The organism is Streptococcus infantis (assembly GCF_047460685.1).
Lineage (GTDB): Bacteria > Bacillota > Bacilli > Lactobacillales > Streptococcaceae > Streptococcus > Streptococcus infantis_AD.
Genome location: NZ_JASHFS010000002.1, coordinates 57,672 through 151,364, shown reverse-complemented (window position 1 = coordinate 151,364; position 93,693 = coordinate 57,672). Strand labels below are relative to the sequence as shown.

Annotated in this window: 91 protein-coding genes, 2 tRNA genes, 4 pseudogenes and 1 riboswitch (1 of these 98 cut by a window edge); of the genes and pseudogenes, 22 read left to right on the top strand and 75 right to left on the bottom strand. The window is 38.6% G+C overall.

Going from position 1 to position 93,693, the window contains the following annotated elements; all coding sequences use genetic code 11:
* A pseudogene (locus QM917_RS01620) lies at window positions 1-122 on the top strand (IS630 family transposase); the annotation flags it as partial.
* On the opposite strand, the gene QM917_RS01615 reads toward QM917_RS01620, so the two are convergent.
* Together QM917_RS01615 and QM917_RS01610 are read right to left on the bottom strand one after the other, a co-directional pair.
* Entirely contained in the window at window positions 115-4,734 is a 4,620-nt protein-coding gene (locus QM917_RS01615) for an amino acid adenylation domain-containing protein (RefSeq protein WP_414284506.1), read from the bottom strand. The pseudogene QM917_RS01620 and the gene QM917_RS01615 overlap by 8 nt on opposite strands.
* Before the next feature lie 55 nt (window positions 4,735-4,789).
* Entirely contained in the window at window positions 4,790-6,574 is a 1,785-nt protein-coding gene (locus tag QM917_RS01610) for a GNAT family N-acetyltransferase (protein ID WP_414284505.1), read from the bottom strand.
* A gap of 80 nt (window positions 6,575-6,654) precedes the next feature.
* Here QM917_RS01610 and QM917_RS01605 point away from each other — a divergent pair, with 80 nt between their 5' ends.
* Window positions 6,655-7,596, top strand: a complete 942-nt coding sequence (locus tag QM917_RS01605; protein WP_414284504.1) for a helix-turn-helix domain-containing protein — start codon at window positions 6,655-6,657, stop codon at window positions 7,594-7,596.
* A 95-nt stretch (window positions 7,597-7,691) separates the two neighbouring features.
* On the top strand, window positions 7,692-8,297 hold the full coding sequence (locus tag QM917_RS01600) for a 4'-phosphopantetheinyl transferase family protein (protein ID WP_414284503.1): 606 nt from the start codon (window positions 7,692-7,694) through the stop codon (window positions 8,295-8,297).
* 232 nt (window positions 8,298-8,529) lie between these two features.
* On the opposite strand, the gene QM917_RS01595 is transcribed toward QM917_RS01600, so the two are convergent.
* Window positions 8,530-9,732 (bottom strand): IS110 family transposase, encoded by a 1,203-nt coding sequence (locus QM917_RS01595; RefSeq protein WP_049527613.1) that lies wholly within the window; start codon window positions 9,730-9,732, stop codon window positions 8,530-8,532.
* 849 nt (window positions 9,733-10,581) lie between these two features.
* A complete protein-coding gene (locus QM917_RS01590) occupies window positions 10,582-11,415 on the bottom strand; it encodes a metallophosphoesterase family protein (RefSeq protein WP_414284501.1) in 834 nt (277 codons plus the stop codon).
* Window positions 11,416-11,633: 218 nt separating this feature from the next.
* On the opposite strand from QM917_RS01590, the gene QM917_RS01585 reads away from it, so the two are divergent.
* Genes QM917_RS01585 through QM917_RS01555 form a run of 7 tightly spaced genes read left to right on the top strand, consistent with a single transcriptional unit; the run spans window position 11,634 to window position 14,463 of the window.
* Window positions 11,634-11,828 (top strand): helix-turn-helix transcriptional regulator, encoded by a 195-nt coding sequence (locus QM917_RS01585; protein ID WP_006152985.1) that lies wholly within the window; start codon window positions 11,634-11,636, stop codon window positions 11,826-11,828.
* A 14-nt stretch (window positions 11,829-11,842) separates the two neighbouring features.
* Complete coding sequence (locus tag QM917_RS01580; RefSeq protein ID WP_414273194.1) at window positions 11,843-12,385, top strand: DUF3278 domain-containing protein; 543 nt, start codon at window positions 11,843-11,845, stop codon at window positions 12,383-12,385.
* Between the two features lie 10 nt (window positions 12,386-12,395).
* Window positions 12,396-12,644 carry a hypothetical protein gene (locus QM917_RS01575; protein WP_248035645.1) on the top strand — a complete coding sequence of 83 codons (249 nt, stop codon included), beginning with the start codon at window positions 12,396-12,398 and terminating at the stop codon, window positions 12,642-12,644.
* 10 nt (window positions 12,645-12,654) lie between these two features.
* Window positions 12,655-12,990, top strand: a complete 336-nt coding sequence (locus QM917_RS01570; RefSeq protein WP_248035642.1) for a hypothetical protein — start codon at window positions 12,655-12,657, stop codon at window positions 12,988-12,990.
* Between the two features lie 26 nt (window positions 12,991-13,016).
* Window positions 13,017-13,559, top strand: coding sequence for a DUF3278 domain-containing protein (locus tag QM917_RS01565; RefSeq protein ID WP_414275851.1), 543 nt, complete (start codon window positions 13,017-13,019; stop codon window positions 13,557-13,559).
* Between the two features lie 10 nt (window positions 13,560-13,569).
* On the top strand, window positions 13,570-13,911 hold the full coding sequence (locus tag QM917_RS01560) for a hypothetical protein (protein ID WP_153225184.1): 342 nt from the start codon (window positions 13,570-13,572) through the stop codon (window positions 13,909-13,911).
* A gap of 12 nt (window positions 13,912-13,923) precedes the next feature.
* Window positions 13,924-14,463, top strand: coding sequence for a DUF3278 domain-containing protein (locus QM917_RS01555; protein ID WP_248035636.1), 540 nt, complete (start codon window positions 13,924-13,926; stop codon window positions 14,461-14,463).
* Window positions 14,464-14,537: 74 nt separating this feature from the next.
* Here the strand turns inward: QM917_RS01555 and QM917_RS01550 are convergent, their stop codons facing one another.
* The 5 genes from QM917_RS01550 to QM917_RS01530 all read right to left on the bottom strand — a co-directional run bounded on the left by QM917_RS01550 (window position 14,538) and on the right by QM917_RS01530 (window position 20,140).
* Window positions 14,538-15,434 (bottom strand): TDT family transporter, encoded by an 897-nt coding sequence (locus QM917_RS01550; RefSeq protein WP_153225182.1) that lies wholly within the window; start codon window positions 15,432-15,434, stop codon window positions 14,538-14,540.
* 107 nt (window positions 15,435-15,541) lie between these two features.
* Window positions 15,542-16,606 carry an acyl-CoA dehydrogenase family protein gene (locus QM917_RS01545; RefSeq protein ID WP_414284499.1) on the bottom strand — a complete coding sequence of 355 codons (1,065 nt, stop codon included), beginning with the start codon at window positions 16,604-16,606 and terminating at the stop codon, window positions 15,542-15,544.
* A 14-nt stretch (window positions 16,607-16,620) separates the two neighbouring features.
* Window positions 16,621-17,169 carry a carboxymuconolactone decarboxylase family protein gene (locus QM917_RS01540; RefSeq protein ID WP_045763587.1) on the bottom strand — a complete coding sequence of 183 codons (549 nt, stop codon included), beginning with the start codon at window positions 17,167-17,169 and terminating at the stop codon, window positions 16,621-16,623.
* Between the two features lie 225 nt (window positions 17,170-17,394).
* Window positions 17,395-18,573: a ryptide export MFS transporter gene (locus tag QM917_RS01535; protein WP_414284498.1), complete on the bottom strand. Its 1,179-nt coding sequence runs from the start codon at window positions 18,571-18,573 to the stop codon at window positions 17,395-17,397.
* 244 nt (window positions 18,574-18,817) lie between these two features.
* Window positions 18,818-20,140, bottom strand: a complete 1,323-nt coding sequence (locus QM917_RS01530; protein WP_414284496.1) for an alanine/glycine:cation symporter family protein — start codon at window positions 20,138-20,140, stop codon at window positions 18,818-18,820.
* Window positions 20,141-20,230: 90 nt separating this feature from the next.
* A riboswitch (glycine riboswitch) is annotated at window positions 20,231-20,319 on the bottom strand.
* 406 nt (window positions 20,320-20,725) lie between these two features.
* Here QM917_RS01530 and QM917_RS01525 point away from each other — a divergent pair.
* A pseudogene (locus QM917_RS01525) lies at window positions 20,726-20,908 on the top strand (helix-turn-helix domain-containing protein); the annotation flags it as partial.
* 658 nt (window positions 20,909-21,566) lie between these two features.
* Here the strand turns inward: QM917_RS01525 and QM917_RS01520 are convergent.
* From QM917_RS01520 to QM917_RS01450, 15 genes are all read right to left on the bottom strand, one after another.
* A tRNA-Thr gene (locus QM917_RS01520) sits at window positions 21,567-21,639 on the bottom strand.
* Between the two features lie 47 nt (window positions 21,640-21,686).
* On the bottom strand, window positions 21,687-22,148 hold the full coding sequence (locus QM917_RS01515) for a GNAT family N-acetyltransferase (protein WP_414284494.1): 462 nt from the start codon (window positions 22,146-22,148) through the stop codon (window positions 21,687-21,689).
* 38 nt (window positions 22,149-22,186) lie between these two features.
* Entirely contained in the window at window positions 22,187-22,972 is a 786-nt protein-coding gene (locus QM917_RS01510) for an ABC transporter permease (protein WP_414284493.1), read from the bottom strand.
* Window position 22,973: 1 nt separating this feature from the next.
* Complete coding sequence (locus QM917_RS01505) at window positions 22,974-23,792, bottom strand: ABC transporter permease (protein ID WP_414284491.1); 819 nt, start codon at window positions 23,790-23,792, stop codon at window positions 22,974-22,976.
* A gap of 1 nt (window position 23,793) precedes the next feature.
* Window positions 23,794-24,786, bottom strand: a complete 993-nt coding sequence (locus QM917_RS01500) for an ABC transporter ATP-binding protein (RefSeq protein WP_414284489.1) — start codon at window positions 24,784-24,786, stop codon at window positions 23,794-23,796.
* Between the two features lie 281 nt (window positions 24,787-25,067).
* Complete coding sequence (locus tag QM917_RS01495) at window positions 25,068-25,949, bottom strand: class II fructose-bisphosphate aldolase (protein ID WP_033688381.1); 882 nt, start codon at window positions 25,947-25,949, stop codon at window positions 25,068-25,070.
* Between the two features lie 144 nt (window positions 25,950-26,093).
* Window positions 26,094-27,416, bottom strand: a complete 1,323-nt coding sequence (vncS, locus tag QM917_RS01490; protein ID WP_414284487.1) for a sensor histidine kinase VncS — start codon at window positions 27,414-27,416, stop codon at window positions 26,094-26,096.
* Window positions 27,413-28,069 carry a response regulator transcription factor VncR gene (vncR, locus tag QM917_RS01485; protein ID WP_414284485.1) on the bottom strand — a complete coding sequence of 219 codons (657 nt, stop codon included), beginning with the start codon at window positions 28,067-28,069 and terminating at the stop codon, window positions 27,413-27,415. Before vncR ends, vncS begins: the two co-directional genes overlap by 4 nt.
* Before the next feature lie 70 nt (window positions 28,070-28,139).
* Window positions 28,140-29,519: an ABC transporter permease subunit Vex3 gene (gene vex3 / locus QM917_RS01480; RefSeq protein ID WP_414284483.1), complete on the bottom strand. Its 1,380-nt coding sequence runs from the start codon at window positions 29,517-29,519 to the stop codon at window positions 28,140-28,142.
* A 47-nt stretch (window positions 29,520-29,566) separates the two neighbouring features.
* Window positions 29,567-30,214, bottom strand: coding sequence for an ABC transporter ATP-binding subunit Vex2 (vex2, locus tag QM917_RS01475; RefSeq protein WP_004252438.1), 648 nt, complete (start codon window positions 30,212-30,214; stop codon window positions 29,567-29,569).
* A 13-nt stretch (window positions 30,215-30,227) separates the two neighbouring features.
* Window positions 30,228-31,505, bottom strand: a complete 1,278-nt coding sequence (locus tag QM917_RS01470; protein ID WP_414284481.1) for an ABC transporter permease — start codon at window positions 31,503-31,505, stop codon at window positions 30,228-30,230.
* Window positions 31,506-31,795: 290 nt separating this feature from the next.
* Window positions 31,796-31,881, bottom strand: a tRNA-Leu gene (locus tag QM917_RS01465).
* Window positions 31,882-31,961: 80 nt separating this feature from the next.
* Window positions 31,962-32,537, bottom strand: coding sequence for a cysteine hydrolase family protein (locus tag QM917_RS01460; RefSeq protein WP_414284479.1), 576 nt, complete (start codon window positions 32,535-32,537; stop codon window positions 31,962-31,964).
* On the bottom strand, window positions 32,537-33,325 hold the full coding sequence (gene codY / locus QM917_RS01455; RefSeq protein ID WP_311523248.1) for a GTP-sensing pleiotropic transcriptional regulator CodY: 789 nt from the start codon (window positions 33,323-33,325) through the stop codon (window positions 32,537-32,539). Before codY ends, QM917_RS01460 begins: the two co-directional genes overlap by 1 nt.
* A 271-nt stretch (window positions 33,326-33,596) precedes the next feature.
* Window positions 33,597-35,174, bottom strand: coding sequence for a DEAD/DEAH box helicase (locus QM917_RS01450; protein ID WP_414284477.1), 1,578 nt, complete (start codon window positions 35,172-35,174; stop codon window positions 33,597-33,599).
* A 367-nt stretch (window positions 35,175-35,541) separates the two neighbouring features.
* Here QM917_RS01450 and QM917_RS01445 point away from each other — a divergent pair, with 367 nt between their 5' ends.
* The 4 genes from QM917_RS01445 to QM917_RS01430 all read left to right on the top strand — a co-directional run bounded on the left by QM917_RS01445 (window position 35,542) and on the right by QM917_RS01430 (window position 40,279).
* A complete protein-coding gene (locus QM917_RS01445; RefSeq protein WP_414284476.1) occupies window positions 35,542-36,858 on the top strand; it encodes an FAD-containing oxidoreductase in 1,317 nt (438 codons plus the stop codon).
* 98 nt (window positions 36,859-36,956) lie between these two features.
* Window positions 36,957-38,300 (top strand): lipid II isoglutaminyl synthase subunit MurT, encoded by a 1,344-nt coding sequence (murT, locus tag QM917_RS01440; RefSeq protein WP_414284474.1) that lies wholly within the window; start codon window positions 36,957-36,959, stop codon window positions 38,298-38,300.
* Entirely contained in the window at window positions 38,300-39,082 is a 783-nt protein-coding gene (gene gatD, locus QM917_RS01435; protein WP_414284473.1) for a lipid II isoglutaminyl synthase subunit GatD, read from the top strand. The genes murT and gatD overlap by 1 nt, the downstream gene beginning before the upstream one ends.
* Before the next feature lie 114 nt (window positions 39,083-39,196).
* Window positions 39,197-40,279, top strand: coding sequence for a M24 family metallopeptidase (locus QM917_RS01430; protein ID WP_247921708.1), 1,083 nt, complete (start codon window positions 39,197-39,199; stop codon window positions 40,277-40,279).
* A gap of 46 nt (window positions 40,280-40,325) precedes the next feature.
* On the opposite strand, the gene QM917_RS01425 is transcribed toward QM917_RS01430, so the two are convergent.
* The 19 genes from QM917_RS01425 to QM917_RS01335 all read right to left on the bottom strand — a co-directional run bounded on the left by QM917_RS01425 (window position 40,326) and on the right by QM917_RS01335 (window position 61,923).
* Entirely contained in the window at window positions 40,326-40,868 is a 543-nt protein-coding gene (locus QM917_RS01425; RefSeq protein ID WP_414284471.1) for a GNAT family N-acetyltransferase, read from the bottom strand.
* A gap of 107 nt (window positions 40,869-40,975) precedes the next feature.
* Window positions 40,976-41,800: an ammonia-dependent NAD(+) synthetase gene (nadE, locus tag QM917_RS01420; RefSeq protein ID WP_414284469.1), complete on the bottom strand. Its 825-nt coding sequence runs from the start codon at window positions 41,798-41,800 to the stop codon at window positions 40,976-40,978.
* A complete protein-coding gene (locus QM917_RS01415) occupies window positions 41,797-43,257 on the bottom strand; it encodes a nicotinate phosphoribosyltransferase (protein WP_414284467.1) in 1,461 nt (486 codons plus the stop codon). Before QM917_RS01415 ends, nadE begins: the two co-directional genes overlap by 4 nt.
* 107 nt (window positions 43,258-43,364) lie before the next feature.
* Window positions 43,365-43,856 (bottom strand): DUF6773 family protein, encoded by a 492-nt coding sequence (locus QM917_RS01410; protein WP_414284465.1) that lies wholly within the window; start codon window positions 43,854-43,856, stop codon window positions 43,365-43,367.
* Window positions 43,846-44,055 carry a helix-turn-helix transcriptional regulator gene (locus tag QM917_RS01405; protein WP_001107501.1) on the bottom strand — a complete coding sequence of 70 codons (210 nt, stop codon included), beginning with the start codon at window positions 44,053-44,055 and terminating at the stop codon, window positions 43,846-43,848. Before QM917_RS01405 ends, QM917_RS01410 begins: the two co-directional genes overlap by 11 nt.
* A 147-nt stretch (window positions 44,056-44,202) precedes the next feature.
* On the bottom strand, window positions 44,203-44,799 hold the full coding sequence (locus QM917_RS01400) for an HAD family hydrolase (protein ID WP_414284463.1): 597 nt from the start codon (window positions 44,797-44,799) through the stop codon (window positions 44,203-44,205).
* A gap of 51 nt (window positions 44,800-44,850) precedes the next feature.
* On the bottom strand, window positions 44,851-45,261 hold the full coding sequence (locus QM917_RS01395; protein ID WP_414284461.1) for a GNAT family N-acetyltransferase: 411 nt from the start codon (window positions 45,259-45,261) through the stop codon (window positions 44,851-44,853).
* Between the two features lie 100 nt (window positions 45,262-45,361).
* Window positions 45,362-46,735 carry an amino acid permease gene (locus QM917_RS01390; protein WP_414284459.1) on the bottom strand — a complete coding sequence of 458 codons (1,374 nt, stop codon included), beginning with the start codon at window positions 46,733-46,735 and terminating at the stop codon, window positions 45,362-45,364.
* Between the two features lie 82 nt (window positions 46,736-46,817).
* Window positions 46,818-47,300: a transcription elongation factor GreA gene (gene greA / locus QM917_RS01385; protein ID WP_000818756.1), complete on the bottom strand. Its 483-nt coding sequence runs from the start codon at window positions 47,298-47,300 to the stop codon at window positions 46,818-46,820.
* A 353-nt stretch (window positions 47,301-47,653) separates the two neighbouring features.
* A complete protein-coding gene (gene mltG, locus QM917_RS01380) occupies window positions 47,654-49,471 on the bottom strand; it encodes an endolytic transglycosylase MltG (RefSeq protein WP_414284510.1) in 1,818 nt (605 codons plus the stop codon).
* Window positions 49,472-49,546: 75 nt separating this feature from the next.
* Entirely contained in the window at window positions 49,547-50,041 is a 495-nt protein-coding gene (locus tag QM917_RS01375; RefSeq protein ID WP_414284458.1) for a GNAT family N-acetyltransferase, read from the bottom strand.
* Complete coding sequence (locus QM917_RS01370) at window positions 50,038-50,553, bottom strand: GNAT family N-acetyltransferase (protein WP_414284456.1); 516 nt, start codon at window positions 50,551-50,553, stop codon at window positions 50,038-50,040. Before QM917_RS01370 ends, QM917_RS01375 begins: the two co-directional genes overlap by 4 nt.
* A gap of 8 nt (window positions 50,554-50,561) precedes the next feature.
* Window positions 50,562-51,896, bottom strand: coding sequence for a UDP-N-acetylmuramate--L-alanine ligase (gene murC / locus QM917_RS01365; RefSeq protein ID WP_414284454.1), 1,335 nt, complete (start codon window positions 51,894-51,896; stop codon window positions 50,562-50,564).
* Between the two features lie 11 nt (window positions 51,897-51,907).
* Complete coding sequence (locus tag QM917_RS01360) at window positions 51,908-52,504, bottom strand: hypothetical protein (protein ID WP_049528575.1); 597 nt, start codon at window positions 52,502-52,504, stop codon at window positions 51,908-51,910.
* Window positions 52,505-52,562: 58 nt separating this feature from the next.
* Window positions 52,563-55,649, bottom strand: a complete 3,087-nt coding sequence (locus QM917_RS01355; RefSeq protein WP_414284452.1) for a DEAD/DEAH box helicase — start codon at window positions 55,647-55,649, stop codon at window positions 52,563-52,565.
* Between the two features lie 91 nt (window positions 55,650-55,740).
* Complete coding sequence (locus QM917_RS01350) at window positions 55,741-56,907, bottom strand: MalY/PatB family protein (protein ID WP_414284451.1); 1,167 nt, start codon at window positions 56,905-56,907, stop codon at window positions 55,741-55,743.
* A gap of 4 nt (window positions 56,908-56,911) precedes the next feature.
* A complete protein-coding gene (locus QM917_RS01345) occupies window positions 56,912-58,006 on the bottom strand; it encodes a cystathionine gamma-synthase (protein ID WP_414284449.1) in 1,095 nt (364 codons plus the stop codon).
* Window positions 58,007-58,151: 145 nt separating this feature from the next.
* Window positions 58,152-60,110: a peptide ABC transporter substrate-binding protein gene (locus QM917_RS01340; protein WP_311523110.1), complete on the bottom strand. Its 1,959-nt coding sequence runs from the start codon at window positions 60,108-60,110 to the stop codon at window positions 58,152-58,154.
* A gap of 190 nt (window positions 60,111-60,300) precedes the next feature.
* Window positions 60,301-61,923: a putative polysaccharide biosynthesis protein gene (locus tag QM917_RS01335; RefSeq protein ID WP_414284447.1), complete on the bottom strand. Its 1,623-nt coding sequence runs from the start codon at window positions 61,921-61,923 to the stop codon at window positions 60,301-60,303.
* 105 nt (window positions 61,924-62,028) lie between these two features.
* On the opposite strand from QM917_RS01335, the gene QM917_RS01330 reads away from it, so the two are divergent.
* Window positions 62,029-63,474: a UDP-N-acetylmuramoyl-L-alanyl-D-glutamate--L-lysine ligase gene (locus QM917_RS01330; protein ID WP_414284445.1), complete on the top strand. Its 1,446-nt coding sequence runs from the start codon at window positions 62,029-62,031 to the stop codon at window positions 63,472-63,474.
* Between the two features lie 37 nt (window positions 63,475-63,511).
* On the opposite strand, the gene QM917_RS01325 is transcribed toward QM917_RS01330, so the two are convergent.
* The 22 genes and pseudogenes from QM917_RS01325 to QM917_RS01220 form a co-directional block, all read right to left on the bottom strand.
* Entirely contained in the window at window positions 63,512-64,162 is a 651-nt protein-coding gene (locus QM917_RS01325; RefSeq protein ID WP_414284444.1) for a DUF1803 domain-containing protein, read from the bottom strand.
* Window positions 64,146-64,658, bottom strand: a complete 513-nt coding sequence (locus tag QM917_RS01320) for a YiiX/YebB-like N1pC/P60 family cysteine hydrolase (protein WP_049549351.1) — start codon at window positions 64,656-64,658, stop codon at window positions 64,146-64,148. The genes QM917_RS01325 and QM917_RS01320 overlap by 17 nt, the downstream gene beginning before the upstream one ends.
* 63 nt (window positions 64,659-64,721) lie before the next feature.
* Window positions 64,722-65,657 carry a manganese-dependent inorganic pyrophosphatase gene (locus QM917_RS01315; protein ID WP_414284442.1) on the bottom strand — a complete coding sequence of 312 codons (936 nt, stop codon included), beginning with the start codon at window positions 65,655-65,657 and terminating at the stop codon, window positions 64,722-64,724.
* A gap of 84 nt (window positions 65,658-65,741) precedes the next feature.
* Window positions 65,742-66,026: a GIY-YIG nuclease family protein gene (locus tag QM917_RS01310; RefSeq protein WP_049549353.1), complete on the bottom strand. Its 285-nt coding sequence runs from the start codon at window positions 66,024-66,026 to the stop codon at window positions 65,742-65,744.
* A complete protein-coding gene (locus tag QM917_RS01305) occupies window positions 66,016-66,762 on the bottom strand; it encodes a tRNA1(Val) (adenine(37)-N6)-methyltransferase (protein WP_049549354.1) in 747 nt (248 codons plus the stop codon). Before QM917_RS01305 ends, QM917_RS01310 begins: the two co-directional genes overlap by 11 nt.
* A gap of 49 nt (window positions 66,763-66,811) precedes the next feature.
* Window positions 66,812-67,174: a S1 RNA-binding domain-containing protein gene (locus QM917_RS01300; RefSeq protein WP_060956020.1), complete on the bottom strand. Its 363-nt coding sequence runs from the start codon at window positions 67,172-67,174 to the stop codon at window positions 66,812-66,814.
* A 1-nt stretch (window position 67,175) separates the two neighbouring features.
* A complete protein-coding gene (locus QM917_RS01295; protein WP_414284439.1) occupies window positions 67,176-68,576 on the bottom strand; it encodes a bifunctional Cof-type HAD-IIB family hydrolase/peptidylprolyl isomerase in 1,401 nt (466 codons plus the stop codon).
* 80 nt (window positions 68,577-68,656) lie between these two features.
* Window positions 68,657-69,160, bottom strand: a complete 504-nt coding sequence (locus tag QM917_RS01290) for a GNAT family N-acetyltransferase (protein WP_414284438.1) — start codon at window positions 69,158-69,160, stop codon at window positions 68,657-68,659.
* Window positions 69,161-69,375: 215 nt separating this feature from the next.
* Window positions 69,376-69,615 (bottom strand): 30S ribosomal protein S18, encoded by a 240-nt coding sequence (gene rpsR, locus QM917_RS01285; RefSeq protein WP_000068664.1) that lies wholly within the window; start codon window positions 69,613-69,615, stop codon window positions 69,376-69,378.
* Between the two features lie 31 nt (window positions 69,616-69,646).
* A complete protein-coding gene (gene ssbA / locus QM917_RS01280) occupies window positions 69,647-70,117 on the bottom strand; it encodes a single-stranded DNA-binding protein SsbA (RefSeq protein WP_075229240.1) in 471 nt (156 codons plus the stop codon).
* An 11-nt stretch (window positions 70,118-70,128) separates the two neighbouring features.
* Window positions 70,129-70,419, bottom strand: coding sequence for a 30S ribosomal protein S6 (gene rpsF / locus QM917_RS01275; protein WP_075229241.1), 291 nt, complete (start codon window positions 70,417-70,419; stop codon window positions 70,129-70,131).
* Window positions 70,420-70,547: 128 nt separating this feature from the next.
* Window positions 70,548-71,204 carry a CBS domain-containing protein gene (locus QM917_RS01270; RefSeq protein WP_000268637.1) on the bottom strand — a complete coding sequence of 219 codons (657 nt, stop codon included), beginning with the start codon at window positions 71,202-71,204 and terminating at the stop codon, window positions 70,548-70,550.
* A 377-nt stretch (window positions 71,205-71,581) separates the two neighbouring features.
* On the bottom strand, window positions 71,582-72,292 hold the full coding sequence (locus tag QM917_RS01265; protein ID WP_045763246.1) for an ABC transporter ATP-binding protein: 711 nt from the start codon (window positions 72,290-72,292) through the stop codon (window positions 71,582-71,584).
* The gene (locus QM917_RS01260; RefSeq protein ID WP_075232204.1) at window positions 72,292-73,056 is read right to left on the bottom strand and encodes an ABC transporter ATP-binding protein; all 765 of its coding nucleotides are present in this window, start codon (window positions 73,054-73,056) and stop codon (window positions 72,292-72,294) included. Before QM917_RS01260 ends, QM917_RS01265 begins: the two co-directional genes overlap by 1 nt.
* Window positions 73,056-74,012 carry a branched-chain amino acid ABC transporter permease gene (locus QM917_RS01255; RefSeq protein WP_414284436.1) on the bottom strand — a complete coding sequence of 319 codons (957 nt, stop codon included), beginning with the start codon at window positions 74,010-74,012 and terminating at the stop codon, window positions 73,056-73,058. Before QM917_RS01255 ends, QM917_RS01260 begins: the two co-directional genes overlap by 1 nt.
* Before the next feature lie 3 nt (window positions 74,013-74,015).
* Window positions 74,016-74,885, bottom strand: coding sequence for a branched-chain amino acid ABC transporter permease (locus tag QM917_RS01250; protein ID WP_075232206.1), 870 nt, complete (start codon window positions 74,883-74,885; stop codon window positions 74,016-74,018).
* Between the two features lie 115 nt (window positions 74,886-75,000).
* Window positions 75,001-76,161, bottom strand: a complete 1,161-nt coding sequence (locus QM917_RS01245) for an ABC transporter substrate-binding protein (protein WP_414284434.1) — start codon at window positions 76,159-76,161, stop codon at window positions 75,001-75,003.
* Between the two features lie 87 nt (window positions 76,162-76,248).
* Window positions 76,249-76,518: a YlbG family protein gene (locus QM917_RS01240; RefSeq protein ID WP_414284433.1), complete on the bottom strand. Its 270-nt coding sequence runs from the start codon at window positions 76,516-76,518 to the stop codon at window positions 76,249-76,251.
* Between the two features lie 75 nt (window positions 76,519-76,593).
* A complete protein-coding gene (gene clpP, locus QM917_RS01235; RefSeq protein WP_000613459.1) occupies window positions 76,594-77,184 on the bottom strand; it encodes an ATP-dependent Clp protease proteolytic subunit ClpP in 591 nt (196 codons plus the stop codon).
* A 172-nt stretch (window positions 77,185-77,356) separates the two neighbouring features.
* Window positions 77,357-77,986, bottom strand: a complete 630-nt coding sequence (gene upp / locus QM917_RS01230) for a uracil phosphoribosyltransferase (RefSeq protein ID WP_000517029.1) — start codon at window positions 77,984-77,986, stop codon at window positions 77,357-77,359.
* Between the two features lie 87 nt (window positions 77,987-78,073).
* Window positions 78,074-78,541 carry a deoxycytidylate deaminase gene (locus QM917_RS01225; protein WP_000136981.1) on the bottom strand — a complete coding sequence of 156 codons (468 nt, stop codon included), beginning with the start codon at window positions 78,539-78,541 and terminating at the stop codon, window positions 78,074-78,076.
* 18 nt (window positions 78,542-78,559) lie between these two features.
* Window positions 78,560-79,117, bottom strand: a pseudogene (locus tag QM917_RS01220) (TetR/AcrR family transcriptional regulator).
* A gap of 124 nt (window positions 79,118-79,241) precedes the next feature.
* Here QM917_RS01220 and QM917_RS01215 point away from each other — a divergent pair.
* From QM917_RS01215 to QM917_RS01200, 4 genes are read left to right on the top strand one after another with little or no spacing between them, the layout of a single operon-like run.
* Window positions 79,242-80,087, top strand: coding sequence for a DegV family protein (locus QM917_RS01215; RefSeq protein WP_248034768.1), 846 nt, complete (start codon window positions 79,242-79,244; stop codon window positions 80,085-80,087).
* A 56-nt stretch (window positions 80,088-80,143) separates the two neighbouring features.
* Window positions 80,144-81,322 (top strand): NAD(P)/FAD-dependent oxidoreductase, encoded by a 1,179-nt coding sequence (locus tag QM917_RS01210; protein ID WP_414284431.1) that lies wholly within the window; start codon window positions 80,144-80,146, stop codon window positions 81,320-81,322.
* A gap of 38 nt (window positions 81,323-81,360) precedes the next feature.
* Window positions 81,361-81,882, top strand: a complete 522-nt coding sequence (locus tag QM917_RS01205) for a DUF1697 domain-containing protein (protein WP_049508826.1) — start codon at window positions 81,361-81,363, stop codon at window positions 81,880-81,882.
* A 10-nt stretch (window positions 81,883-81,892) separates the two neighbouring features.
* Complete coding sequence (locus QM917_RS01200; protein WP_414284429.1) at window positions 81,893-82,348, top strand: 8-oxo-dGTP diphosphatase; 456 nt, start codon at window positions 81,893-81,895, stop codon at window positions 82,346-82,348.
* A 109-nt stretch (window positions 82,349-82,457) separates the two neighbouring features.
* Here the strand turns inward: QM917_RS01200 and QM917_RS01195 are convergent, their stop codons facing one another.
* On the bottom strand, window positions 82,458-83,198 hold the full coding sequence (locus QM917_RS01195; protein ID WP_414284427.1) for a MerR family transcriptional regulator: 741 nt from the start codon (window positions 83,196-83,198) through the stop codon (window positions 82,458-82,460).
* Window positions 83,199-83,428: 230 nt separating this feature from the next.
* Here QM917_RS01195 and QM917_RS01190 point away from each other — a divergent pair, with 230 nt between their 5' ends.
* Entirely contained in the window at window positions 83,429-84,769 is a 1,341-nt protein-coding gene (locus QM917_RS01190; protein WP_414284426.1) for a sodium-dependent transporter, read from the top strand.
* A gap of 40 nt (window positions 84,770-84,809) precedes the next feature.
* Here the strand turns inward: QM917_RS01190 and manA are convergent, their stop codons facing one another.
* From manA to QM917_RS01175, 3 genes and pseudogenes are all read right to left on the bottom strand, one after another.
* A complete protein-coding gene (gene manA, locus QM917_RS01185) occupies window positions 84,810-85,754 on the bottom strand; it encodes a mannose-6-phosphate isomerase, class I (RefSeq protein ID WP_153225294.1) in 945 nt (314 codons plus the stop codon).
* A gap of 120 nt (window positions 85,755-85,874) precedes the next feature.
* Window positions 85,875-86,030 (bottom strand): annotated as a pseudogene (locus QM917_RS01180) (family 1 glycosylhydrolase); the annotation flags it as partial.
* A gap of 234 nt (window positions 86,031-86,264) precedes the next feature.
* Entirely contained in the window at window positions 86,265-86,525 is a 261-nt protein-coding gene (locus QM917_RS01175; protein WP_025170330.1) for a SemiSWEET family transporter, read from the bottom strand.
* 322 nt (window positions 86,526-86,847) lie between these two features.
* Between QM917_RS01175 and QM917_RS01170 the strand changes: the two genes are divergently transcribed.
* On the top strand, window positions 86,848-87,192 hold the full coding sequence (locus QM917_RS01170) for a lipopolysaccharide assembly LapA domain-containing protein (RefSeq protein WP_049503129.1): 345 nt from the start codon (window positions 86,848-86,850) through the stop codon (window positions 87,190-87,192).
* Between the two features lie 177 nt (window positions 87,193-87,369).
* Here the strand turns inward: QM917_RS01170 and QM917_RS01165 are convergent, their stop codons facing one another.
* The 6 genes from QM917_RS01165 to lctO form a co-directional block, all read right to left on the bottom strand.
* On the bottom strand, window positions 87,370-87,717 hold the full coding sequence (locus QM917_RS01165; protein WP_020901924.1) for a VOC family protein: 348 nt from the start codon (window positions 87,715-87,717) through the stop codon (window positions 87,370-87,372).
* A gap of 110 nt (window positions 87,718-87,827) precedes the next feature.
* Window positions 87,828-89,603 (bottom strand): pyruvate oxidase, encoded by a 1,776-nt coding sequence (gene spxB, locus QM917_RS01160; RefSeq protein ID WP_049503130.1) that lies wholly within the window; start codon window positions 89,601-89,603, stop codon window positions 87,828-87,830.
* A gap of 323 nt (window positions 89,604-89,926) precedes the next feature.
* Complete coding sequence (locus tag QM917_RS01155) at window positions 89,927-92,149, bottom strand: heavy metal translocating P-type ATPase (RefSeq protein WP_414284424.1); 2,223 nt, start codon at window positions 92,147-92,149, stop codon at window positions 89,927-89,929.
* 9 nt (window positions 92,150-92,158) lie between these two features.
* On the bottom strand, window positions 92,159-92,530 hold the full coding sequence (locus QM917_RS01150) for a cupredoxin domain-containing protein (RefSeq protein ID WP_075232216.1): 372 nt from the start codon (window positions 92,528-92,530) through the stop codon (window positions 92,159-92,161).
* Window positions 92,531-92,540: 10 nt separating this feature from the next.
* Window positions 92,541-92,936 carry a CopY/TcrY family copper transport repressor gene (locus QM917_RS01145; protein WP_075232217.1) on the bottom strand — a complete coding sequence of 132 codons (396 nt, stop codon included), beginning with the start codon at window positions 92,934-92,936 and terminating at the stop codon, window positions 92,541-92,543.
* Between the two features lie 272 nt (window positions 92,937-93,208).
* Window positions 93,209-93,693, bottom strand: partial view of an L-lactate oxidase gene (gene lctO / locus QM917_RS01140; protein WP_075232218.1) — the end only. 652 nt of this gene lie beyond the right edge of the window; the window shows 485 of its 1,137 coding nt (coding positions 653-1,137); its start codon lies beyond the right edge, outside the window — the gene reads right to left on this strand; its stop codon occupies window positions 93,209-93,211.

The following is a 93,693-nucleotide window of genomic DNA, read 5'->3' as shown; positions in this document are numbered from 1 at the left end:
ACTCACCTGAGTACAATCCTATTGAGAAAACATGGGCCCATATCAAAAAGCATCTCAAAAAGGTATTGCCAAGTTGTAGTACTTTTTTCGAGGCTCTTTTGTCTTGTTCTTGTTTCAATTGACTATAACTTGAGGCACTTTAAGTGAGTGACCACCAATATCAAAAAAACTATCTTCTACTCCAAATGAATCTACACCCAATACTGTTGTCCATATATTTTTTACAATTGACTGTTCTTTTGTCAATGTAATATTCTCTCCAATATATGATTCCACAACACTATTTTTATATTTGATTTTTAAAGAATCAAGATCTACTTTTCCATTACTCGTTATTGGGAACTGCTTGCAAATAATAAATTGAGTAGGTTGCATGTATGTTGTAAGATTTTTTTTCGCGTAACCAACCATCTCTTGTTTCGATACGAATTTTGACTCAATAAAACAGACTAAATTATCATTTTCATCAACTATTACCTTGCAGTTAGTCACTAACGAATGTTTACAGATCACTCTTTCGATTTCACCTAATTCAATTCGATAACCTCTTAATTTTACCTGTGAATCTATTCTGTCAATATACTCTAAATCTCCAGTTTCTCCTTCAATCACTAAATCTCCAGTTTTATATAATACTTTATCATTAAGAAATGGATGGACTATAAATCTTTCATTCGTCAATTGTTGACTATTAAAATAACCATTGCTGATACCATGCCCATATAAGTATAATTCTCCGACAACCCCTCTCGGAACTAAATGACCATCTTTATCTAAAATAATGTAACCAAGTGTATCTAATACTTTTCCTATATTACTTTTATTTGTTAATAAATCACTCTTTTGTAATTCTTTATAAGTAGCATGTACTGTAATTTCAGTAATACCATACATGTTAATAAGTTTAGCTTTTGGATTTACACTATTCCATTGACTAAGACGAGCAGGATTTAATTTTTCTCCTCCAAAAATAACATATCTTAAATTTGTAAATTTAACATTTTTATTCACTTCAGAAAAAACATAGAAAGCTGATGGAGTCTGATTTAATATAGTCACTTCTTCATTTAAAAGTAGACTAGAAAATGCAAATGGATCTTTTGTTACTTTATCAGGAACAATTACTAACATTCCACCGTAAAGTAGTGCTCCATAAATCTCCCAAACAGAAAAGTCAAAGCAGAACGAATGAAAAGCTGTCCATACATCTTTATGAGAGAAATGAAAATTATTATTCACTGGAAAAAGAAGACTTAAAATATTATGATGATTTACTACAACTCCTTTGGGATTACCTGTTGATCCCGATGTATAAATAATATAGGCAGGTTGCTTACTATCTACTGCTCTTGGTATAAAATCACATCTTTTATTCTTATAATCACTTACATTTATCTTTATACCTGCAAAAATATCATAAATAAATTTTTGATCATTAAAAAGTACTGCTTGTAATTTACTATTATCAATAATATATTGTTTTCGATTGTCAGGATAATTCGTATCAATCGGAACATAACATGCTCCTAATTTCAATATTGCCAGCATCGAAATAATAAAATCTATTCCTTTATCTAAATATATTCCAACCCTATCTCCATTTCTTACTCCTTGTTTATCCAAAATATTAGCTAGAGAACTTGAATGTCTATCCAGTTCTCTATAAGTCAAACACTTATCTCCAAATTTTAATGCTATCTTTTCTGGATACTCATTTACAATATTTGAAAATACATCTAGTAAGTTTCTATAGTCTTTTACACCACCAACTCTTCTAATTCCTAAATGTTCAAAGGAATATACTTCAATAGAACTAATTTTTTGGTCAACATTATTACTTAAACTATAAATAATATTTTCAAATACTGTTATAAAATTTTGTATAATCTGCTCTGCATTTTTAAAATCTACAGCTTCAACCTTAATCAAATAGTCTTCTTCATTCTCTGTTATAGTAAAAATAAATGGGAATTTCGCATTAGTATGATTAAGTAACTTATATTGTAGAGGAATATTTGGATCATAAACTTGACTCGAAAATACAATATCAAATAAGCCATTTTTAAAATCTGTATCATTCTTTTCTTTGATTTGATCTAAAATCTCCTCGATACTAATCTCTTTATTTTCATATAAATCAAAAATCAATTTTTGAATATCGTAAGAAAATTCTTTAAAACTTTTATCTTCATTAATAGCGATATTTAATGGTAAAGTGTTGACATACATGCCTATTTTAGAATTATCAATCTCACGGTTACTAAATGGAATACCAATTAATAATTCTTTTTCTTGTAAAAATCTGGATAAAACTATTAAAAACACAGACAATAAAACAGAGTTATTTGTAATATTATTTTTATCCTCTACAAATAGTTTTGTAACCAGTTTTTTGGATATTTTCAACCCTTTACGATGCTTAATTATAGATCTAGTACTTTTTTCAGTTTTAAATCGACTAGGTTTTAAAAAACCCGATTCGATGTACTGTCTCCACCAATTTTGATTTACAATATTACTGCTAACATTGTAATTAAATTTAGAAGCTTCATTTACTATACTATCGGAATATAAATAATTATATAGTTCCTTAATCAGAATATTTAAAGATTCTCCATCAAATACTATATGATGGATGTCAAGAAATAGAAATTTTTCTGTCTTATTCTGAAAAATCTTACTTCTAACCAATTGGTCTTTACCTAAATCAAAGCTTATTATTTCTTCCTCGAATTTCTTGTTGTTAATCTCATCTTCAAATGTACATACCTCTATGCTTTGGTAACAAAACTCTCTAACAAAAGAATTGATTTCACTACCATCAAGTACAAATAATTTTCTAAGATTTTCTTGTGATAATAATAGCCTGTTATATGCCACTTCAATAGTATTGTTATCTATATCAGATGGTATCTTTATATAGAATGGATTATTGTAGGCCGTACTTTCTGGAAACCTTTGCTGATAAAAAAATATTCCCTTTTGACTCTCTAAAATTCCAGATTTTAAATTATTATTAACATGTTTCTTACGTACAAGTTTTTCTAACTGTTTGTCTAATATAATAGCTAAATTTCTGACAGTAGGGTTATTAAAAATATCTGATATTCTAATATTTACACTATACTTTTTGTTCAAATTTCCTGCTATTCTCCCCGCAGTTAGTGAGTCACCTCCCAGTTCAAATAAATTATCTGTAACTCCAAAATTTGAAACTTGTAAATATTGTTGCCAAATGTTATGGATTTCCTTCTCAAGACTCGTTTCAGCATAAATAATTTTATCACTAGATGGGACAAAATAATTTTTTAGTTCATTTCTGTCAATCTTTCCAGATAGATTAATGGGAAACTCTTCTAGTTCAATGTATTTACTAGGAATCATATAATTTGGTAATTTATTCTTAATACTCCCCTTGATTTGACTAACTACCTGCTCATTATTTTCATTTCTTGAAATAAAAGCAATTAATTGATTATTTTTTACTATTACTGCCGCATTCGTAACTAGATTACATTCTAATATAACTGACTCTATTTCCTCTAACTCTATACGGTAACCATTTAATTTAACCTGATAATCTTTCCGTCCTATGAATTTGATTGAATCATCTTTTTGTTTTTCAACAATATCCCCTGTTCTGTAGTAACGTTTACCGCCATAGTAAAAAAATACATTATAGTTCAAATCATCTTTATTCAAATATCCTCTCGTTAAGCCAATACCAGATACACACAACTCACCTTTGTTTGATTCCTTGCCATCTGCCATGACAATCAATGAACATCCTGTAATTGGGTATCCAATACTACCATAGTTTAACAATGATGCTCTTCTTAAAAACGTAGATGTCACACTATTTTCTGTTGGTCCATACTCATTTACAACTTCTATCTTCTTATTTAAAATTATTGAATTATTTAGTATAGATTTTTGAAGTTTTTCGCCACCAGTTGTTACACATTTTATATTCCAAAAATCTGATTCATCAACAATATCTAAAAGTGCTGATAATAACGATGGTACCATAAATAAATTTGTTACACCCTGAGAATTTATTAAACTTCTTAAATAATCAATATCACCCAAATTTGTTTCTTTTACTAAAACTATTCTCCCACCTGAAATTAGTACAGAAAAAAGACTAGAGACAGAACCATCAAAAATAAACGAAAAAGTTTGCAATTGTACTGTGGAGCTATCAAGTCCATATTCTGTTTTTCTCCACTGTAATGTATTACAAATTGAATTTTGTGTAATAGGAACACCTTTAGGTTTTCCTGTCGAACCTGAAGTATATATTACATAGGCGTCAGCGTCTCCTAATTCCTTTTCCACTCGTATATAATTATCAGTATTAAGTTGATCAACATAATTAAATGTTTCTTTTTTGGTACCAGATTTTAAATTGTTTAATTCAATATCAGAAAATATAACCTTTAAACCACAATCCTGAGAAATAAAATTAATTCTATCTTGAGGCATCTTTTCTGATAATGGGACGTAGCACAATCCAGCCCGTAAAGTTGCTAATGCTGCAATTACAAAATTTATTGGATTTCTAAATAGTAAACCTATTCTTTTTAAATGATTTGAATTTTTCTCAAAATTATTAGCAAGGTCTATTACTCTGCTATCTAATTCCTCATAAGTCATTTCATCACCTTCAAAAAATAGTGCTACATTATGTGGTGTTTTAATTACCTGTTCTTTAAACAATGAATAAATATCCATTCCCCCAACCCTCTCTCAATTCACGTAAAACGACACAACCGTTCATCATTTCCTCCTATAATTTCTCTAAATAAGAAGCATATAAATGTTCCGTTATACTATCTCCTGAAGAATGCTTTTCATATTTTTTAAGTAAGTATTTCTTATTGTTGAAAAAGTTTATAATCAATTCAGCTATGTATCTAATGTGGCTTGTATCATACTTTCTATATGGAATAGCCAGTCTTAATAAATAATTTTTCTTAAAAATTTCAATTCCTACTCTGATACCAGTTTCAAGGTAAATTAAAATTTGAATACTGTCGAGTGTAAGATTGTATTTATTAACAATGTTAGTAACATCAATCCACACTCCATGACCAGACACCGGTTCAAGAACATTCACCCTTCCACTCTTTAAATATGAATGTAGTTTCTTTGTTAATAGCATCCTGTAATTTATATTATCTTCATTACTTATTGCTTCTTTTATTCCCTCTACTATAATACCTTTATCAAAATTGCTTAATTCTTGACCATATATTATCGATAAATCAGCTATTTTTAAATATACTTTTTCATCATTACAACCAATAAAACCTCCACTATCACATAAAAAATCCTTTTTTAAACTTGCTGTCACATAATCAGAATAACCGCAGATTTCCTTAACTATTGCACTTATTGATTGTTCTTTTTCATGCATCTTTATAAAATATGCATTTTCAATTATTCTAGTTGCATCTAAAACAACTGGAACCCTTTCTTTAAAGCAAATTTCGTAAACCTCTTTTAAGTTCTTCAAGGAAATCGGATAACCTCCAATTAAATTTGAACATAATTCAATACATACATATGCGATTTTTCTCTCATATTTTGATAGATACTTTTTCAGCAGAAAAATATCTATATTTCCTTTAAAAATTACTCTGGTCTGTAATTCTTCACTTACGGCATCGCTTATGTTAATTTGGGATAGATTCTTTAATCTTTGGTGGTATTCCGTAGTGGAAAATAAGTTATTACAAAGAACTACACTCTTATTTTCTGTATTGATTGTATTATTTAGCAGTGCCTCCGCCGATCTTCCTTGTGAACACAAAAGTAGGTACTCCATTCCAAAGATTTCTTGTAATACACTTGATAATTCATCATAGTTTTTTCCTCTACCCATTGGTCCACCATGTCCAGATATTGCAGTAGTATATTGTTTTACGTCAAACGAACTTGTACCACTATCAGTAAATAAATCAAAAGTAATTTTATCCATATGAAGCTTAAAAATATTATTTTCACACTCCAATAAAAATTGTTCTCTTTCCTTTCTGTTACCTAAATAAATTTTCTCAACTAATTTTGGAACATAGGGATTAAATAGTTCAGCGTTAAATAAATTATACTTATAAAATATATTATCTACCTCTAAAACTGGAAAATCTTTTGGTAATTCATTCCTTTCCACTTCAATAAATCCAGAATTTTCATAAAAATTTTGAGCATTTTTAAAAATATCCACTGTACCTAAAAATAATTCATCAACATTGTTAGACTTTAAAAACTCTAAACATTTTTTTATCAAGGAGCTACCTAATCCTATACCTCTATTTTCCCTCTTGACAAACATTTTCTTTAATGCTGCCTTATTATTCTCCAATAATTTAGTAGCTACACAGCCTCGAATATTACTATTATCATCAATAGCAATCCAGAAATTACCATTTTTTTTATATTCATTCTCAATATCTAACAAATCCATCTGTTCTTCAAGAGTTAACTCTAATTGATATTCATTATTCTGAATATCTAAAACAAAATCTAGTAATTGAGTTTTAAAATTTTCATTGTATTCAATTATTTCCATAGTATTCTCCTTGTGTTTTTTTTAAGAATACCATATAATAGATTTTATGTAATATACGTTTTTGAATATTGAGGTGTTTTATGGATGCGGAAACCTTAGGTGAAAAATTGAAACTTAGGAGAAAAGAACTAGGTTTTACTCAACAACAGCTTTCTTTGGGAATCTGCTCCCAGGCTCAACTTAGTAGAATTGAAAAAGGCTTCCACCACCCCTCTACTGAAAAATTAAGTCTTTTGCTTAGTAGACTTAATCTTTCCTCCTCTATTCTTAATAATTATGATTCACATGTTAATGATGAATTAATACAAAAACTGCATAACTATGTCCATTTACGAGAATATCAAAATTTGTACCAATTTATTGACTTGAATAATTTGTGGACTAAATTTATAGAAGATGAACATATACAATTATTATATTATTTCGAAGGCCTTTACTTTTCCCATTATTTAAACGATCAATTAAAATCTCTAAATCATCTATTTAATGGTCTAAAACAAACCAATACAATTACTGGTAGTAATAAAAATATTTTAAAGTTTCTTCAAAATAAAGAATCGTCTGATTCCGAATTATTAATTATAGGAGCAATAGGTTCATGTTATTTTATGTTAAAAAATTATAACTTAGCAGAACAATACTTTACGTTTTCAATAAATAGATATTTAACTTTTGATAAACGCAATAATTTTGAAAATATTGCTATACTGTTATATAGTTCCGCTAAAAATTTTAAATATCTAAAATCTTTAGATAAGGCACAAAATATGTGCGAATTAGGATTAAAAATCTTAGCGGAAAGTAATTCTACTTTTAGATTATCTGAATTAAATTATGAATTAGCAGAAATATTTCGTATGAAAGGGGATTATTTGAAAGCAGAACTACATTACATCACTGCGATTACTGTAGCAAAAACATCCTGTAATAATGTCATACTAAAGTACATCATTACGGATCTTAAAAAATATAAAGATATGACATTACTTAGTAGTTTAATTAGTATTTTAGACACATTATGATAAAGATTTATTTTTCAACAATAACAAATTTCGAGCATCTACACCATATTGAGAAACTCTGTAAAACAAAAAAAAACTTGATTCCTAAACAAAAAATGAGTAAAATCTTAAAGATAAAAAAAACAGAAGATAGAATAATAAGAATGTATGCTTCCTTATTATTTAGAATGCTTCTTTATAAAGATTTCAACATTCCATTAAATTCATGCCCTATAGCCTACAATCAATTTGGTTATCCTTATTTCCCTAATGTTAATAATCTTTTTTTTAATTTTTCATATTCCAAAAACATATTTGTATGTGCGATAAGTGATGATTATATTGGAATAGATATTGAACAGATTGAACAATCGATTGATACTGATATATTAGAATTGTTCCACCCAATCGAACAAAAATATATTAATAGTTTTGATAAAAAAAATCAGTTAATTATTAAATATTGGAATTTAAAAGAGTCTTATTTAAAATTTTTAGGAGTTGGTTTATCAAAAGATTTAAACAGTTTTTTTGTAAATGAGTATAGTAACAATTTATACAATATATGGGACAACGGAAAAAGCACATCAGCTATCAAAAATTATACTATTAAAAATAATTACTTTCTTTCAGTCTGCTCTAAAATCTACAATATTAATAATATTTGTATTGAGGAAATAGATCCTGATGACGTCTTAGATTTTTATTTGAAAAAACAGTGAAAAAGCGCAAAAAATCTCTTCTTGTGCTATACTGTAATTGAAAATTTGGCTCTTTTCTACCATTTGTCAAGTATATCAAGGGCCTTAAGTAAAAAAAGAGATGAGACAGTAGCTATTCTGAGGTTACTGTCTTATTTTTACCACTTATTGATCCATAAAAGGGCATGCTAAAAAAACACCTCGTCTGCTATTTTTTGAAACAAGGTGTTATAATAATACGGCATAGATAGCCTTATCGATTTTGGGTCAAAGAGTAATCGTAAAGTTTGTTATGCGTAATGAGGTAATACATTGTTCGAATGAGACGATGTATAGAGGCAATCGCATGTGGCTTGGTTGAAGCTATTGTCGATTGTCTTTTTCGTTTCTCATAAAAGTCGGCGATATGGCAGGGATTGGTATGACTAGCTGAAGCGATGTTATGAATGCACTTGAACAATATTTTTCTGGCATAGGGATTACCTCGCTTAGTAATGTGTTCCTTGGCGAGAAAGTTCCCAGATTCATAGTGTCTCAGGTCAATGCCAATAAAAGCGTTGATTTGATTGGTAGACTGAAAGCGACGAATATCTCCCAATTCGCCAATGATAGATGTCGCTGTGGTTTCTGCGATGCCAGGAATTGATCGTAAGATGTCATACTCTGGTAAAGGCTGAGCTAGAGCTACCATGTCGTCTAAGACAACCTGTCTGTGCTCAGAAAGACGAAGCAATTCTTGAGCATAGTAACGAACCTCTTCAAGCATTGGGGAGATTTTCTTGACCGCACAAAAAGATTGTTTAGCGAGTTTTATAAGTTTATCAGTCAGGTAAGCAATACGCTTTTCAGAGATTCGTTTGGAGGTAGATTGACGGATAATCTTACACAATTCATTTTGAGATAGGTTTAATACAAACTCTTTGCATGGAAAAGCCATCACTAAATTCCAATATTGCTCTCCAGTTGGTGTGGATAAGAGATTTTCCAATTCAGGAAAGGTGACTTGTAAGACCTTGTGTAGACGGTTTTTAGCTCTAACAATGTCTTCTGTAAGATTTTGATAGAAACGGCTTAAATCACGCAGGTGTTGATAAACTTCTTCCTGCGCATAAGTTGGTTTACGATTGAGTATAAACTGAGAATGAGCCAACTTTTCAGCGTCAATTTTGTCTGTTTTACGAACTCGCAGACTATCCAGTTGCTTCTTGGCTTCCAGAGGATTCAGCTGTGTATAAGCGTAGCCGTATTCCTCAAGAAAGGCTCGAAGACGCCGAGAATAGACACCAGTAGCTTCAAATATAATCTCAGGGTTATGAACAGTTTTCAAGTCATTCAAAAGACGATTGAAGCCAATGGCGTCATTGAGCATAGTGTATCCATGAATCTTTTCACCGTTGACTAAAATTGCCACCTCAGAACTTGCCTTACTCACATCAATCCCAAATACTGTACGCATGATATTACCTCTTTTGTCTTGAATAATTCCGTGTTTTAGTGATTTTATTTTCAATACGCGACGTCTAGCGCCAAACAGCCCTACGACTTTACAAGACACCTCTACTTTAACATAAAGAAAAAGTAGTGAGTACTCTCTCCCGTCGGAGATTTTCTCACTACTAATCTTAGTATGTTTTCTACCTTAAAATAGGCTCCATAATATCTATAGGGGATTTACCCACTACAAATATTATAGAGCCATAATTTGGTGTCTTTTATTATGAAATCTCCAAAAATTCCTCTCCTTTATTTCACAAAATTTTCCGAAAAATGCTTGTTTTTCTGAAAGTTATCTGATGAGCTAAAAAGTGACCTTAAGCCTTGCGCCTGTAGGTTTTTCTAGCGATAGATAGTACACAAAAAGATCCGAAAATACCTCAAAATCGCTCTCTCAGCACTAAAATGCGGATTTTTTGCATGATTAAAACAAAAATCGGGGCATCTATACAAAAATTAAGGGCACAAAAAAGTGGAGGTGTTAGCCTCTGATTTATCCTATTTATTTTTTATTGTAATGCAGACCCAAACAAATGAACAGAGATTGAAAAAACAAATGAAAAAACTGTAAGGATAATAGCTTCTGTATCTAAATAACCCATTTCGAGACCTCTTTTCAAAAACAACAAGGCTGTACTTTCGACAATGGTCGAAAATAAAAATATATAAAAAATTTTCGCCTTAAGTATATTGTCACCCCTTTTAATTTTAAAGGCTTTCAAGGCGTTCTTTAAAGTTTTTCGCCTTTTCTTCTAGGCTAGCACGTTCTGTCTCAACTTCTTTATTTAGTATCTGTTCGTTAAAGCACCTTTTACAAAAAATCAAAATAGTTTTTGACATCCTTGATATAACCATGTTTTTCATTGAGGCTGGCTAACAAATCTCTATTATGGCCTTGATAGTTGTCCTCACGTCGCAACTCTTCATACATTTCGATAAAAGGAAGGCCTTTGGTCTTAGCTGATTCTAGCTCTGCTTCATAGTCATAGGCGACTTTTCGAAATTGGATATTGACCAATTCACCATTTTCAAGCTCAAGTAAGGTATACTGGGCTCGGTGATTTTTCAGTCCTTCCCAGTTAAAATAAGGCATACCAATCGAACCTGGATTGATGATTTGTTGGCCTTGGCTACCATAACGTAGGAGCTGTTTATGGACATGCCCATAGACGGCTACATCCGTAGTTTCATCAAGTAACTGGTCAAATTTTTCGGTATTATTTTCAACCAGCAAATCACCACCATAATTTTTCTCAGGTAAATTATGAGAAAGAGAAAAACGTAAGCCTTCAACTTCTTTCTTGGCTACCATAGGCAGATTTCTCAACCAATCAATATGCTCTGGCTTTAGGTCCTCCATCAGATATTGAGTCATCCTGAGAAGCTGGATTTCTTGGGGATCCTCTAAACCATATTGCCCATCTAAAGCCTCTAACACACAATCATCCCAGTTCCCTCGAACGGATGCTGTAATGGGAAGGTCTTTCAAAAGAGCCACCAAGTCATTTGCTCCCGGCCCAGGAAGAAAAATATCTCCCAGAAGCCAATATTCAGTCGCTCCCAAATTTTTAGCGTCTTCAAGAACTCCAGCCAAGGCTGTCGTGTTACCATGAATGTCTGATAAAATTGCAATCTTATGGTTCATTTTCTGCTCCTTCTTTAGTGGATAGCTTTCAGTCTATCCAATTCACTCTTATAATTCTGTACTTTTCTTCATTATAGCATAAAATCGCTAAAAGATTTTCACATAGAAATATTATCACCAAGATTCTTTTAAAAATATGTCAAAAATAGTTGACATTATGTTCTTAAAAGAATATACTATAGTCAAATATATGTGACATAAACTAAAAAGGAGGAAGCATGAATCGCGTAAAAGAATTCCGCAAGGAACTGGGAAAGTCCCAACTCGAACTTGCCAAGGATATTGGTGTCTCGAGACAAACCATTAATATGATTGAAAACGACAAGTACAATCCAACTCTGGAACTCTGTCTCAATCTCGCCCGCAGCCTCCAAACTGACCTCAACAGTCTCTTTTGGGAGGATGATTTTTAAAAAGGAGAAGAAAAATGAAAAAAGAAACCTTCACTGAAAAGCTCATCAAACGCACTTACGGTATTTCTGATCCACTGGACGAATACAAACGGCGCGAAGCTGACCGCATCGGAAATAAAGTCTTTATGATTCTCTTTTATCTGATGATTTTCGGCAATCTTATTCCGCTTGTTCTGGCCTATCAATTTCCTCAACTAGTGGCTCTAGTCTATCCTCCTCTGATTTTAGTGATTGCCCTCATCGCTGCTGGCTATGTCACCTACCAAATGCAAAAAACTGGGATTACAACTATCGAACCAGATATGCTGACTGAGAAAGAAAGTAAGCAACTACATTACCCTGGTCTGAAAGCTGGGATAGTCTATGGATTAATGAGTTTTTTTTCAACCCCTCTTCTCCTTATACTGCTAGGTGAGAGTCAGGACTATCTTCAGTCTCTTCTCGCTTTTAAAAATATTTTTTCAAGTATCCTCCAGTCTGTCTTCTTTGGAGTGGTCATACAGATTATCATCTCCCGTCGCATTGCAAAAGCCAAGGAAGACCAGGATAAGGATTAGGAGGAAACTCATGAAAAAAGAAAAGAAGCAGTTACGTTATCCTGGTCTAAAAGCAGGTTCGATTTATGGAACAGTGATATTTTTTATAATTCCACTCATTGATACCCTAACAAGTGAAAATTCAAATTTTATCAGTTCTCTTCTAAATACAAAACATATTTTTAAAACTATACTGGGAGCTTTCTTTTTCGGAGTTATGATACATATTGTCGACTCACTTCGCATTGCAAGAGCTAAAAAAGAGCAAGATAAGGATTAGGAGAAAGCTTATGAAATCACTAGTAACTTTACTTACCTATCATCTTTTGTTTGCTTCACTGCTCATCTTCATCATCGTTTCAGGGAACTTGCCCATCTACGATACAGTCCTTGTTCTTGTCTTTGTTCCAGCACTCAACAAAGGACTGACTTATCTAAAGATAGATTCCCAAAAAACGCGCATACTCAACTTAGCACTATTCTTTATGATTCTATCCTTTCTATCCTTACCACAACTGACGGTTATTTCAAACGATTGGAAATATTATCTATTGCTAACTATCGCTATCCTTTCTTCTATTACTTATCTTTATTATCTCTATCAATTCGTAAAAGAAACAAAATAACATCGTTCATTTAGGAGAAATTACCCATGAAAAAAGAACCCCTCTATGAAAAACTAATCAAACGTATCTATGGCATTTCAGGGCCACTTGATGAACACAAACGGCGCGAAGCTGAGCACATCGGAAATAAAATCTTTATGATTCTCTTTTACCTCATGACTTTAGGCAATCTTATTCCCTTTGTCCTTGCTTTTAGATATCCCCAAGTAGTCGCTTTTGGATATCCAATCATTATCTTTCTAATTTCCATGGTTTGTGCTATCTATGTCACTACTCAAACTAAAAAAACTGGTATTGCTGCTATCGATCCTGATATGTTGAGCCAGAAGGAAAAGAAACAGTTACGTAATCCTGGACTTAAAGCTGGTCTGGTTTATGGAATAGCCATGTTCTTTGGAATGCCACTTCTCAATATCCTAATGGATGATAGCAAAAGCTATCTTACCGCTCTTTTGAATACAAGAAGCATCTTGTCAACCATCGTTGCAGCCTTCTTTTTCGGATTAACAGTGCATATTGTCATCACTCTTCGTATTCAAAAAGCTAGAGAAGATCAAGACGACGATTAGGAGGAAACTTATGAAATCACTACAAACTTTAATTCTCAGTCATATTTTGGTCAGTATCTTTATGACAGTTTTCCTAGTTTATGGGCAGATTACGCGTCCTTTTCTGATCATCTTCCTCTTAGCCCTTCCTGTCTTGAACAAAGGACAAAGATTTCAGAAAATCACATCAAAAAAAATACGCCTCTTAAACGCATCACTCTGCTTTATCCTCGTATCTTTCCCACAACTGTTAACAAATTCTATGGATTGGAGATATCTATTATTTCTAACCATCTGTATCGTTTTTAGTCTAGTCTACTTCTATACTCTCTATCAACTCTTTAAAGAAGCTAATCAAAAACAAGGTTATTAAGAGGTCACTACCATGAAAAAAGAAGACTTAACCACTCGCTTAGTTCGAAATTTCTTTCATATACAAGGGCCTTTTGACGAATGCCGTCAAGAGGTCATCTATAAGGCTTGCGCCCGTTCCATGGTCCAAATCTTTTACTCTTCCTTCTTTCTCTTCCTGTTCTATCTTTTGTTTGGACGCTTTATAGAGATGGTTCGAATGGCTATGCCCTATCTCTACTTCTTGATGATTTTTACCCTCAGTCTCAAGGCAAGATATTCTACTAGAGGGCTTCACTTAGAAGATGATGATCAATCCGAGATTCCACAAATCACTTACAGCAAGCGTCAAATCAAGTTAAGAAGTTGGTTAGTTGGAACTAGCATCCCAACTCTCTACTTATTTATCCTATTTTCCAAAAAAGTACTTCTTGAAAATCACTCCATTACAGATTTCTTCTTGCAGTTTCTAGAACTCAAAATGATCGCATTTTTCCTATTAGTAGGACTCGGAGTAGGATCAATCTTCGGTACTATGACTTATTATTTTTTATCCGAACATGAAGAGCAGTAGGAGAAAGCTGAACTAATTGATTGTTTCTATGCTCGACAACAAACCCCTAACACTTCTCAGTGCTAGGGGCTTTTTTAGTTTCTTAAATACCGCATATATTCTACTAATACATAGACAAGAATCGTTAAACAAATGATAATCTCTAACCAAACGAGAAAGTTAAGGACTGGAAACTGCAGAATGCCTTGGGCCATTTTCAATGAAGTTGCTGTGATGATAGTTGGGAAGGTTAGGGCTGAAAAAGCTGGTTGAAATCCCTGTTTTAAAATCCTTGGTAAACGACTGAGAACAAAGAAAAAGAAAGTCTGTGAGGCAAGGATCATGACTAGCAAAATCCAGCCATGAAGTCCTGAACCTCCGATCCGAACGAGTGCTGCTAACAGTAGAGAAAAGGGAGCACAATAGATTCCTTCTTGCCCCAGTAAAGCCCGTGGCAATGGATTACTTTTCAAATCTTGATAAATCAGAGGATAAAGGAAAAGGGTTAAGGTAAAGCCAAAAATCCAAGCGCCATAGGCAATCTCGACTATGCCCACCACTGGGTAGGTCAAGCTTGCTACTGCTATCCCTACATAAAGAACTGTCCAACTTGGCGTTGCGCTCGTTCTTGGTTTAGTCTGCACATAATTTTTAGTGAAGTAGATGATTAAACCTACATCCAGTAGAAAGGCAAACCACCAAAGAGCTTGTGCTATGATACTCATACTCGTAGGTAAGATTCGCTGTAAGTAGGTTGATAAAATCATCCCTGCCATGGGAAAGGTCGCCATTCCCGATAATAGAGGAGCTTTCTTAAGTTCTTGCTGGCTTTCTTGCCAATCACTAAGATGACTGTATAAAAAATAAAACCATAAAATCAAGCCTGACAAACTAAAGACGTGCGATAATAGTGGAAAAATATCCAATATGAGATTGCCTGCTCCAGCCAATCCCAATAAGCACCCTGAAAAGGCCAAGGGGAGTTTTTTCATGTGAACCTCCAATAGTCATGTTATTATCAGTATAGCATAAAAGCGCTTAAATGAAGGATAAAAAACGAAGTTTAAAAAGATAAACCTCGTTTTTATTTTCTTTATTTTTAGTTTGTCGCTAGAATATGTCGCAATTGCACAGCACTAGGAGAAACAATTGGTAAAAATGCGCCTTCATTCCAACGACGTATGAAACCGGATGTCGATTTACTAAAGTATCCTCTACCGCCACCAGCTTGTAGTTCTAACAAGAGACTTTGGGCAACAACATCAACAATATCGATTCGTAACTGGAATAGTTCACGCGGATTTTTAACGAAATAGGACTCTTCAGATAGTCCTTGATAGAGAGAATGTCGAATATCATCTAACTGTTCGACCTGATGTTGCCATTCTTCCTTCAAGACACCTCGTTTCCCCAATTCTTTTTCGACTTCTGAGAGTGAACGTTCAGCCAAACCAAAGGCTAGGCCAAATTGGTAGCCTAAAAAGGCTGGACGATTTTGCGCTAAAAATTGATGAGCATCCCTCGATAGAATCCACTCTTCCTTTAAAGGGACCTTGTTAAAAGTCAGGGCTGCTGTATTCCCTCCTTGGAGAGAGACAAATTCCAAATCTTCGGAACGACTAAAGTTTTCTGCGTCCGATGGTACGGCTACTACATAACTTTTACTCGAGTCATCTGCAAATCCTGCTACAAAAATAGTGAGGAAGCGATCCTTACGAGCATTGGTTACCCAAGGAAGTCGTCCTTTTAGGTAATAATTCCCATTTTCTTCAAGGATACGAACATTTAGTTCCTCTAAGTCAGATAGATACTTGACCGCATTAGATAAGGCCGTAGCACCTGCATATTCTCCTGATAAGAGTTTTTCCAAGTAAACTTCTTTGAAGTAAGCATTATCAGTATGAAGAATATTGTCTATTAAAGTTCGTTGCCCCCATGAGATAAAGGAAGCTGTTAAGGAATGTTGAGCGAGTTCTGCAAGGATATCGATAACATCTTGATCACTTCCACCTAGCCCTCCAAGAACTTTTGGTACTCCTACACGAAAGGCACCTTCTGCAGCAATTTTCTCAATCAGCTCTTCTCCAGCTTGACATGATTTTTTGTCAATTTCATCAGCGTGCTGGTCTAACCAGCTTAAAAATTCTTCTGAAAAAAATCCCATACTTTGTCCTCCTCTTATGCATAAGGTTGTAATTCTGGATTAATCGGTGTGTTAGCTAGGTTGTTGGCATAGTTACAAAGACTTGCTAGACTGACACCGAGAACGACATCCAAGGCATTTTCTTGTGTATAGCCTGCTTCAAGAAATTCTCCAAGAGCTTCATCTCCTACGCGCCCTTTGGTATTGATAACTGCCAAGGTAAACTTAGCTAGGGTATCCAGCTTAGGATCGCTTTCGATTGGAGTACGATTGCGAAGAGCTTGAAGTAGGTCATCATTCATCTGGATTTGCTTGATAGAAAAGGCTGTATGTCCAGCGACGCAGAAGGCGCAACCATTAGTTACGGCTGCAGTGATTTGCACCACTTCGCGCTCTACAGGTGTTAGACTGTTGCGACGGTTAATAGCGCCAACAGTGCGATAAGCCTCTAGGGCTGTAGGGGCATTGGCCAAAAGACCGATAAGATTTGGGATATAGCCATTGTTGTCCTTTTGTACCGTTTCAAGAACTTCTTTCACTTCTGCTGGTGCTGATTCTACTGTGTGGATAGTAAATGTTGTCATAAGGGGACCTCTTTTCATTTTGTAATTAAATAGTTTCTGCGAAAATCTTACGAAGTCTCATCAGCCTATTGAACAAATCCTTGCCTTGATTGATGAGTCATTAGCTTTTCGTTGACAATAAGTCTAACACAGAATCTATACCTTGCATAATATATATTTTAAATTGCACTGATAAAAAATTTTTATGAAAACAAAAAAATCACACCAGAGGTGTGATCATAACTGTTAATTTATCTGATGCTTGTTTCTTAAAACTAAGATGGCCTCTACCAGCAAGCAGGATATAGCCAGGCCAAAACCAGTAAATACACCAAAATATTCTGTGATAGAACTCATTAGAAAAACAGAGGCAGAAAAGGCCAAGGTAGAGACAACTTCAATAACGGAGTAAAGATTTACAAGTTCCTTCTCATCAACCGATTCCTGTAATAATACGCTCTCAGGGACTTCCTTAATCTGAGATAGAAAACCAATTACGAGAGATAGGAAGAGAAAAGCAGGTGGATTTGGAAATAACACTATCAAGAGTGTTACTAGTGCTGTCGTTATTAAAGAAAAGGTCATAGTCTGATATTTATAGGTAACAACTTTCTCAGCTAGACGGAAGACAATAGCTCCTCCCAAGATAATCCCCAAGGAATAAGCCGTATTGACATAACCCCAATAGCTTTCTGACTGATGTAAAATTTCAGTCACAAAAACAAGTAAAACAGAAGATACCCAAATAGCATTGGCTTGGATTTCTAAGAGATTAGCCTGGACAATAAGGCGTAATCTTGATTTTTTAACCACCAGTCTCCAACCTTTTGTGAGCGTCTCAAGACTTGTTTCAGAGGACACCTCTTCTTTTTCTACAAGTGGTAAACCGAACATCAAAATCGTAGAAATTGTAAACAAGGCTAACACAATGAGCAGGCTAGGCTTCATTCCCAGACTCGCAAATAAGAAGCCTCCTAAGCCCCAACCAACGAGTTGCACACTTTCTCCACTCATAGAGATAGCTGCATTTGCTTTAGCTAAATCACTTGCATAGCGTGGAACAATCGCATAGGAAACAGGTGTTGCAAAACCATCCAAAATGGAGATTAAAGTGACAATAGCGTATAAAAGAGGGATAGAGATATTTCCAGTGTACTTGAGGAGAAAAACCAAAATCGCTAGCAGAATTGTCTTACCAAATTGAGTCAAGAAAAGAACACGATTTAAAGCTAATCTCTTTGTTACTAACGGAACTAAGAAACTGGCTAAAAAGGAGGATAGACCAATCAGAATTGGCACTAGGGAGGTTGAAATGACCGAACCAGATAAGACAAACACATTTGCAATCACAATGACTCTAAAAAAGACATCTGCTAGATTCGCTATCCCTTGTGAAATCACTAATTTTTGAATATCTTTTGACATAAACACCTCCTGTTTATTTCTCTTTCGCATATATATGGAGCAAGATAGGTCAGAATAAAAACAGATTTATGCTGACTATTATACAATAAATAATAGTGCAAATAAATGACATCATTAAAAATGTACTATTGAATTTCATTCATCTTATGACATAAAACAAAAGACTAGCCCTAGAAGTGAAAAAAAGCCAGCATCTCACAAACAAATGCTAGCATTTTCATTAAATGGAAAGATCAATCTTACATTATTTATCAAAATATTTCTTAGTCTCAGCGATAACGACTGGAGACAAGGCTAAGAGGGCAATCAAGTTTGGCAGTGCCATGAGAGCATTGACAATATCTGCAATAATCCAAACCATATCCAACTCAATGAAGCCACCCAGTAAGACCATGGCAACAAAGACCACACGATAGAGCCAGATAAAGCGAACACCAAAGAGAAACTCAAAACAACGCTCTCCATAATAGTTCCAACCCAAAATCGTGGTAAAGGCAAAAAGTACCAAGAAGATTGTTAGAAGAGCAGGTCCAAAGAAAGAAAAGACTGTAGAAAAAGCTGACTGAGTCAAAGCAACTCCATTCAAATCACCGTTCCAAACACCAGTCACCAAGATGGTCAAACCAGTCAGGGTACAGATGATCAAAGTATCAATAAAGGTACCTGTCATGGAAATCAAACCTTGCTCCACTGGCTCATTTGTCTTGGCTGCTGCAGCCGCAATAGGAGCTGAACCCAAGCCAGATTCATTTGAGAAGACACCACGCGCTACACCATTTTGGATAGCAGTTCGAATACTGGCTCCAGCGAACCCTCCGACTGCAGCTACTGGACTAAAAGCTGATGTAAAGACCAAGGCCAGAGTTGCAGGGATTTTCTCGATATTAAAGAGAATAACTGTCAAGGTTCCCAAGATATAGACAATAGCCATAAAGGGAACAACTGTAGTTGACACCTTTGAAATAGACTTGAGCCCACCAAAGACTGCGATCCCCACGAAAATAGATAAAACAAGTGCAGTAATTGTCGGATCAATACTAGCCGTATTTTGAACGGATTCTGTAATGGAATTCACCTGGGTAAAAGTACCAATCCCTAAAAGTGCAACCAATACTCCAGCTATAGCAAAAAAGATTGCAAGAGGGCGCCACTTTTCTCCCATCCCTAGAAGGATATAGTGCATCGGTCCTCCTGCGATAGCGCCATTTTCATCCTTACTCCGATATTTGATAGCCAGTAAGCCCTCTGCATACTTTGTTGCCATTCCAAAGAAAGCAGCCACCCACATCCAGAAGAGGGCACCAGGACCTCCCACCTTGATGGCTGTTGCCACCCCGATGATATTTCCTGTACCAACAGTTGCTGCTAGGGCTGTACACAAGGCAGCAAAGCTCGAAACATCACCATGTCCCTTGTCTTTGGTAAAAATAAGCTGGAAGGCCTTAGGGAGACGCAAAATTTGTAAAAGCCCTAAACGAAGAGTCAAGTAAATCCCAGTACCAACCAATAAGATCAAAAGGGGTGGTCCCCATACCAGAGTATCCAGCTCTTTTAGCAAATTTAACATACCATTCTCCTATCTATTCAACCCCAAAAGAAAGAGCACATGTTAAAAACATGTACTCTGGAATGCATCGATAAATGCCAAAAAGCGCTCTATCATTGCTCTGTCCTTTTACCTGAGAGTTTGAGCAGTTGCCTGCCTTGCCCCTTCGGTGCCTTTACGGTCTCTCCAGAGTTCCGTCCATTTACAGTCATGGAGCATCAAGGGATTCTCCACTTCTATTAAACTTCATTCGGTGTTGTATTTAATTTTTCTTATTTTACAAGAAAATTTAGCTCTTGTCAATTATTTTCAGAACATTTTATTATAATTTTCATGATTTTCGCTTTACTGAAAATTCTATAATGAAGTTAGCCATCCAGCCCTCCTCAAAATTGGATGCTTCAACTAGCTTATAGCTAGTACTCGATTTCATTTGATAAGAGGCTTGATGATGTTAGGCTGGTGTCCAAGGCTAAGACTAGCCTTGCTTTAGCTGACAAAACAACTTCAAGGGGTCCTCTTGTCACATGAAAGCTCTTATAGGCATAAGAAAACAGCTCTGTGTTATACTTATTGTTCAACCACAAACACAAGAAAGGCACAGAGATTCAAAATCATTGTACTACAAAAGCCAAACATTTGACAATCGATAGCCGTCGGTTAATCGAACGATGGAAAAAAGGGAAATCAAATAGAGAAATTGCCTCTCTACTTGGAAAAACTCCTCAAACTATCCATACTGAAATCAAGCGTGGGACAGTCCTACAATGTGTTGGAATAGGGCGCTTCTAAAAGGTTTATTCTGCCGACTATGCTCAACAGTCTTATGAAAGTGTTGGCATTAAAAAATCCTCACACATCACGCAAGGAAATCGATATATCAAGCAAGCTTTGACTATGTCGGGATTGATTGCAGCAAATTCTAAGGATCCAGCTTTTTCTTCTTTTTACAATCGAATTTCCCAAATAGGAAGCAAGATGAAAGCCATCATTACTTGCGCCCATAAGATTCTCATACTCTTCGAAAATCTCTTCAAACTGCGTCAACGTCGCCTTGCCGTATATATGTTACTGACTTCGTCAGTTTCATCTGCAACCTCAAAACAGTGTTTTGAGCTGACTTCGTCAGTTCTATCTACAACCTCAAAGCAGTGCTTTGAGCAACCTGCGGCTAGTTTCCTACTTTGCTCTTTGATTTTCATTGAGTATCAGAATCATTTCTCCACCAAATAGACTTATCAAAAAGAAAAGGCGCTAGGACTGAGGAAACAGTTCTAACGCCCAAACTAAAAAAATTTCAATTACAGTATAGCACAGGAAGTGATTTTTTGCGCTTTTTACTGTTTTTTTCAAATAAAATACTAAATTATTTTTAAAAATCAACTTGTGATAATTGCCTTCAAATAAACATTCTGAATTTTCTTTGTCTTTCTTTACATTTCTAAAATGCCGATTGCAGGGATCGAACCTGTGACCTTCGCGTTACGAGTGCGGTGCTCTACCAACTGAGCTAAATCGGCGATTCCACTTATAGTATAGCACTATAAGGACGGATGTCAAGGGATTCTTAACCTATCTTTTTAATCAAAATCTGACAAGGATTTTGGAGTCCCCACAGTTGTGGAAAAATCTCTAATTTTTTAAAGCCAAGACTGCGATAAAAGACATTTGTTCGGTCATAATCTTTATTAGAGCCTTCTGCCACTGTTTTGACCTGCAGATAATCAACGTTTTTGCGAGCTTCACTCTCTAAAGTAGCAAGCAATTGACTACCAATTCCCCTGCCTTGATGAGCTTTTTTTACACCGAGACAATCAATCTCTGCACAATCTTCACTTGAATAGGACAAGCTTACAAAGCCAAGCAAATCACTCTCCTGAAAGGCGGCCCACACCTTCAAGTCCTTGGCTCCTTCGATGTAGGCTTGCGTGCTTTCTGGTATTCCAAACCATTCTGGCAAATCCTTTAAAACCTCAGCGACAACTGCCATTTTTTGATCTTCATCCTTGACTGCTTCAATTACAAACATTATAAGTGCCTTTCTTGATTTTTGTCTTACTTTACCTCTTACGAACCCGCACTTTCGTAGGCATCCAAGCCCCTATCCCAGAGTTTAAGGGAAATTACAAAGAAAATAAGGGAAATTAACATCAAACCTCCTATGTTAAAGAACACATCCTTATCCTGCAAGAAATAGCTGGCAGGATAGTAGGCTGTAAAGGCAAATGGCACGATAAAGCTAATCAACCATCGAAGAAGCGAATTGTAAATGGAAATAGGATACTTGGCAAAGTCATTAAACATATAGAAAATGTAAATCATAGCGCCTGACTGCTTGGTCCAAAAAGCGATGCTGGCTGTGGCAATTTTCAAGGAAGTGTAGATCAAGGTCGCAAAAGGAATACAGACTAGGAAAAGCAAGAATTTTGGAAGAGTCCAAGCAATGCTTGATACTGTTGTCGCTAGTAAAATTCCACCGACCAATAGTTCACCCAAGGCATCAATCTGAAAGGTCTCAACAAGGATATGGAAGAGAGGATTGATGGGACGCGTCAAGTACTTATCAAACTCACCCTTTCTCACCAAGCGTTGTCCCAGTGCCCAGAGATTGTCAAAAAAGAGATGGTCCAAGCCCTTGGGAATCAAGGAAAAACCATAGATAAAGGCGATTTCTTGAAAAGTCCAACCTTCTAGTGATGGAATGTGTTGAAAGATGACATTGAGAAATAGGAGGTTCAAGCCTTGAGTTAGAAAAACTCCCAGCACACCAACCACAAAATCCACCTTGTATTCCATGATTTGTTTGATGTATTGTCTAATAAAAATCAGATGCATGCGTTGATATTTTTTCATACTAACCTCCCTGAATAGTGATGAATGACTGGACTCGCTTCCAAATCAACTGAGACAAGCCCACCATCACTATAAGCCAGAAAAACTGAAGCAAAAGTGCTTGAAGAATCTGACTGGTATCGTATTTCCCAACAATAATCATGACCGGAGTGTAAATTAAGGATGAAAATGGCAATAAGGAGAGAATATCTGAAACCACCTTTGGAAAGAAAGCCAAGGGAATCAAACTGCCAGACATAAAGGCCACTATGGAAGTCTTAAGTAGGTTGGAACCCCAAAGATTTTTAAACACAAAGGCTGAAAAACCAAAACAGATATTAAAGAAAAAGTTAATCAGATAAGCCAGAGTTAAGCTAAAGAGGTAAAGGACAGTTAATCCCAGCACTTCTACAATACCTTGCCCAGATAAGATTTTCATCAAAACAATGACACTTAAAAATGGCAGTCCAACAGAGATAAAAATCAACCACTTGGAACCAAGCTCGGTAAAGAGATAGGAGGCCGCAAAATGCACTGGTCGCAACAAACGCATGATAATAGAGCCATCTTTTACCTCATCACCTATCATAAAGGAGCTATCAGACCTGGTCAACAGATTGGTCACAAAACTCATGATAATGTAGAGGGTGATATCTGCCATACTGAAGCCCTGAATCAAAGACTCTTGCGAGGAGTCAAAGACTGCCTTCCAGAGATAAAAGGCCACAAAAGCCCCCATGACATCGCCTATCCGATAGAGAATAAAGTTGACTCGGTAGGTAATCAACTCCTGAACTCCTGCATTGATAAAGGGTTTATAACGTCTCCACAATTTGACCATCTTAGAGCTCCTTTCGGTAGAAGCGACGGATAATATCCTCAATATCCGTATCCATCATCTTCAAATCGCGAATCTCAAAATCAGACAAGGTTTGCTTGATAATATCAGCCGACTGGTAGCGGGAACTATCAAATTCAATATTGAGGCTATTTCCTTGTCTATCAATTGTCATATCCGAAGAGCCTTCATAGTGAGAAAGGAGATGACTTTGACCTGGTAGCAGTTCAAAGGAGAGAGTCTTCATCTTGCCAAAAGTCTCCTTGAGCTGGCTAACCGTTCCATCAAAAATCTCCTGCCCCTTGTCAATCATAAAAATCCGATCACAAAGTTGCTCAATGTCGCTTAGGTCGTGAGTAGTCAAGAGAATGGTTGTTTCTTCCTCTTGATTGATCTGGGTGATAGCACGTCGAATGTTATCCTTGACCGACACATCCAAACCAATAGTCGGTTCATCTAAAAAGAGAACTTTGGGATTGTGAAGCAAGGAAGCTGCAATGTCCGCCCGCATCCGTTGACCTAGTGAAAGAGTCCGCACAGGATCCTTGATAAATTCCTTCAAATCCAAAACTTCATTCAAAAAGTCCATACGCTTATGGAAAAGCGAGTCTGGCACATCGTAAATCTCCTTCAAGACCGTGTAGGTTTCTTGCAGTGCCAAATCCCACCATAGCTGGGTACGTTGTCCGAAAACGACTCCAATATCCTTGACATAATCTTGGCGATTGTCCTGTGGAATCTTGCCGTTAATCCGACAAAAACCAGATGTCGGTTTTAAAATCCCTGTCAGCATTTTGATGGTTGTTGACTTCCCAGCACCATTTGCCCCGATAAATCCTAAAATCTGCCCTTTTGGAACTTCAAAAGTCAAATCCTTGACCGCTTCAAAGGTCTGCTTTTCAGGATGAATAAAGGAGCGCAAAGCTCCCTTTAACCCCGGCTCCTTAACTGTCTTCATAAAATTCTTCTGAAGATGTTCCACTTCTATCATTGCCATATTGATCTCCCTAGCGTAAGGAATAGCAACATTGTATTTTTGACTACAAATATTCTAAATCCTTACTTTCTACACCTTCTCAATATTATTACAGAAGGATTTATACCAACCTATTATAGTCCAATAAAAAACAGAATGCAAGCGTTTGCCTGTAGATTCTGAAATTAGAGATTTCTCTCTTAAAATGAAACTTTTAATCAAAAATTCTGTTAAATAGTTTCCTTAAGACACCAAAAAACCTGCCAAAAGGGGCAGGTTTCATTTTGTATTGTTCAGCTAGATTAAGCTTTACCTTCTGAACCGAATACGTCGATACGTTCTTCAACTGATGCTTGGATAGCTTTTACACCGTCAGCCAAGAATTTACGTGGGTCGAAGAGTTTCTTCTTGTCGTATTCTGCTTCGTTTGCTTCGTAGTCACGAGCAAATTTACGAGTTGCGTTAGCGAATGCGATTTGGCATTCAGTGTTAACGTTAACTTTAGCAACACCAAGTTTGATAGCTGCTTGGATTTGCTCATCAGGAATACCTGATCCACCGTGCAATACGATTGGGAAGCCTGGAAGAGCTTCTGTCAATTTTTGCAAGTGGTCAAGGTCAAGACCTTCCCAGTTTGCAGGGTAAGGACCGTGGATGTTACCAATACCAGCTGCCAAGAAGTCAATACCAGTTGCAACCATTGCTTTAGCGTCTTCGATTGGAGCCAATTCACCTTTACCGATGATTCCGTCTTCTTCACCACCGATAGTACCAACTTCAGCTTCTACTGAGATACCTTTAGCGTGTGCTTTTTCAACAACGTCTTTAGCCAATTTAAGGTTTTCTTCAACTGGAAGGTGTGAACCGTCAAACATGATTGAAGTGTAACCAACTTCGATACACTCAAGTGCATCTTCGTAGTGACCGTGGTCAAGGTGGATAGCTACTGGTACAGTGATACCCATTGATTCTACAAGGTTAGCGATCAAGTTGCGAGCAACTTTGTAACCACCCATGTATTTAGCAGCACCCATTGAAGTTTGGATCAAAACTGGAGCTTTTTTAGCTTCTGCTGCGCGCAAGATAGCTTGAGTCCACTCAAGGTTGTTTGTATTAAATCCACCAACTGCATAACCGTTGTCACGAGCTGCTTGGACAAATTTTTCTGCTGAAACGATTGCCATTTTATCAGGCCTCCTGTATATTTTTATGGGACATCCCATTTACATTGTTCATTTTATCACTTTTTAGCAAAAAAAGCTAGTTTTTCCCGTGGTTTCGATTGAATTTCTTCTATTTTCAGATATGTAAACCTTTTCCCACTTAGTCTAATACTTGTTCTGAGGCAGGTTCATGTAAAATACCAAGTGGTCGTTATATCTTTCGAAACGATAGTCGATTTCTTCGTTTTCTAATAAACTTTTAACTACGAAAAGTCCCAAGCCAGCTCCTTTACTTTGTCGACTAGACGCCGTAAAGGATTGTTCAAATTTATCTTGTTCCTCAGATGTACAGGTGTTTTCGATAAAGATCCAACCATCTTTTTCTCCAATTTTTAGATAACCTCCTTGGACAGAGTGTTTCACCGCATTACTGATAAGATTGGAAAGAATCAACTTGAGTACCGAAGGATTTAGATAAGTTTGCTGGTTAGTCAGTTGATTTTCTATAGAGATTTCTCTCTCTTTGGCTAACAAGTCATAGTCCTTCAATAGAAGATTTGTCATATCTAGAAGATTGATTTCTTCCTTCTTATCTCGCAATTCCTGTACCGAAGAAAGAGATAGGATTTGCTGGACATGGTGAGTCAAATCATCCACAATACCCAAAGAAACTCCCAGATAATGGTCACGATCTTTATAGCGACCAATATTAGCTTGCATATTCTCCAGAAGAATCTTCAGGCTAGCAAGAGGTGTCTTGAGTTCATGGGAAGCACCTCGCAAAAACTCAACCTTCATTTTTTCTAGTTGGAGGATGGCTTCATTCTTTTCATGTAAGTCCGCAATCACAGTCAAGAGATGCTGATAAAGGCTGTTGATTTGTTCTTTAAGATCGCCAATTTCATCCTTAGAATCCACGCGCAACCTCACTTCTGCATCCAAATCCATCATCCGTCGAGTCACTCGTTTGATTTCCAAAATAGGAGCAACAATGGTTCTAGCATAGATAAAGGCGATGAGGAGCGAAACGATGAAAGACGCTAATAAAGTATAAGGCAGAAATTGAAGACTGATGTCTTCTGCTTCTTTCTGCAAATCCATAGAAGCCAAGAATTGCAATGTCATCGTCTGACCATCCTTAGTTTGAACTTCTCTTTCCTCAATAACCAAGGAGGCTGTTTGTCGTTCTTTATCAATGGGAAGATTATCATTGACTTCCAACTTATCCTGAGTCATCTCTCCCTTAACAGCTCCCTTAATATCACTGCTTTTAGAATAAAGTTCAAGGACTTCCTGAATAGCTTGACTGTCCTTTCCTTGGAGAGTTTGGGCAATTTCTGTAGCCTTTTGCCCGATGCTTTCCTGACGGTGACTGAGATAGGTCGGAGGAAAGAGGAAATAGATGGCCAAATGCAAACAAATGACCAAGGTAGAAAATACCGAGAAGGTATAGATAAAAATTTTTTTAAATAAACCTGAACGTCTCATTTTCTCTCCAATTTATAACCAACATTGCGCACGGTAAGAATACAGTCTAAATCCAATTTTTTCCGTAATTCCTTGATATAGACATCGATCACTCTGTCAAAAGGGATCTCATCTGTCGTCTTCCAAACAGCATCGATGATCTGCACTCGAGTTAAGGCTCGGCCTTCATTTTTAACTAGATAGTCTAGGATTTCCAATTCTTTTGCATTAACAGGAACATTTTGGCCTGCCACTGTGGCACTATAGCTTTCAAAGTCTACCTTAGTATCCTTATAGGTAAAGGTACGACCGGTATCATAATAACGTTTAAAAATAGCATCCACCCGAACCTTCAACAAAGAAAGGGAAAAAGGCTTTTCCAGATATCCATCTGCTAGTGAGGCAAAGGCACTCATTTTATACTCTTCGTCTTGAAAGGCTGTCAACATCAAGACTGGAACTTGGCTGGTCTTACGAATTTCTGACAAGACCTCTAAACCATTGAGTTTCGGCATCTGAATATCTAAGAGAACTAGGGCAACTTGGTGATTTGAAAATTGTTCCAAGGCTTCTTGACCATCTGCAGCCTGAATGGTTTTATAGCCACAATCCGCCAAGTAATCACTAATTCCCTCACGGATCATGTCTTCATCTTCTACAATTAGAATATTCATATAAATCCTTTTCTATCAAAAATGCTACCTATATTATATCTCATTTGAGTGAGAATAGGTAGCAGGTTTTTTATTCACTATCCAACAAGAGTTCTTTTGGTTGTTTAAAGAGGAGATTGCTTGAAGCAAGTGCCATAACTAATACTACCAATACCAAACCAAGTACAAAGATGATGGCAAAGTCTGAAGGTTGAATAGAAATATCCAAACTTGAAAGAGTCTTGCTAAAGCCGTCAACTTCTGCACCACCACCAAGATTGGAAGCTTGGGCTGCCTTACTTGCCTGTTTAGCCACATCTGATGTGACATTGGCAAGAACTGTGTTCCCAATAGCACGAGCTGTGTAATTAGCTAAGAAGTAGGCTGAAATGAGAGCTGGAATTGCAATCATAACTGCTTCTGTGATAAATTGTCCTAGAATACTTGCTTGTTTAAGACCAATTGAAAGGAGAATTCCAACTTCTTTACGACGGGCGTTAATCCATAGTGTCAGTAAGAGAGCAAGTAGTAGAACAGAGAAGCTTAAGCTACCCCAGAAGAGAAGATTAGCCATCTTGTACATGCCTGAGATAGATTGTTCAAGGGCAGGATAGTTAGATGAACTCTTAATCAAGCTATACATCTTCCAGTTGATGCCGTTGATAGACCCTAATTCTTGCATGACACTATCTAGATTCTTATCTCCAGCTACAAAGAAGGTAGCATCTCCATAAATAGCTGTATCTTCTGTATAACCATAGAGTTGGGCTGCTGTGTGAATATCTGTTATAGCTGTATTCTCATAAAGTTCTTGTGAGTAGGTCACAGCAGATTTGTTATGTCCATCAAAAAGTCCTTTGATCGTTACTTCTACTGTTTCCTTGGCTCCTTTTTCATTATCTGCATCGTAGATATTGGAGTTCAGTTTGACCTTATCTCCTACCTTCCAGCCATGTTTAGCAGCCAAGTCTTTGTGCATGAGAATCTGGTACTTGTCGTCATTGGTTAAATGCTCACCTTCGACCAGCTTGTAAGAGCCTGATACAAACTTATCTTCCTTAGAAGAGTCATTGACACCTGTTATCATCAAACTACTTCCAAAACGCTGAGCTCGATCTGGCGTTAGATTTTTCTTGGTTTCAGGTGTCTCAATCAATTCGTAGCCTGTTAAATCACCAATAGCATTGATCCGTTTGATGTAAGATTCGATGGCCTTATTTTCAGTAATTTTTTTGATATCTTCACCCTTGATATTCCCTGCACCACGTGGAGTTCCTTGATTAACCCTGCGGTTGATTTGCATGGAGAAACTATTGGTGATATTTTTAAAGGTTTCTTGAGAAGCCTTGGCTGTCGCACCCTTGATAGACAAGCCGACCAAACTCAAACTAGCCATCAAGAGAATGATAAGAAAGATCACAATAGACTTAAAAAATTTTCTTGTGACATAGGCAAATGCGTTGTGTAACATAAGATTCCTTTCTAGATTTACTTCAGTTTTTAATATGTTTAAAAGTTTTAGTTACTATTTTTTCTTGTTTCAGTCAGTTTCTTATCCTTCAATTCAAGTGTAATATCTGACGCCTGTGCTACTTCCTTGCTGTGGGTCACAACGATCACACACTTGCCTGTTTTCTCAGCGAGAGATTTGAGCAGGTCAATAATATCTCCAGCTGTCTTAGGATCCAAGTTTCCTGTTGGTTCATCTGCTAGAATCACTGGTGCTTCCGATACAAGGCTACGAGCAATGGCAACACGTTGTTGCTGCCCACCTGATAATTGGAGAACATTCCGCTTGATTTGACTTTCATCTAAACCAAGTTCAAGAAGGGTATCCTTGCTAGCTTTTTTATTAACCAAGCGGATATTTTCCAATGGAGAAAGATAATCAATCAGGTTATAGTTTTGGAAAACTAGCGAGATATGGTGCATGCGATGATAAGAATAACCTTGTTCACGAATATCCTTGCCTTCGAATAAGATAGCTCCTTCGACTGGGCTATCAAGTCCTGCTAATAGAGATAAGAGTGTTGACTTCCCAGCTCCTGATTCTCCGATAATACTATAAAACTTGCCTGGTTCAAAATCGTAATTGATTTTATATAATACTGCTTCTGCAGTGTTCTTGTAACGATAAGTAAGATCTTGTAATTGTAGTAAAGTCATGATTTCTCCTTCATTAACTAATAGATGATAAAATTTCCTTAGGTGATTTTCTAAATAAAAAGATAAAACAAAGTGCAACTGATAAACAACTAATCACAAGTAGAAAGACATAAGATTCTCCAAATGAAAGAAGACTGGTTGAAAGATTAGTTGCTTTTGCTAGCGTATCTTGTAGGGCAGCTTGGTCGCCACTTGCTAGTACAGTCTTCAAGAGATAGGAAGTAATAGCATTTCCTGCAAGAAATGCCGGCAGAATAGCTGCCAATGAAACTAGGATAACTTCCAGGCAGAATTGGCTAAAGATTGCTATTTTTCCTTTACCTAGTGCCAATAAGATACCAACCTCGTAGACTCGCTCTCGTAACCAAAGAGATAAGACCAAGACCAGCGCTCCTACCCCTGCAATCATAATACCATAGAGGAAAATCTGTAGGAAGGTTTGGAAGGTCGAAACTGAATCCTTGATTTGTTCAAAGGCCTTATTTTCCTTTTCAACTTGGTAACCTTGGTTTTCCAGAGATAATTTTTCAACCTCTTGAAGGATGCCATCCATATCTTTTGGATTTTCAAGATAGAAACGAGCGGCAGTAACTTGAGCTTCCTTATTTCCAAGAAGAGTTTGGCTACTTTCGAAGTCTGTATAGACCGTGTTTTCACTAAAATCTGAGCTAAGACCAGTGAATTTTTCTTGCTTCTTACCTGAGAAAATACCTACGATTTCATAGTCTAGCCTTTGTCCACTATTTCCTTCAACTTGACTAGGATTTAAGCTAATCTTATCTCCTAGCTTTAGATTGTTTTTCTTGGCTAAATCTTCGTGGATTAAGATTTTTTTACTGTCCCCTTTTTCGAGATGTCTTCCTTCTTTAAGGGTAAAGGCGGAACTTGTAAAAGAAACATCCTTGGAAGAATCTTCTAATGCAATCAAACTGATAAGATTTTTTTCAGCCTCTGTCAAATCATCCCTTTGGATACTTTGTTCTCCAGTAACGACTTCTTTGTCAGTCAACTTAGCTATTGTTTCAAGCTCTGGAGAAATCTCCTCAAGCCCCTGTATTTTTTTAAGGTCATCTAGTTGAGACAGTTGAAAGGTCTGATCTGCTTCTATTCTTTTAATAGAAAAAGATGTATTCAGTGAGCGATAGAGATTATTTTCTACTGTTTTGTTGGACTTCATAAGCGTCAGACAAGCCGATATTCCAGCCAATAAGACAAATAGAATCAAGAATAAAATGAGACTTCTCAGTCGTTTTCTGCTGACGTAAGCCCAAGCTCTTTGAGTGGGATTCATATAGCACCTCCATATTTGTAAAACCATTATAATATCCAAATATGAAATGTTTATGAAATCTCAAAAAAAGAGAGTAGGACAGAAATCGGTAATTCGTTAGAATTCGATTTCGTCGTCCCACCTCCGCACAGTTGAGTAGGGCTGTAAAAGCTGTTGAAATCAGCGTAGTAGAGGCCACTCAACCACTGCGTCTTGCTCGACAATCCAAAGACAATTGAGAGGCTAGGACTTTTGTCCCAGCCTCTTTTTTATAAAAAAATAAAGAGCTAGCTAAGCTAACTCTTTTCCTATGCGGAGAGAGGGACTTGAACCCTCACGACCTAAAGCGGTCACAGGATCCTTAGTCCTGCGCGTCTGCCAATTCCGCCATCCCCGCGTCGATTACTTTACTAGTATATCAACTTTCATAAACTTTGTCAACACTTTTTTCAGATTTTTTCATTTTTTTTGAATACATTATTCTTTGATTTCAACTAGGTTTTCATCAAGGAGTTTCGCTCCTAATGTATTCTTAAAATGTCCAAGTGCAAACTGATGGTTTTCAGACCAAATAGATGCGACTGCTGGCTTGACAACTTCTATCTGATACCCAAGATTATAGGCATCAATAGCCGTATGCAATACACAGATATCTGTAAGAACACCTGTTAAGATGACTGTATCCACGCGACGCTCTCTCAGACGGATATCCAAATCTGTGCCAGAAAAAGCTGAATAGTGACGTTTGTCCATCCAGAAAACACGACTATCCTGGGACTGTTCCTGATAAAATTCAGCTAACTTACCATATAGATTACGCCCGCTAGTCCCAATCAGATTATGAGGGGGAAATAGTTTACTTTCTGGATGAAAGACATCATTTTCCTCATGAGCATCAATGGTAAAGAAAATATAATCTCCACGGTCAAATGCTAATCTAGTTACCTGATTGATTGCTTCTGATATTGCTTGAGCAGGAGCTCCAGCTGTCAATTTTCCATAATCTGCTACAAAATCTTCTGTATAGTCAATCGAAATTAAAGCCTTAGCCATTAATAGTCCCTCTTTTTCACTTCTTCAAAAATATCTGGGATTAAAACTTTTAGATAAGTTCCCTTCATACCCAATGAACGACTTTCAATAATTCCTGCTGATTCGAGTTTTCGAAGGGCATTGACAATCACAGAGCGCGTAATACCGATACGGTCTGCAATGACTGACGCAGTTAATTGTCCTTCATTGCCATTCAATTCACCCAAAATAGCTGATACTGCTCGTAACTCAGAGTAAGAAAGAGTATTGACTGCCATTGTTACGGCTGTACGACGGCGGATATTTTTCTCATCTTCTTCACGTTGGAAGTTCAAAAGCTGAATACCAACCACCGTGCTGGCAATCTCAACAAGGATCAAATCCTCATCTTCGAATTTCTTATCATTACGCCAGATAATCAAAGATCCCAAACGAATCCCAGAAACATGGATTGGAGCAATGGTTGTCAAACCTTCTGAGAAATCTGCACGACTCTCAACTGGAAAGATGCTTAATTCGTGATCTACAGTCAGATTTGCTTCTGTATCGTAAATCATATTTGCACCTTGAATATAGTCCTCAGGAAAAATTTTTGATTGGAAAAATTGCTCTACACGATCTGTATTGGTTTTGTAACGCATAAAATAGCCAAGGAGGCGCCCCTTACTGTTAACAATACAAGCGTTGCAATCAATAATATCCGCTAATTGGCGTGTGATGGCATTATATGGAAGATCATCTTGTAATTTCTCCTCCGAACGCTTTAAGATAGATGTGATTTTTCTCGTTTTTTCTAATAAATGTGCCATTTTTCACCTCGTATTCAATCGCTTCCATTGTATCATAAAATGGCCATTATTTCAATAATTATCTGAAGATTGTTTATTGAATTGCAATTCATGACTGTTCGAAAATTTTTACTAGTTTTTTCTAATTTTCTTATTGACAGGTTCCTAAATTTTTGATAAGATAATATTACAAGATAACAAATATATAAATCTATTTTCTCGTATGAAACTTTTCTTGACTCTCGGTCTCCTTATATATAAAAGCGATCCACCTCAGTGAACCGCTTTTTTATTATTTATCACCCTTGTTACGGATTACAAAACCAGTTTTCTTCTCGCTTGAAGTATTGCGTGGTTTTTTATTATCCTTACGGTAACGTTTTTCCTTCTCAAAGCGGTCGTTTTGGCGACTGCCTTTTTTGAAATCATCTCGACGTTCACCACGACGATTGTCGCGACGGCGATCACGATCTCGACGCTCCTCACCACGACGTCCTCCCTTGCCTTTACCACCGAAGCCATTACCTGATGGTTTAAATGGCAGTGGTTTCTCACGCGCAATTTCAACTTCTGGAAGACTATCTGGATCCTGAACAGTTAAGCTTAGGATGTACATTGCCAATTCTTCTGGGCTGAATTCAGCTGCCAATTTACGGGCATCTTTTGCGAATTTATCAAAGTTACCACGAACAGTCTCATCGGCAAAGTCACGTTCAATTTTCTTCAACGCAACATGCTTTTTAGCTTGGAAGGCTTCTTCTGCTGTCGCTGGTTTCAACCCCTTCATGCGTTTTTTAGTCAAGTTTTCGATGATTTGAAGGTAGCCCATCTCATTTGGTGCGACGAAAGTAATCGATTGACCTGACTTACCAGCACGACCAGTACGACCGATACGGTGAACATAACTCTCAGGATCTTGTGGGATATCATAGTTGTAAACATGAGTTACACCTGAGATATCCAATCCACGTGCTGCAACGTCTGTTGCAACTAAGACATCAAGGTTACCATTTTTAAAATCACGAAGGACACGAAGACGTTTGTTTTGATCCAAATCTCCATGAATACCTTCTGCACGGAAACCACGGATTTTAAGCCCACGAGTTAACTCGTCTACACGACGTTTTGTACGACCAAAAACGATTGACAACTCAGGTTGATCAACATCCATAAGACGAGTCATGGTGTCAAATTTTTCTTGTTCCTTGACCCGGATATAGTACTGGTCTACCAGTTCTGTTGTTAATTCTTTAGCAGCAATCTTCACATGCTCAGGTTCATTCATGAACTGAACACCAATACGTTTGATAGCATCTGGCATAGTTGCTGAAAAGAGCAAAGTTTGACGATTTTCCGGTACACGAGAGATGATGGCTTCGATGTCTTCAAGGAATCCCATGTTGAGCATCTCATCTGCTTCGTCAAGGATGAGAGTTTCAATGTCCTGCAATTTCAAAGCCTTTCGTTTAATCAGGTCAAGAAGTCTTCCTGGTGTCCCTACCACGATATGAGCCCCTGATTTAAGAGCCTTGATTTGTTTTTCAATACTTGAACCACCATAGACTGAACGAACTTTGACTCCCTTGCTTCGACCAAAGCGGAAAAGCTCTTCTTGGCTTTGAACAGCCAGTTCACGAGTTGGGGCAATTACCAAAGCTTGAATGGTTTCTTCTTCTGTACGAATCTTTTCAAGGGTTGGCAAGCCAAAGGCAGCAGTTTTTCCTGTACCAGTTTGGGCTTGTCCGATAACATCTTTTCCTTCAAGAGCCAAAGGAATGGTTTGCTCTTGGATAGGACTTGCTTCTACAAATCCTGCTTTTTCAATTTCTGCCAATAAATCAGCAGAAAGATTAAATTCATTAAATTTCACGTTATTCTTCTTTCTAAAGATGGTGCGAAGCCATCCTATAGCGCTTAGTTTATACTTTTCTTGTCATGACGTACTTTCATATCTTTTATGAAAGACCGTGTTGCTTCTTTTCCACTAAAGAAAAGTACTGCTTTTTTGCAACTTATCTAGTATAACACAAGAGAGGGTTAAAAGATAGTCAGACCCTCTGATTAAATCATGTAAACGATTTTTTAGCTTAAGTATTCGTAATATCTTCAATTTGATTAATCAATAATATTCATAAATGACTTGCTCTCAAGGCGGAAGTCTCTTTAATTTTCCGTAGCAGAATTGTGAAAAAAATTTTTTCTTGTGCTAGAATAAAATCAAACAGGAGGATTTAAAAATGTTAACATACGATTTAATTGTCATTGGATTTGGTAAGGCAGGTAAAACTCTTGCTGCCAAACTAGCTTCAGCTGGTAAAAAAGTTGCCCTCGTTGAACGTAGCAAAGCGATGTACGGTGGAACTTGTATCAATATCGGTTGTATTCCAACTAAAACCTTGTTAGTTGCTGCAGAAAAGGACTTGTCATTTGACGAGGTTATGGCAATAAAAAATACGGTTACGAGTCGCCTCAATGGTAAAAACTATGCTACTATTGCTGGTACAGGCGTTGATATCATTGATGCCGAAGCCCACTTTGTTTCAAACAAGGTTATCGAAATTCAAGCAGGTGACGAAAAACAAGAATTAACTGCTGAAACAATTGTCATCAACACTGGTGCTGTGTCAAATGTATTGCCAATCCCAGGTCTTGCTACAAGCAAGAATGTCTTTGATTCAACAGGTATCCAAAACTTGGAACAATTGCCTGAAAAACTTGGAATTCTTGGTGGTGGAAACATTGGTCTTGAATTTGCTGGTCTTTACAACAAACTCGGAAGCAAGGTAACAGTCTTGGATGCTCTAGATACTTTCCTACCTCGTGCAGAACCTTCCATCGCAGCTCTTGCTAAACAATACATGGAAGAAGACGGCATTGAACTCCTTCAAAATATCCATACTACTGAAATCAAAAATGATGGCGACCAAGTCCTTGTCGTAACTGAAAACGAAACCTACCGTTTTGATGCCCTCCTCTACGCAACTGGACGTAAACCAAACGTAGAGCCACTTCAACTGGAAAATACAGATATTGAACTAACTGAACGTGGGGCTATCAAGGTAGACAAACATTGTCAAACAAATGTTCCTGGTGTCTTTGCGGTTGGAGATGTCAACGGCGGCCTTCAATTCACTTACATTTCACTTGATGACTTCCGTGTTGTCTACAGCTACCTTGCTGGTGATGGCAGCTACACACTTGAAGACCGTCTCAATGTGCCAAACACCATGTTTATCACACCTGCACTTTCACAAGTTGGTTTGACTGAAAGCCAAGCAGCTGATTTGAAACTTCCATACGCTGTTAAGGAAATCCCTGTTGCTGCTATGCCTCGTGGTCATGTAAATGGTGACCTTCGTGGAGCCTTCAAAGCTGTTGTCAATACTGAAACCAAAGAAATTCTTGGAGCAAGCATCTTCTCAGAAGGTTCTCAAGAAATCATCAACATCATTACTGTTGCAATGGACAACAATATCCCATACACTTACTTCACAAAACAAATCTTCACTCACCCAACCTTGGCTGAGAACTTGAATGACTTGTTTGCGATTTAAGTTGAAACTTAATCGTATCTAACAGCCCTCCTTGGGCTGTTTTTCTTTTTCTAAAATCTCAAATCTATCTTTTCAAGCTTTTATGATATAATAGAAACATGAAATTAGAAACTACTTTTGGGCTCCTTGCTGGACGTTCTTCTTACTTTATTTTGAGTCGTCTTGGACGTGGAAGTACGCTCCCTGGAAAACTTGCCCTTCAATTTGATAAAGATATTTTACAACATTTAGCGAAGAACTACGAGATTATCGTAGTTACTGGTACCAATGGAAAAACCTTGACAACCGCCCTCACTGTCGGTATTTTAAACGAAGTCTATGGTCAAGTTCTGACCAATCCTAGTGGTGCCAACATGATCACAGGGATTACAACTACCTTCTTGACTGCAAAATCTTCAAAAACTGGAAAAAATATTGCAGTTTTAGAAATCGACGAGGCCAGTCTTTCCCGTATCTGTGACTACATCAAGCCAAGTCTCTTCGTCATCACCAATATCTTCCGCGATCAAATGGACCGCTACGGTGAGATTTATACAACCTATAACATGATTTTGGATGCTATTCGAAAAGTTCCTACTGCTACTGTTCTGCTGAACGGTGATAGTCCACTTTTCTATAAACCTGCAATTCCAAATCCTGTTCAATATTTTGGTTTTGATTTGGAAAAAGGACCAGCACAACTGGCTCACTACAATACCGAAGGTATCCTCTGCCCTGAATGTCATAGCATTCTTAAGTACGAGCTCAATACCTATGCCAACTTGGGTGCCTACATCTGTGAAAATTGTGGATGCAAACGTCCTGAGCTGGATTATCGTCTGACTGAACTGGTTGAATTGACCAACAATCGCTCTCGTTTTGTTATCGACGGCCAGGAATACGGTATCCAAATCGGTGGTCTCTACAACATCTACAATGCTCTGGCTGCAGTTGCTATCGCCCGTTACCTAGGCGCTGATTCTCAACTGATTAAACAAGGATTTGACAAGAGTCGTGCAGTATTCGGTCGCCAAGAAACCTTCCAGATTGGTGACAAGGAATGCACACTGGTTCTTATTAAAAATCCTGTTGGTGCTACCCAGGCCATCGAAATGATCAAACTAGCTCCTTACCCATTTAGTCTATCTGTTCTCCTCAATGCCAACTATGCGGATGGGATTGATACCAGCTGGATTTGGGATGCTGATTTTGAACAAATTACTGACATGGATATTCCAGAAATCAACGCTGGTGGAGTTCGTCATTCTGAAATTGCTCGTCGTCTACGTGTTACTGGCTACCCAGCTGACAAGATCACTGAAACAAGCAGTCTGGAGCAAGTTCTCAAAACGATCGAAGCTCAAAACTGCAAGCATGCCTATATCCTTGCGACATACACTGCTATGCTGGAATTCCGAGAATTACTAGCAAATCGTCAGCTTGTTAGAAAGGAGATGAACTAATGGTTTATACTTCACTTTCCTCAAAAGACGGCAATTATCCTTACCAACTAAATATCGCCCACCTCTATGGCAACCTCATGAACACCTACGGAGATAATGGGAATATCCTCATGCTCAAGTACGTAGCTGAAAAGCTTGGGGCCCATGTGACAGTTGACATCGTTTCACTTCATGATAGCTTTGATGAAAATCACTACGACATCGCCTTTTTCGGCGGTGGCCAAGACTTTGAACAAAGTATCATTGCTGGTGATTTGCCTGCTAAAAAAGAAAGTATCGACAACTTTATCCAAAATGATGGTGTCGTCCTAGCTATCTGTGGTGGCTTCCAGCTATTAGGCCAATACTATATTGAAGCTTCTGGAAGACGCATCGAAGGTCTAGGTGTCATGGGACATTACACACTCAACCAAACCAATAACCGATTCATTGGTGACATTAAAATTCATAACGAAGAATTCGATGAAACCTACTATGGTTTTGAAAACCACCAAGGCCGCACCTTCCTCTCAGATGACCAAAAACCGCTTGGCCAAGTTGTTTATGGAAATGGAAACAATGAAGAGAAGGTCGGTGAAGGTGTTCACTATAAAAATGTCTTTGGTTCCTACTTCCACGGACCTATCCTCTCCCGAAATGCCAATCTCGCTTATCGCCTAGTAACTCTTGCCCTCAAAAAGAAATACGGTCAGGATCTTGTCCTTCCAGCTTACGAAGACATTCTCAGCCAAGAAATTGCTGAAGAATATGGCGATGTTAAGAGCAAAGCAGATTTTAACTAATATTTAGATTCCAACTTGCTTCGGCTGTTGGAATTTTTTTACCTTCATTTCCCCTTCTCCCTTGCATTTTCTCCTAATTTTTGCAAAAATAGAGGGGTAGAAAGAAGGTAGCATATGTCTAAATTACAACAAATCTTAACTTATCTTGAATCAGAAAAGCTAGACGTCGCTGTCGTGTCTGACCCCGTCACAATTAATTACCTCACTGGCTTTTACAGTGATCCCCACGAACGCCAGATGTTCCTCTTTGTCCTTGCAGATCAGGAACCGCTTCTCTTCGTTCCAGCACTTGAGGTTGAACGTGCGACTAGCACTGTCTCTTTCCCAGTAGTTGGCTACGTGGACTCTGAAAACCCTTGGAAGAAAATCCAAAACGCCTTGCCACAGCTTGATTTCAAACGTGTAGCAGTTGAGTTTGACAATCTCATCTTGACTAAATATCACGGTTTGAAAACTGTCTTTGAAACTGCTGAATTTGAGAACTTGACTCCATTGATCCAACGCATGCGCTTGATCAAATCAGCAGACGAAGTGCAAAAGATGATGGTTGCAGGTGTTTACGCCGACAAGTCTGTTAAAGTTGGTTTTGACAATATCTCTCTTGATAATACGGAAACTGATATCATTGCGCAAATCGATTTCGCTATGAAACGTGAAGGCTATGAAATGAGCTTTGATACCATGGTCTTGACTGGTGATAATGCTGCGAATCCACATGGTATTCCTGGAGCTAACAAGGTTGAAAACAATGCCCTTCTCCTCTTTGACCTCGGTGTGATGGTCAATGGTTATGCATCAGATATGACTCGTACAGTCGCTGTTGGTAAACCTGACCAGTTCAAGAAAGATATTTACAACTTGACTCTGGAAGCCCAACAAGCTGCCCTTGACTTTATCAAACCTGGTGTAACAGCTCATGAGGTTGACCGTGCAGCTCGTGAAGTGATCGAAAAAGCTGGCTATGGTGAGTACTTCAATCACCGTCTCGGTCATGGTATCGGTATGGATGTCCACGAATTCCCATCTATCATGGAAGGAAACGACATGGTTATCGAAGAAGGCATGTGCTTCTCTGTTGAACCTGGTATCTATATCCCTGGTAAAGTCGGTGTTCGTATCGAGGACTGCGGTGTTGTTACGAAGGATGGCTTCGACCTCTTTACAAGTACCAGCAAAGACTTGCTTTATTTTGATTAAAAAGTATATTACAAAAAATAAGATGGAAAAGTTATTCTTTTCCATCTTATTTTTTGATTTGATAATAAATTTTATCGGCTATATAACCTTTTCGTTCAACTGCATTTGGAATCGTCTTCCAAAAAGTCATACCCGCCTTTTCCATCACACGACCAGAGGCGGGATTTAAACTTGCATAGCAAGCATCAACCTCTTCAAATCCAATCTCATCTAGACAGTATGATAAAACTGCCTTCAAGGCTTCTGTCATGAGTCCTCGTCCCCAGTAGTCCATCCCTAAGATATATCCGACTTCACAGCTAGAGTTTTCTTCATCCACACTGACCAGACTAATATCTCCAATGACATATTCTGGATTTTCTTTGAGACTAATGGCCCATTTGTAGTAATTTGGATTGTCATAGGATGCTACCCAAGTTCTTATTGAGTTCTTTGTAAAATCAACATTTGGATGAGGATCCCAAGTAACATAGGTTAGATTATCTAGACTAGAAGCCCAATTTTCAAACATGGCTTGAGCATCAGTTTCCACAAATCTCCTCAATATCAAACGTTCTGTCTCTATAGTTTGTGTACCTAGTGCTTTCATAATCGTAGCTCACTTTCTAATTTCAAGGTAAGAAGGTAAAAAGGTCCCCCGGACCTGCCTCGTTCTCCTGTTTCAAGACTCGGGGTAAAAACCTCCACTGGAGATTTTTACTCCCAAAACGTATCAAATACAGTGATTGGGAGGTGGCGTTTGTGTTGGCCTTTGTACCACCATTTTTCAATGGTTGCTTGCGCTTCTGGGCTGACCTGTTTACCTTCCAAGTAATCATCAATTTCATTGTAAGTGAGTCCCAAGGCTACTTCGTCTGCAATGCCTGGTTTTTCTTCTTCCAAATCTGCCGTTGGAACTTTTTCATAGAGGGCTGGATCAGCTCCAAGCTCTTTCAAAAGTTGTTTTCCTTGGCGTTTATTGAGGCGATAAAGTGGGAGAATATCTGCACCACCATCACCAAACTTGGTAAAGAAACCTGTGATATTTTCCGCAGCATGGTCTGTCCCGATAACAGCTCCGCTATGAGCACCTGCAAGGGCATATTGGGCAATCATACGACTACGAGCCTTGATATTTCCCTTGTTGAAATCGGAAACCGCACTTCCTGTTGCTTCAACAGCTGCGGCCATAGCATCAGCAGATTCCTTGATATTCACTACCAGGCTCACATCTGGCTGGATAAAAGCTAGGGCTTTTTGAGCATCTGCTTCATCAGCTTGCACTCCATAAGGCAAACGAACTGCGATAAATTTATAACTATCATCACCTGTTTCTGCTCGCATTTCTTCCATAGCTAGTTGGGCAAGACGTCCTGCTAAGGTCGAGTCTTGGCCTCCAGAAATACCCAATACAAACGTTTTTAAGAAGGGATGCTTCTTTAAATATCGTTTTAAAAAGTCAATCGAACGACGGATTTCTTCTTGGGCATCAATGACTGGTTTTACACCTAGTTGCTGGATAATGGTTTCTTGCAAACTCATTCTTCTTCTCCTTCGCCTAAGGCTTCCTTACGCATCTTATCAATCAAGTCCATCTTGTCTTGCCATACATCACGAGCCAAGTCCACAGGATAATGTTGTGGGTTGAGTACACGTTTGTATTCATCCCAAAGCTTATCAAATTCCTTACGAGCATAGGCTTGAATTTCAGGCAGACTTGGTAAATCATAAACTAGCTTACCTTCCTTGAAAATGTCTACCAAGAGAGGAACAGCATCAAAATTACGGACAGTTTTCTTGATGTAAGTATAGGTTGGATGGAACATCTTGATTTCAGTCATGCTAGCAACATCGACACCATCATAGGTAATGTAGTCACCTTCAGACTTGCCTTTTTCACGACTAGTGATGCGCCAAACTTGTTTCTTACCTGGTGTTGAAACTTTCTCTGCATTATTTGAAAGTTTAATGGTATTGCGCATATGACCATTCTCGTCTTCAATAGCAACAACCTTGTAAACTGCTCCAAGTGCTGGTTGGTCATAAGCAGTGATGAGTTTAGTACCTACACCCCAGACGTCAATCTTAGCTTTTTGCATCTTGAGGTTAAGGATGGTATTTTCATCAAGATCATTGGATGCATAGATCTTAGCATCCGTAAATCCTGCTTCATCCAGTTGTTGACGAACTTTTTTAGAAATATAGGCAATATCTCCAGAGTCAATGCGGACACCAAGGAAATTAATCTTGTCACCAAGTTCACGCGCAACCTGAATCGCTGCTGGAACACCGATGCGAAGAGTATCGTAGGTATCTACTAGAAAGACACAATTTTTGTGTGTTGAGGCATAAGCCTTGAAAGCCTGATAGTCATTTCCATAAACTTGAACTAAAGCATGGGCATGAGTCCCTAAAACTGGGATTCCAAAGAGCTTACCTGCGCGTACATTACTAGTTCCATTGGCACCACCAATGACAGCCGCACGAGTCCCCCAGATAGCTGCATCCATTTCTTGCGCACGACGTGTACCAAACTCCATCAAAGGCTCATCTTCAATGACTGAACGAATACGAGCAGCCTTAGTCGCAATCAAGGTTTGAAAATTAACGATATTCAAAAGAGCTGTTTCAACCAATTGACACTGCGCCAAAGGTCCCTCCACTTGAACGATCGGTTCATTGGCAAATACCAAGTCCCCTTCTTGAGCAGAACGTACAGTCAATTCCATCTTGAGATTACGGAGATATTCCAAGAAAGCACCATGATAACCAAGTGATTCTAAATAAGCAATATCACTATCAGAAAAGCGCAGGTTTTCTAGGTAGTTCACAATTCGTTCCAAACCTGCAAAAACAGCATAACCGTTTTTAAAAGGCTGTTGGCGGAAATAAACTTCAAAAACTGCTTTCTTGTTATGAATGCCTTGGTCGAAGTAAACTTGCATCATGTTAATTTGATACAAATCAGTGTGCAAAGTTAAACTATCATCTGGGTACATATACTGTCCTTCTTCCCTATTTGTAAAAAGATGAAAATGTTTCTTCTTTTCTCATAAATTAGTACTATTATAACACATTTTCTCGATATTGATAAAAAGCTAACAAGCTATTCCATGCTCTCGAGCTTATCCATATCTTTTTCATACTTCTTCTGAGCCCATTCACCATAACTTTTTAATCCAAAGTTTCCAAGAAAGACACAAGGAAGATAAAGTAGATAGGTAATGATCCAAGCAGACAAGTATTTAACGTTCAGAGGATTGTGCTGGTAAATCTCAATATTGAACTGGTAGTTCTGGAGCATCAAGATGGCTGTAATTGCAAGAGTCACTAATAAGCATCCCAAAATCGTAAAATGAAAACGACTATAGTAGGTCACACCGAGATTTCGAGCACGGTTGAAAAAATAAAAAGTCCCAATAATGATAATGATGAGCATCATACTCGGATTAAAAAGACTTGGTGCTAACACTGATATGAAATAAGCTAGAAACAACAATCCGATAGAAATATGAAAACTCTCTGCGCCAGCTTTATGAAGTTGTTGCTCTTCTCTTTCGTCTAGTAATTGATAATAATAATAAAATCTATTTTTCATCTTCTTCCTCCCAAAATAATTGATCTAAAGTTTTACCTAAGCATCTGCAAATAGACTGGCAAAGGGAGAGACTAGGATTATATTTCCCAGCTTCTATCAAGCCGATAGTCTGTCTAGTCACACCTACAGCTTCTGCCAAGTCACCTTGTGTCATATCTAACTCCACTCGAGCTAGTTTTAATTTTAAATTCTTAGCCACTTCTTACCTCCTTTATAATTTTAAAAAGTTACGCTTCTTCTAAGTTCATTATATCATATAATTTACATTATGCAATATATATCTAACATTTTGTGCGATTTTTTTAACAAAAATTCTCTACCAACTAAATGATAGAGAGTTTTCTGCTTATTCAAATTTTTTCAAAATATCTACAACGTCACTTCTCTGTTTGACTTGATAGGCTCTGATTCCTAGACTTTCAGCCATCTTAGTGTTGTCTGCTATATCATCAAGAAAGACACAATTTGCTGGATCCAACTGATATTTACGGAGGATTTCTTCAAACATTTTTCGATCAGGTTTGATAGCCTTGATATCACAGGAAAGAACAAAACCATCTAAAATCTTTTCTAGAGGTGCTAGTTGGTTTTTCAATAATTCATAAAAAACTGGCGATGTATTAGATAAGACAAAAATACGATGACCTTTTTCCTTTAAACGTGCAAGCAGCGGAAAGACTTCCGTGTAAATATCGATATAGGCTGGCCAATTCCAAATGACTTCTTCTACCTTTTTCTTATAGATATCCCCTAATAAGGAAAGAACTCTATTAACCAGTTCTTCCCGAGTCAAGGTCCCCAGGTCCAATCGTTCCCAGAGCCCCGACTGGAAAATAGCCTTGTCTAAAATTAGATAATCTTTCTGAGTTTTAGCTACAGCTTTCAAAATCTTATCCTTGTTCCATTCCAGTAGAACATTACCCATATCTAGTATGATATCCATTAACCCACCTCCATTATGATGTGCCATCCTCTTCAATCGTTCATTTTCCGTTTACAACTCTTTTTGATAATAGTGCCTTTGTCCAGTGTATGGATAATCCTTCAATGTAAAAACTTCCTTATAGTCATACTTCTGATAAAAGGCTGGCGCTTGAAATTGATACGTATTCACAAAAGCGTATCGACAGTTTTTCTTCTTAGCTTCACTTTCTGCTTGTTGCAATAGTTGGGAGCCGATTCCTTGTCCTCTGAATTCCTCTTTCACAAACAAATACTCGATTTCTAACCAATTTCCAAAAGTCTCTGCTACTAAACCAGCCAGGAGTTGACCATGTTCATCTTCGACATAAATATTAAGAGGCTCGCTTTCAGCTGCTTCTCTGTTGGAACGATTATAAGAGCGAATCAAATCCCCTATTTCCTGTACTTTCTGAGACTCTGTATTCTCCAATCGAATGTGCATCAAAACCTCCTCAGAGACACTTACGCCTTGATTATATTCCTATTTTGAAGAACTGTCAAACTTAAAAAAACTCACCAACCTCGGTTGATGAGCAACTTCTTTATTTTTTAAATCTCCACTGACTATAGATTCCAAAGACGACAATCCAGATAGCTGAACCTCTAGCTCCCATTACAGTTGACTCTTGTAAGAAGAGTGTTCCAAATACAAAGATAAAGAAGAGCATTGTTAAAGGATTTAGCAAGCGATATTGAGGCATGAGATAGCCATCCGACATAAAGTCTTTAGACTTACGATATTTGAGATGGGCTACCATGATCAAGATGTAGATGGCGATATAAACACCTGATGAAGAAGCTGTAATCAAAGCAAAGGCATCTGATACGCCTGGAAGGACATTGATGAAGGCTGCAAAACCAATCAATACGGCAGAAGCAATGATAGCATTCTGAGGAACGTTGTGACGTGAGAGTGTATCTGCCTTAATAGCTTTCAAGAAACGATTTGGTGAATCATGGGCAATTTGGTACAAGTGACGACCTGTTGAGTAAAGGGTTGAATTCAAGGCTGATGCAGCTGAAGTCAAAACTACAAAGTTAATTAAAGCTGCCGCCCACTTAAGACCAACAAGTTCAAATACCGTTACAAATGGTGAATCCGCTGCAGAAAGCTCACGCCAAGGAATAATAGACATGATTGCTAAGAGAGCTCCACCGTAGAAAAAGATAATTCGCAAGGGAATTTCCTTAACAGCCTTAGGCAATACTTTTCTTGGATCCTTGGTTTCAGATGTGGTAACACCGATAAATTCAATCATCAAGTAAGCAAAGAAAACCATCTGGAAGGCCATGACAAAGTTCATAGCACCATTTGGGAAAAGTGAGAAGTGTTCACTGATATTGGCAAGACTTGCTGAACCATATGGAGTTTCAAAGCCAGTCAAAACTAGAAAGACACCTGTCGCAATCATAGCAAGAATGGCCACGATTTTGATCATAGCAAACCAAAATTCTACTTCACCAAAGATTTTAACGGCAATCAAATTCACCAATCCGAGTATTGTCAGAAATACAACCTGAATCAACCAAGATGGCCAGGATGGAAACCAAAACTGAACATAGTGAGCAATAGCTGTAATCTCAGCCATACCGATAAAGACTACTGAGAGCCAGTAAGACCAGACCGAGAAGTAACCCCAACCCTGACCTAGATAACGGGTAATAAAGTTGATAAAGGTATGTTGCTCCGGATCTTGGTACAACATTTCCCCGATAGCACGCATCATAAGATACATAAAACCACCCGTAATCATATAGACCAAGACGATTGACGGACCTGTCAAACTAATTGAACGTCCAGCTCCTAGAAATAGTCCCGTTCCAATCGTTCCTGCAATCGCCATAACCTGAACATGGCGATTGGTTAACCCACGTTCCATTTTATTTTTCTTTTTGTGCTTATTTTCTGAATTCATATAGTCTCCTCTAGTTTTTAGAATGAAGAAAAGGAGTGATAGGAAGCGCTTTCCCTATATCTACTCCTTCTTTTCATTCCTATTAAACTGTTTTTTCCACTTTTAAGATTTTAACATCATAGCTTCCTACAGGTGTTTCAATCGTAGCAGTATCACCTGTTTTCTTACCAATCAAGGCTTGCCCAATTGGGCTTTCATTTGATACTTTACCTGCAAAGGCATCTGCACCCGCTGATCCCACGATGATATATACTTCTTCGTCGTCTTCACCAATTTCTTGGATAGTTACTGTTTTCCCGATAGCAACTTCATCTTGAGCAACCGCATCGCTATTGACAATCTCAGCATAACGGATTTTTGTTTCCAAGCTAGAGATTTGTCCTTCAACGAAGGCTTGCTCGTCCTTAGCTGCTTCATACTCACTATTTTCTGACAAGTCACCGTATGAACGCGCAATCTTGATGCGTTCTACAACTTCTGGACGACGAACTAGTTTCAACTCTTCTAATTCTTTTTCGAGTTTTTCCTTTTCTTCAAGGGTCATCGGATATGTTTTTTCTGCCATTTTTCTCAACTTTCTTTTGATTAAATTTATATTTCTTTAGGTAGTAAAGCAAAATTATGTGGTAAACCACATAATTTTACAATGAAGACAAAGCCTTTTTAAAGCTTTCCTTAAATGATTTTAGTCAGTATCGACCTTTTAAAATCTGTGCCTAAACCGAATGATTCTATCACTTCTAGACTCAGGTTCAAATAAGAGGTAAGTTTTTACTTTCGTAATTTCCGAACGCCTAAAACTTGTGAATTTCAGGCGTTTCTAATCATAGCGGAAAGACTGGTGTGACTTGCCATTCCCGTAAAAAGAGAGTTTCTCTTCTACACTCAGGGATTTAATCGCAAATCTTGTTCTAAGAGTTAGTTTGAGCTACTTGATTGTGTCAATTTACTGTTAACATGCTCTGCAACGTTTCGATCATGTTCTTCTCGTGTCGTTGCAAAGTAAACCTTACCATCTTGTACGTTGGCTACAAAGTAGAGATTGTCACTCTTAGTTTGATTGATACTTGCTTCAATTGCATCCAGACTTGGACTGTCTACTGGGCCAGGCATTAAGCCAAGGTTTGTATAAACATTATAAGGTGAATTAATTGTTGTATCAATTGCTGCATCATCCGCCAAGCTAATATTTTGTCCTAGCTTACCTTCTGCATAGAGAATAGCAATATTACTTTGGAGCGGCATGCCAAGGTTCAAACGATTATAGAAAACTCCAGCCATCAGTTTGCGATCGTCAGTTTTCAATCCTTCTTTTTCCACAAGTGATGCGATGGTGAGGAGTTCATTCACTGTCAAGTTCTTTTCCTTGATTGCAGTGTAATGTGCTGACAAGTTTTTGTCCATAGTTGCCACCATTTCATCAATCAAGCTTTCAATAGTTGTGCTTTCTTTAATAGCATAAGTTGCTGGGAATAGGTACCCTTCTAAACGATAACGAACACCACTTTCTTTAGTTGGTAGACTTCCGAGAAGGGTTGGGTACTTAGCAACTAATTGAGAGATGAAGGTTTCATCTTGCACTTTTGCCAAGAAGGCATCAGCCGTCAAAGGTTCTTTAAACTCTCCTTGAAGCTGACCAACTGTCTGTGCAATTTGATCAAGGGTATAACCTTCAGGGATTGTAAGATTTGCAAGTGCAACTTCTTGAGGTTGAGGCGTTCCACCCTTTTGCAATTCTTTGATGATATCATCTGTACTCATGCTCTTTTGCAAATTATAGTAACCAGATTTCAAATCATTGTAGTCTTTATACTTAGCATAAAGGCTAAAGATAAAACCGTGTTTTATCAATTCAGATTTTTCTAAGGTATCACCAATTTGCTGAAGATTGGCCCCTTCTGGAATCTGAACCGTAACATACTGTTTTGAATTAGCATCAACCGGTTGGAGTGCAGATTCGACATAACGGTAACCAAAGAATCCACCCACACCTAGTAAAATCAATAAAACAAATACTGTTACGAAAAATCCTTTCAAGCGTGATTTTTTCTTTTTCTTGATTGGTTTCACTGATTCTTTACGACTTCTTCTAGGAAGCTCCGTTCTAGTTTCAACTGGAGCAACTGGTTCTTGACTTGGAGTTTCTTTTGCAAGAACTGTTGGTTTCAGTTGAGGTTTAATATTCTTTCGAGCAGGACTTGGTTTGGCCTGATTCGTACGATAAGAAACTGGAATCCTTGTCGAATTAGCATTGAACTCTTTCTCTTCTTGAACCGGCTGAGCAGGTACATGAGATTCAACTGGATCTACAGTAGGTACTACTGGTTCTGTAGCTACTGCGGATTCTGTAGGTGTAACTTCTGCTGGAACTACAGCTGGTTCTGCAGGTGTAACTTTTTCTGGAGCCACAGCTGGTTCTGCAGGTGTAACTTTTTCTGGAACTACAGCTGGTTCAATAGGTTCTTCTGATGATAAAGATGGACGTGGTGGAACTGTTGGAGCATTAGCAAATAGTTCATCCACTAGTGAAACTGAATCTTCCATCAAGTCTTCTACAGACGGCTCTTTCACTAATTCATCTGTCTTTGAAAGATTACTGAAATCAGAGAAAAGCTCATCCTTACCACTCTCGGTAGCGTTAACCTCTTCTTCTCTTTTCAATCTTTCTAAGTCTCGTAAAATTTGTTCTTTAAAACTTAACTTTTCTTCTTCTCGAGAATTTTCGCTCAAAGGTATTACCTCCTTGTTGATAATCCATAATATTATATCTCAAAAACTAAAGAAAAGCAACCATAGATGCCTTTCTGATGCCTAATTCGTGTTTTCCCAGACCATATCATACCATTCTTCACCAGCAAAAGTCGACTTGGATTTTCCTTCATTTACAAAACCATGTTTCTCATAATAGCCAATGAGATAGTCATGGCAGGTTAGATTGATTCCCTCACGCTCATGCTCAAAAGCGAGATCTTTTAAAGCGGTCAATAATTTTCGTCCGACACCTAAAGCTTGAGCTTTCTTAGCAATGGATAGACAAGTCACAGAGATATAGCCACCTTTTTGATGGCTATAATCTTTAATGTCTTCTGTAAAGGACTGGTCTTGTAAATATCGATGAGGGACTACTGGTCCCTCAATATAGCCTAGTATTTCGCCCTCTTTTTCAGCTACTAAAAAACTGGTCTTAATTTCCTTCAGATGAGCTTCAAAAACAGGACGAGGAATGGCTTCTTCAATTGAAAAATTTTCTAGTTCAATTTCAAAGATACGATCTAAATCTGTCAATCTAGCTTGTCTAATAATCATAGTTCCTCCTGATAATAGGGATTATGCCATCGCATGAGAAAGGCAACTTCACTGCTCCTTTCTCCATCTACGATCCCTTGTTCCACAAATCCATTCATTTCAAAGTAGGCCAGCAACTCATCCTCACAAAGCAGATAAATACCTGGTCTTTTTTGCTGACGGGTAACTTCCTTCAAAGCTGCTAGCAACAAGGTTCCAAAGCCTTGCCCTTGGTAATCTGGATGAACAGCTAAATCTTCAAGGATGATTGAGTTCTCACTAATGAATTCCTCATCTCCGATCTCAAGCATCCATTGTCTTGAAGAGGGAATAGGAGGTGTCGTCGCAGTGATATAAGCAATCCCTTGATCATCCAGGCTAGCTAAGAGAAACGTACCCGCATGCTTGCGGATACGTTCTTCTATTATTTCTCTATTCAATATTTCTAGGGAGTTTGAAATACTTTCTTGGATCAAGCAAATCTGATTTATATCTGATTGCTGTGCTTCCCTGATTTTAATTGGAAATTCCATGATCTTCCTTACTGAACATTACTTGTCAAATTAGATAAGAGACGTTCGAATGAGTATTCATAAGTTTGGATATCGCCAGCTCCCATGAAAACATAGACAGCATTGTCATGGTCTAGAAGTGGAGAAACATTTTCAACTGTGATTACTTGATTTTTCTTATTAATCTTACTTGCAAGGTCTTCTACTTTGACATCACCATGGTCCACCTCACGAGCTGAACCGTAGATTTGTGCGAGGTAAACTGCATCAGCCTGATTCAAGGCTTGAGCAAAATCATCCAACAAGGCGATGGTACGAGTAAAGGTATGTGGTTGGAAAATTGCCACGATTTCCTTGCTTGGGTATTTTTGACGTGCAGCATCTAGCGTCGCAATGATCTCAGTTGGATGGTGAGCAAAGTCATCAATGATAACTGTATTATTAACAACCTTTTCTGTAAAGCGACGTTTCACTCCACCAAAAGTCTTCAAGTGTTCACGTACTAAATTCAAGTCAAAACCAGCAGTATAAAGCAAACCAATCACTGCTGTAGCATTCATGATATTGTGGCGACCGAAAGTTGGAATGTGGAATTGGCCCAACTCTTGACCACGGAAGTGAACGGTAAAGGTTGAACCTGTTGTAGAACGAAGCAAGTCACTTGCTACAAAGTCATTACCTTCTGCTTCAAAACCGTAATAATAGATTGGGGCATTTGCTGTAATCTTACGCAACTCAGCATCTTCACCGTAAACGAACAAGCCTTTAGTAATTTGTTTGGCATAATCATTGAAGGCGTTGAAGACGTCCTCTAAGCTTGTGAAATAGTCAGGGTGGTCAAAATCAATGTTAGTGATGATAGAGTACTCTGGATGATATGGCATGAAATGGCGCTCATACTCGTCTGATTCAAAGACAAAATACTTGGCATTTTCAGAACCACGACCTGTACCATCTCCGATCAAGTAGCTAGTATCAGTGATGTGTGACAAGACGTGAGAAAGCATCCCAGTTGTTGAAGTCTTACCGTGTGCACCAGCAACTCCCATACTGATAAAGTCACGCATAAAACTACCAAGAAACTCATGATAACGTTTATAGCTGATACCATTTTGGTCCGCGTAAGCAATTTCAACATTGTTATCTGGACGGAAGGCATTACCAGCGATAATCTCTAAGTCACCTTGAAGATTTTTTTCATCAAAAGGTAAAATTGTAATTCCTGCTTGCTCTAGTCCACGTTGTGTAAAGTAGTACTTTTCAACGTCAGAACCTTGAACTTTATGCCCCATTTGGTGCAACATCAAAGCCAAGGCACTCATACCTGATCCCTTGATTCCGATAAAATGATAGGTTTTTGCCATTTTCTTCCCCTCTATTCGCTCATTCTAGTCAAGTTAAGCTCTTGGGCCACTTGACGTTCTTGTTCTTTTTGTTTACTTTTTTTGTTATAAATTTGGCTTTTCTTTAAAAAGTCATAATTGTTTTTCTTGGAATGACTTGTCTCACCATCTGAAATTGGATGTTCCACTTGAGAAACTGTTTCTGCCAAAATATAGTGAGACTGACCTAACTTCTGACTATATTTCGCAAATTCTCCTGGATTTTCCTTTTGAAAAGGTGCTGTCGGTTGATTTGCTGGACGCACATGGCTTGTCTTCGGTTGACGTCTCGTATGACTTACATCCTGAGTCAAATATCGAGCCGATCGCTTCTTTTTCAAATCCGCGCGAGCTTCTTCACGCGCTAATTCAGCATAGGATTTTTCTTTTTTCTCAATCGATTTTACAAGAGGCTTGGCTTCCTCTTGCTTTTTGTCTTCAGTGATTGGAGACCATTCTAAGTAGTTTTTATCTTGGTAATCACCTTTTATATTACTGATGAAATCAGACTCATCGTAGAGATTCATAACTGGCATTTCTGTCAACATGACTTCATCATCTGCCACTATTGGAAATCGTTTTTGTGTCATATTTATTTCCTTTCAATACTCCATTATAGCGTAATGTCTTGATTTTTCAAGTATAGGCTCATGAAATCCCTAAAATTTCTCGTATTTCAGCTAGACTCAGACTGCCACGAGACTCTGTTCCATCCAAGATTTCAGAAACAAGATTTTTCTTTTTCTCTTGTAATTCTTGAATCTTTTCTTCAATTGTACCTCGAGTCACAAGGCGATAAACTTCAACAGCTTGCTCTTGCCCCATACGATGGGCGCGACCGATAGCCTGCGATTCAACTGCAGGATTCCACCATAAGTCTACTAGAATGACCGTATCGGCACCAGTGAGATTGAGACCGACCCCGCCAGCCTTTAGGGAAATTAAAAATACATCACGCTCTCCTTGGTTAAAGGCCTTGGTCATTTCCTGACGTTCTTGTGAAGGTGTTGAACCCGTAATTTTAAAGGAAGTCAAGCCTAAGTCAGGCAGCTCTTGCTCAATCCGATCCAGCATACCTCTAAATTGTGAGAAGATAAGTACACGGTGTCCACCTTCAGCAATCTGAACCAGCAAATCTCGTAAACTATCCAGCTTCCCGCTCTCTCCTTGGTAGTTCTCCATAAAGAGCGCAGGTGTATCACAAATCTGACGCAGACGCATGAGACCAGTCAAAATTTCGACGCGATTTCGTTGAAATTCCGAATCGCTTACCTGTCCCAGACGCTCCTGCATCTGTTGCAGCTGAGCAAGATAGATAGCTTTTTGTTGATCCTCCAGTTCATTCTTATAGACGACTTCAATCAAGTCAGGCAACTCTGTCAAAACCTCTTCTTTCTTGCGTCTCATGACAAAGGGTTTGATAAATTGAGCCACTCTTTCAGTTGATAGTTTCATAAACTCCTTCTTAGCAGGTAAGAGGCCTGGTAAGACAATCTGAAAAATCGACCAAAGCTCTCCTAGGTGGTTTTCAATTGGAGTTCCTGAGAGGGCAAAAACAGATGGAACTACAAACTGTCGCAAACTTTGTGCTATCTTGGTCTGTGCATTTTTCATGACTTGAGCTTCGTCTAAAAAGAGAAAATCAAAAGATAGGTCTTGATAAATCTCACTGTCCTGACGGAAAGTAGCATAGCTTGTGACATAAATCTGATGGTCTTCAGCCAAAATAGACTCTCGATGAGATTTCAAGCCATGCACTACCACAACATCCAAATCTGGAGCAAACTTTTGAAATTCATCAGCCCAGTTATAGATTAAGCCAGATGGAGCAAGGATTAGGACACTGGTATCTGCTTGAACCTGACTACTTAAAAAGGCAATGGTTTGCAAGGTCTTCCCAAGCCCCATATCATCTGCTAAAATACCGCCGAAGCCATAATGATGGAGCATCTGAAGCCACTGAATTCCCTTTTTCTGATAGTCTCTAAGTTCTGCTTGGATATTCAGTCCTTTCATCGGAAAATCTTCTGGATGTGTCAAATCATGGGCCAGATTGCGAAATTCTTCGGTGAAAGAAATTTGATCCTGGTCCTTAAATAGATGAGATAGGGTATAAGCTAGGGATTTACGAGCTCGAAAAGCTCCATCTTGTAGGTCCTCTATCCCTAATTCTTCTAAATCCTGACGGATACGCTTGGTCTGATCATCGAAATAGTAAACCTGATTCGAAGAGCTAATGTAATAATCTTGCTTCTCAACTAGCGCTTTCATCGCTCGATCGATTTCTTCTTGATCTATATCTTGAAAATCAAATTGAATTTCTAATAGGCTTCCCTTGAATGAGATGTGAACTTGAGGCTTCTGAACCTGATAAAGGTCTTGCAAGCTTTCAGAAATCTTTAATTCTCCAAGCGCTGCAAAGGCTGGCAAAACTTCCTGGAAGAAGATATGGACTGCATCAGCTTTCAAACTTTGACGCCATGAACAAAAATCTGCTTCAAAGCCAGCTGATAGAGCCAATTGAAAGATTTGCTTCTCCAGTTGAATATCACTAGCAAAAGGAAGACTCTCTAGTTCATTACGATTCCTTACTAAGCAAGTTTCATACTGAAACTGCATATCCAAACGAATAGAACCGTCCTCTTCTCCTTCCATGTAGAAAGAAGGACGGAAAGACTGAATTTGAAGCGTATCAGGAGCATTTACCTCTCCTATGTCTTTAAACTGCAACAAGGTCGAAGCTAAAAGATCTCGATCACTAGTATCAAATTGTAAAATCTTTCTACCACTTTTATCGATAGATACTTTTTTTAATTTTTCTATAAGTCTAGCTTGTTCTTTAGACAGAAGATAGAATGTACCTTTAGTAAACAAGACTTGTCCCTTATAAAACGAATTAAGTCCTACCTGTTGAACAATTTCCATCTCAAAATAGTTGGACTTTTCTTCAATTTGAAAGGTAAACAAACCTGCTTGACCATCAAAATCTTGAAATACAAGGTGGTGATAATTCGAAATCTGATGGTCAAATTGAAATGCATCTAAGCCCATCAGCAGACTAACACCCTGCTCAAAAAAAGACAGCGGGAAATAGAGATGACGACCTTGATTTTGGAAAAAGAGGGCATTTTCAGCCTCATCTTCTACAATCCCTTGAAGGAAATTTAGAACAAATTGGCTACTTTCATCAAACTGACGAATATTCAAGGAAGTTTCATATAACTTCCCAATCATATAGGGTTTGCTAGTTTCTAAAACCTTCAGAAAAAGGGGTATATCTCGGATTACATAAAATTTCTGCGTTTGGATAAGACCGACTCTCAAAGTCCAAATAATGCGATTAGTCCCTGCTTCAATCTGCCCCTGAGCAGACAACTGATAGATTTCAGAAAGACTAGGAATTTGAATGGATTCTAAAAACTTTCCTCCAAAAGTAACCTGAGTTTCAACTTCTTCTTTCTGTTCGTGCACATTTTCCAGATTTCCCAAGAGTTCCTGACCAATCGGATCATTTTTCAGGTAATGCTCTAGTGCTGCCAAATGCACACAAAAACCTCTTTTTTGGAAAAAATCACAAGTACAAAAAACCAAATCATCATCCAGGCTATAGCGAATTTCTTCATCTGCTACACGCGCATAGAGGCGATGGTCTTTCTCTTTGATAATTTCAATCTGACTAGTTTCGTAGAGTTGAGCTCCCTCCATTCGAAGCTTCCCTGGAATCAATTTAGCCATATTTTCCCCTTTACTTTATCTCTTAATTATACCACATTTCTTCTTACGAAAATAGCCTTCTCAGAAGAGTTCTCTTCTTGAAGGCTAATGTTTAAAATTTTGTAAATGCTGAGATGATTCGTTGGCAAACTTCTTCCAAGACAGATGTCGGCATGGCTACATTTAAGCGAGCATGTAGAGCTCCTTCTTCACCAAAATCTAAGCCTCTATTAAGGATAACCTTGGCTTCGTCTCTTAAGAGTCCTCTTAGTTCTTCATCTCTAATATCATAAGCCGAAAAATCAAGCCAAATGAGATAGGTCCCTTGAGGTTTCATGACCTTGATTTTAGTTTCTTTACCAAATAAATTCACTACATAGTTGATGTGTTCTTCGATGACTTCTTTGAGTTCTGCCAACCAATCCTCCCCATAGCGATAGGCAGTTTCTGTTGCTAAATATCCCAAACCTGAGATTTCATGTTGATTATTAGCCAGCTGGCGTTTTTGGAAAGCAAGTCTCAACTTAGGATTCTCGATAATAGCGTAAGAATTCTTCGTCCCAGCAATGTTGAAGGTCTTAGTTGCACTACTTAAAATCAGTGAAAATTCTTTAAAATCTTCATTTACAGTATTGAATGACTGGTGTTTATTTCCAAACAAGGCTAAATCTTGGTGAATCTCATCAGATACCAGCAAGACTCCATGTTTTTGACACAGTTGTCCAATCTTCTCTAAGACTTCCTTTTCCCAAACGCGTCCACCAGGATTATGAGGATTACAGAGAATGTAGAGTTTCACATCTTCTTCGACAAAGGCTTTCTCCAATTGATCAAAGTCAATCTCAAAAAGTCCATCTTTTTCTACTAGAGAGTTGGTGATTAGTCTACGATTATTGAGCTTAATACTTCGAGCAAAAGGTGGATATACCGGTGTGTTAATGAGCACTGCTTGGCCTTCTTTGGTAAAGGCTTGAATGGCTGTTGAAATAGCTGGCACTACCCCTTCGATAAAGACTAGAGCATCCTTATCAAAGCGATAACCATGATGTTTTTCCTCCCAGTTTTGAACAGTTTCAATCAATCCATCACTAGCATAGGTATAACCATAGACTAATTGCTCAGCATAGTCATGGACAGTCTGACGAATCTCAGGTAAGACTTCAAAGTCCATATCAGCAATCCAGGCTGGTAATACTTCTCGGTCAGTCTCTGCTTCTTTCCATTTGTAGGTATGATGTCCAAAACGATTGGGCAAGGTCGTAAAATCATATTTTCCCATAGTCTTATCCTTCCAAGGCTTGACGCAAGTCTTCAATCAAATCTCTGGCATCCTCAATACCAATAGACAAGCGCAAGAGATCATCAGTCAGTCCATAAGAATGACGAACCTCTGCAGGAATGTCTGCATGGGTTTGAGTAGTTGGGTAGGTAATCAGACTTTCTACACCACCTAGGCTTTCAGCGAAAGAGAATACTTTCAAGGTATTTAAGATATGAGGAATACGTTTCTCATCTGCTACTTTAAAGGAAATCATTCCTCCACGACCTGTATACAAAACTTCTTTGACAGCAGGTGATTGTTCCAAAAAGGCTACGATTTCTTGAGCATTAGCAGTCGAGCGCTCCATGCGAAGTGACAAGGTCTTAAGACCACGAATCAACTGATAGCTATCAAATGGTGACAAAACAGCCCCTGTCGTGTTGAGATTGTAAAAGAGTTTTTCGTATAGATCCGCACTATCTGTCACAACTACACCAGCTAAAACATCATTATGACCTGCAAGGTATTTTGTCGCTGAATGAAGGACAATATCTACCCCGTCTTCAATCGGACGTTGGTAAATCGGGCTATAGAAGGTATTATCAACGACAACTTTAGCACCTTTTGCATGAGCTAATGTTGACAATTTTTCAATATCAAATTCCAACATCAAAGGGTTGGTTGGCGTTTCGATATAGAGTACATCCACATCCTTTTCTAGCTCGGCAATCAACTCTTCTTCTGTATTGGCATAGGTAAAGCGGAAACGTCCTTCCTGCTCCACTTGATTGAACCAACGGAAAGAACCACCGTAAAGGTCACGGACAGCCAAAACCTTACTTCCTACTGGAAAAATGCTAAAGGCCAACACAATCGCAGACATACCTGAACTAGTTGCTAGAGCATAGTGGGCTGATTCAATAGCTGCCAAGACTTCCTCTGCCTTGCTACGAGTTGGGTTTTTAGTGCGAGTATAGTCAAATCCAGTTGATTGACCAAATTCTGGGTGCTGATAAGTCGTTGAAAAGTGAATAGGTGTAACCAAAGCACCTGTTGCTTCATCAGACTTGATCCCTGCTTGTGCTAAAATTGTGTTGATGTGAAATGATTTACTCATACAATACCTCCAAATCTATAGTAACTATTGTACCACTTATTTTGTATCCTTCGTTTTCTTGTTTTCAAGAGCTAGTTATAGTTTCAAACTATACAAAAACGATAGCTTCCTGAGAAACTATCGTTTTTCCTGTTGCACTGACTGATTATTTAACGTGTTTAGCTAATTCTTCTTGGGCTTTTTTGTTAGATTCTTCTTTTTCTTTTAGCCATTTTTCTTTAGCTTTTTCATACTCATCAGCCGTTACAGTCTTATCTTGCAACTTGAGATATTTGTATGATTCGACACCCTTATTTCCTGCTTGTGAGAATGGCGATGAGAATGGAACTGTCTTTCTCAAAGTCGGTGTTCCACCAAGAGAAACGTTTGGAATTGCAAGAGCGCTATCAACGAGCCAAGCTTGAACTTCAGCATATTTTTCATAACGTTTTGCTGGTTCTTGCTCCTTGTTCGCTTCTTCTAGCATTTGAGTGTAAGTATCGAGTCCAACTGCCTTAGCCTTGTCATTTACCTCACCTGGTTCTAGACCAATGTTTTGCAACATACCCCCATTATTAACATTTAGGATATCAAGATAACTTGATGGATCCAAGTAGTCAGCACTCCAACCACCATTATAAATATCAAAATCCTTTTGAGCTGCGGTTTGAGCTAGGTAGCTAGAATTATCGTAGTCATCTGTTGATAGCTGTTGGATATCGATAACCACATTCTCAGCTCCTAGAACAGATTCGATGGATTGTTTCAAAGAGCTTGCTTCAAGTACACCTTTTTTAGCTGATTGGTCAACTGATACATCCAAGTGGATTGGGAATTGCACACCCTTAGCTTCCAATTCTTTCTTGGCTTCCGCAAATTTAGCCTTAGCTTTATCAGGATTGTAGTATGGGTCTTGTGCATCTGCAAAGTTGATTCCTTGCCATTCTTGGCCATAGTTGACCATCTTTTCTGAAACAACATCGCCAAAGTCTTTTCCGTTGATACTTACAAATGTTGGAGGTACAACTAGGTTACGAATAATCTTCGTTGCTCCGTCTTCCCCTTGAGATTGAGCTCCATAGGCTGTACGGTTATAAGCATAGTTGAAGGCTTGACGGAAGTTTTTATTCAGAACTGCTTCTTGAGTTGATTTCTTTTCGATATCTGAGGATTTAGACGTGAAGTTATAAGATTTTCTGTCCAAGTTGAAGTTCAAGTAATAAGAAGTTGCGGTTTGCATACTATAAATGATGTTATCTTTGTTCTTCTCTTTAATTCCTTCAAAGCTTGAGCTATTTGGATAGAGACGTGCGTAGCTGTAGACTCCTTCTACAAAGTTACGAGCTAGTGCATCTTGGTCACTACCATCATAATAGGCCAATTTCACATCATCTACAAAGACATTTTTTTCATCCCAGTAGTTCGGATTTTTCTTGAATTCGATGACAGATTTTGAAACAAAGGATTTCATCAAGAAAGGTCCATTGTACAAAATGCTAGAAGGGTCTACCTTACCAAAGTCATCCCCTTTTGATTTCAGGAAGTCTGCATTGACAGGGAAGAGAATGGTTGATGTTGTTTTAGAATTCCAATAAGATTCTGGTCGTGTCAAAGTGTACTGAACTGTTTGGTCGTCAATCGCCTTAACACCGACAGTTGAAAAGTCAGTTGTTTTACCGTTGATATAGTCATCCAACCCTGCTACAGAATCTTGAACCAGGTACAAAGCTTCGGATTTTTTATCAGCAGCATATTTCAAACCAGTTACAAAATCTTGGGCAGTTACTGGAGCATATTCTTCACCTTCAGAGGTATACCACTTAGCATCTTTACGAAGTTTATAAGTGTATGTCAAACCGTCCTGAGAAACAGTCCAATCCTCTGCTAAGGATGGAACGTAGTTACCGTATTGGTCATTTTCCATCAACCCATCTACCAAATTGGTAACGATGTCATTGGTTGTTGCACGGTTTTCTGCAAGATAGTTCAAACTAGACGGATCGCTACTGTATACATAGTTGTATGTTTTAGTTGAACTAGCTGAGTTGCTACAAGCCGCCAATAGTAGACCGGCACTTAGGGCAAGGCCTGCCAGCGTCAGATATTTTGCCTTAGACTTTTTCATTTCCAGAACCTCCAAATTTAAATATTTGTATCATTATACAGCTATTGTTTTTTTTAGTCAAGCGATTATAGACATAAATTAATCTTTTTTCTACAATTTTTATTTTTTTCTCTCTTTTTTAAATAAAAAATGAACAATTTAAACTTTTTTAGAGTTGAAAGTTCAAATTGTTCATTTTATTTATAAACTATTATGATATTTTCAAGCGTTCTCGCAACTGGTCCGCTTTTGCCTGTCCAATAACCTTATCCAAGAGACGAGTATAGAGACACATGACTCCGTAGAGACCACCACCGATTGTTCCGATTAGAAGAACGTAAAGGAAACTCCAGAAACGACCTGATGGTTGGAAGACAAAGCCAATCATCCATTGTAAGAAGCCTACCAGAATAAACATGACTAAAGTCAAAATAGTAACTAAGATTGTTCGCTTCAGAATAATCTTTCGACGTGCACCTGTCACCTCACAGATATCTCGGTACATCAAGACATTTGGAATGATGAGACCAATTGTCGTTGAAATTAAAGGACCATAACTATGGAAAATCGCTATCGATGGTAATTGTAAAACAATCTTAGCAATTGAGCCATAAACAAAATACAAGACTGCTTTACGGTTACGGAACATAGCTTGAAGCATAGGGGACAAGACCATGTACAAACCAAGAATGGTTGACTGTAAAACTGCAAAGACAAACAAGCCCATAGCCAAACTATCTGGCTTACCGTAAAAGACTGTATAGAGAGGTTCTCCAACCATGACTACTCCAACAGTTGCTGGAAGTAAGAATAAGAAGAGCATGGTGATACTATCTTGCACCAACCGAGCAGCTGCCTGCAAATCACCCTTAACATAGTTCTCAGTTAAAAGTGGTAATCCTACACTACCGATCGAAACTCCAACCGAAATCAAAATCATAGTAATTTTATTAGGATTGGCAGAGAAATAAGAAAACATGACAATTAAGTCTTCATTACTATAGTTGGTAAACCACTTCATGCTATTGATAAAGGTATTTTGGTCCAAGATTTGGAAAAGCTGAATAGCCGAACCAGTCAAGATAAAAGGAATAGCTTCCTTAATGGTATCAATCAAGAGACCTTTACTATCAATCTTATCTCGAGTTTCAAAAACTTTTTGAAGCATTCCTTCTTTGTATAGGAAATAGATCAAGACTGCAAAACTAGCTACCATTCCCACAAAGGCCGCAAAGGTAGACTGGGTAACTGCTGATATATAATCTTTTGAACCCAGCTTCATGATGATAAAGGTTGCTAAGAGCATCCAGATAACACGAATGACCTGTTCAGCGATTTGGCTCATGGCATAAGGCTTAAGATTATTCATCCCTTGGAAAAATCCACGAATCACACTCATGGATGGGAAAATCAAGACCGCCCAAGCTAGACTTTGCATAATGGGGATGAGCTCCTTACCAACACCCGAAAGGTCTGCTAACCAAGGGGCAAAGAGATACAAGATTAAAGCAAAGATCACACCAAGTCCTGTCATAAAGCCTAGGAAACTCCGAATCAGGGCAAAACTATGTTCTTCCTCATGCATGGTATTATACTTGGCAACTTGCTTTGCGACTGCCACAGGGATACCTGCTGTCGAAATCAACAAGAACCAAGCGTAGATATTGTAACCCATAGTGAAGAGTCCATTGGCCTTAGCGGCATAAGTCCCCATCCAGATATACCAGGGAATGATGTAAATGGCCCCGAGCAGGCGACTGATAAAGTTACTAGCCGTTAGCCAGGCAGTCCCTCGTAACATCTGGGCCTGCTGATGATTATTTTCGTTAGACATAACTTCCTCATTCATTTTTAATAACTAGGAAATGTTCCTTATCTTCCATTATAAACTTTTCCTTGTTACTTGTAAAATTCAGACTTTCGGTTTACAATAGAAAGTATGATAAAGATTGAAACTATATTAGATATTTTAAAGAAAGACGATCTCTTCCGTGAGATTATTGACCAAGGACATTACCATTATTATTATAGTGATGTCGTTTTTGATAGCATCTGCTATGATAGCCGAAAAGCAAAAGAAAATAGTCTCTTTTTTGTCAAAGGAGCAGCCTTCAAAAAAGAATTTCTACTTTCGGCAATTGAACAAGGACTTGCTTGGTATGTAGCAGAACAAGACTATGAAGTAGGTATCCCTGTTATTGTCGTTAGCGATATCAAGAAAGCCATGAGTTTGATTGCCATGGAGTTTTATGGCAACCCTCAGAAGAAATTAAAATTACTTGCTTTCACTGGTACTAAAGGAAAAACAACCGCAGCTTACTTCGCCTACAACATCTTAAGTCAACAACATCGTCCAGCTATGTTATCAACCATGAATACGACCTTGGACGGCAAGACTTTCTTTAAATCTGCCCTGACTACTCCTGAGAGTATCGACCTCTTTGACATGATGGCCCAGGCTGTTGATAATGGAAGAACTCACCTTATCATGGAAGTATCCAGTCAAGCCTACTTGGTTAAACGAGTCTACGGACTGACCTTTGATGTCGGTGTCTTCCTCAACATTAGTCCTGACCATATTGGTCCTATTGAGCATCCAACCTTTGAAGACTACTTCTACCACAAACGTCTCTTGATGAAAAATAGCCGAGCAGTTGTCATTAATAGCGATATGGACCACTTCTCTGTCTTAAAAGAGCAAGTTGAGAACCAAGAGCACGACTTCTACGGTAGCCAATCAAGTAACCAAATTGAAAACTCCAAAGCCTTTAGCTTCTCAGCTACTGGTAAATTAGCAGGAGACTATGATATCCAGTTGATTGGACATTTCAACCAAGAAAACGCAGTCGCTGCTGGACTTGCCTGCCTTCGTTTAGGTGCTAGTTTGGAAGACATCAAAAAAGGGATTGCTACTACTCGCGTCCCTGGCCGTATGGAAGTTCTCACTCAGAAAAATGGCGCAAAAGTGTTCATTGACTACGCCCATAATGGTGATAGCTTGAAGAAATTGATCTCAGTCGTTGAAACACATCAGACTGGAAAGATTGCTCTAGTACTTGGTTCAACTGGAAACAAGGGAGAAAGCCGTCGCAAGGACTTTGGACTTCTCCTCAATCAACACCCCGAAATTCAAGTATTTCTAACAGCTGATGATCCAAACTACGAAGATCCTCTATCAATTGCTGATGAGATTAGTAGCTATATCAGCCATCCCGTTGAAAAAATTGCAGATCGTGAACAAGCCATCAAGGCTGCTATGGCTGTTACAAGTCAAGAACTGGACGCTGTGATTATCGCTGGTAAAGGAGCTGACTGCTATCAAATCATCCAAGGTAAGAAGGAAGACTATCCTGGAGATGCAGCAATCGCAGAACGTTATCTATAAGAACTTAAAGAAGGCTAGGAAATTTCCTAGCCTTCTTCTATTTTTTTATAAAGATGAATCTTTCTTTATCAAATTCTACAGCCAACTCATATTTCCCATCTTCATTTTGAATGATGTAGCCCAATAAGACTAAACTATCAACAAAGATATCTCGACGTTTCTGCATAAGCTGGTCTTTTTTGAGAAATTTGAGCAAGAAGGTTGTTATATATTTGAGAGCATACTCAGGATTGACATCACCCAAAACAGCATAAAGAGCCTGCTGTTTTTCTGTCAAAGGATACTGGTGCTTAACCTTATAAAAATAATTAGACAAGGTCATCTTTTCCCTAGCAAAATCCGTATACTCTTCTAGGATTGCTGCATTGGTTTGATTGCGTAATTCCGTCTGAAAATATTTCTCCAGGATTTCTTGATAGATTGGACTATCATCTCTCACAAAGACTTCTAGGTCTAGTTCAAGAGATTCTGTAGATTCTAGAAATGGGAGATTGAGATAATAGCGTTTGTTTTCTCTCAAAATCAAACCCGCTTTAATATATTCCTCCAAATACTTATCAACTGCAACTTCTGGAAAATGTGACTTAATCTCTCGCAAAATAACTTCATCATGCTGATCAAGATAGTCTACCAAATCTCTAAAGAATGGTTGTCGCGTCAAACGTGATGGATTAAAAATCTGAATCATGAAGATTCCTTTCTTTACAAACTAAAAGTGGTGATGTTGCTAATTGACTCGGGTTAGTGCCAGGCTGATTCAGAGGTACAGGAAGCCCCAAATCTCGATAATATTCTCTCCAGAAATCACTGATTTCCTGTGTATTATCCCCAAACTTCATGGGAATGGTCTCAAAAATAGGAAGAATGTCTGCGATATATTGGGAACAATAGAAACCCTCCCCATCAGGATAAAAAGAAAAATTATAAGGAGCTCCTAGGTGTTGGTCTGCTCTTTTCTTTACCTTTTGAATATCTATCTGTGGATAACTATAGATATCATACAGACAATCTGATTCGAAGAAATCTCTTGGTTCCTGACAAACAACACCAGCTTTCCCACTAGCATGATAAACCTGTCCGTCCAAAAAGATGGCCACATGGCTATAGTGACCAGTAGATTCCTGGATTGCCTGTCCTATATCCGAATCATCTTTCGCAAAAATCAAATCGCCATTTTCTAACATACTTCTCTCCTAGCAAAAAAGGAGCCGAAACTCCTTTTTAACAATGGGTTTCCCCATCTATCATTATGCATTAAAGCTTTCTGTCAATTGAGGTACAACTTGTTTCTTACGTGAAACAGCACCTGGAAGGAAAGCATGGTTGTTTTCAAGTTTGAAGTTAAAGGCTGCTTCTACCTTGTCCATATTTGCACCAAGTGCAAGAATTTCTGAGTTTGAGTTGACGATGTCTGTAATCATCAAGACAAAGTCAGAGTAGCCGTTTGCTGCGTTTGTGGCCTGGATAGCTGCTTCGATTTCAGCTTGGCGTTCCAATACTTCAGCAATATCAACTGTATTCACTTGGGCAACACGTACGTTGTTACCGTTCAATTCAAAAGTCTTTGCATCGATGTCAATCAATTCTTCTGCTGACTTGCTTGCCAAGTTTGTACCAGCCTTGAGCATTGCAAGACCGTATTCTTCCAAGTTCACACCAGCCAATTCAGCCAATTCTGGAGCAATGACTTTATCTGTTGGGTGTGTTGTTGGTGATTTCAAAAGAAGAGTATCTGAAATCAAACCTGAAAGCATCAAACCTGCAATTTCTTTTGGCACAGCTACACCATGTTCTTTGAACATGCGGTAAACGATAGAAGATGCTGATCCAACAGGCTCCAAACGCATGTAGAGTGGGCTTGCAGTTTCAAAATTAGCCACACGGTGGTGATCCACCACACCATAAACTTCAACTTCAGCAATATCTGAAACCGATTGTTGGAATTCATTGTGGTCAGTCAAGATAACTTGTTCTGCACCTTCCGCTTTAGCAGATGTGATCACGCGTGGTGCTTCCACACCAAAATAGTTCAAGACGAAAGCTGTTTCTTCATTTGGAGTTCCAAGAGCCACCGCTTCTGTATCCAAACCATAAGCTTCTTTTGCAAGATAAGCAAAGGCTACTGATGAACCAATAGCATCTGAGTCTGGATTTTGGTGACCAAATACTAGAATCTTAGACATGATAATACCTCGTTTCTTTATTCACTCTATTGTAGCATTTTTTTCAATTTTTGACAAAAGTAAGAGGAGTCAAAGAACTCCTCACTAGATCTCGAAAATATTGGCTAAATTCCTATCTTGATTGTCATTTAGATAGCTTACTTTCTGCAGACGTGTCTTGCGTTTAAAAAGAGCTTCGGCTGACATGGCTTCTTCTTTACTATCGAAACCTTCTACATAGATAAGTTTTACTGGCAACCGAGCTCGTGTGTACTTAGCTCCCTTACCACTATTGTGAACGGCGATTCTTTTTTTGACATCCGTTGTATAGCCAGTATAGTAGGAACTATCCCGACACTCAACCACGTACATATAGGCCTTATGAACCATAATAGATCTCTTGAATTTCTGGTGTATAAGTGCCATCACTATTATGAACAATAAGTGGTGGTAAAACCTTAAAACCACTAGTGGAGCCGTCCTTGATAGCCTCGATCAAAAGCATATTGGCTTCTTTCTCCCGTTTAGGGTAAACAAATTGCAGACGCTTTGGAGCCAAATTGTGTTGTTGAAGCGTTTCTAAAATATCTAACAATCGATCAGGACGATGGACCATGGCTAAACGCCCATTGGATTTGAGAATACTTTGGGCACTACGGCAGATTTCCTTAAGATTGGTCGTAATTTCGTGCCGAGCCAACAAATAGTGCTCACTCTCGTTCAGATTAGAATTTGGGTCCACCTTAAAATAGGGAGGGTTGCATAAAATCAAATCAACCTTACTCCCCTGAATGTAAGCAGGCATATTTTTCAAATCATCACAAATGACCTGCATCTGTTCTTCCAAGCCATTTAATCGGACTGACCGGTCTGCCATATCCGCCAATCGTTCCTGGATTTCAACAGACAGAATTTTCGCCTTAGTACGACTACTGGCAAAAAGTCCAACAGCTCCATTACCCGCACAAAAATCCACTATCAAGCCATTTTTAGGAAAGCGAGGAAAGCGTGACAAAAGTACACTATCCACCGAATAGCTGAAAACCTCTCTATTTTGAATAATCTTGATATCTGTAGAAAAGAGCTGATTGATTCTCTCTCCTGATTTTAATAATTCTTCTACCATACTTCTATTATAACAAACTATATTAATATTTCAAGAGAGAAAAAATCAATTAAGACTTTTTCTTATTTAGATTAGAGATAGCTTCCTTGGTCCAGATAGGCATCATGCGAGCCAAAGGAGCAAATCCGTATTTGACACGGTCACTTGAAAAACGTCTCCGTCTCGGTAATTGATGTTTCTCTTCTTCCAAAGTCCGAATAGAAAGACTTGCTTTCCCTGTATACTCGTCCAAATCGACAACCTGGACTTGAACTTCTTCACCGATTTTCAGTATATCATAGATATTCTCAATAAATCCTGTACGAATTTCAGAAATATGAATCAAGCCTGTGATACCAGTCTCTAACTCCACAAAGGCTCCATAAGACTGAATCCCTGTAATTCGCCCTGTTAGCTTATCACCTATTTTCATCCTAGTCCTCGATTTCAATCGTTTCGATAACGACATCTTCAACTGGCTTGTCCATTGCACCTGTTTCTACACCTGCAATTGTATCCAGAACTTCATAAGAAGCTTCATCCGCAAGTTGACCGAATACAGTATGACGACGGTCTAGATGAGGAGTTCCACCTTGTTCTGCATAAATCTCCGCAATTGGCTCTGGCCAACCACCACGAGCAATTTCTTTCTTAGAATATGGCAAGTGTTGATTCTGCACGATAAAGAACTGGCTACCGTTGGTATTTGGTCCAGCATTGGCCATAGAAAGGGCTCCACGGATATTGTAAAGTTCTTCTGAAAATTCGTCTTCAAATGACTCACCATAGATAGATTCGCCACCCATACCAGTACCAGTTGGATCTCCACCTTGAATCATAAAGTCCTTGATAATACGATGGAAAATCACACCATCATAGTAACCGTCTTTAGACAGAGCAATAAAGTTGGCAACTGTTTTTGGTGCATGCTCAGGGAAAAGCTTAATACGCAACTCTCCATGATTGGTCTTAATGGTCGCAAGAGGACCTTCTACTGTTTCAATGTCTACCTGTGGGAAATGCAATTCTTTTTCTACCATACCAAATCCTTCTAAAGCATCAAAAATGCCATCTTCTTCTAATGTTTTTGTAATATAATCTGCTTTTTCTTTGATTTTATCATGAGCAATTCCCATGGCAACGCTGATTCCAGCATAATCAAAGAGTTCCAAGTCGTTGAGCCCATCTCCAAAAACCATGACGTTCTCTGGTTTCAAACCTAGGTGTTCCACAACCTTTTCCACCCCCGTCGCTTTGGAGCCTGAAATCGGCACAATATCAGACGAATGTTGATGCCAGCGTACCATACGCAAAGTCGATGCTAAACTTTCAGGCAAAGTCAGGTCATCTCCCTGATCCTCAAAAGTCCACATCTGATAGATGTCTTCTTTTTTATAAAAATCAGGATCAACATCCAAGTCAGGATAAATTGGATCAATGGCCTCACTAATCAACTCAGTTCTAGTGGAGAGTTTAGCAGTATGACTACCAACTAAACCATAGTCAATCCCCACTTCCTTAGTCCAAGCAATATAGCTTTCAACCTTATCTTTAGAGATTTTTTTACTATCAATCACATTACCTTTTTTATCCTCAATATAGGCACCATTCAGAGTAACAAAAAAGTCAGGTTTAAGTTCGCAAATATCTGGCACGACACCGAAAATCCCACGACCAGTCGCAATCCCAGTCAAAATACCTTTTTCACGTAATTGTTGAAATACTGTTGGAATTGAGGTTGGGATAAAACCAGTCTTTGAGTTTCGCAAAGTATCATCAATATCAAAAAAAACAATCTTTATCTTTTTTGCCTTATATCTTAATTTCGCATCCATCTCATTACCTCCTTCAATTCACTCTTTCCATTATACCATAAAGTAGAGAAATCCCACATCCCCAATAAAATCCTTGTCTCTTATCCGAATTCCTTTACTAGATACAAAACCAAATCATCATTATTTTGGCTAGTTGCATTCATTTCCAAGGGTTGATTTTGATACCAGACACCTGTCCCATCTGGAATGTAGCCCCGTCTGATATACAATCTCTGGGCAGGGCCATAGCCTAAGTGCAAACCTACACCAAGAGTGACCTTACTCGAAACAAACTTGACCCGTTTTTCTGCTTCTTCTAGCAGTTGATTCCCAATCCCTTGATTTCGAAAAGGCTCAAACACATTAAAATCTGATAATTCTGGATAGACTTCTGCAAAAGGACCATGTTTAGCAGAGGGCAAAATGGTAACGTAGCCCGCTACAGCACCATCAATCTCTGCAACTAAGACTTCTCTCTCCCCACTTTCCTGTTCCAGAAAATATCTAGCCAAAATTTCCTCTCTACCAGGCCAACCTTGATTCATAAATCCATGAGATAAGGATTCAATATCAGACTTAATCATATTTCTAATCGTACAATTCATCTTTGACTTACCCACCTTTACTCTTTCTATTACCATTATAGCATGCCAAGGTCAGACTATCTCGTGAAAAAAGACCCAACCGGGTCTTAATTCGCTTTCTTATTTCCGAGCTCATGAAAAAGAGGGCCACTGAACCCCAACTCGCTCTCTAATTTCAAAGCTCGTGAAAAAAAGACCCAACTGGGTCTGAAAAAGAGGTCCCCCGGACCTCTTTTTTAATCTTCGTTTACGAAAGGCATCAAAGCCATTACGCGAGCGCGTTTGATAGCTGTTGTTACTTTACGTTGGTTCTTCGCTGAAGTTCCTGTTACACGACGAGGAAGGATTTTCCCACGTTCTGAAACGAAACGGCTAAGAAGCTCAGTATCTTTGTAATCAACATATTCAATTTTGTTTGCTGCGATGTAATCAACTTTTTTACGGCGTTTGAATCCGCCACGACGTTGTTGAGCCATGTTTTTTCTCCTTTATAGTATTAATTGTCCATTAGAATGGTAAATCATCATCTGAAATATCCAAAGGATTAGTTGCTCCGAATGGATTTTCATCACGTGAAAAGTCAGGTACTGATTGTGTAGGTGCTGTGTAGTTTGAACTTGGTGCAGAATAAGCTCCACCTGTATGTCCTTCACGCACACTACGGCTTTCCAACATTTGGAAATTCTCAGCCACGACTTCTGTTACGTAGACACGTTGTCCTTGCTGGTTATCGTAACTACGAGTCTGGATACGACCTGTCACCCCGATAAGCGAGCCTTTTTTAGCCCAGTTAGCGAGATTTTCAGCCTGTTGGCGCCACATAACGACATTGATAAAATCAGCCTCGCGTTCGCCATTTTGACTCTTAAATGTACGGTTTACTGCAAGAGTAAAAGTCGCAACTGCTACATTTGATGGGGTATAACGCAACTCAGCGTCACGAGTCATACGCCCTACAAGTACAACATTGTTAATCATAATCTACCTTCTTACGCGTCAAGTTTGACGATCATGTGACGAAGAATGTCAGCGTTGATTTTTGAAAGACGGTCAAACTCTTTAAGAGCTGCGTCGTCGTTTGCTTCAACGTTAACGATGTGGTAAAGTCCTTCACGGAAATCTTTGATTTCGTATGCAAGACGACGTTTTTCCCATGTTTTTGATTCAACAACAGTTGCACCGTTGTCAGTCAAGATAGAGTCAAAACGTGCTACCAAAGCGTTTTTCGCTTCTTCTTCAATGTTTGGACGAATGATATAAAGAATTTCGTATTTAGCCATTGATATGTTCCTCCTTTTGGTCTAATGACCCCAAGACATTGCAAGGGGTAAGTGAGGTTTGCTCACAATAAATTATTATACTAGAAAAAAATTTTTTTAGCAAGTAAAAACTGCTTCTATTTTATTTTTTACAGTTTTTTTGCTAAAGTTTGTGTAATTTCTTCAACCTGAATATTCTCAGATTCAAATTTCTGTTTAAAGGTAGCTAGATCAACCGTTCCCTCAATTTGAACTTCGATAACAATCTTACCATCTTTACGTGGAATATTAACAGTATGAGAAATATTTAGATTTTCCTCAACGATTAAAGAAACAATCTTACCAAGTACCCCAACTTCATTTTCTGTGATAAAACGAACACGGATTCCCTCTTCGCCATAACCAGAAATTTCAAGAAATGCTCTGAATACATCACGGTCAGTAATGACACCATAGACTTGCCCATTATCAATAACTGGCAAGATGCCAATCTTATTTTTCAGCATAAGGTAGGTTGCATCTTCCAAACTTGCATAACCTGAGACAGTTACAACATCACGAATCATGACGTCTTTGACTTTTGTTTTATTGAGCAAGTAATTCATCTCGAAGATTGAAAGACTCGTTGCTTTTGATGGACTGGCTTCAGCAATTGTTCCTTCTGTTACTAGACCAACTAATTTATCATTTTCAATAACAGGAAGACGATGCAAACCTTGTTCGCGCATCAAATCTGCTGCATGTGCTACAGTCGTATCTGGGCTAATATATACGACCTTTCGTGTCATAAAATCTTTAACTGCCATAGGAACTCTCCTTTATGTTTATAGCTTTATTATACACTTTTTACGAAAATCAATCAAACGCTTTCATCTCTTTTTCAAGATTCTGAAAACTCTGAAATACTATAAAAAGAGCCCTAGATTAGAGCCCTCAATCTTATGATTATGTATTTTGTTTGGTAATCTTTCCCGCAGACTAAGACAATCTTTATCTACCGACTAAAACAATCCGCTGGATTTGATGATTGCCAAGCAATCTCTATCCGCCGGATAAAAAGGTCCCACGGACTAATATGGATTGCTTTGCAATCTTTATTCGCAACCTAAACTAGTCTCCCAGACTAGATGTGAATTGCTGCCGCAATTTTTATCTGCCGACTAAAACAATCCACTGGATTGTTTTAGCCACCTAGATATGCTTTTCTGACTTCGTCTGACGCTGCGAGTTCTTTTCCTGTTCCTGATAGGACAATCTTTCCTGTTTCAAGAACATAGCCTCGATCTGCGATGGCTAGTGCTTTATTGGCATTTTGCTCGATCAAAAGAACAGTTGTACCTTGTTTTTGAATATCTTGAATGATATCAAAAATTTCTTGGATGAAAATTGGTGCAAGCCCCATTGAAGGTTCATCTAACAAAAGAAGTTTAGGCGTTGACATAAGCGCGCGTCCCATAGCAAGCATCTGCTGTTCTCCTCCCGAAAGGGTAGCTGCATCTTGGTTTTTACGTTCTTCCAGACGAGGGAAACGTGAAAAGACTTTCTTCAAATTTGCTTGATTCTCTTCACGATTTTTCTTAAGAAAGGCTCCCATCTCCAAGTTTTCCATAACTGTCAAACCAGGGAAGACGTGACGTCCTTCTGGTACTTGAGAGAGTCCTGATGCCACAATTTTTTGTGCAGGCATCTTTTGGATTTCTTGTCCCAAAAATTCAATTTTACCAGAACTTGGACGAACAAGGCCTGATAAGGTACGAAGGATGGTTGTTTTACCAGCACCGTTTGCACCGATAAGGGAAACAACTTCTCCTTCATTTACTTCAAAGCTCACATCACGTACAGCTTGAATCATACCATAGTGTACTGAGAGGTTTTCAACTTTTAACATAGACATTAGGCTTCACCTCCAAGATAAGCTTCGATAACACGTTTATTACTCTTGATTTCATCTGGTGTCCCGTGAGCAATCAAACGACCGTACTCAAGAACATAGATACGCTCCGTAACTTCCATAACCAAGTTCATATCATGTTCAATCAGCATAATAGTAATCTTGAATTCATCCTTGATGCGACGAATCAACTCAGTCAATTCTGCAGTTTCTTGTGGATTCATACCCGCTGCAGGCTCATCCAAGAAAAGGATTTTAGGTTCTGTAGCAAGGGCACGCACAATCTCTAAGCGACGTTGTTGACCATAGGCTAAATTTTTAGCGAGAGTTTCAGCATCTCCATCCAAATCAAAGATTTTTAGTAATTCTAAGGCTTTAGCTTTCAATTCTTTTTCATTCTTATAAAAAGCTGGTAAGCGCAAGAAACTTGCAAAAACATGTTGTTTATGATGATTACTAAATGCAATCAGAACATTGTCTAATACAGTTAAGTCTTTAAAGAGACGAATATTTTGGAAAGTACGTCCTAAACCAAGAGCAGCAATTTTATAGGGCTGCTTGCCATTTAACAAGTGACCATCCAAGGTTACTGTTCCTTCGCTTGGTTCATACACACCTGTCAAGAGGTTGAAGAGAGTTGTTTTACCAGCTCCGTTCGGTCCAATCAAGCCAACAAGTTCACCTTCATTCAATTCAAGAGTTACATCTCCAACAGCCGTTAGACCACCAAAATGCTTGGTTAACTGTTTTACTTCAAGTAATGCCATTAGTTTTGTTCCTCCTTCTTAGTTTTTTTAAAGAAACTAGATAGACTTAATTCCCATGTTCCAAGAAGACCACCTGGTCTGAAAATCATTACAAGTACCAAGGCTAGGGCGTAGATGATCATACGAATACTTGCTACATCCTGTAGAAGCATGTTTAAAATACCAAGAACAATGGCAGCAACAATCGCTCCTGTAATGGATCCCAAACCGCCAAATACAACAATAATCAAGACGTTGATAGAGTTGATAAAACTATAATCTTTAGGCACAACAGAACCGATAAATCCTGCTTGAAGCGAACCTGCAATACTTGCAGTCATCGCTCCGAATACAAAAGCAATAATTTTGATTTTGGTTGTATTTACCCCAACTGATTCAGCAGCGATTTCATCTTCACGAACGGATAAAGTTAGACGACCGATTGGACTACGAAGGAAATTAAGTGTTGCAATTGTTGTAATCACAGCAAAGAAATATACCATTTGCCAGTTAGTAAAGCTCGGAATACCTAGAATACCTGCTGCACCATTAGTAATATCTCCACCGTTGACAATAAAGATACGAATAATTTCAGCAACACCGAGGGTTGCTACTGCAAGATAGTCCCCTTTCAAACGAAGAGTTGGAATCCCAACGACTAAAGCCACTAATCCTGAGATAAGTGCTCCAAGAAGCATAGCTCCAAAGAAGGCTCCATAGGTTGGAGATTTAGAACCAATAATTGCAGCCGCATAGGCACCAATAGCCATAAATCCTGCGTGCCCTAGAGAAAATTGTCCAGAAAAACCTACGATAAGGTTAAGACCAACTGCAAGTATGATGTTAATCCCAATTTGCTCTAAAATTTGAATATAAAAGAGATTGAGCACTCCAGCTGAAACAAGTACGCTGATTAAGCCATAGCCTGCTAATAAAAGGAGCAACCATAAAATATTAACTTTTAAATTTTCTTTCATTGTTTACACCTTCTCTTTCACATTCTTACCGAGGATACCAGCTGGACGTACAATCAAGATTAAGAGCAAGATTCCATACACGATAGCATCACGGAAATCTGACATTCCGAAGGCGGTAGCAAATGTTTCTAAAAGACCAATAACAAAGCCACCCAGAGCCGCACCAGGGATGATTCCGATGCCACCTAGAACGGCAGCCACGAATGATTTAATACCTGGAGTCATCCCCATCAATGGTTCAAGAGAGTTATAGTAAAGTGCAATCAAGACACCCGCTGCACCAGCTAGGGCTGAACCCAAAGCGAATGTAAAGCTGATAGTACGGTTTACATTGATTCCCATCAACTGAGCAGCATCACTATCTACAGATACAGCACGCATGGCTTTCCCCATTTTTGTTTTTTGTACAATAAGTTGTAGAAGAACCATCAAAACAAGTGAGACAGTCAAAATCAACAATTGAATATTGGTCAGACTGATTGGACCTAAGTCATAACGCACTGTTTGGATTGCTTGAGGAAAGGCACGTGTGTTGGCTCCGACTAGATAAACCATCCCATACTCAAGTAAGAAGGAAACCCCAATCGCTGTAATCAATACGGAGATACGAGTTGAATGACGTAATGGGCGGTAAGCTAGAAACTCAATGATAACACCAAGAATTGCTGTGCCTGCCATTGATAAAATCAAGGCAACAAAGAAATTTAATTGCAAGGAATTAATCAAAAAATAACCCATGAAAGCACCTATCATATAGATATCACCGTGGGCAAAGTTAATCAGCTTGATAATTCCATAAACCATAGTATAACCTAGGGCTAGCAGCGCATAGACACTACCCAAGATTAAACCATTTACAAGTTGTTGAAGCATATGGTTCACTCTTTCTAATTTATATTTTTAGAATTTTATAAAAAAATAATCCTTTCATAAACACCGAAACAGGGAGTGAGTAGAAGCTCATTCCCCATTTACGATATCTACTAGATTAAGGTTTAACCGACTCAACTGACTCAACTTTACCATCTTTTAAGCCAATCATAAGTGCAGATTTAACCGGATTATGGTCTTTGTCAATAGACATTGTACCAGTAACACCTTCCAAGTCTTTCAACTTCGCAAGGTTGTCTTTCAATTCGACAGAGTTCTTAGCACCTTTAGATGCTTCCGAAATCATGTAAACTGAATCATATGCCAAGGCTGCAAACATTGAAGGTTCTTCGTTGTATTTCGCTTTATAAGCTTCTACGAATTTCTTGGCTTTATCAGTCATTTCACCTTCAGTAGAGAATCCAGTTACGTAGTAGATGTCTGTAGCTGCAGCAGGTGTTGCTTGTTCAACGAATTTAGCATCACTAAATCCATCACCACCGATGATTGGTTGTTTGATTCCCATACCACGTGCTTGGTTTACAATTTTACCAGTTTCAGTGTAGTACCCTGGAAGGACAATGGCATCGAAGTCTTTATCTTTGATTTTTGTAAGTGCGGCTTGGAAATCTGTATCCTTAGATTGGAACGTTTCTGTCGCTACAATTTCACCTTTATAAGATTTCTTGAAGGCTTCAGCAATCCCTTTAGCATAGTCAGATGAGTTATCGTAGTATAGAACGACTTTCTTCGCTTTCAAGTTATCAGTTGTGTATTTAGCAATGATTTGTCCTTGGAAGCTATCGATGAAGGTTGCACGGAAAAGGTAATCTTGACCTTTTGTCAAATCATCTTGAGTTGCTGATGGGGTTACCAATGGTACACCTGCTTTACCAGCATTGGCAACCGCTGCGGCAGTGGCACCTGAAGTTGCAGGTCCTACAAGAGCGTTCACTTTTGATTGGGTAACAAGGTTTGTTGTAACGGTAGCCGCTTCAGCTGTCTCAGATTTGTTATCTTTGTCTACAACTTCGATTTGTTTTCCATCGATACCACCAGCTGCGTTGATTTCATCAACGGCCAATTGAGCACCTTTTTGTTCAGCGCTACCGTAGGCTGCTACTTCACCAGTTTTTTCAAAATTAAAACCGATTTTAACAACTTTCTCATCCACTGGGTTACCAGTTGAATTTGAAGCTCCTGACTTCACTTCTCCACAAGCTGCTAAAACAGCTACACTTGCAAGTGCTACAAGTGATAAGGCAAATTTTTTCTTCATCTTTTTTGTCTCCTTATTTCTTAAATAAATAGCATGTTAAGAATATACCGAATTATCAGAAAATTGTCAACACATTTATCTAAATTTTTACATGATAACGTTTTCGTTATTTCTGTAGAGACTACCAACAAAGGGAGTTTCCAATTCTTGGATATGACATTGTCTCACTTTTTTAACAAATTTCTCTTTTCCTAAACGGCTAACCAGTTCTTCCACTTCTTCTGTTGGGACATAAAGTTGCAGATAACGGTGTTTTTTAGAGTGGTAACAAATATCACCATAATGATCGAGTTTTTTTGCATCACGATTATAGTATAGGTAGATAATCAGACCAGACCGATTCTCTTTTTGAAACATATTACAACTTCCTTCTAACAATCTTCTTACTATTATATCAAAAAAAGCAAACTCAGTCGAGTTTGCTTCAAAAGATTAATTCAAAGAATTATTAGCCATGATTTCATCAATGAAACCATATTCAAGTGTTTCTTGAGCGCTCATCCAGTAATCACGTTCAGCATCTGCATGGATTTGCTCAACTGATTTACCAGAATTATCTGCAAGAATTTGCTCCAAAGTCTTACGAGTTTTAAGCAAGTGTTCAGCAGCAATAGCCATATCGGTTTGCTGTGTACCACCACCTGTACCACCCATCGGTTGGTGAATCATGTATTCTGCATTCGGAAGCATGAAACGTTTGCCCTTTGCTCCACTTGAGGCAATAATTGTTCCCATTGAAGCAGCCATCCCCATAACAATGGTTTGGACATCTGCCTTGATAAAGTTCATAGTATCAACGATTGCCAAACCAGCTGATACAGAACCACCTGGAGTATTCACATAAAGGTAAATATCTTTTGTACTATCTTGGGCATCCAAGAAAAGCAATTGGGCGATAACTGAGTTGGCCATATTGTCTTCGACTGGTCCAGTCAACATGATGATACGATCTTTTAAAAGACGTGAGTAAATGTCATATGAACGTTCTCCACGACTTGTTTGTTCAATAACTACAGGAATCATTCAGTTCTCCTTCTGATTTCAATTTTTCTTAGTCAAACGACTCAATACAGGTCTATTATATCTTTTTGGTCAAAAAAGGTCAAATCTTTGCTCTATCCTAAAAACAGACACAAAAATTCAACCTCCTTTCGAGACTAAAACCAATGAACAGTTTTAGTTTATGCTTAGAATCTTATTTAGTACCGAACAAGCGGTCTCCTGCGTCACCAAGACCTGGAACGATATAGCCATGTTCGTTCAAACGTTCATCCAAAGCTGCTGTAAAGATTTCTACATCTGGGTGAGCTTCTTGAAGAGCTTTTACACCTTCTGGAGCAGATACAAGGCAGACAAATTTGATGTTTGATGCTCCACGTTTTTTGAGGGAATCAACAGCCAAGATTGCAGAACCACCTGTTGCAAGCATAGGGTCAACCACAAAAATTTGACGTTGGTCGATATCTTCAGGTAATTTTACCAAGTATTCTACTGGTTGAAGAGTTTCTTCGTCACGGTACATACCAATATGTCCAACTTTGGCTGCTGGAACCAAGCTCAATAGCCCATCGACCATCCCAATACCTGCACGCAAGATTGGAACAATTGCCAATTTTTTACCAGCCAATTGTTTTTGAACTGTTTTTGTGATAGGTGTTTCGATTTCAACGTCTTCAAGCGGAAGATCACGAAGTACTTCATATCCCATCAACATAGCAATTTCATCTACTAACTCACGAAAAGCTTTTGTAGAAGTGTCTGTACGACGCAAGATTGACAATTTGTGTTGAATGAGTGGATGATTAATGACTTCAAGTTTTCCCATTTTCTGAATTCCTTCTTTCAATTTATTCTTCTTATTATATCAAAAAATGGTTTAAAAATCCTTCTAAACCATCTTTTTTTTTAATTTTTAAATCAAGTTAGCTTCTTGAAGAGCTGCTTGTACTGTCTCAAGTGGTAAATGGGTCAACTCGGTCCCTTTTTCACGATAGAGATACTGGGCGTAGTCGTCCATACGGTACTGGTTAATATAAACGACACGCTCACATCCTACCTGAAGCAATTGCTTGGTGCAGTTGAGACAAGGAAAATGAGTAACGTAAGCTGTAAATCCTTTTGGAACGCCACGTTCGGCTCCTTGTAAAATAGCATTAACCTCAGCATGAAGAGTGCGGACACAGTGGCCCTCAATCACCAAACAGTCATGGTCAATACAATGCTCCGTTCCTGATACAGAGCCATTATAACCTGTTGAAATAACCTTATTATCCTTGACTAAAACAGCTCCTACCTTGGCGCGTTTACAGGTTGAACGATTGGCAATCAATAAGGCTTGAGCAGCAAAATACTCATCCCAAGCCAGTCTTTTTTCTGTCATAACTTCTCTCCTTCTGATCTATTTTTTGAAAAATGGTAGGCGTAAATCTGCGATTTTTTCAGCAGGAACCTTCATTCCATCCTTGATCTATTTAAGCAAAACTGATACGATGGCAGAACTCCAAAAAGAATGCAGGTAAGAGCTGACTCCTTTTGATTTTCCATAGTATTTTTCTAAAAACTCTTGCATGGCTTGCACAAAGATTTTTTCCAAGTGGTAGTCCAAGGCAAGCTGAATAACCTTGGCTTCTTTTCTGGCTTCACGAAAGAGATGAACCCAAACCAGATAGAGATCTGTTTTGACATCATAATGACTGAGCTGCTCCATGATATTATGGACACTGCGTTTAAAGACGCTTTCTAAAATCTCTTCTTTGGAGTCATAGTTTCGATAAAAGGCGGCACGAGAAACACCAGCTCGTTTTACCAATTCGGAAATGCTAATCTTTGTCAACTCCTTTTTCTCCAAAAGTTGCAAAAGAGCTGTTTCGATAGCTTCTCTGGTCAGTAAATTGGATTCTTTGTTTGATTTTCTGAGATTTTCAAGTGAATTTTCAGAAATTCTTCGTTCGGCCATAACACTTCCTTTCTACTTGTGACAACAGAGTGACGAGACTTTTGTTTTAAGATTTTTCATGATATAATTGTAAAAAAAGACAGAACCTTTGTCAATGTATAAGTGATAAAGATGGAGAATTTCTATGACTTGGAAGATTGTAGCTGACTCTGGTTGTGATTATCGTCAACTGGCAAATCCAGCAATTGATACTGAATTCATCAGTGTTCCCTTAACCATTCAAGTAGCTGATCAAGTCTTTATTGACGATGCTAGTCTTGATATTGACAAAATGATGGAAACCATGTATGCAACTTCTGAAGCTTCAAAATCAGCTTGTCCTAGCCCTGATGATTACTTGCGAGCATTCGAAGGTGCAAACCATATTTTTGTAGTGACCATTACCGGAACTCTTTCTGGTAGTCAAAACAGCGCTCAATTAGCTAAGAATCTCTATCTCGAAGAACATCCTGATACTCAGATTCATGTCATTGATAGTTTATCTGCTGGTGGGGAAGTTGATCTAATCGTAGAGAAAATCAATGATTTGATTGACCAAGGACTTTCTTTTGAAGAAGTGGTTAAAGCTATTACTGCCTACCAAGAAAAAACTAAGTTACTATTCGTCCTCGCTAAGGTTGATAACCTCGTTAAGAATGGTCGCTTGAGTAAGCTAATCGGTACAGTTGTTGGGCTCCTTAATATTCGTATGGTCGGGGAAGCAAGTGAAACTGGAACCTTGGAACTCCTCCAAAAAGCCCGTGGTGCTAAGAAGTCCCTCCAAGCTGCTTATGAAGAGTTAATCAAGGCTGGTTACGCTGGTGGGCGTATCGTCATGGCTCACCGCAGTAATGATAAATTCTGCCAACAACTCTCAGAACTCTTACGTGAAAAATTCCCACAGGCTGAAATTAAGATTATCCCAACCTCTGGGCTCTGCAGTTTTTATGCAGAAGAAGGTGGACTCCTCATGGGATATGAAATTGACTAATAAATCAAACAGGAGATGACTTATCATCTCTTGTTTTTTTATGGTACAATACTTTTATGAAACATTTTGACACTATTGTAATCGGGGGAGGCCCTGCTGGTATGATGGCTACCATTTCCAGTAGCTTTTATGGGCAGAAAACACTTCTCACTGAAAAGAATCGAAAACTCGGAAAAAAATTAGCTGGTACTGGTGGTGGTCGCTGTAACGTGACCAACAATGGAACTCTAGATGACCTATTAGCTGGCATCCCTGGGAATGGTCGCTTTCTATACAGTGTCTTTTCCCAGTTTGATAACCATGATATCATCAACTTTTTTACTGAAAATGGCGTAAAACTCAAGGTCGAAGACCATGGCCGCGTCTTTCCAGCCAGCGACAAATCTCGGACCATTATCGAAGCTTTGGAAAAGAAAATCACTGAGCTAGGTGGGCAAGTTGCCACTCAAACAGAGATTGTTTCTGTTAAAAAGATTGACGACCAGTTTGTCCTCAAGTCAGCAGACCAAGCCTTTACTTGTGATAAACTCATTGTCACAACTGGTGGAAAATCCTATCCTTCTACTGGCTCTACTGGTTTTGGTCACGAAATCGCCCGCCATTTCAAACACACTATTACCGAACTCGAAGCTGCTGAAAGCCCATTGTTGACTGATTTCCCGCATAAGGCCTTGCAGGGGATTTCGCTGGACGATGTGACCCTAAGCTATGGCAAGCATGTCATCACTCATGACCTACTCTTTACCCACTTTGGTTTGTCAGGTCCTGCTGCGCTACGCATGTCTAGCTTTGTCAAGGGTGGGGAAATTCTCTCTCTAGATGTCTTGCCACAACTTTCAGAAGGTGACTTAGTTGACTTTTTAGAAGAGAACCGTGAAAAGTCCTTGAAAAATGCCTTAAAAACCTTGTTGCCAGAACGCTTGGCAGAATTCTTTGTGCAGGACTATCCTGAAAAAGTCAAACAACTAACAGAAAAAGAATGCGACCAACTTGTCCAGTCTATCAAGGCACTCAAAATCCCTGTGACAGGAAAAATGTCCTTGGCTAAATCCTTTGTTACCAAAGGAGGTGTTAGTCTCAAGGAAATCAATCCTAAAACGCTGGAAAGCAAACTGGTTCCTGGCCTTCACTTTGCAGGAGAGGTCCTAGATATCAACGCCCACACGGGTGGCTTTAACATCACTTCTGCCCTCTGTACTGGCTGGGTGGCAGGCTCAAACTTAATCTATAAATGATTTAGTATCTAAGGATGTTAGATAAGAAAGGAACTACTTTGGAACATATTATCTTACTAAGGGGAGTTACTCCTAATGGAAAAAATGCTATCCCTAAAATGTCTTATCTAGTAGATATCTTGATAGAGGCTGATTTTCAACACGTTCGAACCTATATTCAAAGTGGGAATATCATTCTTGAAAGTGACTTATCTCTGGAAGAAATACGAGAGCAGGTTCACACTCTAATAAAGGAAAAAATTGGTGCTGATTTAAAAATGGTAATCAAGAACAAAAATGATTTTGCAAAAATTGTCCAAGAAAACCCATTTGGAAAACACTATCTTTTTGACCGAATACATGTGATCCTTTTTCAAAATGATATCCAAAGTCTACCATTAGAAAAATTGGATAGTGACTATGGTGAAGAAGAAATTTGTATCGGCAACCATTGTCTTTACCTTTATCTCCCTAGAACTGCAAAACGAAAAAAACTTAATACCAACTATCTTGAAAAGCTGTTCGGCGTTGATCTGACCATGCGAAAGTTAAACGTGGTAGAAAAATTACTAACAAAATAGGAAAAATAATATGAGCAGAAGAGAATCAGTCGAATTTGTCAACATGTGTATGATTAAAAACGGAGACAAGGTTCTTGTCCAAGACCGAGTTAGTCCTAACTGGCCTGGCATTACTTTTCCTGGTGGCCATGTTGAACGTGGCGAATCCTTTGTCGATGCTGTCATTCGCGAAGTGAAGGAAGAAACTGGTCTGACCATTTCTAAGCCTCAACTCTGTGGTATCAAAGATTGGTATGATGACGAGGACTATCGTTATGTTGTCCTCTTTTACAAAACAGAACACTTTACTGGTGAGCTCCAATCTTCAGACGAAGGAAAAGTCTGGTGGGAGGATTTTGAAAATCTATCTCATCTAAAATTAGCTACCGAGGATATGTCTGACATGCTTCGTGTTTTTCTCGAAGAGGATCTCAGTGAATTCTTTTACTACAAGGATGGAGAAGACTGGTCTTACCAACTCAAATAACAGTAAATCGGCAGAGGTCACTCCGCCGATTTTTATCTTATCTAAGTCTGTGTTTTCCTACTAAAAATTCTGTTACTGGCTTTGTCAGCTTTAGCTTAGTCTGTGAGTTTTATCGAGTTTGTGTGCTTACATAGTGGGTAATGACATCTGATGTGTACTGGGCTGTTCCCTGTCCAAACTTATCAATGTTTTCCTTAAACTCTGGATTATAGACATAGCCTTTTCCGATATGACCAAAGACCTCGATAGAGCAGTCAAATCCATAAGTACGGATGGCTTGCAAGAGTTTGCCTGCTTCCTCTTGATTTTCAGATGCTGTTGCAGGTAGATCAGCTTGAAGATTTTGTGCCAAGGCTTGAAAGACTTGGTTGAAGGCAGCCGTAGCTTCGTCTTCGTGACCTTTTTGGCGCTCGAGAGCCTGGTCCATGACTTCTTGACCATACTTATCTACCGCCTCTTGCTGGTATTTTTGATGGTCTTGATAGCTAAATCCAGTGAATTTTTCCTCAATAGTCATTTTTCTTTCTCCTTTTTGTTCTTGAATGGTTTTTTGCAAGGTGGAAATCAAGGTATCCAGATGTTGCCTTTCTCGAGTTAGATAGTCCAACTGCCTAGTCAAATGTGGTAACAAGTCCGTCTTTTCTTCCTTCAATAGCTCTGCTATTTTTTCTAAAGAAAAGCCTAGATACTTGTAATAAAGGATAACCTGAAGTCGTTCTAAATCTTCTTGACTGTAGGTTCGATAGCCATTTTCTGACTTTAACGGAACCAAGAGTCCTATCTTATCATAATGGTAAAGGGTCTTGATAGAGACGCCTGAAAGCTGCGCAGCTTCTTTGATATGGTACATGATTTCCTCCTCACATAAATAGTATATACCCTCCCCTTTGAGGAGAGTCAAGTATTTTATCATATTTTTTATAAAAACATGAAAATCGCTTTCTTGACAGACTTGAAAAATCATGATAGGATAATCAAGTCTATCAATCAAAGAATAAGCTCAAAAGAGCAATTGAGAGAAGGCTATTTGACAACTCAAGTAGCCTTTTATTATTTTAAACAATAGATCGGAGTTTAACGATGTCTGAAAAATCGCAATGGGGCTCAAAACTAGGCTTTATCCTTGCATCTGCAGGTTCTGCTATTGGTCTTGGGGCCGTTTGGAAGTTCCCTTACATGACTGCTGCCAATGGTGGGGGAGGTTTTTTACTGGTCTTTCTCATCTCGACACTATTGATTGGATTTCCACTTCTCTTGGCTGAGTTTGCCCTCGGTCGGTGCGCTGGCGTGTCAGCAATCAAAACCTTTGGAAAACTTGGCAACAATAGCAAATACAATTTTATCGGTTGGATCGGTGCCTTTGCCCTTTTCATCCTCTTATCCTTTTACAGTGTTATTGGGGGATGGGTTTTAGTCTATCTAGGTATCGCTATTGCTAAAGCCTTCCAAGTTGGGATTAGCAGTGATTATGCCCAGCTCTTCACAGACATTATTTCAAATCCATGGATTGCCCTTGGTTCCCAAGCCCTCTTTATCTTCCTCAACATCTTTATCGTATCTAAGGGAGTTCAAAAAGGAATTGAAAGAGCATCGAAAGTTATGATGCCCCTGCTCTTTATCATCTTTGTCATTATCATCGGGCGCTCTCTCAGCTTGCCTAATGCCATGGAAGGTGTGGTTTACTTCCTCAAACCTGACTTTTCAAAACTGACAAGCGCCGGACTCCTCTATGCTCTGGGGCAATCTTTCTTTGCATTATCGCTCGGTGTTACTGCTATGTTGACCTATGCTTCTTACTTAGATAAGAAAACCAAGCTGGTCCAATCAGGTATGTCCATCGTTGCCATGAACATCTCTGTATCCATCATGGCAGGATTAGCCATTTTCCCAGCTATGTCAGCCTTTAACATCCAGTCTGAAGGTGGTCCAAGTCTTCTCTTTATCGTCTTGCCACAACTCTTTGACAAGATGCCTTTTGGAAGTATTTTCTATATTCTCTTTCTCTTGCTCTTCCTCTTTGCGACGGTCACTTCTTCTGTCGTGATGCTGGAAATCAATGTAGGCAACATCACCAACCAAGACAATCGCAAACGTGCTAAGTGGAGTATGATTTTAGGGGTTTTGACTTTTGTATTTGGTATCCCTTCAGCCCTATCCTACGGTGTCATGGCAGACGTCCAAATCTTTGGAAAAACTTTCTTTGATGCTATGGATTTCTTGGTTTCCAACCTCCTTATGCCTTTCGGTGCTCTCTGCTTGTCCCTTTTTACAGGCTTTATCTTTAAAAAAGCACTCGCTATGGAGGAATTGCATCTTGATGAAACAGCATGGAAACAAGGACTTTTCCAAGTCTGGCTCTTCCTTCTTCGTTTCGTCATTCCAATCATCATCATCGTGGTCTTTATCGCCCAATTTATGTAATCAAAAAGGACTTGAGTAGTGAACTCAGGCCCTTTCTTTTTTATGGATGGCTAACAATTAATTCCAAATCTTGCCCTTCCAGAGTCCAAGCTTCAACATCACTCGGCAAGATAAAGTGACTACCTTTTTGGATTGGATAATCTTTTCCGTCTACAGTCAGTTTCCCTTGACCAGCCAAGACACTCAACAAGCTGTAATCAGCCGTCTTCTCAAATTCAACTTTTCCTGTGATTTCCCACTTGTAGACTGCGAAGAAATCATTAGAGACAAGTAAAGTTGAGCGTAAATCATCAGCTTTGACAGTCACAGGACGGCTATTTGCAGGCTCACCAATATTCAAGACATCGATAGATTTTTCAAGGTGTAGTTCACGCAAGTTTCCATTATCGTCCTTGCGGTCAAAGTCGTAGACGCGATAGGTGGTATCACTAGACTGTTGGGTTTCAAGAATCAAGATGCCTGCACCAATAGCATGCATGGTGCCACTTGGTACATAGAAGAAATCTCCAGCCTTAACTGGTACTTTTGTCAACAGGTCATCCCAGTTCTTATCTTCGATTTGCTGACGGAGTTCTTCTTTTGACTTGGCATTATGCCCGTAGATAATCTCTGAACCTTCATCCGCAGAGATGATGTACCAACATTCTGTTTTTCCAAGTTCGCCTTCATGCTCTAGTCCATAAGCATCGTCTGGGTGAACTTGGACGCTAAGCCAGTCGTTAGCATCGAGTATTTTGGTCAAAAGTGGAAATACAGGTTCTGGACGGTTGCCAAACAATTCACGGTGTTCCGCATACAAAGTAGCTAGGTCTGTTCCCTCGTAGCGTCCATTTGCAACCTTTGAAACGCCATTTGGATGAGCTGAGATGGCCCAGTATTCTCCGATTTTTTCACTTGGGATGTCGTAACCAAACTCATCACGTAGCTTGGTACCTCCCCAAATTTTTTCTTGCATAACTGATTGTAAAAATAATGGTTCTGACATGTCAATCTCCTGTCTGATTTTTCTCCCCTCATTATAGCAAAAAAAGAGTTCGAATTGAACTCTTTTTCACATCTTATAAATTAGGGAGAAGATTTTATAAAAATAGTGAACAAATGTGCTCTACTCAATGCTTGCACCATTGCTGGCAATGACATCCTTGTACCAGTAGAAGGATTTCTTCTTGCTACGTTTGAGAGTCCCATTTCCTGCGTTATCTCGATCCACATAGATAAAGCCATAGCGCTTGTTCATTTCGCCTGTTCCAGCCGAAACCATCCGGAAAAGTCAGTTTTTCGGTCATAAGTCTACTCAACTTTCTTATTTGCTTGTTCATTTACTTATATTATAGCTCATTCTGAAACCTTTTCTTATAAAATACTGTGACATACTGATACTATTCTACTATTTAAGTTGATCAGATTGTTTTTTAAAAAATTATCCTCTCGAAAAAGCAAATAGCCTCCCCGGAAACAAAAAAAGAAGACTGAAAACTAGTCTCCTCTGTTCCTTTTAAATCAAAGCTGTGATAGCGGTTACTAGGCCAAAAATAATACCTGGTGCATTCGCTGCTGCAAGGGGGATATCTCTTTCTTTTTTGAAAAGACCGTAGTAGACCCATAGACTACAGTTGATCGCTGCAACCAAGGGCTCAATGAAATTTCCTTTTTGACCAGCCAGATTGTCCATGATTTGTGGGAAGTAAGACATATACATCATAACAGACATAAAGGTCGCTACCCAACCTAACATTTTCATTTGTTTTTCAGTTATTTTCAAAACCTATTTCATTTTTACTGAATCTTATTTTATAATCTTCTTTCAAAACAATCAAGACTTTGAAGCTTTTGTTATAAAGATGTAAACTATCACAATCTTGTGAGAAGAAAGAGGGAACAGAAAAAAGACTGGATTGCTCCGATCTGTTTAGTCAATCAAATATTAGAAAATGAATACTCCTTTTCAATGAATCGATTGATGGTAAATAAGCTGTTAGAAATTATTGACAGTATCGAAATTTTCTAGTAAAATGAATTTTGTTAATACCTAAATGGTGTGTAATTTTCTATCAACATAGTCAGGAGAAAAGGAACTTATGCTAAAAAAATTTAATGAATTGTCACTGAAAGATAAGGCTTATCTAATTGGCGGTTTGATCTTATTAGTCATTGTGATCTCCTTTGGTCTGCTCAATCGTCAAACAGTAACTGTCAGTCTTGTCTTTACACAACTATCTGCTCCCTTGATTTTGGTGATTTTTACTTGTCTAGTAATCGGGATCATTGTTGGTAGTGCTATTGGTTTTAGCTATCACCATGGCAAGACTCAAGAGCTGAAAAGCCGCATTGCTGAAGCAGAAACGACTATCCATAAAAAAGACAAGGAGCTTCTCCAGTACAAGGAACAGGTGCAACAATTAAAACAGGAAGCCAAACAATAAGTGTAGAAATCATAACCACCCGTCAGCGGGTGGTTTTTTGTCTCGCACCTAATGGAACGAGACGGACTGAAAATCGCATAACAGAAAAAAAACCGGATTGCTCCGATCTTTCAATAGTTCATATTCTCACATTCTGTTTTAAGAATAGTTAAGGTTATCTTCAAATGACTAAGCCCCTTATTTCATACGATAAAAATCAAGCACTAGACCAGCAGGACCTTTAACTAATAAGGACTCTGTTCCCCAATCCGTTTCACAAGGACCGTGTAAAATCTCGACACCTCTCTCTTTTAAACGTTGGTAATTCTGCTCTAGATCCTCAATCTCAATGTGAAGAATGATACCTGACTGAAAATCTTCCAAAGGAATCAAATGATTTTGGGACAACATTAGACAATGACTGCCAATCGTGAACTGAGCAAAGCCTTGATCAACATAATCTGCCTGTTTATCCAAAATACGCTCCAAGTCAGCACAGACTTGAGGAATACTTGAAACGATGATATCTAATTGATTTAAATTCATTAACTATCCTCCAGAAAAAGACCGGATTGCTCCGATCTTTTTAAGTTTCACTCTATGAAAATCAAAGAATAAATTCTACAAATTTAAAATTTGATTTTCGACGAGAGAAATTATTTAATTGCGCGTGATTGCAATCCTTCTTCTTCCAAGAAGAGGCGGAATGGTACGAGTTCTTCTGCTTCGTATTTTTCCTTGAAGGCTTTGATTGCTTCTTCTGAGTGTTGTTTTGGATCCAACTCAAGTACTTCTACTGGAAGTGGACGATGTGGAGTGATGTGAGCATCGATCACAACTGTCTTACCTTCTTTGTTGAGTTTAACAGCTTCTGCAACAACTGCATCGATGTCTTCGATACGGTTCACAGTGAATCCTACAGCACCTTGCGCTTCAGCGATTTTCGCATAGTCAGCATTAGGGAAGTCACAACCAAACAAGTGTTTGTTTGTGTCCTCGTATTTGTCCTTGATGAAGGCATATTTACCATTTGAGAAGACAACGTTGATAACTGGAAGGTCGTATTGAACGTTTGTGATAACGTCTGGGTAGCACATGTTGAATGCACCGTCACCCATGATGTTCCATACTTGGCGATCTGGATTGTCTTTCTTAGCAGCGATACCACCAGGAAGGGCAATACCCATTGTCGCAAAGAGTGGAGATGTGCGCCACATGTTCTTAGGTGTCATGTGAAGGTGACGAGTAGATGTTTGAGTAGTGTCACCTACGTCGATTGAGTAGATAGCGTCTTGATCAGCATGTTTGTTGATTGCATTGTAGACTTGGTACAATTGCAATTCACCCTCAGTTTTACCTTCGAGTTTGTTCATGTAATCACGCCAGTTTTGGTTGTTCTTCACGTTTGCACGCCACCATGGAGTAGACTCAACTGGGTTTACTTTATCAAGGATAGCTTTAGCTGCTTGACCTGCATCACCAAGGATAGAAGCGTCAAGAGCGTGACGTTTACCAAGTTTGTAAGGGTCGATATCCACTTGGATGAATTTTTCAGTGTTTTTGAATGCTTCGTAAACTTCAGCAAATGGGAAGTTTGAACCAAGGAAAAGAACTGTGTCTGCTTCAAAGACCACTTCGTTGGCTGGCTTCCAACCAACACGGTAAGCAGAACCTGTCAAACCTTCGTAGTTCCATTCGAAAGCTTCAAAGTTTTTACCAGTTGTGATGATTGGTGCTTTGATTTTACGTGACAATTCAGTGATCACTTCACCAGCTTTAACACCACCGTAACCAGCGTAGATCACTGGGCGTTCAGCGTTGTTCAAAATTTCAACAGCTTTATCAATTTCAACTTCGTTCAAAGCAGGAGCGATGAATGAACGCTCGTATGAACCTGAACCGTAGTATGAGTTTTCGTCGATTTCTTGGAAACCAAAGTTTACTGGAATTTCAACGACAGCTGGACCTTTTTTAGAAACGGCAGCACGGCAAGCTTCGTCAATAACTTTTGGTAATTGCTCTGCGTAAGCTACACGTTTGTTGTAAACAGCGATACCGTTGTACATTGGGTTTTGGTTCAATTCTTGGAAGGCATCCATGTTCAATTCGTTAACTGGACGTGATCCAAGGATAGCAAGGAATGGAGTGTTATCCATAGCTGCATCGTAAACACCGTTGATCAAGTGAGTTGCACCAGGTCCACCTGAACCAACTGCAACACCGATAGATCCGCCAAATTTAGCTTGCATAACCGCTGCAAGAGCACCTGTTTCTTCGTGACGAACTTGCAAGAAACGGATATCTTTGTCTTCAGCCAAAGCGTCCATAAGTGAGCTGAGTGTTCCTGATGGGATACCGTAGATAGTGTCTACGCCCCATGTTTTCAATACGTTAAGCATTGCTGCAGATGCAGTAATTTTCCCTTGAGTCATAATGATAACTCTCCTTAAAAGTTAATTTGATGAATAATAAAAGCGCTTTTATATGTTTTTTGAAAACGATTCAGTAAATTTACACTCCTAATTTATCACATTTACTTATAGTTTCATAAGAATGTGCTCAGAAACTTTCATTCTCTATTACAGTACAGATTGAAAACGTTTTGAAAATCTGTTTTAGAATAGCAAAAAAGCGGTTAAAACCGCCTTTTTATACTCAATGAAAATCAAAGAGCAAACTAGGAAGCTAGCCGCAGGCTGTACTTGAGTACGGCAAGGTGAAGCTGACGTGGTTTGAATTTGATTTTCGAAGAGTATTAATCGACTTTAGTAAAATTAAGCATCAGAGAGCTGATTAGAACAGAGACTGAACTAAAGGCCATGGCCAATCCTGCAAGTTCTGGATTGAGTACCAAACCAAGACTTGAAAAGACTCCTGCTGCAATCGGAATACCAATGAGGTTATAGATAGAAGCCCAGAAAAGATTGAGTAGAATACGATTAAAGGTCTTCTTACTCATATCAAAAGCACGTGCCAATCCTAGTAAATTGTTGGTTGTAAGGACAAGATCTGCTGATTCAATGGCAATATCTGTCCCAGAGCCCATGGCAATTCCGACATCCGCTACACTGAGGGCCGGCGCATCATTGATACCATCTCCAACAAAGGCCAATTTGCCATTCTTTTGAAGCTTGTGAATTTCATGTGCCTTTTCCTCTGGCAAGACATTTGCGATCACTTCTTCGATTCCAATTTGCTCTGCAATCGCATGGGCTACTCCAGCATTATCTCCAGTAAGCATAACCGTTCTAAGACCACGTTTTTTCAATTTAGCAATAGCTTCTCGAGCATTTTCCTTAGGGACATCCTGCAAGGCAATTAAGCCTTTTAACTGACCATCTACGGATAGGAAGACAACTGTTTTTGCTTCTTTCTCAAGCAAATCAAATCGTTCTTGATAATCATGTGGAATAGCAAGGTCAGCTAAGAGCTTAGCATTCCCAAGCAAGACTTGTTTACCATTAATAATCCCAGTCACACCTTTTCCATGCAAGGCTTGGAAGTTTTCCACTGGGTAAAGGCTAATTCCTAGTTCAGATGCACGATTAACAATAGCTTGAGCTAGCGGGTGTTGAGATACATCTTCCAGTGAAGCAGCCAAACTTAGCACTTCTCTTTCATCACCAATAACATCTGTCACTACTGGCTTCCCTTCGGTCAAGGTTCCTGTCTTATCAAAAACAACCGTTTGGACCTTTTGGATTTCCTGTAAAACTGTACCATTTTTGAGAAGAATCCCCATCTTGGCACTTCGTCCTGTTCCAACCATGAGTGCTGTCGGTGTCGCGAGTCCTAGTGCACAAGGACAGGCAATTATCAAAACAGCAACTCCGTAGAGAAGTGAAGTCACAAAGCTATCTCCAAGTAAAACAAACCAGACCCAAAAAGTAAGAAGTCCTAAAATGACAACTGCTGGTACAAAAATCCCTGAAATCTTGTCGGTCAAATCTTGAATAGGAGCACGACTCGTTTGAGCTTTCTTCACAAAGTCCACAATCTGAGCCAGCATAGTCTCAGAACCAACTTTTTCAGCTCTAAAGATGATCGTACCACTATTATTGATAGTTGACCCAATAACAGCATCTCCAACTGATTTATCGACTGGAATACTTTCCCCAGTCACCATTGATTCATCAATACTCGTTTCACCTTCTAACACAGTCCCATCAACGGCAATTTTTTCACCTGGTCGAACGCGAATGAGATCCCCAACTTTGACTTGTTCTAGAGGGATTTGAACATAAACATCATCACGCAAAACCTCTGCTGTCTTTGCTTGTAGGTCTAATAATTTTTCGACTGCCTGCGAAGTATTTTTTCGCATTTTTTCCTCAAAAACTGCTCCCAAAAGAATGAAGAAGAGGATAAATGCAGCACTTTCAAAGTAAACGGGCAGACCAGTGAAGAGGGCTACTAAGCTATAGAAATAGGCCACTAGGGTTCCCAGAGCAACCAAGGTATCCATGTTGGAATTGTGCTTTTTAAAACTAGCCCAGGCGCTTCTGATATATGGAACTCCAGCTACCAGCATAATGGGTGTTGTGGCTAAAAAGGTGCCCCAACGCATGACTTGGTGACTAATTCCTCCTGTAGACATCCCAATCATGAGAATCACAAGAGGCACAGTAAAGATACTAGTAATCCAAAAACGCTGTAAAAGACTGAGAGACTTTTTAGTTTTTTCAACAACGGTGTAGGTCCCCTTTTGCATCTTCATGCCGCATGAAAATTCATGCTCGCCCAAGTCTTGAGGCGTAAAGCGAATGACTTTTTCCTCGTCTTGAGCGATTGGTTCTAGGATTCCTTCTTCTTCGAAGAGAACTTCTTTATAACAGTTTGATGGTGTCACACGATGAAAGGTAATCTCAGCAGGAATCCCTTTTTGCAGTTGAATGTGGGCTGGATGGTAGCCTTTGTCTGCCGTGATACGGATTTTTTGAACGCCATTTTCAAGGCTTGCTTTTACAATTTCAGTCATATCATTCTCCTATTCTACAATCATCTTACCGTGCATCATATTCATGCCACAAGAGAAACCATACTCACCTGCTTCTTCAGGAGTGATTTCAACCACATATTGGTCTCCCATAGGCAGATTTGCATGCACTCCAAAGTCTGGAAAAACGATTTGGTCCAAGCAAGGTGAAGGATCTTTTCGATCGAAAATAATGCGAGCAGGTTGCGATTTTTTTAGAATAATAGTTCCTGGAGTATATCCCCCCATGACTTCCACTCGAATTTCTTGATAGCCATTCTTTTGTTGAGCTCTCTTACCGTCTTCTTGAGGTTTTTTGAAAAACCAAAAGAGGATAAAAGCAATCAATCCTAGAACAATAATAGATACAAATAGATTTAACATAGCGTCTCCTTTACATACAATTACATCTTACTTCTGTTACAGCACTTGCTTTTTTCTTTGAAATTACTTCTTCCAAGCCTTCCAAGTCAGCTAGGGTAAAGTCACATTCTTCAATCAAATCAGCTAGCAAGAGCTTTATTCTTCGAGAACAAAGCTTGTCTTTGATATCCTGAACCATTAAGCCCTTACTATCATCTAGCGTTAAAAGGGACGAATAGACAAAGGACTTGCCCTGTTTTTCCCGAGTCAAACATTCTTTCTCTACCAGACGGGCTAAGAGTGTCTGGATCGTGGATTTAGACCAGCTAAACCTTTTCTCTAATACTTTTATGAGATCAGTACTAGTCTGTTCTCCCTGCATCCAGATAATCTTCATGACCTGCCATTCTGCATCCGAAATCTGCATCAGCACACCTCCAAAATCTACATTTGTCAATTACAATTATCAGTATACTCTTAAAATCTACATTTGTCAATTATAAAATTCAAATCTTTCTCTTTTTTTATTCTTCATGACAAAAGTGATTAATACTCAATGAAAATCAAAGAGCAAACTAGGAAACTAGCCGCAGTCTGTACTTGAGTACGGCAAGGCGACGTTGACGCGGTTTGAAGAGATTTTCGAAGAGTATAAAACACAAGCAAAAACCTCCACATTAGTGGAGGAAATTTCTTTTATCAATACAATTTTAAGTCACGTGGGTCAACTGGGAAGGTTGGGTTGTATGGATTGTGACGGAGCTTGAAGTGTTTGACATCCTCAATAGTCTGAGTTCCGGATAACTGCATGACTGTCTTCAATTCTGCATTCAAGTGCTCAAATACTTGACGAACACCAACACTACCACCAAGAGCCAAACCATAAATAGCAGGACGCCCAATTGCTACCAAGTCTGCTCCTGAAGCCAAGGCTTTAAAGACATGTTGACCACGACGAATACCAGAGTCAAAGACAATCGGTACACGTTTGTCAACTGCTTCAGCAACTTCTTGAAGTGAGTCAAAGGCGGCTGGGCCACCATCGATTTGACGTCCACCGTGGTTGGTTACCCAGATACCAGATGCACCTGCAGCAAGAGAACGTTCAACATCTTCACGGCATTGGGGACCTTTAACGTAAACGGGTAGGCCTGAGTATTCAGCGATGAATTCTACATCTCGTG

What these genes read in the sequence shown, in the direction of transcription:
- QM917_RS01615 (WP_414284506.1), bottom strand. Translation starts at nt 4,734, where the DNA reads ATGGATATTTATTCATTGTTTAAAGAACAGGTAATTAAAACACCACAT.
- QM917_RS01610 (WP_414284505.1), bottom strand. Translation starts at nt 6,574, where the DNA reads ATGGAAATAATTGAATACAATGAAAATTTTAAAACTCAATTACTAGAT.
- QM917_RS01605 (WP_414284504.1), top strand. Translation starts at nt 6,655, where the DNA reads ATGGATGCGGAAACCTTAGGTGAAAAATTGAAACTTAGGAGAAAAGAA.
- QM917_RS01600 (WP_414284503.1), top strand. Translation starts at nt 7,692, where the DNA reads ATGAGTAAAATCTTAAAGATAAAAAAAACAGAAGATAGAATAATAAGA.
- QM917_RS01595 (WP_049527613.1), bottom strand. Translation starts at nt 9,732, where the DNA reads ATGCGTACAGTATTTGGGATTGATGTGAGTAAGGCAAGTTCTGAGGTG.
- QM917_RS01590 (WP_414284501.1), bottom strand. Translation starts at nt 11,415, where the DNA reads ATGAACCATAAGATTGCAATTTTATCAGACATTCATGGTAACACGACA.
- QM917_RS01585 (WP_006152985.1), top strand. Translation starts at nt 11,634, where the DNA reads ATGAATCGCGTAAAAGAATTCCGCAAGGAACTGGGAAAGTCCCAACTC.
- QM917_RS01580 (WP_414273194.1), top strand. Translation starts at nt 11,843, where the DNA reads ATGAAAAAAGAAACCTTCACTGAAAAGCTCATCAAACGCACTTACGGT.
- QM917_RS01575 (WP_248035645.1), top strand. Translation starts at nt 12,396, where the DNA reads ATGAAAAAAGAAAAGAAGCAGTTACGTTATCCTGGTCTAAAAGCAGGT.
- QM917_RS01570 (WP_248035642.1), top strand. Translation starts at nt 12,655, where the DNA reads ATGAAATCACTAGTAACTTTACTTACCTATCATCTTTTGTTTGCTTCA.
- QM917_RS01565 (WP_414275851.1), top strand. Translation starts at nt 13,017, where the DNA reads ATGAAAAAAGAACCCCTCTATGAAAAACTAATCAAACGTATCTATGGC.
- QM917_RS01560 (WP_153225184.1), top strand. Translation starts at nt 13,570, where the DNA reads ATGAAATCACTACAAACTTTAATTCTCAGTCATATTTTGGTCAGTATC.
- QM917_RS01555 (WP_248035636.1), top strand. Translation starts at nt 13,924, where the DNA reads ATGAAAAAAGAAGACTTAACCACTCGCTTAGTTCGAAATTTCTTTCAT.
- QM917_RS01550 (WP_153225182.1), bottom strand. Translation starts at nt 15,434, where the DNA reads ATGAAAAAACTCCCCTTGGCCTTTTCAGGGTGCTTATTGGGATTGGCT.
- QM917_RS01545 (WP_414284499.1), bottom strand. Translation starts at nt 16,606, where the DNA reads ATGGGATTTTTTTCAGAAGAATTTTTAAGCTGGTTAGACCAGCACGCT.
- QM917_RS01540 (WP_045763587.1), bottom strand. Translation starts at nt 17,169, where the DNA reads ATGACAACATTTACTATCCACACAGTAGAATCAGCACCAGCAGAAGTG.
- QM917_RS01535 (WP_414284498.1), bottom strand. Translation starts at nt 18,573, where the DNA reads ATGTCAAAAGATATTCAAAAATTAGTGATTTCACAAGGGATAGCGAAT.
- QM917_RS01530 (WP_414284496.1), bottom strand. Translation starts at nt 20,140, where the DNA reads ATGTTAAATTTGCTAAAAGAGCTGGATACTCTGGTATGGGGACCACCC.
- QM917_RS01515 (WP_414284494.1), bottom strand. Translation starts at nt 22,148, where the DNA reads ATGTTTGTAATTGAAGCAGTCAAGGATGAAGATCAAAAAATGGCAGTT.
- QM917_RS01510 (WP_414284493.1), bottom strand. Translation starts at nt 22,972, where the DNA reads ATGAAAAAATATCAACGCATGCATCTGATTTTTATTAGACAATACATC.
- QM917_RS01505 (WP_414284491.1), bottom strand. Translation starts at nt 23,792, where the DNA reads ATGGTCAAATTGTGGAGACGTTATAAACCCTTTATCAATGCAGGAGTT.
- QM917_RS01500 (WP_414284489.1), bottom strand. Translation starts at nt 24,786, where the DNA reads ATGGCAATGATAGAAGTGGAACATCTTCAGAAGAATTTTATGAAGACA.
- QM917_RS01495 (WP_033688381.1), bottom strand. Translation starts at nt 25,949, where the DNA reads ATGGCAATCGTTTCAGCAGAAAAATTTGTCCAAGCAGCTCGTGACAAC.
- vncS (WP_414284487.1), bottom strand. Translation starts at nt 27,416, where the DNA reads ATGAGACGTTCAGGTTTATTTAAAAAAATTTTTATCTATACCTTCTCG.
- vncR (WP_414284485.1), bottom strand. Translation starts at nt 28,069, where the DNA reads ATGAATATTCTAATTGTAGAAGATGAAGACATGATCCGTGAGGGAATT.
- vex3 (WP_414284483.1), bottom strand. Translation starts at nt 29,519, where the DNA reads ATGTTACACAACGCATTTGCCTATGTCACAAGAAAATTTTTTAAGTCT.
- vex2 (WP_004252438.1), bottom strand. Translation starts at nt 30,214, where the DNA reads ATGACTTTACTACAATTACAAGATCTTACTTATCGTTACAAGAACACT.
- QM917_RS01470 (WP_414284481.1), bottom strand. Translation starts at nt 31,505, where the DNA reads ATGAATCCCACTCAAAGAGCTTGGGCTTACGTCAGCAGAAAACGACTG.
- QM917_RS01460 (WP_414284479.1), bottom strand. Translation starts at nt 32,537, where the DNA reads ATGGCTAAGGCTTTAATTTCGATTGACTATACAGAAGATTTTGTAGCA.
- codY (WP_311523248.1), bottom strand. Translation starts at nt 33,325, where the DNA reads ATGGCACATTTATTAGAAAAAACGAGAAAAATCACATCTATCTTAAAG.
- QM917_RS01445 (WP_414284476.1), top strand. Translation starts at nt 35,542, where the DNA reads ATGTTAACATACGATTTAATTGTCATTGGATTTGGTAAGGCAGGTAAA.
- murT (WP_414284474.1), top strand. Translation starts at nt 36,957, where the DNA reads ATGAAATTAGAAACTACTTTTGGGCTCCTTGCTGGACGTTCTTCTTAC.
- gatD (WP_414284473.1), top strand. Translation starts at nt 38,300, where the DNA reads ATGGTTTATACTTCACTTTCCTCAAAAGACGGCAATTATCCTTACCAA.
- QM917_RS01430 (WP_247921708.1), top strand. Translation starts at nt 39,197, where the DNA reads ATGTCTAAATTACAACAAATCTTAACTTATCTTGAATCAGAAAAGCTA.
- QM917_RS01425 (WP_414284471.1), bottom strand. Translation starts at nt 40,868, where the DNA reads ATGAAAGCACTAGGTACACAAACTATAGAGACAGAACGTTTGATATTG.
- nadE (WP_414284469.1), bottom strand. Translation starts at nt 41,800, where the DNA reads ATGAGTTTGCAAGAAACCATTATCCAGCAACTAGGTGTAAAACCAGTC.
- QM917_RS01415 (WP_414284467.1), bottom strand. Translation starts at nt 43,257, where the DNA reads ATGTACCCAGATGATAGTTTAACTTTGCACACTGATTTGTATCAAATT.
- QM917_RS01410 (WP_414284465.1), bottom strand. Translation starts at nt 43,856, where the DNA reads ATGAAAAATAGATTTTATTATTATTATCAATTACTAGACGAAAGAGAA.
- QM917_RS01400 (WP_414284463.1), bottom strand. Translation starts at nt 44,799, where the DNA reads ATGGATATCATACTAGATATGGGTAATGTTCTACTGGAATGGAACAAG.
- QM917_RS01395 (WP_414284461.1), bottom strand. Translation starts at nt 45,261, where the DNA reads ATGCACATTCGATTGGAGAATACAGAGTCTCAGAAAGTACAGGAAATA.
- QM917_RS01390 (WP_414284459.1), bottom strand. Translation starts at nt 46,735, where the DNA reads ATGAATTCAGAAAATAAGCACAAAAAGAAAAATAAAATGGAACGTGGG.
- greA (WP_000818756.1), bottom strand. Translation starts at nt 47,300, where the DNA reads ATGGCAGAAAAAACATATCCGATGACCCTTGAAGAAAAGGAAAAACTC.
- QM917_RS01375 (WP_414284458.1), bottom strand. Translation starts at nt 50,041, where the DNA reads ATGATTATTAGACAAGCTAGATTGACAGATTTAGATCGTATCTTTGAA.
- QM917_RS01370 (WP_414284456.1), bottom strand. Translation starts at nt 50,553, where the DNA reads ATGGAATTTCCAATTAAAATCAGGGAAGCACAGCAATCAGATATAAAT.
- murC (WP_414284454.1), bottom strand. Translation starts at nt 51,896, where the DNA reads ATGGCAAAAACCTATCATTTTATCGGAATCAAGGGATCAGGTATGAGT.
- QM917_RS01360 (WP_049528575.1), bottom strand. Translation starts at nt 52,504, where the DNA reads ATGACACAAAAACGATTTCCAATAGTGGCAGATGATGAAGTCATGTTG.
- QM917_RS01355 (WP_414284452.1), bottom strand. Translation starts at nt 55,649, where the DNA reads ATGGCTAAATTGATTCCAGGGAAGCTTCGAATGGAGGGAGCTCAACTC.
- QM917_RS01350 (WP_414284451.1), bottom strand. Translation starts at nt 56,907, where the DNA reads ATGGGAAAATATGATTTTACGACCTTGCCCAATCGTTTTGGACATCAT.
- QM917_RS01345 (WP_414284449.1), bottom strand. Translation starts at nt 58,006, where the DNA reads ATGAGTAAATCATTTCACATCAACACAATTTTAGCACAAGCAGGGATC.
- QM917_RS01340 (WP_311523110.1), bottom strand. Translation starts at nt 60,110, where the DNA reads ATGAAAAAGTCTAAGGCAAAATATCTGACGCTGGCAGGCCTTGCCCTA.
- QM917_RS01335 (WP_414284447.1), bottom strand. Translation starts at nt 61,923, where the DNA reads ATGTCTAACGAAAATAATCATCAGCAGGCCCAGATGTTACGAGGGACT.
- QM917_RS01330 (WP_414284445.1), top strand. Translation starts at nt 62,029, where the DNA reads ATGATAAAGATTGAAACTATATTAGATATTTTAAAGAAAGACGATCTC.
- QM917_RS01325 (WP_414284444.1), bottom strand. Translation starts at nt 64,162, where the DNA reads ATGATTCAGATTTTTAATCCATCACGTTTGACGCGACAACCATTCTTT.
- QM917_RS01320 (WP_049549351.1), bottom strand. Translation starts at nt 64,658, where the DNA reads ATGTTAGAAAATGGCGATTTGATTTTTGCGAAAGATGATTCGGATATA.
- QM917_RS01315 (WP_414284442.1), bottom strand. Translation starts at nt 65,657, where the DNA reads ATGTCTAAGATTCTAGTATTTGGTCACCAAAATCCAGACTCAGATGCT.
- QM917_RS01310 (WP_049549353.1), bottom strand. Translation starts at nt 66,026, where the DNA reads ATGGTTCATAAGGCCTATATGTACGTGGTTGAGTGTCGGGATAGTTCC.
- QM917_RS01305 (WP_049549354.1), bottom strand. Translation starts at nt 66,762, where the DNA reads ATGGTAGAAGAATTATTAAAATCAGGAGAGAGAATCAATCAGCTCTTT.
- QM917_RS01300 (WP_060956020.1), bottom strand. Translation starts at nt 67,174, where the DNA reads ATGAAAATAGGTGATAAGCTAACAGGGCGAATTACAGGGATTCAGTCT.
- QM917_RS01295 (WP_414284439.1), bottom strand. Translation starts at nt 68,576, where the DNA reads ATGGATGCGAAATTAAGATATAAGGCAAAAAAGATAAAGATTGTTTTT.
- QM917_RS01290 (WP_414284438.1), bottom strand. Translation starts at nt 69,160, where the DNA reads ATGAATTGTACGATTAGAAATATGATTAAGTCTGATATTGAATCCTTA.
- rpsR (WP_000068664.1), bottom strand. Translation starts at nt 69,615, where the DNA reads ATGGCTCAACAACGTCGTGGCGGATTCAAACGCCGTAAAAAAGTTGAT.
- ssbA (WP_075229240.1), bottom strand. Translation starts at nt 70,117, where the DNA reads ATGATTAACAATGTTGTACTTGTAGGGCGTATGACTCGTGACGCTGAG.
- rpsF (WP_075229241.1), bottom strand. Translation starts at nt 70,419, where the DNA reads ATGGCTAAATACGAAATTCTTTATATCATTCGTCCAAACATTGAAGAA.
- QM917_RS01270 (WP_000268637.1), bottom strand. Translation starts at nt 71,204, where the DNA reads ATGGCAGTTAAAGATTTTATGACACGAAAGGTCGTATATATTAGCCCA.
- QM917_RS01265 (WP_045763246.1), bottom strand. Translation starts at nt 72,292, where the DNA reads ATGTCTATGTTAAAAGTTGAAAACCTCTCAGTACACTATGGTATGATT.
- QM917_RS01260 (WP_075232204.1), bottom strand. Translation starts at nt 73,056, where the DNA reads ATGGCATTACTTGAAGTAAAACAGTTAACCAAGCATTTTGGTGGTCTA.
- QM917_RS01255 (WP_414284436.1), bottom strand. Translation starts at nt 74,012, where the DNA reads ATGAAAGAAAATTTAAAAGTTAATATTTTATGGTTGCTCCTTTTATTA.
- QM917_RS01250 (WP_075232206.1), bottom strand. Translation starts at nt 74,885, where the DNA reads ATGCTTCAACAACTTGTAAATGGTTTAATCTTGGGTAGTGTCTATGCG.
- QM917_RS01245 (WP_414284434.1), bottom strand. Translation starts at nt 76,161, where the DNA reads ATGAAGAAAAAATTTGCCTTATCACTTGTAGCACTTGCAAGTGTAGCT.
- QM917_RS01240 (WP_414284433.1), bottom strand. Translation starts at nt 76,518, where the DNA reads ATGTTTCAAAAAGAGAATCGGTCTGGTCTGATTATCTACCTATACTAT.
- clpP (WP_000613459.1), bottom strand. Translation starts at nt 77,184, where the DNA reads ATGATTCCTGTAGTTATTGAACAAACAAGTCGTGGAGAACGTTCATAT.
- upp (WP_000517029.1), bottom strand. Translation starts at nt 77,986, where the DNA reads ATGGGAAAACTTGAAGTCATTAATCATCCACTCATTCAACACAAATTG.
- QM917_RS01225 (WP_000136981.1), bottom strand. Translation starts at nt 78,541, where the DNA reads ATGACAGAAAAAAGACTGGCTTGGGATGAGTATTTTGCTGCTCAAGCC.
- QM917_RS01215 (WP_248034768.1), top strand. Translation starts at nt 79,242, where the DNA reads ATGACTTGGAAGATTGTAGCTGACTCTGGTTGTGATTATCGTCAACTG.
- QM917_RS01210 (WP_414284431.1), top strand. Translation starts at nt 80,144, where the DNA reads ATGAAACATTTTGACACTATTGTAATCGGGGGAGGCCCTGCTGGTATG.
- QM917_RS01200 (WP_414284429.1), top strand. Translation starts at nt 81,893, where the DNA reads ATGAGCAGAAGAGAATCAGTCGAATTTGTCAACATGTGTATGATTAAA.
- QM917_RS01195 (WP_414284427.1), bottom strand. Translation starts at nt 83,198, where the DNA reads ATGTACCATATCAAAGAAGCTGCGCAGCTTTCAGGCGTCTCTATCAAG.
- QM917_RS01190 (WP_414284426.1), top strand. Translation starts at nt 83,429, where the DNA reads ATGTCTGAAAAATCGCAATGGGGCTCAAAACTAGGCTTTATCCTTGCA.
- manA (WP_153225294.1), bottom strand. Translation starts at nt 85,754, where the DNA reads ATGTCAGAACCATTATTTTTACAATCAGTTATGCAAGAAAAAATTTGG.
- QM917_RS01170 (WP_049503129.1), top strand. Translation starts at nt 86,848, where the DNA reads ATGCTAAAAAAATTTAATGAATTGTCACTGAAAGATAAGGCTTATCTA.
- QM917_RS01165 (WP_020901924.1), bottom strand. Translation starts at nt 87,717, where the DNA reads ATGAATTTAAATCAATTAGATATCATCGTTTCAAGTATTCCTCAAGTC.
- spxB (WP_049503130.1), bottom strand. Translation starts at nt 89,603, where the DNA reads ATGACTCAAGGGAAAATTACTGCATCTGCAGCAATGCTTAACGTATTG.
- QM917_RS01155 (WP_414284424.1), bottom strand. Translation starts at nt 92,149, where the DNA reads ATGACTGAAATTGTAAAAGCAAGCCTTGAAAATGGCGTTCAAAAAATC.
- QM917_RS01150 (WP_075232216.1), bottom strand. Translation starts at nt 92,530, where the DNA reads ATGTTAAATCTATTTGTATCTATTATTGTTCTAGGATTGATTGCTTTT.
- QM917_RS01145 (WP_075232217.1), bottom strand. Translation starts at nt 92,936, where the DNA reads ATGCAGATTTCGGATGCAGAATGGCAGGTCATGAAGATTATCTGGATG.